The sequence below is a fragment of the Streptomyces sp. NPDC058052 genome (assembly GCF_042885515.1).
Classification (GTDB): Bacteria; Actinomycetota; Actinomycetes; order Streptomycetales; family Streptomycetaceae; genus Streptomyces.
Genome location: NZ_JBHVRX010000009.1, coordinates 112,481 through 226,100 on the forward strand (window position 1 = coordinate 112,481; position 113,620 = coordinate 226,100).

Consider the following 113,620-nt stretch of genomic DNA (forward strand, 5'->3'; position numbering starts at 1 on the left):
CGGCGACGGTGGCGCTGGCCGCGGCCGGCACGGCGTACACCCTGCACGCGTACGAGCACGACCCGGCCACCCCGTCGTACGGCGAGGAGGCGGCGGAGGCGCTCGGCGTCACCCCCGACCGGGTCTTCAAGACGCTGGTGGCGGACGTCGACGGGGAGCTGACGGTGGCGGTGGTGCCGGTCGCCGGGCATCTGGACCTGAAGGCGCTGGCGTCGGCCGTCGGCGGCAAGCGGGCCGCGATGGCGGACCCGGCGGCGGCCGAGCGGACGACCGGCTACGTCCGGGGCGGGATCTCCCCGCTGGGCCAGCGCAAGCGGCTGCGCACCGTGCTCGACTCCTCGGCGTCGGAGCACGGGACGATCTGCGTCTCGGCCGGCCGGCGGGGTCTGGAGGTCGAGCTCTCCCCCGCCGACCTGGCCGCGCTCACCTCGGCGGTGCTGGCCCCGATCGGCCGCGGCTGACCGGAGGCGCTCAGCGCTTGGAGGTGTCCCAGGGGCCCGGCTCCGGGTCGCGGGGGCCGAGGACGCCGGTCAGGAGCAGGTGGACGACCATCGCGGCGAGCGGCCACGCCAGCATCGCCGCGGCGCCCATCTGGAGCTTCAGCGGGGCGTCGAAGACGACCTCGGGGCCGACGGCCTTGGCGTGGGCGATCACGTCGGCGGTCGGGCCCAGCTTCGTCCCCAGCCACCAGGCGAGCAGCGAGCCGAGGACGCCGCCGGCGGCGAGCCCCAGGACGAGCGGGACGCCGCCCTTGCGCCGGGCGAGGAAGACGACGAGTCCGGCGACCGCGCCGAAGGCGAGGGCGAGGAGGACGAAGGTGCCGTCGGCGCCGATCGCGGCCTCCCCCTCGGAGTCCCGCAGATAGACGCCCTTGCCGTCGGAGATCAGCTGGACCGAGGGCGCGAGCCACACCCAGAGCACCCCGAGCACCGCACCGGCGATCGCGGAGGCGGCCGTCACCACGAGGCCCTGGACGACCTCGGCCCCGGTGATCGGGTCACCGGCCGGGCCCTGGTGGGACGGGGGCGGCGGGGGCCATGCGGGATCGTTCGGCGGCTGCTGGGGAGGCGTCAGGGGTGCGGTCACCCCGCCATCGTGCCAGGTGTGCCTGTGGCCCGCCTCAGCGGACCGCGGCCCTGCGGTAGGCCCAGGTCGCGACGGCCAGCGAGAGGACGCCGACGGCTCCGCAGACGGCCAGGTCGAGGGCGACGGCCGCCCAGTCGGGGTGCCGGTCGAAGGCGCGGCCCAGGGCCTCGACGCCGTACGTGGAGGGCAGCAGGTCGCGCGCCCAGCCGATCGGCGCCGGCATCCGCTCGGCCGGCAGCACGCCGAGGAGCAGCGCGGCGGACATGCCGAGCTGGCCGAGGAGGGTGGCCAGTTCCTGGCGGGGGGCGAGGAGTCCGAGGGCGGCGCCGAGCCCGGAGAGGGCGGCGCCGGAGAGCGGGACGACGGCGGCGAGCAGCCACAGGTGTCCGAGCGGCAGGCCGAAGAGGACGGCGCCGGTGACGGCGGTGACGAGCGTGCCGGGGACGGTGAAGGAGGCGTAGGCGCCGGCGGCGCCGAGCACCACGGCGGCGGGCGGCACGGGCAGGGTGGCGTAGTGGTCGAGGCCGCCGCCGGCCCGGAGCTGGCCGAAGTACTGGGCGAGCAGGTTGAGGGCGACGAAGGCGACGACGAGGACGGTGGAGCCCGCCACGACGGCGCGGGCCTCGGAGCCGCCGTCGACGACCCCGCGCATCAGGATCATGATCCCGATGGACTGGAAGGTGGCGACGAAGAGCAGCGGGATGCGGGCGACCCGGGCCCGGCTGAGCTGCGCCTTGTAGACGGCGGCGAGGGAGGGCAGCAGCCGGGCGGGCGGGGCGAGCGGCGCGGCCTCCCCGGCGTCACGGGCCGGTGCGGCCGGCACGCCGGCCGGCAGGGCCTCGGCGGGCAGGGTGCTCAACGCGGACAGCTCCTGGGGGTGACGTGCGGTACGTGGGGGGTCACGCCGGTGGCGGGGCGCCCGGGGTCGGTTCCGGGGGTGCGGGAGGGGTTCACGCCTTCACCAGCCCCTCGCGGGCGGCTCCGCCGAGGGCGAGGTAGACGTCCTCCAGGCTGGGCGTGGCGAGGGTGAAGTCGTCGAGGGCGGCGAAGGCGGCGCCGCCGGTGACGGCGGCGACGGCGGCGCGCGCCGCGTCGGGGGCGAGGCGGAGGACCCAGCGGCGGCCGGTCTCCTGGGCGAGTCCGCGGAGCGCGGCGACCTCGGGGAGGGCGAGCGGGGCGGACTCGCGCCACAGCAGCTCGACGCGGACCTCGCCGGCGACGCGGTCCTTCAGCCCGGCGGGGGTGTCGCAGGCGATGACCCGGCCGCGGTCGAGGACGGCGACCCGGTCGAGGACGGTCTCGGCCTCGATGACGTTGTGGGTGACGAGGAGGACGGTGGTGCCGTGCTCGGCGCGGCGGCGGTCGACGGCGGCCCAGACGGCGCGGCGGGCGACCGGGTCCATGCCGGTGGTGGGCTCGTCGAGGACGAGCACGGGCCGGTGGCCGACGAGGGCGGTGGCGAAGCAGGCGAGCCGGCGCTGGCCGCCGGAGAGCTTCTTGAGGGGGCGGCCGGCCAGCTCGGCGAGGCCCAGCTCGTCGAGGACGGCGTCCCGCTCGGCGCGGGCCTCGGAGGCCGCGAGGCCGCGCAGCCGGCCGGTGGTCTCGGCGGCGAGGGCGACGGTCAGCTCGTCGAGGGCGGTGGACTCCTGGCCGAGGTAGGCGAGGAGGCGGGCGGCGCGCTCTGGGTGGCGGACGAGGTCGTGGCCGAGGAGCGTGACGGAGCCGGAGTCGGGGCGCATCAGCCCGGTCAGCTGGCGGACCAGGGTGGACTTGCCGGCCCCGTTGGGGCCGAGCAGGCCGAAGATCTCGCCGCCGCGCACGTCGAGGCTGATCCCGTCGGTGGCCCGCACCTCGGGGGTCGCCGGCGCTCCGCGCCCGCCGCGCGTGGCGGGGTACGTCTTGACCAGGTCCCGCACCACGCACACCGTACTCACGGGGGAAGAGCCTACGGGGTCGCCGGCCCCGGTCCGGGCGCGGGGGCGTGTTCGGCGGCGGCGCGGACGTCGATCTCGCGCCAGAATCCGGCCCGGATGGCGTAGCGGTCGTGCTCGTCGATCTGGTCGTCCTTGTGGGCGAGGAGGCCGAACCGGGCGGCGTAGCGGAGGAGTTCGCCGTCGATGCGGTGCGGGATGCGGGGGTAGAGGACGGAGAGCCGCTGGACGTGGCTCTGTTCGGGGAGCCGCTCCAGCCACCGCCGGGCGAACACCTGTCCGACCTCGAAGGGGTCGCCGCCGACGGTGGTGATGTCCTCCTCGCGGTCCGCCCAGCGCTGCTCGGCGCTGGTGAGCTGGGCGAGGGTGGGCAGCGAGGCGGTCTCGGGCGGCTCGCCGAGGGCCGTCGCGGGCCGCTCGACCCAGCCCCGGTCGGAGGACCAGCGCAGGGCGCTGGCCGGCTGGGGCGCCGCGGGGTGCGGGGCGGCGGTGGGGCGGAGCCCGGCGAGGTCCTTGGGGGTGGGGACGGCCCGGCCGGCGCCGGGGGCCGGGACGGCGGGCGCGTGGCCGTCGGCGGAGGGCGCGGGAGCACCGTCGGGGCCCGGCCGGCCGTCGCGCACGGCGGCCGCGGCGGCCTCCGCGGCCCGTTCGGCGGAGGCGAGGGCGGCCTCCGGCAGCGGCGCGGAGAGGATGGCGGCGATCTCGGGGCGGGGCACGGGCGGCGGGGCGCAGACGCCGGTGAGGTCCTTGGCGCGGACGGCCCGGGTGATCCAGGTCCGGTCGAGGACCCGGCGCTCGTCGGCCTCGGCGACCAGGTCCTCGGACTGGTTGTAGTCGCCGTCGGCGGCCTGGACGGCCCAGAGGTGGACGGCGACGCCGTGCTCCTTGGCGGACATCAGGCCGGGGAGCAGGTCGCCGTCGCCGGTGACGAGGACGATGTCGGTGCAGGCGCGGTTGCGGGCCAGCTCGGTGAGCTCGGTGTGCATGGCCGCGTCGACGCCCTTCTGGGCCCAGCGGCCGTCGCTGCGGGTCAGGGCGCCCAGCCGGACGGTGACCCGGGGCATCACGCGGAGCCGGCGGTGCTCGGGCTGGGGCACCCGGTCGGGGGCGCCGTCGAACCAGTAGATCCGCAGCAGCGGGAGGCCGGTCTCGGCCTCGGCCCGTTCCCTCAGCTGCTGGACGAGTCCGGCGTGGTCCACGCTGATGCGGGAACGGGCCGGTTCTCCGGCGAGCAGGCTGGCGGCGGCCCCCAGCAGATAGCCGGCGTCCACCAGGACGACGCATCGGTCCACGTGCTCCACCCTCTTTCGGATCTCGGCCGGATCGGGATCTCAGGTGTTCCGGGTTCCGTCGAGTCTGCCCGACGCCCCGGGGGTTGACGGCCGGAACTGGATCATCGGCGTGGCGGAGCCGGGACCCGCCTCCGCGCGGAGCGCCCTCACGCACCGTAATGATCCAACATGCGGCGGTTTCTCCCGTGTGTGAGTCTGACAGCGGCCCTGGCCCCTAGATCCCTTCGAGGAGGCATCATCCCCATGGCCAAGAACCGCAACCAGAACCGTCAGAAGCAGCAGTCGTCGCCGGCCGAGCGCGGTGCCCAGCAGGCGCAGCAGTCGTCGATGGAGTCCCAGGCCGAGAGCCGTGCGTCCCAGGTCACCCCCGGTGACATGGCACGGAAGGGCCGTCAGAAGCGCTTCGGCCACAACTGACGCCCGGAAGACGGCAAAGGGGCGCGCCCGTGACGACGGGCGCGCCCCTTGCGCGTGTGCGCGGCCGGCCTGGGCCGTCGCTTCCGGATCCTGCCGGGCTCGCGGACTATCCGGCCAGGCAGGAGGGGCCGAGCAGCACCTTCAGGTCGCCGAAGAGAGCGGGGTCGGCCGTCACCCGGTGCCGGTCGAGGCGGAGCACGGTGGTGGAGCGGGGGCCCTGGAGCTTGATCCGCACCTCGGTGTTGCCCTTGTGGTGGCGGAGGATCTCGTCCAGACGGCTCACCATCGGCGGGGTGACCTTGAGGGCCGGGATGGTGAGGATCACCGGGGCGTTGGTCCCGGCGTTGGAGAGGTCGGGGACCATCAGCTCCATGGCGACCAGCCGGGGGACGTCCTCGCGCTTGTCGAGCCGGCCCTTGACGAAGACGACGGCGTCCTCGACGAGCTGGGTGGAGACCAGCTGGTAGGTGGCCGGGAAGAACATGCACTCGATGGAGCCGGCGAGGTCCTCGACGGTGGCGATCGCCCAGGCGTTGCCCTGCTTGGTCATCTTCCGCTGGAGACCGGAGATGATGCCGCCGATGGTGACGACCGCGCCGTCGGAGTGCTCGCCGCCGGTGAGCTGGGAGATGCCGGCGTCGGTCTTGTCGGAGAGGACGTGCTCCAGGCCGAAGAGCGGGTGGTCGGAGACGTACAGACCGAGCATCTCGCGCTCCTGCGCGAGCAGGTAGGTCTTGTCCCACTCGTCCTCGGTGAAGGTGACGTCGAGGCCGAAGCCGGGCTCGCTGCTGTCCTCCTCGCCCATGCCGCCGAACAGGTCGAACTGTCCCTCGGCCTCCTTGCGCTTGACCGCCACCACGTTGTCGATCATGGGCTCGTGCTGGGCGACGAGGCCCTTGCGGGTGTGGCCCATGGTGTCGAAGGCGCCGGCCTTGATCAGCGACTCGATGGTGCGCTTGTTGCAGACGACGGCCTCGACCTTGTCGAGGAAGTCCGGGAAGGACGCGTACTTGCCCTTCGCCTTGCGGCTCTTGATGATCGACTCGACGACGTTGGCGCCGACGTTCCGGACGGCGGTGAGGCCGAAGAGGATGACGTCGTCGCCCTGGGCGGCGAAGTTCGACTCCGACTCGTTCACGTTCGGCGGGAGCACCTTGATGCCCATGCGGCGGCACTCGTTGAGGTAGACCGCGGACTTGTCCTTGTCGTCCTTGACCGAGGTCAGCAGGCCCGCCATGTACTCGGCGGGGTAGTTCGCCTTGAGGTAGGCGGTCCAGTAGGAGACCAGGCCGTACGCGGCGGAGTGCGCCTTGTTGAAGGCGTAGCCGGCGAAGGGGACCAGGACGTCCCAGAGGGCCTGGATGGCCTCGTCGCTGTAGCCGTTCTTCTGGGCGCCGGCCTGGAAGATCGTGAAGTTCTTGGCCAGCTCGTCGGGCTTCTTCTTGCCCATCACGCGGCGGAGGATGTCGGCCTCGCCGAGCGAGTAGCCGGCGATGATCTGCGCGGCCTTCTGCACCTGCTCCTGGTAGACGATCAGGCCGTAGGTGACCGCCAGGACCTCCTGGAGGGGCTCCTCCAGCTCCTTGTGGATCGGCGTGATCTCCTGCTGGCCGTTCTTGCGCAGGGCGTAGTTCGTGTGCGAGTTCATGCCCATCGGGCCCGGGCGGTAGAGCGCGGACACGGCGGAGATGTCTTCGAAGTTGTCGGGCTTCATCAGGCGCAGCAGGGAGCGCATGGGGCCGCCGTCGAACTGGAAGACGCCGAGGGTGTCGCCGCGCTGGAGCAGTTCGAAGGTCTTCGGGTCGTCGAGCGGCAGGGCCAGGAGGTCGAGCTCGATCCCCTTGTTGGCCTTCACCATCTTGACGGCGTCGTCCATGATCGTGAGGTTGCGCAGGCCGAGGAAGTCCATCTTCAGCAGGCCGAGCGACTCGCACTGCGGGTAGTCCCACTGCGTGATGGTGACGCCGTCGGTGTGCCGCACCCAGATCGGGGCGTGGTCGACGATGGGCTCGCTGGACATGATCACGCCGGCGGCGTGCACGCCCATCTGGCGGACCAGGCCCTCGACGCCCTTGGCGGTGTCGATGACCTTCTTCACGTCCGGCTCGTTCTCGTACATCGCCCGGATCTCGCCCGCCTCGCTGTAGCGCGGGTGGGTCGGGTTGGTGATGCCGTCGAGGTCGATGCCCTTGCCGAGGACGTCGGCGGGCATGGCCTTGGTGAGCCGGTCGCCCATGGCGTACGGGTAGCCGAGGACGCGCGCGGAGTCCTTGATCGCGTTCTTGGCCTTGATCTTGCCGTAGGTGCCGATCATGGCGACCTTGTCGGCGCCGTACTTCTCGGTGACGTAACGGATCACCTCGACGCGCCGGCGCTCGTCGAAGTCGATGTCGACATCGGGCATGGAGATGCGCTCGGGGTTGAGGAAGCGCTCGAAGATCAGGCCGTGCGGGATGGGGTCGAGGTCGGTGATGCCCATGGCGTACGCGACGATCGAGCCGGCCGCGGAGCCTCGGCCGGGGCCCACGGCGATGCCCTGGCTCTTGGCCCACATGATGAAGTCGGCGACGACGAGGAAGTAGCCGGGGAAGCCCATCGAGATGATGGTGTCCATCTCGTACTCGACCTGCTTCATGCGGTCCTCGGGGATGCCGCCGGGGAAGCGGCGCTCCATCCCCTTCATGGTCTCCGCGCGGAACCAGGTGACCTCGGTGTAGCCCTCGGGGATGTCGAACTTCGGCATGAGGTTCTTGGCCTCGAACATGCCGGTGGTGTCGATCTGCTCGGCGACCAGGAGCGTGTTGGCGCAGCCCTCCTGCCAGGCGTCCGAGGAGTCGACGGCGTACATCTCGTCCGTGGACTTCAGGTAGTAGCCGGTGCCGTCGAACTTGAAGCGGTCCGGGTCCGAGAGGTTCTTGCCGGTCTGGATGCAGAGCAGGGCGTCGTGGGCGGTGGCCTCGTGCGCGTAGGTGTAGTGCGAGTCGTTGGTGACCAGCGGCGGGATGCCGAGCTTCTTGCCGATCTCCAGCAGGCCGTCGCGGACCCGGCGCTCGATCTCGATGCCGTGGTCCATCAGCTCCAGGAAGTAGCGGTCCTTGCCGAAGATGTCCTGGTACTCGGAGGCCGACTTCAGGGCCTCGTCGAACTGGCCGAGGCGCAGCCGGGTCTGGAGCTCGCCGGAGGGGCAGCCGGTGGAGGCGATCAGGCCCTCCGACCACTGCGCGATGGTCTCCTTGTCCATCCGGGGCCACTTCTGGAGCCAGCCCTCGGCGTAGGCGTCGGAGGAGAGCTTGAAGAGGTTGTGCAGTCCGGTGGAGTTCGCCGCCCAGATCGTCTTGTGGGTGTAACCGCCGGAGCCGGAGACGTCGTCCCGCTTCTGGTGCGGCTGGCCCCACTGGATCTTGCGCTTGTTGCGCCGGGACTCGGGGGCGACGTACGCCTCGATGCCGATGATCGGCGTGACACCGGACTTCTTGGCGGTGTGGAAGAAGTCGTACGCGCCGTGCAGGTTGCCGTGGTCGGACATGGCGATATGGGTCATGCCCATCTCGTTGCACGCGTTGAACATGTCCTTCAGCCGCGCGGCACCGTCCAGCAGGGAGTACTGGGTGTGGACGTGGAGGTGCGTGAAGGGCGGCTTGGTCACGGGGGGTGCCTCCGGCGATGCTGCGATCTTCTGGGGAGCGACCCCCAGGCCCCCGCTCTCCGGGGGGACAGCCTCGAAGTCTACGTCGGACGAGTGACACGAGGGGGGCACTGACGGCTAGGGTCGCGCGTTGGGTGAGGTGGAACACCTGCCCCTTTTGTCATGACCAGTCCCGCCACCAGGAGGCACGCTCGATGTCGGTCCCCCAGCACACCGCCGCCGAGCGCGGTGAGCAGATCCTCACCGTCTTCGACACCGCCTTCGGCGAGCTGCTCGCCGCCGACCCGGCGGCCTTCCGGGTCAAGTTCCGGAAGATGGCCGCTTCCGCGTTCGCCTTCTACCGGGGCACCGCCTGCCTCTTCTACAAGGACCTGGAGCGGGAGGCCCACGGGGGCCCGTTCCTGGACGAGCGGACCGGCCGGGTGTGGATCCACGGCGATCTCCACGCGGAGAACTTCGGCACCTACATGGACGCCAACGGACGCCTGATCTTCAACGTCAACGACTTCGACGAGGCGTACGTGGGCCCCTTCACCTGGGACCTCAAGCGGCTCGCCGCCTCGCTCGCCCTGATCGGCTACACCAAGGCCCTCGCCGACGAGCAGATCACCCACCTGGTCCGGGTCTACGCGGCGGCCTACCGCGAGCGGATCCACGCCCTGGCCACCGGCGCCAAGGGGGAAGAGGCGCCCGGCTTCACCCTGGAGACCGCCGACGGCGCGCTGCTGGGGGCGCTGCGCGAGGCCCGGGCGATGACCCGCTTCGGGCTGCTCGACTCGATGACCGAGATCCGGGAGTACGAGCGCCGCTTCACCCCGGGCGGCGGATCGATCGAGCTGGACGCGGCGACCCGCTTCAAGGTGCTGACGGCCTTCGACGGCTATCTGGAGACCCTGCCGGAGTCGAGCCTGGTCCGCCCGGACTCGTACCGGGTGAAGGACGTGGTCGGGCGGCGCGGGATCGGCATCGGCTCGGCCGGCCTCCCCTCGTACAACGTCCTCCTGGAGGGGCACAGCGACGCCCTGGAGAACGATGTCGTGATCTACCTCAAGCAGGCGCAGACCCCCGCGGTCTCGCGGCACGTCACGGACCCGGCGGTGCGGGGCTGGTTCCGGCACGAGGGGCACCGCACGGTGATCTCGCAGCGGGCGCTCCAGGCGCACGCCGACCCGTGGCTGGGGTGGACGGAGCTGGACGGCGCCGGGCAGCTGGTCGCCGAGGTGTCGCCGTACGCGGTGGACCTGGACTGGTCGGACATCGACGACCCGCGGGACATCGCGGCGACCGTGGCCGACCTGGGCCGGGCGACCGCGACCATGCACGCGGCGGCGGACGAGTCCAGCGGCCTCTCGCTGGTGCCGTTCTCCACGGAGCGGGCCATCGACGCGGCGATCGCGGCCGACGAGGAGGGCTTCACCACGCTCCTGGTGGACTTCGCCCACGCGTACGGGGCACGCGCGCGGGCCGACCACCAGATCTTCGTGGACCTCTTCCGGAACGGCCGGATCCCGGGGCTGTAACCGGATCCACAGCTCCTCCTTAGGGGCCCCTTATGACCCGTCGTGGCAGACTCGTCCGACGATGGACATGGCAGGGACGCGGCTGAGGGCGCTGCGGGCGGCGGTCTTCACGGCACTGGTCGTGACGCTGTCCGTGGCTTCCCATGTGCTGCTCTCGCAGGTGCCGCTGCCGCTGGGCACGGTCGTGCCGGTCGCCGCCGGTGTCTTCGCCGTGGCGTACGCGCTGGCCGGCCGGGAGCGCGGCTTCGGCCCGATCGCGGGGCTCCTCGTCCCGCTGGAGCTGGCCGCCGACACGCTCTTCACCTCCGGCCAGACGGTCTGTTACGGCCCCGCCGGAGGGCCCGTCGCCGGGGCGCTGCGCTCCTTCGGGGTGGAGGTGTTGTGCGGCGGGGCCGTCGGCGCGCCGCTGCCCGGGGTCGTGGCGCCCGAGGGCGGCGCCTCGGCCGTGCTCTCCTCCCCCGATCCGGCGCTGCCGTGGCTGCTGCTCGGCGCCCATGTGCTGGTCGGCCTCTCGGCCGCCTGCTGGCTGCGCGGCGGGGAGCGGGCGCTGGTGCGGCTGCTCGGCGCGGTGGCGGCCTCGGCCTTCCGGCCGCTGGAGCTGGTGGCGGCCCTCGCGGGCGCGGACCGCCCGGTGGCGGCGGGCCCGGCGCGTCCGGCGCCCCGCCCGCGCCCGTCGCGTACGCGGCTGCTCGTGCACTCCGTGGGGCGGCGGGGACCGCCGCGGGGACCGCTCGCTCTCGTCTGAGCGCACGGTCCCAGGTCCCCCCTTTTTTCTTCACGGAGATTCACGATCATGAGTGCACGCAACAACCAGGCCAACAAGGCTGCCGCCCGCGACCGTCTGCGCGCGGAGCGCGAGGCGCAGGCGAAGAAGGAGCGCGCCCGCCGGCAGCTGATCGTCGGCGTCTCGGCGGTGGCCGTGCTCGCCGCCGCCGGCGGCATCGGCTACGCGGTCGTCCAGGCCAACCAGCCCACCGCGTGGGAGACCGCGGCCGACGCGAAGACGATCACGGCCCCGAAGAACACCGAGGGCGAGAACGGCACGACCGTCGTCGTCGGCAAGGAGTCGGCGAAGAAGACCCTGGAGCTGTACGAGGACTCGCGCTGCCCGGTCTGCGCGACCTTCGAGCAGTCGGTCGGGTCCACCGTCGAGAAGGACGTCGAGGCCGGCAAGTACAAGGTCAAGTACGTCGGCGCGACCTTCATCGACGACATGGACCAGGGCGAGGGCTCGAAGAACGCCCTGTCGGCGCTGGGCGCGGCGCTCGACGTCAGCCCGGAGGCGTTCCTGAAGTACAAGGCCGCCCTCTACTCCGCGCAGTGGCACCCGGAGGAGAGCGAGGACAAGTTCGCCAAGGACGCGTACCTGCTGGAGGTCGCGGACACGGTCCCGGCGCTGAAGGGCAACGCCGCCTTCAAGAAGCACGTGGAGGACGGCACCTTCGACGCCTGGGCGATGAAGATGTCGAAGACCTTCGACGAGAGCGGGGTGTCGGGCACGCCGACGCTGAAGATGGACGGCAAGACCCTGACCGCCGAGGGCTCGCAGAACCCGCCGCTGACGGCCGAGGAGTTCAACGCCGCGCTGACCCCGGTCCTCGGGGGCTGACCACCGTCCTCGTTCCCCCGGCCGGCGGCGGCCGGGGGGACGGACGGGACAACCGGATGACGGCGGCCGGGGGGACGGACGGGGCAACCGGATGACGGCCTTCCGGAAAACGTCGTGATCGGCGGGCGAATCCCGGGAGAACTTTTCGCTTCTGCCTGTCAACCTTTCGTACCCGTCAGTAATCTGACTGGCCGTGACCAGTCACTCCATAACCCCTGCCCCCACGCGGCGCACGGTCGTCAAGGCCGCCGCCGTCACCGCCGTCGCCACCCCCGCGCTGCTCGGCGCGGCCGCGCCGGCCCTCGCGGACGCCCCGGCGCCCGCCTTCCTGCACGGCATCGCCTCCGGCGACCCGCTGCCCGACGGCGTCCTGCTGTGGACGCGCGTCACCCCCTCCCCCGAGGCCGTCCCCGGCTCCGGGCTCGGCGCGGACGTCCGCGTCGACTGGGAGGTGTCCGAGGACCGCGCCTTCACCCGGATCGCCGCCTCGGGGTCGGCCACCACCGGCGCCGCCGCCGACCACACGGTCAAGGCCGACGTCCGCGGTCTGCGCCCGGCCACCGTCTACTTCTTCCGCTTCACCGCCGGCACCACCGTCTCGGCCACCGGCCGGACGCGCACCGCCCCGGCCGCCGACGCCGCCACGCCGGGCGTCCGCTTCGGCGTGGTGTCCTGCGCCAACTACGAGGCCGGCCACTTCTCCGCGTACCGCCACCTCGCCGGCCGCGCCGACCTGGACGCGATCCTGCACCTGGGCGACTACATCTACGAGTACGCGAGCGGCGTGTACCCGGAGGCGAAGGACACCGTCCGCACGCACGAGCCGCGCCACGAGATCGTGTCGCTGGCCGATTACCGCACCCGGCACGGCCGGTACAAGACGGACCCGGACCTCCAGGCGCTGCACGCGGCCCACCCCGTGGTGGCGATCTGGGACGACCACGAGTTCGCCAACGACGCCTGGACCGGCGGGGCCGAGAACCACACCCCCGGCGCCGAGGGCGACTGGGCCGCCCGGGTGGCCGCCGCGAAGCGGGCCTACTTCGAGTGGATGCCGGTCCGCACCTCCACCGAGGGCACGGTCTTCCGGCGGATCCGCTTCGGCAGGCTGGCCGATCTGCACCTGCTGGACCTGCGCTCGTTCCGCTCCGCCCAGGCGAAGACCGGCTCCGGCACGGTCGACGACCCGGACCGCACGCTCACCGGCCGGGCGCAGCTCGACTGGCTGAAGTCCGGCCTGGCCGGTTCGGACGCCTCCTGGCAGCTGGTCGGCACCTCGGTGATGATCTCGCCGGTCGCCTTCGGCTCGCTGCCGGCGTACCTGCTCGAACCCCTCGCCGAGCTGCTCGGGCTGCCCACCGAGGGGATCGCGGTCAACGTCGACCAGTGGGACGGCTACACCGACGACCGCAAGGAGCTGCTGGCGCACCTGAGCTCCCGGGCGATCAGGAACACCGTCTTCCTGACCGGCGACATCCACATGGCGTGGGCCAACGACGTGCCGTCCAAGGCGGCCACGTACCCGCTCTCCGCCTCGGTGGCCACCGAGTTCGTGGTCACCTCGGTGACCTCGGACAACCTGGACGACCTGCTGAACGTGGCACCGGGCACCCTCTCGGTGGTGGCCTCGGGCGCGGTGAAGGCGGCCAACCGGCACGTGAAGTGGGTGGACATGGACCACCACGGGTACGGCGTCCTCGACGTGACCGCCGAGCGCTCCCAGATGGACTACTACGCGGTCTCCGACAAGCGCGATCCGGCCGCGACGGCCGCCTGGACCCGCTCCTACCGGACGCTCAGTGGTACGCAGCGTGTCGAGCGGGTGTACCAGCCGGTCGTCTGACCGTCGATTTTCAGCCATGATCCTCCGTGTTAACGGAAGATCACATGACTACGGCGGGTGGTGGATCCGGCCTCTCGAATCCGGACACACCACCCGCCATGGGCACGGCTTTCGTTACGTCACCGTCTCAAACTCCGGAAGCGGCGCAAGAATTTCTTCCCGATGCCCCCAATTGCCCCATGAATGATTGGGCTTGATCACCGCTCCACGCTGTCTGACATGGACGCGTAATCTCCCCGCCGTGGCGAGGAAGTACCTCACCACCACCCCCCGCGAGGAGTCACCTGTGCGTGCTCTTGTCCGTATATCGCCGCGTACGTCACGTCGTGTACTCGGCACCGCCGTCCTGGCCGGAACCCTGGCCCTGACGCCCCTCTCCGCCCCGGTCGTCGCCCAGGCTTCCCCGACCCTGGCCGGCGCCTCCGCCGAGGAGTGCGCCGACGACACGGCCGCCCTGTCCGGAGCGCGCAAGGAGCGTGGCGCCGACAGCCACGCCCACGAGCCCAACGAGGTCACCGCCGCCAAGGCCAAGGCCATGGACGACGACCTGCGCAAGAAGCTGGCCGCCGCCAAGTCGAGCGGCCGGGTGAGCGCCCAGGCCGACGCCGCCGCCGTGGTCACCATCCCGGTGTACTTCCACGTCGTCCACAGCGGCACGACGGGCAAGCTGTCGGCCACCCAGATCAACAACCAGATGGCCGTCCTCAACGCCGCCTACGGCGGCCAGGGCACCGGCAACGTCAACACCGGCTTCCAGTTCTCGCTGGCCGGAACCGACTACACGGACAACGCCTCCTGGTACAACCTGACCTCCGGCTCCACCGCCGAGAAGCAGATGAAGCAGACCCTCCGCAAGGGCGACGCGGGCGCGCTGAACTTCTACACCGCCAACCTCGGCGGCGGTCTGCTCGGCTGGGCGACCTTCCCGACCTCGTACAACTCCAACCCGTCCATGGACGGTGTGGTCGTCCTCGACTCGTCCCTGCCGGGCGGCTCGGCGGCCAACTACGACGAGGGCGACACCGCCACCCACGAGGTCGGCCACTGGATGGGCCTCTACCACACCTTCCAGGGCGGCTGCAACGGCAACGGCGACTACGTCTCCGACACCCCGGCCGAGAAGTCCCCGGCCTACGAGTGCCCGACCGGCCGTGACTCCTGCGCCTCCAAGTCCGGTGTGGACCCGATCCACAACTTCATGGACTACACGTACGACGCCTGCATGTACCAGTTCACCACGGGTCAGGTGACCCGGATGAACGACCACTGGACCGCGTACCGCGCCTGACGGCCCGTCCGCGCACAGTGAACGGCCCCCGGGGTGCTCCCCCGGGGGCCGTCCCCGTCACTCCTCCCCGGCCAGCCCGTCGAGGAAGTCGAGGGCGATCGCCCACGTCCGCTCCGCCGCCTCGGCGTCCCAGTCCGGCAGCTCCGGGTCCGTGTAGACGTGCCCGGCACCCCGGTACCGGTAGACCTCCACGTCCGCGCCCGCCTTCCGCATCTGGAGGTACCAGGCGGACAGCCAGTCGTCCGTCTCGAACGGGTCCGGCTCCGCCACGTGCAGCTGGACGGGCAGCTCGTCCACCGAGGCGTTCGGCGCGAGGTCCGAGGTGCCGTGGAGCAGCAGCAGCCCGCGGGCCTTCTCGTCGCCGAGCGCCAGGGTCTGCGCGACCGAGGCGCCGAAGGAGAAGCCCGCGTAGACGAGCCCGCGGTCCGAGTAGGGGGCGGCGGCGAGCACCGCGCGCTTCAGCAGCTCGTCCGAGCCGATCCCGTCCTTCTTCGCCATGCCCTCCTCGACCGAGTCGGTGGTCCAGCCGTCGAAGAGGTCCGGCACCCAGACCTGGTGGCCGGCGGCCCGCAGCCGTTCGGCGGCGGCCTCGACGGCCGGGCGCACCCCGTGCACCGAGTGGAAGAGCATGATGTCCATACCCGCCATCCTGCCACCCGCCGGCGGCGACGCCCCGGAGCCTCCGGGCGGGCTCAGCGCATCGAGCGGACGTCCAGCTGCCGCAGCACCCGGTCCACCACCTCGGGGTCCGCGCCCGGCTCGCTGCGCGCGGAGAGGACCTCGTGCCGGGCGGCGGACATCATCTCCCGCTGGATCGACTGGAGTCTCCTCACCCGCTCGGCCCGCTCCGTGAAGGCGGCCCGCCGCTCCTCGTCCACCATGTCCGGGCTGATCCGCGCCCCGATGTCGTAGGCCCCGCGCTGGAGCCGTTCGGCGACCTCCTCGGGCAGCTCCTCGAACTCCTCGATCTCCTTGAGGCGCCGTTTGGCGGCCTTGGCGGCCCGGACGGCCAGCTCCCGCTCGAAGGCGCGCTCGGCGTCCGCGTCGGCCTCGACCCCGAGCCTGCGCACCAGCCAGGGCAGGGTGAGCCCCTGGACGACGAGGGTCGCCATGATCACGCAGAAGGCGATGAAGACCAGCTCGTCCCGGCCGGGGAAGGGCGAGCCGTCCTCGGTCGTCCGCGGGATGGCGAGCGCCAGCGCCACCGAGGCCACCCCGCGCATCCCGGACCACCACATGACGACGGTCTCCCGCCAGCTCATGGGGATCTCCTCGGCCACGTCCCTGCGGTCGTGCAGCCGCTTCGCCAGCCAGGTGGCGGGCAGCAGCCACAGCAGCCGGACCCCGATGACGACGGCGACGACGACCGCGCCCCAGCCGAGCATCTCGCCCGCCCGGCCCTCGGCGACGCCGAAGACGTGGATGAGCTCCAGGCCGATGAGGCCGAAGGCGATGCCGGTGACGAGGGTGTCGACGATCTCCCAGAAGGTCTGCCCGGCGAGCCGCCCCATCACGTCGTCGGCGTCGACCGCGTACTCGGCGAGGAAGAGCGCGGTGACGAGGACCGCGAGCACGCCCGAGCCGTGCAGCTCCTCGGCGAGGACGTAGGAGACGAAGGGGACGAGGAGGGTGAGGCCGGTCTGGAGGGTGGCGTCGCCGAGGAAGCCCATCAGCTTGTTGGTGACCCAGCCGAGCGCGAGGCCGACGACGACCGCGACGACCGCCGACAGGACCAGCTCGCCCAGCGCCTCCGGCCAGGAGAACTCGCCGCTCACCACGGCCGCGATGGCCACGTGGTAGAGCACGATCGCGGTGACGTCGTTGAAGAGCCCCTCGCCCTCCAGGATCGACACCAGGCGCCGGGGCAGCCCGAGCGAGCCGGCCACGGCGGTCGCCGCCACCGGGTCGGGCGGGGCGACCAGGGCGCCGAGCGCGAGCGCGGCGGCCAGCGGGATGCCGGGCACCAGCGCGTCCGCGACCGCGCCGACGGCGGCCGTGGTGACGAAGACCAGGGCGACCGCGAGCAGGAAGATCGGCCGCCGGTTCGCCGCGAACTGCCGCCAGGAGGTGCGCTGCACGGAGGCGTAGAGCAGCGGCGGCAGCACCAGCGGCAGGATGAACTCGGGCGGGATGTCGACGTTCGGCACGAACGGCAGGACGGCCAGCACGATCCCGAGAAGGGTCATCAGCACGGGCGCGGGCAGCCCCAGACGGTCCCCCAGGGGGACGGTGAGCACGGCGCCGAGGAGCAGCAGGAACAGGAGGGCCAATTGATCCACGGCCCCACCCTGTCACGTACGTCCGTTTTGGTGGCGATTGCCCCCTCGGTGGGGGCAGATGTCCGCTGTGGTACGTCACGGGCGTCTCGACGGGTGCGATCGCAGCACGCGCCGCACGGCCCGGTGCGGTCGGAGCACGCGCCACACGGCCCGTGCGGTCGGAGCACGCGCCACACGGCCCGTGCGGTCGGAGCACGCGCCACACGGCCCGTGCGGTCAGAGCACGGCGCCACACGGCCCGTGCGGTCAGAGCACGCGCCGCATGGCCCGGTGCGGGATGCCCGCGTCCGGGAACTCCCCGCCGTACGCCACGTAGCCGAGCCGCTCGTAGAAGCCGAGCGCGTGCGTCTGGGCGTGCAGGTCGACGGCGGTCAGACCGCGCCCGCGGGCCGCGTCCTCGATGGCCCGGACCAGCGCCGCGCCGACTCCGAGGCCGCGCGCCGCCTCGGCGACCGCGAGCCGGCCGAGCGAGCCCACGGACGCGTCCGCGCCGGTCCTGCCGACCGCGTCGGATCCGTGCAGCAGTCGGCCGGTGCCCAGCGGCACCCCGTCCGCGCGGACGGCGAGGACGTGCACGGCGGTGGAGTCGTACGTGTCGTACTCGATCTCCTGCGGGACGCCCTGCTCCTCGACGAAGACCTCGCGGCGGACCGCGAAGCACGCCTCCAGGTCGCCCTCGCCCGCGGCCTCGCGGACCGCGTACGCCTCGCTCACCGGCTCTCCGCCTCGATGCGGTCCAGGGCGGTGCTCAGGTCGGCCGGGTAGGTGGACTCGAACTCGACCCACGTGCCGTCGCCGGGGTGCTCGAAGCCCAGCCGGACCGCGTGCAGCCACTGGCGGGTCAGCCCGAGCCGCTTGGCCATGGTCGGGTCGGCGCCGTAGGTCAGGTCGCCGACGCAGGGGTGGCGGTGGGCCGACATGTGCACCCGGATCTGGTGGGTGCGGCCGGTCTCCAGCTTGATGTCGAGCAGCGAGGCCGCCCGGTACGCCTCGATCAGGTCGTAGTGGGTGACGGACGGCTTGCCGTCCGCGGTCACGGCCCACTTGTAGTCGTGGTTCGGGTGCCGGCCGATCGGCGCGTCGATGGTGCCGCTCAGCGGGTCCGGGTGGCCCTGGACCAGCGCGTGGTAGCGCTTCTCGACCGTGCGCTCCTTGAACTGGCGCTTGAGGGAGGTGTACGCGTACTCCGACTTGGCGACCACCATCAGGCCCGAGGTGCCGACGTCGAGCCGGTGCACGATGCCCTGGCGCTCGGCCGCCCCGGAGGTGGAGATCCGGTAGCCGGCGGCGGCGAGGCCGCCGATCACGGTGGTGCCGGTCCAGCCGGGGCTCGGGTGGGCCGCGACCCCGATCGGCTTGGAGATCACCACGATGTCGTCGTCGTCGTGGACGATCTCCATGCCCTCCACGGGCTCGGCGACGATCTGCACGGGCGCGGGCGCGCCCGGCATCTCGACCTCCAGCCACGCGCCGCCGCTCACCCGCTCGGACTTGCCGACGACGGAGCCGTCGACCTGGACCTTCCCCGCCGCGGCGAGCTCGGCCGCCTTCGTACGGGAGAACCCGAACATACGGGCGATGGCGGCGTCGACGCGCTCGCCCTCCAGGCCATCGGGAACGGGCAGGGTGCGGATCTCGGGACTCGTGCTCACCCGTCGAGTATGCCTTGTGCCGGGAGTGCTCGGTCCTGCGTGCTCAGTCCTTGTGGACGGTGCCGTCCGGGTCCAGGCCCCGGAAGGACAGGATGACGATCAGGATGCCGCCGCAGACGATCGCCGAGTCGGCGAGGTTGAAGACGGCGAAATGGGCCGGGGCGATGAAGTCCACGACCGCGCCCTCGAAGACGCCCGGCGAGCGGAACAGCCGGTCGGTGAGGTTGCCGAGCGCGCCGCCGAGCAGCAGGCCCAGGGCGATCGCCCACGGCAGGCTGTAGAGCTTGCGGGCCAGCCGGACGATCACCACGATCACGGCCGCCGCGATGCAGGTGAAGACGATCGTGAACGCCTCGCCCATGCCGAAGGCCGCGCCCGGGTTCCGGATCGCCTCGAAGCGGAGCAGGTCGCCGATGACCTTGATCGGCTCACGGCCCTCCAGCTTCTCGACCACGACGATCTTGCTGCCGAGGTCGATCAGATAGGCGAGGACGGCCACCACGAAGAGCGCGACGATCCGCCGCTTGCCCTTCGGTGCCTCCTCGGGCAGCCGCTCCTGGCCGGCCGACTCCTCGGCCCCTGCTGAATCCGGCGTACCGATGACGCTCTCCGCCTCTGCCACGTGAGTGAGTCCCTCGTACCTCGTTGCCTGACCGTGCACCGAGAGTACGGCACAGACGTGCGAGACCGGCAGCCCGTACCGCCGGTCCGCGCACGTCGGGGGGCGGGAAGGGCTCAGCCCCGCCGTTCCTGCTTCTGCTTGTCCTCCACGCACAGGGTGGCGCGGGGGAACGCCTGCATGCGGGCCTTGCCGATGGGCTTGCCGCAGACCTCGCAGAGGCCGTACGTGCCCGCGTCGAGCCGCTCCAGGGCGTGCTCGGACTGCTCCAGCATCTCCCGCGCGTTGGCCGCCAGGGCCAGCTCGTGCTCGCGGGTGATGTTCTTGGTGCCCGTGTCGGCCTCGTCGTGGCCGGCGCCGTCCCCGGAGTCCCGCATCAGACCGGTCAGCTCCTCCTGGGAGTGGACCAGCTCGCTGCGCAGCCGCAGCACCTCGGCCTGGAGCTCGCTGCGGGCCTCGGCGACCTCCTCTGGCGTCCACGGGTCCTCCCCGGGCCGTACCGCGAGCTCCCCGGTACGCGCCGGGGGCACGGCCGCATCGTCGTCGGCGGTCGTGACGCCACCCGCGGTCTTCTTCGCTGCCACCGTCCTGGCTCCTGTCTGCTTCTTCGCGGCGGCCTTCCGGCCGACGGCCTTCTTCACGGACTTCTTCCCGCCCGGGGCCGCCTCGACCCCGTCCCCACCCGGCTCTCCGGAACCGGAGGAGGCCGCCTCGGCCTCCCCGGCGGAGGTCTTCCCCGCGGCCGGCCTCTCCGCCGCGGCCTTCCTCGCGGGGGCCTTCCTCGCGGGGGTCTTCTCCTCCGCGGTCCCCGCCGCGGTCCCGCGCGCGGTCCTCCTGGCGGCGGTCTTCCCCGCCGGGGCCTTCTCCGCCGGGGCCTCCCCGGCGGCGGCCTCGGAGGCGCCCTCCCCGGCGGCCCGCGCGGCGGCCGTCCCCGCCGCGGACGTCCGCGGCGCGCGCCTCTTCCCGGCCGTGCCCTCCGGGGCCTCGGGATCGCCCGGGGAACCGGCGGCCCCGGGGTCCCCGGCACCGGCCGGGGACTGCCTCGCGGCGGTCTTCTTCGCCACCATGTCGCGGCCCCTTCACATTTTGTGATCTTGCTCGCGCACCGTGGTGGGACGATAAATCGGCCCAAGGCGCGCGGCAACGGGGCACGCCGCCCGTACCGCCCGCCCCGCGCCCCTCGGCGCGGACCCGTGGGAACTGGTGCCCAACTCCCCACCGGGTTATCCGCCCGGCCGGTCCCCCACATGGCCCCCACCGACCCCGGACCGCCCCATGTGCCCATTCGGGTCACCCGCAATCCGGTCGGCCCGGCACCCCCGCGCCCCGTACACTGGCCTCAGCGAGAGGCGTCGATGGGGACCAGTAGCGTCGTACGCGAGCCATGAGCGACCCGGGGACGGTGAGAGCCCGGGGGCGAGCCCGATGCGAAGCATCACCCCGGAGCTGCCGGAAGAAAGCCGCGTGGACACGCACCACGAAGCGCGGTGACTAGACCCGGTGTCGCGACCCCAATGAGGGGGCTCCGGACGGTCACGCCCGGGGCCAAGGAGGGTGGTACCGCGGGAGCACGGCTCTCGTCCCTCCGACGGAAGCAGGAAATGTCCGTCCGGAGGAGAGTCCGCCGCATGACCACGCCGCAGTACCGCCAGGTGCCCGCCCAGGTCGACCTGTCCGCGCTCGAGCACGCCGTGCTCGACTTCTGGCAGGAGAACAAGGTCTTCGCCAAGACCCTGGAGCAGTCCGAGGGCCGCCCCGAGTGGGTCTTCTACGAGGGCCCGCCCACCGCCAACGGCATGCCGGGCGCGCACCACATCGAAGCCCGCGTCTTCAAGGACGTCTTCCCCCGCTTCCGCACCATGCGCGGCTACCACGTGGCCCGCAAGGCCGGCTGGGACTGCCACGGCCTCCCGGTCGAGCTCGCCGTCGAGAAGGAGCTCGGCTTCTCCGGCAAGAAGGACATCGAGGAGTACGGCATCGCGGAGTTCAACGCGAAGTGCCGCGAGTCGGTGACCCGCCACACCGACGCCTTCGCCGAGCTCACGACCCGCATGGGCTACTGGGTCGACCTCGACGATGCCTACCGCACCATGGACCCCTCGTACATCGAGTCGGTCTGGTGGTCGCTCAAGCAGATCTTCGACAAGGGCCTGCTCGTCCAGGACCACCGCGTCGCCCCCTGGTGCCCCCGCTGCGGCACCGGCCTCTCCGACCACGAGCTGGCCCAGGGCTACGAGACGGTCGTCGACCCCTCCGTCTTCGTCCGCTTCCCGCTGACCTCCGGCCCGCTCGCCGGCAAGGCCGCCCTCCTCGTCTGGACGACGACCCCGTGGACCCTGGTGTCCAACACGGCCGTCGCCGCCCACCCCGAGGTCACCTACGTCGTCGCCACCGACGGCGACGAGCGCATCGTCGTCGCCGAGCCGCTGCTCGACAAGGCCCTCGGCGAGGGCTGGGTCACCACCGGCGAGTCCTTCACCGGCAAGGAGATGGAGCGCTGGACCTACCAGCGCCCCTTCGAGCTGATCCCCTTCGACGCCCCGGCCCACTACGTGGTCAACGCCGAGTACGTCACCACCGAGGACGGCACCGGCCTCGTCCACCAGTCCCCCGCCTTCGGCGAGGACGACCTCAAGGTCTGCAAGGCGTACGGCCTGCCGGTCGTGAACCCGGTCCGCCCCGACGGCACCTTCGAGGAGGACGTCCCGCTGGTCGGCGGCGTCTTCTTCAAGAAGGCCGACGAGGCCCTCACCGCCGACCTCGACGCGCGCGGCCTGCTCTACCGGCACATCCCGTACGAGCACAGCTACCCGCACTGCTGGCGCTGCCACACGGCCCTGCTCTACTACGCGCAGCCGTCCTGGTACATCCGCACCACCGCCGTCAAGGACCGCCTGCTCCAGGAGAACGAGAACACCAACTGGTTCCCGGACTCCGTCAAGCACGGCCGCTTCGGCGACTGGCTGAACAACAACATCGACTGGGCGCTCTCCCGCAACCGCTACTGGGGCACCCCGCTCCCGATCTGGCGCTGCGAGGAGGGCCACCTCACCTGCGTCGGCTCGCGCGCCGAGCTGACCGAGCTGACCGGCACCGACCAGTCCTCGCTCGACCCGCACCGCCCGTACATCGACGACGTCACCTTCGCGTGCCCGGCCGAGGGCTGCTCCCTCGAAGCGGTCCGCGTCCCCGAGGTCATCGACGCCTGGTACGACTCGGGCTCCATGCCGTTCGCGCAGTACGGCTACCCGTATCAGAACAAGGAGCTGTTCGAGAGCCGCTACCCGGCGCAGTTCATCTCCGAGGCCATCGACCAGACGCGTGGCTGGTTCTACACGCTGATGGCCGTCGGCACCCTCGTCTTCGACAAGTCCTCGTACGAGAACGTGGTCTGCCTCGGCCACATCCTCGCCGAGGACGGCCGCAAGATGTCCAAGCACCTCGGCAACATCCTCCAGCCGATCCCGCTGATGGACCAGCACGGCGCCGACGCCGTGCGCTGGTTCATGGCCGCCGGCGGCTCCCCCTGGGCGGCCCGCCGCGTCGGCCACGGCACCATCCAGGAGGTCGTCCGCAAGACCCTCCTCACGTACTGGAACACGGTCGCCTTCCAGGCCCTGTACGCCCGTACGTCCGGCTGGGCGCCGTCCGCCGCCGACCCGGCCCCGGCCGACCGCTCCGTCCTCGACAAGTGGCTGCTCTCCGAGCTGAACACGCTCGTCGCCGAGGCCACCGAGGCGATGGAGGCGTACGACACCCAGCGCACCGGCAAGCTGCTGTCCGCCTTCGTCGACGACCTCTCCAACTGGTACGTGCGCCGCTCCCGCCGCCGCTTCTGGCAGGGGGACAAGGCGGCCCTGCGGACCCTCCACGAGGTCGTCGAGACCGTCACCCGGCTGATGGCCCCGCTGACCCCGTTCATCACCGAGCGGGTCTGGCAGGACCTCGTCGTCCCGGTCACCCCGGACGCCCCCGAGTCGGTCCACCTCGCCACCTGGCCGGAGGCCGACGCCGCCCTCGTCGACGGCACCCTCTCCGAGCAGATGGTCCTCGTCCGCCGGCTCGTCGAGCTCGGCCGCGCGACCCGCGCCGAGTCCGGCGTGAAGACCCGCCAGCCGCTCTCCCGCGCGCTGGTGGCGGCGAAGGGCTTCGCGGCGCTCTCCCCGGAGCTCCAGGGCCAGATCACGGAGGAGCTCAACGTCACCTCCCTCGCCTCCCTCTCCGAGGTCGGCGGCTCGCTGGTCGACACCACCGCCAAGGCGAACTTCCGCGCGCTCGGCAAGCGCTTCGGCAAGGGCGTCCAGGACGTCGCCAAGGCCGTGGCCGCGGCCGACGCGGCGGCGCTGGCGCTGGCCCTGCGGGACGGCGAGGCGAGCCTGGAGGTGAACGGCGAGACCATCACCGTCACCCCCGAGGAGATCATCATCACGGAGACCCCGCGCGAGGGCTGGTCGGTCGCCTCCGACTCCGGCGCGACGGTCGCCCTCGACCTGGAGATCACCCCGGAGCTGCGCAAGGCGGGCCTCGCCCGTGACGCGATCCGCCTCATCCAGGAGGCCCGCAAGAACAGCGGCCTCGACGTCGCCGACCGCATCGCGCTGCGCTGGGCCTCCGCCTCCCCCGAGACCGCGGAGGCCCTCCGGGCCCACGCGGGCCTCATCGCGGACGAGGTCCTGGCGACGGACTACGCGGAGGGCGCGCCCTCCGACGGCTACGGCCCCGCCTTCGAGGACGAGCCCCTCGCCCTCACCTTCCACCTGCGCAAGGTCTGACCCGCACGCGAAGGGCCCCGCACTCCCCAGGGAGTGCGGGGCCCTTCCGCATGCCGCGGGGGCGTGAGCCGGGCCCGGACACGGCGAAGGGCCAGGTGCTGGAGTGGATCCAGTCCTGGCCCTTCGGCTGCCGACGGCTACGTGCTCAACGCACGCTCAGGCGCCGCCTCAGTTGTCGTCCTCGTCGATCAGGAAGCCCCGCATCGGCGCCGGCGCCTGCTGCATCGGCTGCGGCGCCTGCGGCCGCACCGGTGCCATCGGCTGCGTCATCGCCGGGGACATCTGCTGCTGGCCGCCGTAGGACGGGGCACCGCCCATGGACGGACCGCCGCCCATCGGGCCGTTGCCGCCGTAGGACGGCGCGCCCGCACCGGCCGACGCCATGGACGGGGCCGGCGGCAGCGAGGCCGTCGCCGGGGTCCGCGGCGGAGCCAGCGAGTCGTCCGCCTGGGTCTCCAGCTGACGCAGCTGGGACTCCAGGTAGGACTTCAGACGGGTCCGGTACTCGCGCTCGAAGCCGCGCAGGTCCTCGACCTTGCGCTCCAGCGTGGCGCGGGCGGACTCCAGGGAGCCCATCGCGACGCGGTGCTTCTCCTGCGCGTCCCGCTCAAGAGCGTCCGCCTTGGCGCGGGCGTCCCGCTCCAGGCCCTCGGCGCGGGAGCGCGCCTCGCCGACGATCTTGTTGGCCTCGGAGCGGGCCTCGGCGATCGCCTGGTCGGCGGTCTGCTGGGCCAGCGAGAGGACACGGGCGGCGCTGTCGCCACCGGGCTGCTGCGGGGGCTGCGGCTGCATCTGCTGCTGCTGCGGGTGACCCATGGGGCCGCCCTGCATCGGGCCGGGACCCATCGGACCGCCCTGCATCGGGCCCGGACCCATGGGTCCGCCCTGCATGGGGCCGGCGGGAAGCTGAGGAGCGCCGGAAGGCAGCTGCGGCGGGCCCATCTGCGGCGGCTGCTGCTGGACCGGCGGACCGGATATGGCCGCGGGCACGGGGGCGCCGGGACCGACGGGACGGTTGTCCTGCGGCTCCGGGGGCTTGCGCATGGCCTGCTGCTGGTTCTGCGCGGCGGCGCGCGTCGCGGCGGCCAGCTTGGCGCGCAGGTCCTCGTTCTCGCGGAGCAGGCGGGTCAGCTCGGCCTCGACCTCGTCGAGAAAGGCATCGACCTCGTCCTCGTCATAGCCTTCTCGAAGGCGGACGGTCGTGAACTGCTTGTTCCGCACGTCCTCGGGGGTCAGCGGCATCTCTTCTTCACCTCTACGTAGTCGTCGGCAGTCGGCAGGACCGTATCGTCCACACTCACCTCGCGAGGGAGTTCACGACGGAGATGAGGATGTAGACGATGATCATCAGAACGAAGAAGGACAGGTCGAGTGCCACGCCCCCGAGACGCAACGGCGGGATGAGCCGCCGCAGAAGCTTGAGCGGTGGATCGGTGACAGTGTAGGTGGCCTCCAGAACGACCACCATCGCCTTGCCGGGTTCCCATGAACGGGCGAACTGGAAGACGTAGTCCATGACCAGCCGGAAGATAAGGAAGACGAGGAAGCACATCAGCGCGATGTAGACCACCTGTAGTGCGACGCCCATCCCGCGTTTCCCTCTCCCCTGGCTCTCGTGTGCTCAGCTTGCTCCGGCCACTCGCGCGGCCGGTCCGTCCGGTCTCGTTCTCAGCTCTGGTTGAAGAATCCGCCCTCTGCGATCCGGGCCTTGTCCTCCGCCGTGACATCGACGTTAGCAGGCGACAACAGGAACACCTTCTGCGTCACGCGCTCAATGCTGCCATGGAGCCCGAAGACGAGTCCGGCGGCAAAGTCGACAAGTCGCTTCGCGTCCGTGTCGTCCATCTCCGTGAGGTTCATGATCACCGGGGTGCCCTCACGGAAGTGTTCCCCGATGGTACGGGCCTCGTTGTAGGTCCGGGGGTGCAGCGTGGTGATGCGGTAGGGCTCCCGCTCGGACACGACCTTGGGCATGATCACCGGTGCGTTCTTCTCCAGGCTCGGGCGTTCGGGTGTGATGGATGCCACGGGGGCAATTCGGGCCGGACGTCCGCTTTCGGCGAGTACCGGGACAGAGTGGGCGACGGGTTCCCGGGGGGCGGGGGGCTGCACCACGCGCACCGGCTCCTCGCGCTCGATCTGGCGCGGAGGGGTGTGACGCCGCTCCCTCTCGGGCTCCGGCTCCAGCTCGGGCTCGAAGTCGTCGTCGGGGTCGAAGCCCCGGCCGTCGTACCCATCGTCCTCCACGAGACCGAGGTAGACCGCCATCTTGCGCATCGCGCCGGCCATGCTCCGATTCCTCCGCTCTGTGGTGGATCGGCCTCGTCACCAAGTGCCCGCGATCCACGGGTCACCCCGCCGTTCGCGGAATGACCATATTTTCTGCTGTGGTCCGACCTGCTTCGCGACGTTACCCGAGCTTCGGGCGCACACCGAGTACCGCCGTACCGACGCGTACGTGTGTCGCCCCGGCAGCGATGGCGTCCTCGAGGTCCGCGCTCATGCCCGCCGAGACCATGTTCGCAGCCGGACGGGTCGCGCGCAGGGCAGTCGACAAATCCATCAGCCGGTCGAAGGCGGCGCGTTGCCGCCCGGCGTACGCGCCGACGAGCGGGGCGACCGTCATCAGGCCGTCGAGCCGCAGCCCGGGCGCCTCGTCGAGCGCGGCGGCCAACTCCTCGATCCCGTCCGGAGCCACGCCGCCTCGGTCGCCGCGGCCGCCCGCCTCGGCGTCGAGGGCGACCTGGACCAGACAGCCGAGCTCCCGCCCGGCCCTCTCCGCGCCCGTGGAGAGAGAGGAGACGAGCTTGAGCCGGTCGACGGACTGCACCACATCGGCATAACCCACCACGGATCTGACCTTGTTCGTCTGCAACTGACCGACGAAGTGCCAGGTGAGATCGAGGTCGGCGCAGGCGGCCGCCTTGGGAGCGGCGTCCTGGTCGCGGTTCTCCGCCACGTGCCGCACCCCGAGTCCGTGCAGGATCCGCACGTCGCTCGCCGGGTAGGTCTTGGTGACGACGATGAGGGTCACCTCCTCGCGGGGGCGTCCGGCGGCGGCGCAGGCCGCCGCGATCCGCTCCTCCACCCGCGCGAGATTCTCCGCGAGTTCGGCCTTACGGTCCGTCATGCCTCTTACCTGCCCAACCAGACATATCCCGCGAGTCGCCCTGTGGTGCGGTCGCGTCGGTACGAGTAGTGGTCCGGGGACTCCAGGGTGCAGACCCCGGTGTCCTCGACGTCGGTCACCCCGAGCCGGGCCAGCTGGGCACGGACCCCGGCGGCGACGTCGACGGCGGGGGTGCCCCAGGAGGTCTCGGCGTGCGCGTCGGGTTCGACGGCGGCGACCTCGGCGCGCATCGCCTCGGGGACCTCGTAGCAGCGTCCGCAGACGGCGGGGCCGGTGCGGACGGCGATCCGGCCGGGCTCGGCGCCCCGTTCCGTCATCGCCGCGACGGCGGCGGGGACGACTCCGGCGATCATGCCGGGCCGCCCGGCGTGGGCGGCGGCGACGACCCCGGCGACCGGGTCGGCGAGGAGGACGGGCACGCAGTCCGCGGTGAGGACGGCGAGGCCGAGTCCGCGGCGGGTGGTGACGATCGCGTCGACGGCGGGGACGGCGTCGCCGCCGTCCCAGGGGCCGTCGACCACGGCGACGCCGGCGCCGTGGACCTGGTTCATCCAGACGACCAGGCCCGGGTCGAGCCCCAGCCCGGCGGCGGCGCGGGCCCGGTTGGCCCGGACGGCCTCCGGGTCGTCGCCGACGGCGCCGCCGAGGTTGAGCTCCTCGTACGGAACGGCGCTCACCCCGCCCCACCTGTCGGTGAAGGCGAAGTGCGCGCCGTTCGTGGTGAAGCGGTGCCCTATCACTTCAGGAAGTCCGGCACGTCCAGCTCCTCGGCGGGGCTGTCCGTGTACGGGCGGGCCGGCGGGACGACCGGCGGAACGGGCGGCAGCGAGGTCTCGCCGACGGCCGGGGCCTGCTCGACCGGCGCGGCGACGGGCTCCTCGCGGGGCGTCACCGTGCCGAGGCCGCCGAGCGGGCGGGGCGCCTCGGCGATGCGGGGGGCCGGGGCCGGCTCCTCGCGCTTGGCGGAGACCGAGCCGATGATGTTGTCCCGGCGGGCCGGCGGCTGGCCGCCGTCGAAGCCGGCCGCGATCACGGTGACCCGGACCTCGTCGCCGAGGGCGTCGTCGATGACGGCGCCGAAGATGATGTTGGCCTCCGGGTGGGCGGCCTCGCTGACCAGCTGGGCGGCCTCGTTGATCTCGAAGAGACCGAGGTCGCTGCCGCCGGAGATGGAGAGGAGCACACCGCGGGCGCCGTCGATGGACGCCTCCAGGAGCGGCGAGGAGATCGCCATCTCCGCGGCGGCCACCGCGCGGTCGTCGCCGCGGGCGGAGCCGATGCCCATGAGGGCGGAACCCGCCTCGGACATGACCGACTTGACGTCGGCGAAGTCGAGGTTGATCAGACCCGGGGTGGTGATGAGGTCGGTGATGCCCTGGACGCCGCTGAGCAGGACCTGGTCGGCCGACTTGAAGGCGTCGAGGACCGAGACCTGGCGGTCCGAGATGGACAGCAGGCGGTCGTTCGGGATGACGATGAGGGTGTCGACCTCTTCGCGGAGCTCGGCGATGCCGTCCTCCGCCTGGTTGGCGCGCCGGCGGCCCTCGAAGGTGAACGGGCGGGTGACCACGCCGATCGTCAGGGCGCCGAGCGAGCGCGCGATGTTGGCGACGACGGGCGCGCCGCCGGTGCCGGTGCCGCCGCCCTCGCCGGCGGTGACGAAGACCATGTCGGCCCCCTTGAGGACCTCCTCGATCTCCTCGCGGTGGTCCTCGGCCGCCTTGCGGCCGACGGCAGGGTTGGCCCCGGCCCCGAGGCCGCGGGTCAGTTCACGGCCGACGTCGAGCTTGACGTCGGCGTCGCTCATCAACAGTGCCTGTGCGTCGGTGTTGATGGCGATGAACTCGACGCCCTTGAGACCGACCTCGATCATTCGGTTGATGGCATTGACACCACCGCCGCCGACACCGATGACCTTGATGACTGCGAGGTAGTTCTGCGGTGCTGCCACGTCGAAGGCCTCTCGCCTCGAGTTACGTGTCGTCGTTGCGCCGTGGTTGACGCGCCGCGACGACGGATGCCGATGGGGTGGTCCGGGACGCCGACCCCAACCCTAACGTTGAAGTTTAGGGTTACCAGTGTCTCTGTTCGCTGGACTCTTCCGAACAGGACACTAAGTCGACAAGTGGCGCGCGTTCAACGAACACGCCGAACCTCCCGTTTTTCTTTTCACCCTATGTGATCACCCGTAGCGCTGGCCAACCAGGGTGCTGGCCGGCGCGGATGCGCGTCAACTCCCCGACGAGGCGGGCGCGCTGGGGGCACTTACATCGAAGTGCCCCGCTTTGGGGGTCGCCTTCATGAGGGCGGTGAGCACCCGGGCCTTCGCGGGCCCGTGTTCGGCACTGCCCCAGAAGACGGTGCGATCCCGGGTCAGCTCCAGAGTGACGGAGTCGTACGAGGAGAGGCGTACGACACGAGTGTCCTTCGCGATCGCGTCCGGGAGTTCACTCCGTACGCGCACCGCCTCGGCCAGCAGCCGGTCCGCGTCGAAGCGGCGCAGGCTGGGCGAAGCGGCCGCGTCGAGGACGAGCCGGGGCACTCCGCGGGTCGGTGTGGTGACGGTCGCGAACGGGACGGCCGTGGAGTCGACTTCGGTGAAAGCTCCGCGCTTCTCCAGAAGCAGCACGGGTTTCCGTTCCGTCACTTTCAGACCGATTCCGTGCGGCCAGGACCGGAATACCTCGACCGAGGCGATACGGGGCAGTTCCTCCCGGAGCCGCGCCTCGATCCCCTCGGTGTCCACGGTGACCAGCGGAGCGCCGACCGGGACGGCGGCGACGGCCTCGACCTCCGCCGGGGTGAGCACCGCCGTGCCCGAAGTCTTCACACGTTCCACACGGAACCAGGTCGACCCGTAGAGGGCCCAGACCGTGCCGCCGGCGAGCAGGAGCGCACCGGCGGCGATCAGGGCGAGTCGCAGTCCGGTCGGACGGAACCGTCCGCCGGCGCCCTCCGGCCGGGGCTGCCGGTCCGACGATCCTTTCGGCTTCCCGGTGCCGCTCTTCTCCGCGGTCGTCGGTCCGGCTGCCACGCGCGCCTCTTCCCTCGGTCCTCCGCTACGCCTGGCGGCGGGCGGCGATCGCCTCGTACACCATGCCGACGAGCAGGTCGTCGGCGTCCCGGCGGCCGAACTCGGAGGCGGCGCGGGACATCTCGTACAGCCGGTGCGGATCGGCCAGCACGGGCAGGACGTTGGCCTGGACCCACTGCGGCGACAGCTCCGCGTCGTCGACGAGGAGTCCGCCGCCGGCCTTGACCACCGGCTGCGCGTTGAGCCGCTGTTCGCCGTTGCCGATGGGCAGCGGGACGTAGGCGGCGGGCAGTCCGACGGCGGAGAGCTCGGCGACGGTCATCGCGCCGGCGCGGCAGAGCATCATGTCGGCCGCGGCGTACGCGAGATCCATCCGGTCCACGTACGGTACCGGCACGTAGGGCGGCATTCCGGGCATGTTGTCGACACGCGGCACCTCGTTCTTGGGGCCGACCGCGTGCAGGATCTGGATGCCGGAGCGCTGGAGCACCGGGGCGATCTGCTGGATGACCTCGTTGAGCCGGCGGGCTCCCTGCGAGCCGCCGGAGACCAGCAACGTGGGCAGGTTGGGGTCGAGGCCGAAGGCGGCGCGCGCCTCGGGCCGGACCCGGGCCCGGTCGAGGGTGGCGATGGTGTGCCGCAGCGGGATGCCGATGTAACGGGCGTTGCGGAGCTTGGAGTCCGGGGTGGCGACGCCGACGGCGGCCGCGTACCGGGAGCCGATCTTGTTGGCCAGGCCGGGCCGGGCGTTGGCCTCGTGGACCACGATCGGCACGCCGAGCCGCTTGGCGGCCAGATAGCCGGGCAGCGCCACGTAACCGCCGAAGCCGACCACGCAGTCCGCCTGGGTGCGCTCCAGGATCTGCTCGGCGGCCTTGATGGTGCCGCGCAGGCGTCCGGGGACGGTGATCAGCTCGGGGGTGGGCTTGCGGGGCAGCGGTACGGCGGGGATGAGCGCCAGCTCGTAGCCACGCTCGGGCACGAGCCGGGTCTCCAGGCCCTTCTCCGTGCCCAGCGCCGTGATGCCCACGCTCGGGTCCTGCCTGCGCAGGGCGTCCGCGAGGGCGAGCGCCGGCTCGATGTGACCGGCGGTCCCCCCGCCGGCGAGTACGACATGCACCGAAATTCACCGCTCTCCGGACGGGCGCTTCTTGACGCGCCGTCGCATCGACTTCCATCTCACCCCGGCCCGCTTGCCCCAGCCGGGGCGGCGCATGGCCAGGGCCGCTTTCGCGGCGGGATCCTGTCGCGCGAAGGCGATCAGGAGCCCGACGGCGAACATGGTCGGCAGCAGGGCCGACCCCCCGTACGAGAACAGCGGGAGCGGGACACCGGCGATCGGCAGCAGACCGAGCACCGCACCGATGTTGATCACGGCCTGGGCCGTGATCCAGGTGGTCACGCCTCCCGCGGCGAATCTCACGAAGGGGTCCTCCGTGCGTCCGGCCACGCGGATACCCGCATAGCCTAGGGCCGCGAACAGGGCGACGACCGACAGCGTCCCCGCGAGGCCCAGTTCCTCACCGGTGACCGCGAAGATGAAGTCGGTGTGCGCTTCGGGTAGTTGGCCCCATTTTTCCACACTCGCGCCGAGTCCGGAACCGAACCATCCGCCCGACGCCAGAGCATAGATTCCGTGTGCGGCCTGGAGGCACGGGGCCCCCTCACCGCCCGGATCGGTGGCGCCGATGCACTGGAAGCGGTCCATCCGGTGCGGGCTGGTCCTGATGAGCAGCGCGCCGAGGGCGCCCGCCACGGCGAGCACGCCCACGAAGAGGCGGGTGGGGGCGCCGGCCGTCCACAGCAGGCCGAAAAGGATCGCGGTGAGGATGATCGCGGTGCCCATGTCGCCGCCGAGCATGATCAGCCCGAGCAGCATGAACGCGCCCGGAACCAGCGGCACGAGCATGTGCTTCCACTGCGTGAGGAGTCTCATGTCCTGCTTGCGGGCGAGCAGGTCGGCGCCCCACAGGATCAGCCCCAGCTTGCCGAACTCGCTGGGCTGGAGCATGAACGGGCCGCCCAGCGAGATCCAGTTCTGGTTGCCTCCGACGGAGTGCCCTATCCCCGGGATCTGGACGAGCACCATGAGGAAGACCGCGCCCACCAGGATCGGGTAGGCGAGCGCCCGGTGCAGCTTCACCGGCATCCGCGAGGCGACCAGGAGCAGACCGGTGCCCAGGAGCGCCGCGAAGAACTGCTTCCGGAAGAAGTAGGACGGCACCAGCTCGTAGCGGAGCGCCGTGATCATCGAGGCCGAGTAGACCATCACCAGGCCGAGCGTGGTGATGAGCAGCCCCGCGCCGATGATCACGTAGTACGCCGTGAGCGGCCGGTCCCAGGCCCGCTGCGCCCGCGTGTAGAGCCCGCGTACGCCTCCGCCGCGCGCCCCTCCCGGGGTCGCGGGGGCCCGCCCTCCGCCCGGTCGGGCGGAGGGCCGGCGTGTCCCGGCGATCTTGCTCGGCATGGTCGCTGCCCCCTCCGGTCAGGCCCGGTACGGCCGGACCCTCGCAGTGGTCGGGTCAGGCGTCCCCGGTGGCGGCGAGGGCGCGGACCGCGTCCGCGAACGCCTCGCCCCGCTTGTTGTAGTTGGTGAACATGTCCATCGAGGCGCAGGCCGGGGCCAGGAGGACGGTGTCCCCCGGACGGGCGAGCCGGGCCGCCTCACGGACCGCCTCGGACATCGCCCCAGTGTCGGTCCGGTCGAGGTCCACCACCGGGACCTCCGGGGCGTGTCGCGCCAGGGCTTCGCGGATCAGCGCGCGGTCCGCGCCGATCAGGACGGCCCCGCGCAGCCGCTTCGCGGAGTTCTGCACCAGCTCGTCGAAGGTCGCGCCCTTGGCGAGGCCGCCGGCGATCCAGACGATCGGGTCGTAGGCGGCCAACGAGGCTTCGGCGGCGTGGGTGTTGGTGGCCTTGGAGTCGTCGACGTAGGTCACGCCCTCGACCTCCTCGACCAGTTCGATCCGGTGCGGGTCGGGGCGGAAGGCCCGCAGCCCGTCCCGTACGGCCTGCGGCTCGACGCCGAAGGCGCGGGCGAGGGCGGCCGCGGCGAGCGCGTTGGCGATGTTGTGCGGGGCCGGCGGCTGCACGTCGGCGACCTCGGCCAGCTCCTGGGCGTTCTTCTGCCGGTTCTCGACGAAGGCCCGGTCGACGAGGATGCCCTCGACGACGCCGAGCTGGGAGGGGCCGGGGGTGCCGAGGGTGAAGCCGATGGCCCGGCACCCCTCCTCGACGTCGGCCTCGCGGACCAGGTCCTCGGTCACCGGGTCGGCCACGTTGTACACGCAGGCGACCTGGTTGCCCTCGTAGATCCGGCCCTTGTCGGCGGCGTACGCCTCCATGGAGCCGTGCCAGTCGAGGTGGTCGGGCGCCAGGTTGAGCACGGCGGCCGAGTGGGCGCGCACGGAGGGCGCCCAGTGCAGCTGGTAGCTGGAGAGCTCCACGGCGAGTACGTCGAGATCACCGTACGACTCCTCGTCGAGCACGGCGTCGAGGAGCGAGACGCCGATGTTGCCGACGGCGGCGGTCTTCAGCCCGGCCGCCTCCAGGATGGAGGCGAGCATCCGGGTCGTGGTGGTCTTGCCGTTGGTGCCGGTGATCGCCAGCCACGGGGCCGCGTCCGGGCCTCGCAGGCGCCAGGCCAGCTCGACGTCGCCCCAGATCTCCACGCCCGCCTCGGCGGCGGCCGCGAAGAGCGGCTTGTCCGGCTGCCAGCCGGGGGTGGTGACGACCAGCTCGGTGCCGGCCGGCAGGGTCGCCCCGTCGCCGAGGCGGACGGTGATCCCCTCCGCCTCCAGCTCCGCGGCCTGCGCCCGGGAGCGCTCGTCGTCCCCGTCGTTCACGACGGTCACCACGGCGCCCCGGGCGGCCAGGGCCCGGGCGGCCGGGATGCCGGACACCCCGAGCCCCGCGACCGTGACGTGCTTGCCCCGCCAGTCCAGCTCTTCGCTCACTTGTCGGCTGCCCATCCCGCGTAGAAGAGGCCCAGGCCCACGATGACGCACATGCCCTGGATGATCCAGAACCGGACGACGACCAGGACCTCGGACCACCCCTTGAGTTCGAAGTGGTGCTGGAGGGGGGCCATCCGGAAGACGCGCTTGCCGGTCATCTTGAACGAACCGACCTGGATGACCACGGACATGGTGATCAGCACGAACAGGCCGCCGAGCAGCGCGAGCAGCAGCTCCGTACGGGAGCAGATGGCGAGACCGGCCAGCGCGCCGCCGAGCGCGAGGGAGCCGGTGTCACCCATGAAGATCTTGGCGGGCGAGGTGTTCCACCACAGGAAGCCGAAGCAGGCTCCCATGAGCGCGGAGGCCACGACCGCGAGGTCGAGCGGGTCGCGGACCTCGAAACAGGCGCTCGGGTTGGTCAGGGTCAGCGCGTTGGCGCAGGACTCCTGGAACTGCCACAGCCCGATGAAGGTGTAGGCGCCGAAGACCATCACGGAGGCGCCGGTGGCCAGGCCGTCCAGACCGTCCGTCAGGTTCACGCCGTTGGACATGGCCAGGATCATGAAGAGCGCCCAGACCACGAAGAGGACCGGGCCGATCGACCAGCCGAAGTCGGTGATGAAGGAGAGCTTCTCGGAGGCCGGGGTGAGCCCGCGCAGGTCCGCGAACTGGAGCGAGAGCACCGCGAAGGCGATGCCGACGATGAGCTGGCCGGCCATCTTCGCCTTGGCCCGCAGGCCCAGCGAACGCTGCTTGACGATCTTGATGTAGTCGTCGAGGAAGCCGACCAGGCCCATGCCGGTCATCAGGAACAGCACCAGGACGCCCGAGTACGTCGGGTCCTCGCCGGTGATCACCTTGGCGAGGGCGTACGCGATGAGCGTCGCCAGGATGAAGGAGATGCCGCCCATGGTGGGCGTGCCCTTCTTCCCGGCGTGGCCGCGCGGGCCGTCGTCCCGGATGAACTGCCCGTATCCCTTGCGGGCGAGCAGCTTGATGAGCAGCGGGGTGCCGATCAGGGTCAGGAAGAGGCCGATGGCCCCCGCGAAGAGGATCTGCCTCATCGGCCCGATACCTCGCCCTCACCGTCGAGCAGCGCCAGGGCGACCTGCTCCAGACCGACCGAGCGGGACGCCTTCACCAGGACCACGTCCCCCGGGCGCAGCTCCCTGCGCAACAGGTCGACAGCCGCCTGCGCGTCGGACACGTGCACCGACTCCTCACCCCACGAACCCTCGTTATAGGCGCCCAGTTGCAGCCAGGACGCTTCCCTGTCCCCGACCGCGACGAGCTTGCTGACGTTGAGCCGGACGGCGAGCCGTCCGACCGCGTCGTGCTCGGCGAGCGACGCGTCACCGAGCTCGGCCATCTTGCCGAGCACCGCCCACGTACGGGCCCCGCGGGCCTGTCCGGCCCGGCCCATGGCCGCGAGCGCGCGCAGGGCGGCTCGCATGGACTCGGGGTTCGCGTTGTAGGCGTCGTTGACGATCGTCACGCCGTCCGGACGCTCGGTGACCTCCATGCGCCAGCGCGACAGGGAGCCGGCCTCGGAGAGCGCGGTGGCGATCTCCTGGACAGGCATGCCCAGCTCGTGCGCGACGGCGGCCGCTGCGAGCGCGTTCGACACGTGGTGCTCACCGTACAGGCGCAAGGTCACGTCGCTGCACCCGGTGGGTGTGTGAAGCCGGAAAGAGGGGCGTCCGGAGTCGGTGAGACGCACGTTCTCGGCACGTACGGCCGCTTCGTCCGCTTCGCCGAAGAGGGTCACGCGGGCCTTGGTGCGGCTCGCCATGGCGCGGACGAGGGGGTCGTCGGCGTTGAGGACCGCGATGCCGCCGTCCTCGGCGGACGGCAGGGACTCGACGAGCTCGCCCTTGGCCTCGGCGATCTGCTCGCGTCCGCCGAACTCGCCGATGTGGGCGGTGCCCACGTTCAGGACGAGCCCGATCCGGGGCGGGGTGAGCCCGGTCAGGTAGCGGATGTGGCCGATCCCGCGGGCGCCCATCTCCAGGACGAGGTGCCGGGTCTCCCCGGTCGCCCTGAGCGCGGTGAGCGGCAGGCCGATCTCGTTGTTGAGGGAGCCGGGCGTCCAGACGGTGGGCGCGTGGCGGTCGAGGACCTGGGCGATCAGGTCCTTGGTGGAGGTCTTGCCGGCCGAGCCGGTGAGGGCGACGACATCGGTGCCGAGCCGCTCGACGACCACGCGGGCGAGGGCGCCCAGCGCGGTCTGCACGTCGTCCACGACGATCGCGGGGACGCCGAGGGGGCGGGTGGCGAGCACGGCCGCCGCACCCGCCGCGACGGCGCGCTCCGCGTAGTCGTGGCCGTCGACGCGCTCCCCGGCGAAGGCGGCGAAGAGGCTGCCGGGCTTCACCTCGCGGGAGTCGATGACGACGGGCCCGGTGATCCGGGCACCCGGATCCGGTATGTCGTGCGCCTGCCCGCCGACGATTTCGGCGATCTCGGCGAGGGAGAGGGCGATCACTGCTTCATCCCTGACTGTTCTGGTGACGGTGTCCGATCGCTGCGGCGGCGGGGGTTCCGCCCGCCGCCTCGATCGCTGCGCGGAGGACCTGGCGGTCGTCGAAGGGACGGACCTGCCCGGCGATCTCCTGGCCCTGCTCGTGGCCCTTGCCGGCGACCAGGACGGTGTCGCCCGGCCGGGCGCGGGCGACGGCGGCGGCGACGGCGGCGGCCCGGTCGGGTTCGACCAGGACGTCACCGCGCTCGGCGGCGGGCACCTCGGCGGCGCCCGCGAGCATGGCGGTGAGGATCGCGAGCGGGTCCTCGGAGCGGGGGTTGTCGGAGGTCAGTACGGCGGTGTCGGCGAGCCGGGCCGCGGCGGCGCCCATGGGGCCGCGCTTGGTGGTGTCCCGGTCGCCGCCGCAGCCGATGACCACGTGCAGCCGGCCCTCGGTGACCTCGCGCAGCGAGCGCAGCACCGATTCGACGGCGTCGGTCTTGTGCGCGTAGTCGACGACGGCGAGGTACGGCTGGCCGGCGTCGACGCGCTCCAGGCGGCCGGGGACGCCGGGGACGGCGGCGACGCCGTCGGCGGCGGTCCGCGGGTCGAGCCCGGCGGTGGCGAGGGTCGCGATGGCGGCGAGGGTGTTGGCGACGTTGAACGGGCCGGGCAGCGGGGCGGTGGCGGGGATCCGCACGCCCTCGGGGCCGACGGCCGTGAAGGTGGAGTCGGCGGCGCCCAGGACGACGTCCTCGGCGCGCCAGTCGGCGTCGGCGCGGCCCTCGGCGGAGAAGGTGACGACCGGGACGGCCGCCTCCTTCGCGAGCCTGCGGCCGTACTCGTCGTCGGCGTTGACGACGCCGATCCGGCTGCGCTCGGGGGTGAAGAGGACGGCCTTGGCCCGGAAGTAGTCCTCCATGTCGGAGTGGAACTCCATGTGCTCCGGGCTGAGGTTGTTGAAGACGGCGACGTCGAAGACGCAGCCGTCGACCCGGCCGAGCACGAGGGCGTGGCTGGAGACCTCCATGGCGACGGCCTCGACGCCCCGCTCGCGCATGACGGCGAAGAGGGCCTGGAGGTCGGTGGCCTCGGGGGTGGTGCGCTCCGACTTGATGCGCTCGTCGCCGATGCGCATCTCGACGGTGCCGACGAGGCCGGTGTGTTTGCCGGCGCCGCGCAGCCCGCCCTCGACGAGGTAGGCGGTGGTGGTCTTGCCGGAGGTGCCGGTGATGCCGATCTGGAGGAGGTCGGCGCCGGGGCGGCCGTAGATCTCGGCGGCGAGTTCGCCCATCCGGCCGCGCGGGTCCGCGACGGCGAGGACGGGCAGGCCGGTGGCGGCGGCGCGGTCGGCTCCGGCCGGGTCGGTGAGGACCGCGGCGGCGCCGAGGCCGGCGGCCTGGGCGACGAAGTCGGCGCCGTGCAGGCGGGCACCGGGCAGGGCCGCGTACACGTCCCCGGGGCGTACCGCCCGGGAGTCGTGGGTGATGCCCGAGACGGGGACGTCCTGTGCGGCGTCGGGGATCTCGGTGTCCAGCCGTGCCGCGAGCTCGCCCAGGGGTGTCGGGCGGGCCCGCTCCGGGCGGGGCGGGGCGGTTCGGGACTGATCAGCGTGTGGCACGGCGGTGAGCGTACCGGGCGCACCCTGCGGGGGACCAAACGAGCCGGGGGCGTCGCCGGAGTTCGATTTCCGGTTCCCGGAGTGGGGGGTGATCGTCGTCACTGGTGGTGCTCCCGGGGGTCACGGGGTGGGTTCGAAGGTGACCGGCAGGCGGGGGGACGCGCTGCCGGTGGGGGCCACGTGGAGGGTCTTGAGCGCGAACTCCATGACCTTCTTGTAGATGGGGCCGCAGATCTGGCCGCCGAAGTAGCTGCCCTTGGTGGGGTTCTGGATGGCGCAGTAGACGGTGACGCGGGGCTGGTCGGCGGGGGCGAAGCCGGCGAAGGAGGCGGTGTAGCCCTTGTAGCGGCCGAGTTCGGGGTCGACGCGGTTGGCGGTGCCGGTCTTGCCGGCGACGCGGTAGCCGGGGATGGCGGCCCTGGTGCCGGTGCCCTCCCGGTCCTCGACGACGGATTCCAGCATCTGGGCGAGGGTCTTGGCGGTCTTCTCACTGACGACCCGGTTCTCGTCGGGCTCGGCGGCGGGGGTGAAGCGGCCGTCGGGGCCCTTGGTGCCGCGGACGAGGGTGGGTTCGATCCGTACGCCTCCGTTGGCGATGGTCGAGTAGACGGAGGCGGCCTGGAGGGCGTTGACGGAGAGGCCCTGGCCGAAGGGGATCGTGTACTGCTGGGAGGTGGACCAGTCCTCGGGCTTGGCGAGGATGCCGGGGGTCTCGCCGGGGAAGCCGAGGCCGGTGGGGCTGCCGATGCCGAAGCGGCGGAGGTAGCCGTCGAGGACGCGGTTGGACTCGGCCTGGTCCTTGCCGAGCTGGCCGGTGGCGAGGATGGTGCCGATGTTGCTGGACTTGGCGAGGACGCCGTTGAGCGTCAGGTACCAGGTCTTGTGGTCGATGTCGTCCTTGAAAAGCCGGTCGCCGCGGTGGAGCCGGTTGGGGACGACGACGTGGGTGTCGGGGGCGGCCTTGCCCTCCTCCAGGACGGCGGCCATGGACATCACCTTGCTGGTGGAGCCGGGCTCGTAGGCGTCCTGGAGGGCGGCGTTGCCCATGGCGGCGGCGTCGGCGGCGGAGAGGTCGTTGGGGTCGAAGCCGGGGGCGTTGGCCATGGCCAGGACCTCGCCGGTGCGGGTGTCCTGGACGATGACGTAGCCGCGGTCGGCCTTCGACTTGCGGACCTGTTCGCTGATGGCCTGCTGGGCGGCCCACTGGATGTCGCGGTCGATGGTGAGCTCGATGTCCGAGCCGGGGACGGCGGGGGTGCCCTGGGAGCCGGCGGTGGGGACCTGCCGGCCGCCGGAGGCGGTGAAGCGGATCTTCCCGTCCCGGCCGGCGAGTTCGGGGTCGAGCAGGGACTCGACGCCGCCGGCGCCGCGGCCCTCGGCGTTGACGTATCCCAGTATCCCGGCGCCGAGTTCGCCGTTCGGGTAGACCCGTTTGGTGCTGGGCTCGCTGAGGACGCCGCCGAGCAGGTTGATCCCGGTGCCGCCGGGCTCCCGGGACTTCTGCGCGTAGACCTGCTTGAGGTCCTTGATCTGGTTCCAGACCTGCGGGGTCCGCTTGCGGGCCAGCAGGGTGTAGCGGGAGTCGGGGGTGCGGAGCTTCTTCGCGAGCTCCGCCGGTTCCTTGCCCAGGATCGGGGCGAGGAGGGCGGCGGCCTGCTCGGGCGCGTCGCGGAGCCTGGACTCCTCGGGGGTGAAGAGCTTCGGGTCCGCGGTGATGTCGTAGGCGTCGACGCTGGTGGCCAGGGCGATGCCGTTGCGGTCGGTGATCTCGCCGCGCTCGGCGGAGAGCGTGTACTCCTGGAAGCGGTACTTGTCGGCCTTGGCCGCGTACGCGCTGGCGTCGACGGCCTGGACCTGGAGCAGCCGCACCACGAAGGCGAGCATGACGAGGGTGAGGCCGACGGAGATCAGGCGCAGCCGGGGCCGGGGGCTGCCGAGCTTGATGGTGCGGGGCCTGCGGGCGGGCGGGCGGGGCGCGGGGCGTCGGGCGGCCGGGCCCGGGGCGGGCCGGGGGGCGCGGGCACCCGCGCCGGCGCGGGCACCGGCTCCTCCGGAGGAGGAGCGGGGGCGGACGGGCCGGGCGGGTCCGGGGACGCGGCGGCGCGGGGGCTCCTGCGAGGGCACTGCTCGGTCACCTGCCGGAGGTCGTGGGAGCGGTCTGGGTGGTTCCGGTGGCGGTGGGCTTCGGGGCGGTGCCCCCGGGGGCGGCGGTGGCCTGCCCCGTACGGGCGGGGCCGGGCTCGCCCGTGCGGCTCGGGGCGCGGGACGGCGTGCGGCTGGGCTTCGGGGAGGCGGCGACGGTGGGCTCGCCGAGCACCTTGCCGTCGGGGCCGAGGAAGGCCGGGCTGCCGCCGGGGACCATGCCGAGCTCGCGGGCGCGGCGCTCCAGGGCGTCGGGGGCGGCGTTGGCGTCGACGTCGCGCTGGAGGGCCTGCTCCTCGTCGGTGAGCCCGGTGGTGCGGTCCTTGAGCTCGCGCAGCTCGAAGGAGCCCTGGTTGAGGGCGGAGTTCAGCAGCAGCAGGGTGATGAGGCCGCCGCCGAGGAGGAGCACGACGAGCAGGACGAAGGGGGTGCGGGCGGCCGAGCTGGGTCCGGACGGCATCATCCGTCCGAGCCGCGCGGCCCGGCCTTTGAGCGGCCCCCTCGCCCCGCTCACAGCACGTCCTCCCGGATGCGCTCGACGCCCCGGAGCCGGGCGGGGGCGGCCCGGCGGTTCTCGGCGACCTCCTCCTCGGTGGGGAGTTCGGCGCCGCGGGTGAGGAGCTTGAGGCGGGGCTGGTACTTCTCGGGGACGACCGGGAGGCCGGGCGGGGCGGTGGTGGCCGCGCCGGCCGCGAAGACCTGTTTGACGAGCCGGTCCTCCAGCGAGTGGTACGAGAGGACGGCGACGCGGCCGCCGACGGCGAGGGCCTTCACCGCGGCGGGGATGGCCCGCTCCAGGACGCTCAGCTCGCCGTTGACCTCGATGCGCAGGGCCTGGAAGGTGCGCTTGGCGGGGTTGCCGCCGGTGCGCTTGGCGGCCTGCGGGAGGGCGTCGCGGATGAGTTCGACGAGCCGGGCGCTGTTGGTGAACGGCTCCTTGTCGCGCTCGCGGACGATGGCGGAGACGATCCGCTTGGCCTGCTTCTCCTCGCCGTACGCGCGCAGGATGCGGACGAGTTCGCCGGCCGGGTAGGTGTTGAGGACCTCGGCGGCGCTCATGCCGGTCGTCTGGTCCATGCGCATGTCGAGCGGGGCGTCCTGGGCGTAGGCGAAGCCGCGGTCGGCCTCGTCCAGCTGCATGGAGGAGACGCCCAGATCGAAGAGGACGCCGTCGGCCTTGTCGATGCCGAGCCGGTCGAGGACCTCGGGCAGTTCGTCGTAGACCGCGTGGACGAGGGTGGCGCGGTCCCCGAAGGGGGCGAGCCGCTCGCCGGAGAGGCGCAGGGCCTCCTTGTCGCGGTCGAGGGCGACGAGCCGGGCCTCGGGGAAGGCGCGGAGCAGGGCCTCGCTGTGTCCGCCGAGGCCCAGGGTGCAGTCGACGACGACCGCACCGGGTTCCTGGAGGGCAGGGGCCAACATGTCCAGGCACCGCTGGAGCATCACCGGGACGTGTCGGTCGTTGCTCAACGCACCCTCTCAGAACGGACACGGGGGTACGGAGGGCCGGGTTCCCGCCCGCTCTGGGGGTCGGACGCGGTCGTCGGGCGCCGGAGGGGCGCGTCGGCCGACCGGCGAGCGGGAGGGGCGAGCCGTGGGTACCGCCGCGCACACGGGGGAGAAACCGCTTCAAATCGCTCGATTGTCTCCATGGACTCCGCGTCACTCTAGTCCACGGACGGGGCCGGTCAATCAACCGGCTGGCGCGTCGCGCGGCTCCGGACGCGCGTGCGGACATTCCGGACGCTTCACTCGATCGGCGGCATCCGGCGGTCACTGTGGGTTAGCTCACACGCGGGTTCATTGGCGCTCTTTGTCCTCTTCTCACAGCGGGCCCGCCGGGGCGGTGCCCACTACCGTCGGAGCCATGACGACCTCCGCACACCCCTCCCCCGGCTCCCCCGGCGCGCCGGGCGCCGGCGCCTCGGTCACCGAGCGGCTCGTCGAGGCGAACGCGCGCTACGCCGCCGACTTCGCCGACCCGGGCATGGACGCCCGGCCGGTGCTCCGCGTGGCCGTCGTGGCCTGCATGGACGCCCGGCTCGACCTGCACGCCGCGCTGGGGCTCGAACTCGGCGACTGCCACACCATCCGCAACGCCGGCGGGGTCGTCACCGACGACGTGATCCGCTCGCTCACCATCAGCCAGCGGGCGCTCGGCACCCGCGCCGTGATGCTGGTGCACCACACCGGCTGCGGCCTGGAGTCGCTCACCGAGGACTTCCGGCACGAGCTGGAGGACGAGGTGGGGCAGCGGCCGGCCTGGGCGGTCGAGGCGTTCCGGGACGTGGACCAGGACGTCCGGCAGTCGATGCAGCGGGTCCGGACCTCGCCGTTCCTGCCGCACACGGACGACGTCCGGGGCTTCGTCTTCGACGTCACGACGGGTCTGCTCCGCGAGATCGACCCTGTGCGGAATGGTTCCGGCAGCACCACGAGCACATCTTCCGCCACCGCGTAAGACGACAAACTCTGGCATTTCCCCCGCAGTTGTCCACAGGCGAGTGACAGGGCCCGGCAAACCCAACAAGAATGCTCGGGTGACACCCCCCGTACATCCGACCCGGGGGCAGGTGTCCGTGTTCCTGCAAGGCCGAGGAGGGCCGGGGTGACGACCTATGACGACCGAGCGAGCCTCACAGATCTGACCACTACCGCGGAGCGGGTCCGCGGATCGGTGGAGAGCGTGATCGAGGGCAAGCCCGAGGTCGTACGTCTCGCGCTGACGGTGCTGCTCGCCGAGGGGCATCTCCTCATCGAGGACGTGCCCGGCGTCGGCAAGACCATGCTCGCCAAGACGCTCGCGAAGTCCATCGACTGCTCGGTGCGCCGCATCCAGTTCACCCCCGACCTGCTGCCGTCGGACGTCACCGGCGTGTCGATCTTCGACCAGCAGCGCCGGGAGTTCGAGTTCAAGCCGGGCGCGATCTTCGCCCAGATCGTCATCGGCGACGAGATCAACCGCGCCTCGCCGAAGACGCAGTCCGCGCTCCTGGAGTCCATGGAGGAGCGCCAGGTCACCATCGACGGGCAGACCTACGAACTGCCCAGCCCGTTCATGGTCGTGGCCACCCAGAACCCGGTCGAGATGGAGGGCACCTACCCGCTGCCCGAAGCCCAGCGCGACCGGTTCATGGCCCGGGTCTCCATCGGCTACCCGAGCGCCGAGGCCGAGTTCCAGATGCTCGACGTGCACGGGGCGGTCAACCCGCTGGACGACCTCCAGCCGGTCGCCCACGCCCACGACATCCTCAAGCTGATCGAGGCGGTCCGCTCGGTGCACGTCGCCGACGCCGTGCGGCGGTACGCGGTCGACGTCGTCGCCGCCACCCGCAACCACCCCGACCTGCGGCTCGGCGCCTCCCCGCGCGCCACGCTCCACCTGCTGCGGGCCGCCCGGGCCTCCGCCGCCCTCGCCGGCCGCGAGTACGTGCTGCCGGACGACCTCCAGGCGCTGGCCGTGCCCGTGCTCGCGCACCGGCTGCTGCCGACCGCGCAGGCCCAGCTCAACCGGCGGAACGCCGAGCAGGTCGTCCTCGACATCCTCCAGCGGACCCCCGTCCCGTCCTCCGCCCCGCCCGCCGGCCCGCTCCACGGCCGGCAGACCGGCGGCCGGCAGCTGTGATGTCGACCCCCGCCGCACCCCAGGGGCAGCGGGCCGACGACCGCGACGGCCCCCGGGCCGAGGAGGGCCGGGGCAGCCTGCGGGCCGCCCTCGGCGGTCTCACCACCCGCGGCCGGTCCTTCCTGGCCGCCGGGGCGGCCGCCGCCGTCTGCGCCTACGTGCTCGGCCAGGCCGACCTGCTCCGGGTCGGCCTGCTGCTCGCCAGCCTGCCGCTGATCTGCGCCGTCGTCCTGCACCGGACCCGCTACCGGGTCGCCACCTCCCGCCTGCTCACCCCGCAGCGGGTGGAGGCGGGCACCGAGGCCCGGGTCCAGCTCCGCATGGAGAACGTCTCCAAGCTCCCCACCGGGCTGCTGATGCTCCAGGACCACGTGCCGTACATGCTGGGCCCCCGCCCCCGCTTCGTCCTGGACCGGGTCGAGGCCGGCGGCCGGCGCGAGGTGTCCTACCGGGTCCGCTCCGACCTGCGCGGCCGCTTCCCGCTCGGCCCGCTCCAGCTCCGGCTGAGCGACCCCTTCGGGATGTGCGAGCTCACCCGCTCCTTCAGCGCGTACGACACCCTGACCGTCGTCCCGCAGACCACGGCGCTGCCGGCGGTCCGGCTGGGCGGCGAGGCGTCCGGGTACGGCGACGGGCAGCAGCGCACGCTGGCCCTCGCCGGCGACGACGACGTGATCCCCCGCGCGTACCGGCACGGCGACGACCTGCGCCGGGTCCACTGGCGCTCCACCGCCCGGTACGGCGAGCTGATGGTCCGCCGCGAGGAGCAGCCCCAGCGCTCCCACTGCACGGTCCTCCTCGACACCCGCCGGGCCGGCTACCAGGGTTCGGGCCCCGACTCGGCCTTCGAGTGGGCCGTCTCGGGCGCCGCCTCCGTCCTGACTCACATGCTGGAGCGCGGCTACGCGGTCCGGCTGCTCACCGACACCGGCACCTCGGTCCCCGGCGAGGGCTCCGACGGCTACGCGGGCACGTCCACCGGCGACTCCACGGAGACGGCCGGACTGATGCTGGACACCCTCGCGATCGTGGACCACTCCGACGGCGCCGGGCTCTCCCGCGCCTCCGACGTGCTGCGCGCCGGGAGCGACGGACTGCTCGTCGCCTTCCTCGGCGACCTCGACGAGGAGCAGGCCGCCCTGGCCGGCCGGATGCGCGGGCGGGCCGGCGCGGCCGTCGCCTTCGTCCTGGACTCCGGCAGCTGGCTCACCGGCGGCGCCGTGGCCGGTGCCGTCGAGAGCCGGGTCCGCCGGCTGCGCGAGGCCGGCTGGACGGTCGTCTCCGTGCCGCCCGGGGCCCGTATGGCCGATCTCTGGCAGCAGGCCGCCGGAGCGCTGCGGGAGACCGCCGCCGCAGACAGCTACGGAGGATGGGCATGAGCGGGCGCACCCGCCTGACACTGGCCGCCTGGGCGGCCTCCCTGATGGCCGCCGGAGCACTGCTGCCGCTGGTCAAGCCGGCCACCTGGATCTTCACCGCCGCCTTCCTGCTGGCCCTGCAGAGCGCCACCGGCATGCTGTGCCGGCGCGTGCCGCTGGCCCGGCCGCTGACGATCGGCGCCCAGGTGCTGGTCGGCGTGGTCGCGCTGACCGTGGTCTTCGCGCGGGAGCAGGCGTTCCTCGGTCTCCTGCCCGGGCCGCTCGCGGTCCAGCGGGTGGCCGAACTGTTCCGCCTCGGCGCCCAGGACGTCGGCACCTACGCGATCCCCGCCCCGGACACCGAGGGCATCCAGCTGATGCTGGTCGCCGGCGTGCTGGCGATCGGGCTGCTCGTGGACGTCCTGGCGGTCACCTTCCGCCGTGCCGCCCCGGCCGGTCTGCCGCTGCTCGCGCTGTACTCGGTGGCCGCCGGGCTCTCCGGGGGCGGCGCCGGGCGGCTCTGGTTCCTGCTCGCCGCCACCGGCTATCTCCTGCTGCTCCTCGCCGAGGGCCGCGACCGGCTCTCGGCCTGGGGCCGGATCTTCGGCGGCGCCCAGCGCTCCGGCCGGTCCGGGGCGCCCGTGGGCACCGGCCGGTCGTCCTTCGCTCCGGTCCGCACCGGCCGCCGGATCGGCGTCGTCGCCATGGGCGTCGCGCTGGTGGTGCCGCTCGCCCTGCCGGGCTTCTCCGGCGGACTGCTGGGCAACGGCGGCGCGGGGGGCGCGGGAGCGGGCGGCGGGGGTGGCGGCACCATCGCGGCCGTCAACCCGCTGGTCTCCCTCCAGGACAACCTGCGCCAGCCGGAGGACTTCGAGGTCCTCCGCTACCGGACCAACGCGCTGGACAACAGCGGGCTGTACCTGCGGCTGGTCGCCCTCGACCAGTTCGACGGCACCTCGTGGAAGTCCTCGGTCCGCCCGATCGAGGCGGTGCCGAAGTCGCTTCCGTGGCCCGACGGCCTCGCGCAGTCCGTCCGCACCTCGGAGGTGACGAGCAACTTCGTCGCCTCGGAGGGGTACGACCAGAAGTGGCTGCCGATGCCGTTCCCGGCCGCCCGGGTGGACGTCGAGGGCCGCTGGCGGTTCGAGCCGGCCGGCCGGATGCTCGTCGGCGACGACAAGCAGACCACCAAGGGCGTCCGCTACCAGGTGACCAGCCTCGACGTGCAGCCCACCGGCGAGCAGCTCGCCGGGGCGGGCCCCGCCCCGGAGCGGCTGCGCGAGGAGTACACCAAGGTGCCCGACAGCCTCCCCGCCGACGTGAAGTCGACGGCGCTGGCGGTCACCAAGGACGCGCGGAACGACTACGAGCGGGCGGTCCTGCTCCAGGACTGGTTCGCCGACGACGGCGGCTTCCGCTACGACGTCGACGTGACGTCCGGGACGGGCACCGAGGCGATCTCCCGCTTCCTGAAGGACAAGGAGGGGTTCTGCATCCACTTCTCCTTCTCCATGGCGGCGATGGCCCGCACGCTGGGCATCCCGGCGCGGGTCGCGGTCGGCTTCATGCCCGGGACCAACCAGTCCGACGGTTCGGTCTCGGTCGGCATCCGGGACGCCCACGCCTGGCCCGAGCTGTACTTCGAGGGCGCCGGCTGGACCCGTTTCGAGCCGACGCCGTCCCGGGGCTCCACGCCGGCCTACACCCGGCAGGCCACCCCCACCGAAGGCCCGACCGGTCCCGCGCAGCCCTCGCAGTCGGCCTCGGCGCAGCCCTCGGCGGCGCCGAGCGCCTCGGAGAGCTGCCCGCCGGAGATGCGCCGCCTGGGCGAGTGCGGCCAGGACCCGGCGGCCGCCGAGGACTCCTCCTCCGGCGGTGGCACGGACGTGCTGAAGGTGGCCGGATGGTCGCTGGCGGCGCTGCTCGTCCTGGCGCTCCCGTTCGTCCCGCTGCTGTGGCGGACCCGGGTGCGGGCCCGCCGGCTCGCCCCGTCGGCCGGCCCGCTGGCGGTGTGGCGGGAGATCGGCGACACCGCCTGGGACTACGGGGTGGAGCCGGACGAGGCGCAGACGCCGCGGAGAACGGCGGAGCGGATCGTCCGGGCGGGTGATCTGGGCGGCGCGGCCGCCGAAGCGGTGCACCGGGTGGCGGGTGCGGTGGAGGAGACCCTCTACGCGCCCTCGCCGCGGCCGGTGGCGGGGCTGGCGCGGGAGGCCGAACGGGTGCGGGCCGGGTTCCACGCGGGCGCCTCGCGCGGCGTCCGCCTGCGGGCCCTGTTCGCCCCGCGCTCGGCGGTGCGGCTCCACTGGGCCGCGTCGGCGCGCTGGACGGCCGTGAAGTCCCGCGCCGCCCAGGCCACCGCCCGCCTCCGCCCCGCCTCCTGACCGGCCCCGCCCCCGGCGGAACCCACGTTCCGCCGGGGGCGGCCCGACGTGTGGGCCCTGGCCCGCTCGCGGCGCCGGCTCCGCCGCGCCGCTCCCGTGCGTGCCGCGCCCGCGCCGCTCCGTCGTGGGGAAGACAGAGGCGCGCCCCGCCTGGGCTCGGGGCCGGCGGGGCGCGCGGGGTCACGGGGGTGCGGGGTCTCCGCTCAGGGGGGCGTCAGTGGCCGCCGCCCTGCTGCTCGTCACGGCGGCGCTGCCACCGTGCTTCGATCCGGTCCATCATGGAGCGTCGCGCCCGGGTCTGACGGCCTCCGGCCGCCATTCCACCCCTGGCCTGCTGCGGCTGCTCGCCCGGCTTCGGCGCCTTGCGCCAACCGGTGACCGCCAGGACCGCGCAGCCCAGCATGACGAGGAATCCCACCACGCTGATCCAGATCTGCTGTGCGACCATTCCGGCCATGAGGAGCGCGATACCCACCAGGAAGCCGGCGACTGCCTGGTAGACCCGTCGCCGGGTGTACGTGCGCAGCCCGCTTCCCTCGAGCGCTGTCGCGAACTTGGGGTCTTCGGCGTACAGCGCTCGCTCCATCTGCTCGAGCATTCGCTGCTCGTGCTCCGAGAGCGGCACGGAGTCCTCCTAGTCGTCGGTCGCGGGGGCGACCGGTTTGCGGCCCTTTCAGGATAGGCAGGGAATCGCCCCCGTGAAACCCGCCCTCACTACCGATCAGCCAATCCGGGCCGCCACGCGGTTCGGTTGGTGAGGCGTTGATTCCCCAGCCGCCCGTCCGTCATGCCGGATGGTTTCCCTCGATCATACGGCGCGAAGCCGCATATGGGGCGGCCTGTGGCAGAGCCGGGCCCGCACCTCCGAACGGGTGACGCGGCCCCGGAGTTCCACCGGATCAGGCGGGCTTCTCGGCGAGCACGTGGAGCTGGGTGGCGACGGCGTGGAAGGCGGCCAGCTCGGCGGCGGCGGCCTCCAGCTTCAGCAGGGCCTCGGCGGCACCGGGCTCGGTGTCGACGAGGACGCCGGGCACGAGGTCGGCGAAGATCCGCACGCCGTGCACGGCGCTCACGGAGAGACCGGCCTCCTCGGCCAGTCCGGTGAGCTGCTCGGCGGTGAAGCGCCGGGGCACGGGGTCGCCGGCGCCCCAGCGGCCGTCGGGGTCGTCGAGCGCGGTCCGGGCCTCGGTGAAGTGTCCGGCGAGGGCGCGGGCGAGGACCGCGCCGCCGAGTCCGGCGCCGAGGAGGCTGAGCGCGCCGCCGGGGCGGAGCGCGGCCACCGTGTTCCGTACGCCTTCGGCCGGGTCGTCCACGTACTCCAGGACGCCGTGGCAGAGCACGGCGTCGTAGGCGCCGCGCTCGACCACGTCGAAGAGGCCGCGGACGTCGCCCTGGACTCCGGTCACCAGGTCGGCGACACCGGCCTCGGCGGCGCGGCGCTCCAGGGCGAAGAGCGCGTTGGGGCTGGGGTCGACGACGGTGACGCGGTGGCCGAGGCGGGCCACCGGCACCGCGAAGTTGCCGGAGCCGCCGCCGGTGTCGAGGACGTCCAGGGTGGCCTTCCCGGTGGTCCCGACCCGGCGGTCGAGGGCGTCTTTGAGGACGTCCCAGACGACGGCGGTTCGCAGGGATGCGCGCGACGGGCGCGACGACGTCTCACGGCCGAAGACAGGGGAAGGGTCCGGCACGGCTCTTGGCTCCTCGGTGACGGGTACGGACGACCCCACCCTATGGCCTCGGCGGTGCCGCGCGGATCAACCGGCGGCCTCGCCGGACGGGGGCTGTCGGGGCAGCACCGGCTGGAGCACGAGCAGCCGCTCGACCAGGCGCAGGAAGTGGGCGGCGTCCCTGACGAGGTCGTCGGCCTCGCGCGGGGTCGCGGCGGCGGCGACACCGGCCTCGGCGAGGGCGCGGCGCGGGGCGCCGGAGGCGAAGAGGGCGCTCCATTCGGTGAGCTCGGGCGCGAGCTGCGGCAGCAGCTCCCAGGCGCTCCTTATGGCCTGGCGCCGGCGGGTGCGGGGCACGGGGCGGGCGCGGGCGGCGAGGACGGCGGCCGCGGCGCGCAGGGCGGCGAGGTGCGCGGTGGCGTACCTCTCGTGGGGCCGGTCGAGGGCCGCGGCCTCGTCGAGACCGGCCCGGGCCTTGGCGAGCAGGTCGAGGGCGGCGGGCGGGGCGGTGGTCCGGCGGGACACGGGGTGGACGTCGGCTGCTGCGAAAGGACTGGCCATGACGAGCCTCCTGTCGTCGGGTGACGGCCTTGTCGCCGTCTGTGTCCATCGTGCAGGTACCCACTGACAATCGCTCTGACCTGGGGTTTTGCCAGCGAAGCGACCGCCGGGTAACTTTTGCACTGACCAGTCAGTTCAAAAGTGGGGAAGCGGGGGGATCCGTGGGATCCGAGGACCTGACCACACGACCGTCACCCGAGGGGGCCGGCGGGGAGACCGGCACCGGCCCGGAAGCGGCGGCGCACGGCGCCGCGCTCGTGGTCGAGGGGCTGGGGCTCAAGGGCCCGCGCGGCTGGGCCTTCCGGGACGTGTCCTTCACGGCCGGGGCCGGATCCCTGGTCGCGCTCGAAGGTCCGTCCGGGACCGGCCGCACCTGCCTGCTGCTCGCGCTCACCGGACGGATGAAGACCGGAGAGGGCCGCGCCGAGGTCGGTGGCCTGCCGCTGCCGCGCCGGATGGCCGCCGTGCGCCGGATCGCCGCGCTCGGCCAGGTCCCCGGCGTGAGCGAGCTCGACCCGTCGCTCACGGTCGCCGAGCACCTGCGCGAGCGGGCCCTGCTCCAGCGCCGTTTCGACGGCTCGGTCCGCGCGCTGCTCCGCCGCCCCGGCACCCGGGCGGCCGAGGCCCGGGCCCGGATCGACGAGGCCCTGGCGGCCGCCGGGCTGGACCTCGCCGCCCTGCCGAAGGGCGAGCGGACCTCCGTACGGGATCTGGAACGCCTGGAGGCCCTGCGGCTCTCGATCGCGCTGGCCCTGATGGGCCGGCCCCGGCTGCTGGGCGTGGACGACACGGACCTGAAGCTGTCGGACGCCGACCGGGCCGCCGCCTGGGCGCTGCTGCGCTCGGTGGCCGCCGCCGGCACCACCGTCCTCGCCGTCTGCAGCGAGGCACCGGCCGGCGCCCTGCGGATCACCACGGTCGAAACCACCACGAAGCCGGACACGGAAACGGACACGGCCACGGACGCGAAGACGGGCACGGACGCGAAGGCCACGGACGCGAGGACGGGCACGGACGGCGACGGCGGGACCACCGGGTCCGCCGAGCCCTCTCGTTCCACCGAGCCCGCCGAGTCCGCCGGCGCCGAGCCCGACGCCGCCGCGGAAGACGCCGAAGACGCCGTAGACGCCGTAGACGCCGTAGACGCCGAAGACGACATCACCGAGGAGGGGGCGGACGATGCGCTCGCCGAAACTGGCCGCGCTTGAGCTGAGGCGCTTCGGCAGGGGGAAGCTGCCGCGCGCCGCGCTCGTCGCGGTGCTGCTGCTTCCGCTGCTGTACGGCGCCCTGTACCTGTACTCGTTCTGGGACCCGTACAGCAGGCTCGACAAGCTGCCCGTGGCCCTCGTGAACCAGGACCGCGGCGCCACCGCCGACGGCAAGCGGATCACCGCGGGCGAGGACATCACCGAGGGACTGCTGGACAGCAACACCTTCGAGTGGCACGAGGTCGGCGACGCCGAGGCGCGCAAGGGCGTCGAGGACGGCACCTACTACCTGTCCCTGACCGTGCCCGGCGACTTCAGCGAGCGGATCGCGTCCAGCTCCGGGGACTCCCCCGAGACCGGCGCCCTGAAGGTCCGCACGAACGACTCCAACAACTACATCGTCGGCCAGATCTCGCGGACGGTCTTCTCCGAGGTGCGCACCGCCGCCTCCACGAAGTCCTCCCGGACCTTCCTCGACAAGATCTTCATCTCCTTCTCCGACATCCACGAGGCGACCGCCGAGGCCGCCAAGGGCGCGGCCGACCTGAAGAAGGGCGTGGACAAGGCGAAGAAGGGGTCCAAGGACCTCTCCCAGGGCCTGACCGACGCCAAGACCGGCAGCAGCGACCTGGCCTCCGGCCTGAAGAAGCTGGACAAGGGCTCCAAGGACGTCCAGACCGGTACGCGCAAGGTCGCCGACGGCACCCAGGCGCTCGCCGACAAGGTGAACGGCACCGCCGACAAGGTCCGCCCCTACCTGGCGAACAACGGCACGTCGATCCGCGACACCGCGAAGCTGGTCTCCGACTCGGCCACCGCCGCCCGCAACGACCTGGAGGACCTGGTCCGCCGCGCCCCGATGCTGCGCACCGCCGCCCACAAGGCGGACGACACGCTCGGCCGGCTGCACCGCGAGTCCTGCGAGAAGCCCGCCGCCACCCCCTCGGCCCCGCCGGTCGAGCTGCCGGAGGGCGTCACCCTCCCCGAGGGCGTCACCCTCCCCGACTCCAAGGAGGTGTGCGCGGCCCTGAAGGAGGCGTCGACCACCGCGGGCGACGTGGCCACCGTCGCGGACGACGTGCACACGCTGACCAAGGACAGCAAGGGCGACCTGAAGACGCTCGACACCCGGCTGAAGAAGCTGAAGAAGGAGGCCGACGAGCTGGCCGCCCGGGCCCCGCACCTGGACGAGGACGTCAAGGGCGCCATCCGGAAGATCAACGAGCTCAACAAGGGCGCGAAGAAGGTCGCCGACGGCGCCGAGCAGCTGCACACCGGCATCACCGGCGCCCGCGCGGGCTCGGTCAGCCTGGACAGCGGCGTCGGCAAGCTGAAGAAGGGCGCCGGCGACCTCGACGGCGGCCTGTTCAAGCTGGCCGACGGCTCCGGCTCGCTCGCCACCGGCCTCAAGGACGGCGTCGACATGATCCCGGACTACGACAAGGACGAGCGCGACCGGCGCACGGAGGTCATGGCCGACCCGGTCCAGCTGGCCGCCCAGTCGCTCCACAAGGCGCCGAACTACGGCACGGGCTTCGCCCCGTACTTCATCCCGCTCTCCCTCTGGGTCGGCGCGATGGTCGCCTACATGATCATCCAGCCGATGAACCGGCGGGCCCTCGCCGCGGGCGCCTCCGCCTGGCGGATCGCGCTGGCCGGCTGGCTGCCGGTGGCGGCGATCGGCGTCCTCCAGGTCGGCGCGCTCCTCTCCGTCCTGCACTGGGGGCTCGGCCTGGAGATGGCCAGGGCGGCCGGCACGGTCGGCTTCCTCGCCCTGGTGACCTGCTGCTTCGCCGCGATCATCCAGTGGCTGAACGCCCGCTTCGGCGCGGCCGGCCGGATCCTGGTCCTCGCGCTGCTCATGGTCCAGCTCACCTCGGCGGGCGGCACCTACCCGGTGCAGACCAGCCCGGGCTTCTTCAACGCCGTCCACCCCTTCCTGCCGATGACCCATGTGGTCGAGGCGCTGCGCCGGCTCATCACCGGCGGCGGTCTCGGTCCGGTCTGGGAGGCCGTCGCCGTCCTCACCGCCTTCACCCTGGGCGCGCTCGCCCTGACGGCGGTCACCGCACGGCGCAAGCAGGTGTGGACGCTGGACCGGCTCCACCCCGAACTGTCCTTGTGACCCGTACCGGCTCTGTGAGAATCGATTCCATGGACAGCAGCAGCACCCGCCGCCAGGCGACCCGCGCCAAGCTCTACGAGGCGGCCGTCACCCTCATCGCCGAGCAGGGCTTCTCGGCCACCACGGTCGACGAGATCGCCGAGCGTGCCGGGGTGGCCAAGGGCACGGTCTACTACAACTTCAAGAGCAAGACCGAGCTCTTCGAGGAGCTGCTGCGCCACGGCGTCTCCCTCCTCACCGCCTCGCTGCGGACGGCCGCGGAGGAGACGGCGGCCCAGGGCGGCACCCGGGTCGCCGCACTGGACGCGATGATCCGCGCCGGCCTCGTCTTCATCGACCGCTACCCGGCCTTCACCCAGCTGTACGTGGCCGAGCTGTGGCGCACCAACCGTGCGTGGAACTCCACGCTCCTGGTCGTCCGCCAGGAGGCCGTCGCCGTCGTGGAGGGCGTCCTGCGCGACGGCGTCGCGGCCGGCGAGCTGAGCGAGGAGATCGACGTCCAGCTGACCGCGGCGGCCCTGGTCGGCATGGTCCTGGTCGCGGCCCTCGACTGGAAGGCGTTCCAGAGCGAGCGCTCCCTCGACGACGTCCACGCGGCGCTGTCGCTGCTGCTGCACGGGCGGGTGGGCGGAAGCCGCTGACCCGGATCAGACCGATGGACGGCGGACAGGGGATCCACCGTCCAGCCCATACGAAAGCGCCGGTCCGCGCGAGGCTCGATCCCCCCGAGCCACGCCGGACCGGCGCTTCCTTCGTACACCCCCGTGCACGTCCCCCGTGCCGGCAGGCGCGCGGCCCCGTTCCGCCGCCCCGTGCCGGCGGTTCCGGAGCCGCGCCCCTTCCGTGGCTCCACTCTCTCCTCCCGGGGCCCTCTCCCCCATCCGCACAGCTACTCATCTCGGCGTCTAGGTACGGATACTCAGTCGCCCGGCGACGGGGCCGCCCTGGTGACGGACGGGCGGGCTCTCGTTACGATCGCGGGCGTGTCCGTACTCCCCCTGGTCTTCACCAGCGGCTGGGCGAGCGGGATCAACGCCTACGCGGTGGTCCTGCTCCTCGGCGTCTTCGGCGCGACCGGGCTCACCGACGAGGTGCCCGAGGCGCTCCAGCGCACCGATGTGCTGATCGCGGCCGGCGTCCTGTTCCTGTGCGAGGCGGTCGCGGACAAGATCCCGTACGTGGACAACGTGTGGGACGCCGTCCACACGGTGATCAGGCCGGTCGCGGGGGCCGTGGTGGCGGCCCTGCTGGCCGGTGAGAGCGGTTCGCTGCCGGAGCTGGCGGCCGGGGCGGTCGGCGGTTCGACGGCGCTGATGAGCCATCTGGTCAAGGCGGGGACGCGGATGGCGGTGAACACCTCGCCGGAGCCGTTCTCCAACATCGCGCTGAGCACGGCCGAGGACCTCGCCGTCGCCGGGGTCATCACCTTCGCGATGTTCCATCCGGTGGCGGCGGCGGTGATCGCCGCCGTGCTGCTGGCGCTCGGCGTGTGGCTGCTGTTCTTCCTGGCCACCCGGATCCGGCGCTTCCTGCGCCGCCGGGCGCAGCGCCGCGAGGAGCGCAGACTGGCGGCGGCCGGGGGCGGCCCACCTGCGGACCGCTCGGTCGGCGGAGGCCGATAGGGTCCCTGACATGGGACGGATTGTGGTGGTCGGCGCGGGTCTCGGCGCCATGGCGGCGGCGGCACGGCTGGCGGTCGCCGGACACACGGTGACGGTGTACGAGAAGACGCCGGCGTACGGCGGAGCGGTGGGCCGCTTCGAGCGGGACGGCTTCGCCTTCGACACGGGCCCCGGGCTGCTGCACCTGCCGGCCGTCTACCGCGATCTGTTCGTGAAGACGGGGAAGAAGCCGCTGGAGGAGTGCGTCGGGCTGAGCCAGGTGGATCCGGCCGCCCGGCACGTCTTCGCCGACGGCACGCGCGTGGACCTGCCGAACGCCTCGCGGGCCGGCACGGTCGCCGCCCTGGACGCGGCGCTCGGCGCGGGCGCGGGCGAGCGCTGGGGGGAGTTCCTGGTGCGGGCCCGCGAGGCGTGGGACCGGACCCGCCGTCCGCTCCTGGAGGAGCCGCAGCCGGCCGATCCGAAGGACCTGGCCCGCGAGCCGTACCCGGCGCTCAAGGCGGGGCTGCTGCGCCGTCCGACGCGGACGCTCGCCCAGGTCGGTGAGCGGGAGCTGCGGGATCCGCGGCTGATCGCGCTCCTGGGCTCGTACGCGGAGGCGTACGGCTTCCCGGCGGCGGGGGCCCCGGCGTCCGCCGTCGTCCTGCCGTACATGGAGCAGACCTTCGGCAGCTGGTACGTGGCCGGCGGCATCCGCGCGCTCGCGGACGCGGTGTACGAGCGCTGCCGTGAGCGGCGCGTGGAGTTCGTCTTCGGCGCGCCGGTCGACGAGGTGCTGACCGAGGACGAGCGGGCCGTCGGGGTGCGGCTGGAGTCGGGGGAGACCGTGCGGGCGGACCACGTGGTCGTGGGCGCGCCGGTGCCGGAGCTCTACCGCGAGCAGGTCCTGCCGTGGAGTCACAGCGACGAGTGGACGCATTTCCAGCGGCACGGCACCAGCCGCCTGACGGTCCTGCTGGCCCTCCGCGGGGGCCGTGAGGAGGGGGCCGTGCACCGCACCGTCGTGCACGGGGCCGGGGACCCGCGGCACACGCCGACGGTGACGGTCCTGCGGCCGGACGACCCGGCGCTGCGGCCCGACGCGGACCACGAGTCGGTGACGGTGTCCGCGATGACCGGGGTCACGCCGCGGGAGGACCCGCGGGAACTCGCCGCGCGGATGGTGGAGGCCGCCGCGCGGGCCGTGCCGGGGCTGGCCGAGCGGCTGCTCTGGCAGGAGGTCCGTACCCCGGAGGACGTGCGGGCGGCGACCGGGACGGCCGAGATCCCGGGCCCTGCGCTGGCGGACGGCCGGGGGGCATGGCTCCCGGCGCCCAACCTCTCCCCCGTCCCCGGCCTCTTCTTCGCCGGCGGCTGGTCGCATCCCGGCGGCGGGCTCGCCCACGCGGGCATGTCGGGCGCGCTGGTGGCCGGGCTGATCGTGGAGGGCGCGGGGTTCCGCGGCTCGCGGTGACCGGACCGGACCGGCCGGCCGGCGCCCTGCCCGTCACCGGACGGCCGGACGGCGCCCGGACGGCCACCCGCCGGTCAGGCACCCGCCGCACGGCGCCGGGCCGACCGGATTCCGGCCGCCGGCCGGGAGCCGGCGGGACGGCGGGGTCTCAGTAGCGGTACTGGGACTGCTCGTCGGGGTGCTGCTCGTAGCCGTACTGTCCCGGGGCGTGCGCCTGGGGCGGCTGCTCGTCGGTGTCGCGCTGCTGCGGGACCCAGACGCCGCCGGGCGGGGTGTCGTAGCTGTACGAGGGGGCGTAGGAGTCGCCGTAGTACGAGGTGTACTGCTGGCCGTCGGTGCCGGGGCCGATGTACGGGTCGGAGTAGGCGGCGTACTGCTGCGGGGTCCCGGCGGCGCCGTAGTCGTAGGCGGGCTGCTGCTGCTCGTAGCCGGCGGCGTAGGTCTCGTACGCGGGCGCGGCCGGGTCGGCGGGGGCGTAGCCGCCGGTGCCGTACCCGGTGGTGTCGTAGCCGCCGGTGCCGTAGGAGCCGGCGTCGTAGCCGCCGTACCCGGGGGTCTGCGGGGTCTGGTCGTGCTGCCCGCCGCCGTAGACGCCGTACTGGCCGGTGTCCTCGGGCAGGGGCTGCGGCTCGTAGACGGACGCCTCACCGGCGCCGGCGTGCAGCTCCTCGGCCTCGGGGCCGGGGGCGTGGGCCGCGGCGGCGTCCTCGTAGGAGAGGCCGGAGACCTCCAGGGTGGGGCCGGCCCCGGCGGCCGGGCCCGCCTTGCGGCGGCGGCTGGCGCCGGGGTTGCCGCCGATCGCCCAGCCGGTGGAGAAGCCGCGGCGGAAGGAGAGGGTCACGAAGGTCTGGCCGACGGCGAAGGCGACCGCGCCGGCGATGATCACCGCCACCGAGGGCAGCAGCACGCCGGCGACCACGCCGAGGAAGCCGCAGAAGGCGAGGATCCGCCAGCGCAGCCGCGCCTTGTACTGGAGGAGCACCTCGCCCAGCAGCCAGAGCGCCACCAGCCCGAACGCGATGTAGAGGACCGTCCACCCCATGCCCCGCAGCCCCTCTCTACGGCCACCGCCGCGGGTCGGGGCGGGTACGACCGGTCAGGACTGCTGGTGCAGTCCGAGATTCTCGTAGATCTCGAGCGTCGCGGTGGAGCTGTTGAGCGTGATGAAGTGCAGTCCGGGGACACCCTCGTCCAGCAGACGCGCGCAGAACTCCGTCGCGAACTCGATACCGATGGAGCGTACAGCGGCGGGGTCGTCCTTGACCGCGAGGATCCGTTCTTTCACGTCCGCGGGGAAGGCGGCGTTGCTGAGCTGGGGCAGCCGGTCGAGCGTCCGGACGTTCACGACGGGCATGACCTCGGGGATGATCGGGGTCTCGCAGCCCGCCTTCTCGACGCTGTCGCGCAGCCGCAGGTAGTTCTCCGGGTCGAAGAACATCTGGGTGATCGCGTAGTCGGCGCCGGCCCGGCACTTGTCCACGAAGTGCCGGATGTCGGTGTCCCAGTCGGCGGAGCGGGGGTGCATCTCGGGGAAGGCGGCGACGCCGACGCAGAAGTCGCCGGACTCCTTGATGAGCCGGACCAGGTCGGCGGCGTAGGTGACGCCCTCCGGGTGCGGCACCCAATCGCCGAGCGGGTCGCCCGGCGGGTCGCCGCGCACGGCGAGCATGTTCCTGATGCCGGCATCGGCGTACTGGCCGAGGATGTTGCGCAGCTCGGCGACGGAGTGGTCGACGGCGGTGAGGTGGGCGACCGGCGTCAGCGTCGAGTCCGAGGCGATCTTCTGGGTGGCCTTGACGGTGCCGCCGCGGGTGGAGCCGCCGGCGCCGTAGGTCACGGAGACGAAGCTGGGGCCGACGGCCTCGACGCGGCGCATGGCGTTCCAGAGGACCTGCTCGCCCTTCTCGGTCCGGGGCGCGTAGAACTCGAAGGAGTACGACGTGCTGCCGGAGGCGAGGATCTCGCGGACCGTGCGTGCGCGGTCCGAGCGGACGGAAGCGGTTCCAAGGGCCATACGGGCAGGTTAGACGGGGTCCAGGTGGCGCGGAAACCGCGTCCGAGTCGTGGACACCTTTTCGGACACCGGTACGACGCTCGCCGGGCGGGGTGCCACCGGGCGGGGTGCCGCCCGGCGGGGTGCCGCCCGGCGGGGTGCCGCCCGGGGTCAGGCGCCGGCCCGCTCCCGGACGCGCTTGGCGAGGGAGGCGGCGGCCGCGGCCGGGTCGTCGGCCTCGGTGAGCGCGCGGACGACGACGATCCGGCGGGCGCCGGCGTCGAGCACCTGGTCGAGGTTGGTCTCGTCGATGCCGCCGATGGCGAACCAGGGGCGGTCCTGGGCGAGCCCGGCCGCGTACCGCACCAGGTCGAGGCCGGGGGCGTACCGCCCGGGCTTGGTGGGGGTGGGCCAGCAGGGGCCGGTGCAGAAGTAGTCGACGCCGGGCTCGTCGGCGGCCGCGGCCGCCTCGGACTCGGCGTGGCAGGAACGGCCGATCAGCACCTCTTCGCCGAGGACGGCGCGGGCGGCGGGCACGGGCAGGTCGCCCTGGCCGAGGTGGAGGACGTCGGAGCCGATGGCGTGGGCGACGTCGGCCCGGTCGTTCACCGCGAGGAGCTTGCCGTGGCGGCGGCAGGCGTCGGCGAGGACGGCGAGGTGCTCCAGCTCCTCGCCGGCCTCCATGCCCTTGTCGCGGAGCTGCACGATGTCGACGCCGGAGGAGAGCACGGCGTCGAGGAAGGCGGGCAGGTCGCCCTGGCGCTTCCGGGCGTCGGTGCACAGGTAGAGCCGGGCGTCGGCGAGCTGCTCACGAGGCGTGGGCATGGTGGTTCCCCCCGTCGGGTGGTGCCGGTGCCGCGGCGCGGGGCCGCGGCACCGGCGATGGTGGTCCGGTGCGTCAGACGGCGAGCGCCTGGGCGCGGCGCTTCACCTCCGTGCCGCGATTCTCGCCCAGGGCCTGCGCGGGGGTGCCGGGCAGGCTCGGGTCCGGGGTGAAGAGCCACTCCAGCATCTCCTCGTCGGAGAAGCCGTCGTCCCTGAGGAGCGTCAGGGTGCCGGCGAGGCCCTTGACGACCTTGTCGTCCTGGATGAAGGCGGCCGGCACCTGGAGCGCGTTGTTCTCTCCGCGGCGCACGGCGATCAGCTGGCCCTCCTTCACCAGCTGCCGCACGCGCGTCACCTCGACGTCGAGCATCTCCGCGATGTCGGGGAGGTAGAGCCAGGCGGGGACGAGAGCATCGATGTTTGCGTCAATCTCGGTCACGGGACAAGCCTGCCATCCGGGACCGACAGTCGGTAGTCGGGCCCGCCCGGGCCGCCTCCGTCCGGGGGGACGCGGGGCCCCCGTGCGCCCGTCCGGGGGCCCTTGCGCCGTCCGGGCGGCGCGGGGAGGGCAGCCGGCCGGAGTCCGCGCGCCCGGGGCCCGCCCGGAGGATCCCGCCCGGCGTCGCTTTCCGGACAGGCACTACCGGACGGCGGACTTCAGCGGGACGGTCGGGTCCGCGGCGCGCTCGGGGTCGACGGGGGTGCCGGCCTCGATGAGCTTGCGCCCCTGGGCGAGGTCGCGGGGTCGGCCGACGGCGAGCAGGGCGACCGGCACCCCGTCGCGCAGCCAGAGCACCGACCAGGAGGCGCCGGAGGAGTCGCCGCGGCGGACCAGGGTGTCGGCGCCGGAGTGGTGGCCGGCGTACTGGACGAAACGGCCGAACTGCTCGGACCAGAAGTACGGGACGGGGTCGTACGGCTCCGGCTCGGCGCCCTCGACGCCGGTGACGCAGGCGGCGACCGTGCGGGGGCCCTGGAGGGCGTTGTCCCAGTGGTGGACGAGGAGCCGCTCCCCGTAGCGGGCGGAGGGGAAGGAGGCGCAGTCGCCGACCGCGTACACGTCGGGCAGGGAGGTGCGGAGCCGGTCGTCGGCGGTGACGGCGCCGCTCGGGTCGAGGGCGATGCCGGAGCCGGCGAGCCAGTCGGTGGCGGGGCGGGCGCCGATGCCGACGACGACGGCGTCGGCGGGGAGCTCGCGGCCGTCGGCGAGGACGACGACGCCGGGCCGGACGGTGTCCACGCGCGCGTGGGTGAGGAGTTCGGCGCCGCTCTCGGCGTACCACCCGGCCATGGCGGTGGTGACCTCGGCGGGCAGGGCTCCGGCGAGCGGCAGGGGGGCGGCCTCGACGACGGTGACGGCGCAGCCGGCCTCGCGGGCGGCGGTGGCGAACTCGGCGCCGATCCAGCCGGCGCCGACCACGACGACGGAGCCGCCGCCGGCGAGGACGGGGCCGAGGCGGACGGCGTCGTCGAGGGTGCGCAGCAGGTGGACGCCGGGGACGCCCTCGGTGCCGGGGAGGGTGAGCGGGTGGGCGCCGGTGGCGAGGACGAGGGTGTCGTACGGGAAGCGCCCCTCCTCGGTGACGAGTTCGCGCTCGGCGGGCCGCAGTCCGGTGACGTCGAGGCCGAGGCGGAGGTCGACGCCGAGGGACTCGAAGTCGACGTCGAAGGCGGAGTGCTCGGCCTTGCCGAGGAGGACGGCCTTGGAGAGCGGGGGCCGGTCGTAGGGCTGGTGGGGTTCGGCGCCGATGAGGGTGACGGGGCCCTCGAAGCCCTGCTCGCGCAGGGCGACGGCGGTCTGGACGCCCGCCATCCCCGCACCGACGATCACGACGTGCCGCTGGGTCTGCTTCTGCTCGCTCACCCGTCCACCTTACGCATCTGACGGCACGTCAGAAAGAGAGGTCCCCTGCGGCGCTCCGGCGGCGGGGGCTAGGGTGGCGGGCACACACCACTCGCGGGAGCCCGGACGCACCGGGCTGAGAGGGAGGCTGGCCGGCCTCCGACCGTACGAACCTGATCCGGGTCATGCCGGCGAAGGGAGGGGCGGGAACGCCCATGCGTTCTTCCGAAGGAACCGACAGCGGTCGGCCCACCGACGTCCTCGTGGTCGGGGGCGGCGTCATCGGCCTCGTCACCGCCTGGCGGGCGGCCCTGCGCGGGCTGAGCGTCGCGGTCGTCGACCCCGGACCAGGGGACGGCGCCGCGCGGGTCGCGGCCGGCATGCTCGCCGCCGTCACCGAACTGCACTACGGCGAGGAGACCCTGCTCGGGCTCAACCTCGCCTCCGCCGCGCGCTACCCCGCCTTCGTCGCCGAACTGGAGGAGGCGGCCGGCCACGGCGTCGGCTACCGCGCCTGCGGCACCCTCGCCGTCGCGCTCGACGCCGACGACCGGGCCCACCTGCGCGAACTCCACGCCCTCCAGACGCGCTGCGGACTCGCCTCCGAATGGCTGACGGGCCGCGAGTGCCGCCGCCTCGAACCCATGCTCGCGCCCGGGGTGCGCGGCGGGCTGCGGGTGGACGGCGACCACCAGGTGGACCCGCGCCGGCTCGCCGCCGCGCTGCTCACCGCCTGCGAACGGGCCGGGGTGGTCTTCCACCGGGCCGTCGCCGAACGGCTCGTCGTGGTCCGCGACCGGGCGCGGGGAGTCGTCCTCGGCGACGGCACCGAGCTCGCCGCCGGCCAGACCGTCCTCGCCGCCGGCAGCCTCAGCGGCCGCCTCGCCGGCGTGCCCGCCGCGGTCCTGCCGCCGGTCCGCCCGGTGAAGGGCCAGGTCCTGCGGCTGCGGATCCCCGCCCCGTACGCCCCCTTCCTCTCCCGCACCGTGCGGGCCGTGGTCCGCGGCAGTCACGTCTACCTGGTGCCGCGCGAGAACGGCGAGCTGGTCGTCGGCGCCACCAGCGAGGAGCTGGGCTGGGACACCACGGTGACCGCCGGCGGGGTGTACGAGCTGCTGCGCGACGCCCACGAGCTGGTCCCCGGCCTCACCGAGCTGCCGCTCACCGAGACCCTCGCCGGGCTGCGCCCCGGCTCCCCCGACAACGCGCCCCTCCTCGGGCCGAGCGCCCTGCCGGGCCTCCACCTGGCCACCGGCCACTACCGCAACGGGATCCTCCTCACCCCCGTCACCGGCGATGTCATGGCGGAGGCGCTCGCCACCGGCGTCCTCCCCGACGAGGCGCGCCCCTTCTCCCCCCGCCGCTTCCCCACCGCTCTCTCCGTACGTCAGGAGCAGCCCGCATGAACGTGTCCGTGAACGGCGAGCCGCGCGCGCTCGCCGCCCCCGTCTCCCTGGCCTCCCTGGTCGCCGGTCTCACCACCGCCCCCTCCGGGGTCGCCGCCGCCGTCAACGAGACGGTGGTGCCGCGCGGCGAGTGGGCGACGACGCTCCTCGCCGACGGCGACCGGGTCGAGGTCCTGACCGCGGTGCAGGGGGGCTGAGCGCGATGTCCGACGACGTGTTCGTCCTCGGCGGTACGGAGTTCTCCTCCCGGCTCATCATGGGCACCGGCGGCGCCCCCAGCCTGGACGTCCTGGAGCGCTCCCTGGTGGCCAGCGGCACCGAGCTGACCACCGTCGCCATGCGCCGCCTCGACCCCACCGTGCAGGGCTCGGTCCTCTCCGTCCTGGACCGGCTCGGCATCCGCGTCCTGCCGAACACGGCGGGCTGCTACACGGCCGGCGAGGCCGTGCTGACCGCGCGGCTGGCCCGGGAGGCCCTGGGCACGGACTGGATCAAGCTGGAGGTGGTCGCCGACGAGCGGACCCTCCTCCCCGACGGGGTGGAGCTGCTCGACGCCGCCGAGACCCTGGTGGACGACGGCTTCACCGTCCTCCCCTACACCAACGACGACCCGGTCCTGGCCCGGAAGCTGGAGGACGTCGGCTGCGCGGCGATCATGCCGCTCGGCTCCCCCATCGGCTCCGGCCTCGGCATCCGCAACCCGCACAACTTCGAGCTGATCGCCGAACGGGCCGGGGTGCCGGTGATCCTCGACGCCGGCGCGGGCACCGCCTCGGACGCGGCGCTCGCGATGGAGCTGGGCTGCGCGGCGGTGATGCTCGCCTCGGCGGTCACCCGTGCGCAGGAGCCGGTCCTGATGGCCTCGGCGATGCGACACGCGGTCGAGGCGGGCCGGCTGGCCCACCGCGCGGGCCGCATCCCCCGGCGCCACTTCGCGGAGGCGTCCTCGCCCACCGGGGGCCGCGCCCGCCTGGACCCGGAACGCCCCGCGTTCTGACCCCGGCCGGGGGCGGGATACGTCACAAGCGTGCTGCGGTCGGGGCCCGCGGGGCGGGGGTGGCGCGGACCGGCTCGTAGACTCGACGCCGTGGACACGACCCTTCAGGACCCCCTCGTCGGGCGGCTGCTCGACGGCCGCTACCGCGTCGACGCGCGCATCGCCGTCGGCGGGATGGCCACGGTCTACCGGGCCGTCGACACCCGCCTCGACCGCGTCCTCGCGCTCAAGGTGATGCACCCCGCCCTGGCGGCCGACGCCGTCTTCGTCGAGCGGTTCATCCGCGAGGCGAAGTCCGTCGCCCGCCTCGCGCACCCGAACGTGGTCGCCGTCTTCGACCAGGGCGCCGAGGGCGCGTACGTCTACCTGGCCATGGAGTACGTCTCCGGCTGCACCCTGCGCGACGTGCTCCGCGAGCGCGGCGCCCTCCAGCCCCGCGCCGCCCTGGACATCCTGGAGCCGGTGCTCGCCGCGCTGGGCGCCGCGCACCGGGCCGGGTTCGTCCACCGGGACATGAAGCCGGAGAACGTGCTGATAGGGGACGACGGCCGGGTCAAGGTCGCCGACTTCGGGCTCGTCCGCTCGGTCGGCTCGGCGACCGCCACCACCGGCGCGGTCCTCGGCACCGTCTCGTACCTCGCCCCCGAGCAGATCGAGCACGGCACCGCCGACACCCGCGCCGACGTGTACGCCTGCGGCGTCGTCCTCTACGAGATGCTGACGGGCGCCAAGCCGCACTCCGGCGACACCCCCGCCCAGGTCCTCTACCAGCACCTGAACACCGACGTGCCCGCGCCGTCCGCCGCCGTCCCCGGGCTGCCGCTGGAGCTGGACGAGCTGGTCGCCGCGGCCACCGCCCGCAACCCCGAGGTCCGCCCGCACGACGCCGTGGCGCTCCTCGCCCTGGTCCGGGAGGCGCGGGCCGGGCTCACCGACGCCCAGCTGGACGCGCTGCCGCCGCGGGCCCGGACCGAGCAGCGCGACACCGGCGAGGACCGCACCGGCGTGATCGCCCGCCCGGTGCCCGGACCGGAGGCCGGCGACCCGCACGCGGTGCAGCACACCAGCCGCCTCGCGACCCCCGAGCCCCCGCCGCCGGCCCGCCGCCGGCTCACCCGCCCGCGGCCGCCGCGCGGCCCGCTCCTGATCGTCGCCGGCGTCCTGCTCGCCCTGGGCCTCGGCGCCGGCGTCTGGTACATCAACGCCGGCCAGTTCACCCGCGTCCCCGCCGTCCTCGGCCAGACCGAGCGGGTGGCGACCGAGCGGCTCGCCGACGCGGGACTGGAGCCGGGCACGACGGAGCGCGCCTTCAGCGACGTGTACGAGCGCGGCACCGTGATGGGCGTCGACCCGGCGCCCGGCGAGCGGGTCCGCAGCCACGCCACCGTCACCCTCACCCTCTCCCGGGGGCCGGAGATCGTGAAGGTGCCCAATCTGAAGAACAAGCCGCTCGACGAGGCCAGGCGGATCCTCACGGAGCAGGGCCTCGCCCCCGGCGTGGTCTCCACGGCCTTCAGCACGACCGTCGCCCAGGGCGCGGTGATCGGCTCCGACCCGGAGCCGGGCACCGAGCGGGCCCCGGACTCGGCCGTCGCCCTGGTGGTCAGCAAGGGCGCCCCGGTCGACGTCCCGGACGTGACCGGGGAGACCGTCGCCGACGCCACCGCCACCCTCCAGGAGGCCGGCCTCAAGGTCTCCGTCGCGCCGGAGCGGGTGCACTCCACCGAGGAGACCGGTTCCGTCGCCGCCCAGTCCCTCGCCGAGGGCAGCCGGGCCGCGAAGGGGGACGCGGTCACCCTCACCGTCTCCAAGGGACCGCGCCCGGTCGAGGTCCCGGACGTCGTCGGCATGACGACCGACGAGGCCCGGGAGGCGCTGGAGGCGGCCGGTTTCGAGGTGAAGGTGGAGAAGAAGTTCCCCTTCCTCGGCGACGAGGTGACGGCCCAGTCCGTCGACGGCGGCGCGACCGCCCCGGAGGGCTCCACCGTCGCCATCACGATCAAGGGAATCTGAGAAAGCCATGCGCAACCCCGTCGGCGGCCACGTCCCCGTGGCCGGCGGTCTCGCCACGACCGGTCTGGGCTACGCCCGCGAGCTGGGCGCCGAGACGGTCCAGGTCTTCGTCGCCAACCCGCGCGGCTGGGCCACCCCGACCGGCAACCCGGCCCAGGACGAGCGCTTCCGGGAGGAGTGCGCCGCGGCGTCGCTCTCGGCCTGGGTGCACGCCCCGTATCTGATCAACTTCGGCTCCCACACGGAGGCCACCGTCGAGAAGTCGGTGGAGTCGCTGCGTCACTCGCTGCGGCGCGGCCGGGAGATCGGCGCGAAGGGCGTGGTCGTCCACACCGGCTCGGCGACCGGCGGCCGTCCCCGCGAGGAGGCGCTGGCGCAGGTGCGGGAGCGGATGCTGCCGCTGCTCGACGAGCTGACCCACGAGGACGACCCGTACCTGCTCCTGGAGTCCACGGCCGGCCAGGGCTTCTCGCTCTGCTCCCGGGCGGAGGACTTCGGCCCGTACTTCGACGCGCTCGACCACCACCCCAGGCTGGGGATCTGCCTCGACACCTGCCACATCTTCGCGGCGGGCCACGACCTGGCGGAGCCGGGCGGGGCGGTACGGACGCTGGACGAGCTGGTCGCCACGGTCGGCGAGGGCCGGCTGCGGCTGATCCACGCCAACGACTCGAAGGACGTCGTCGGCGCGCACAAGGACCGGCACGCCAACATCGGCGCCGGCCACATCGGCGAGGAGGCGTTCCGGCAGCTCCTGCGCCACCCGGCCACCGACGGCGTGCCGCTGATCATCGAGACCCCGGGCGGCAGGGAAGGCCACGTCGCCGACATCGAGCTGCTCAAGAAGCTCCGGGGCTGATCACCTTCTGATCATTCCCGTTGAGGAATACCCCGAGGGGGTATACGGTTCCTGAGGAAGCAGGAACCGCTACCCGAGGTTGGGGGCACCCTCATGGAGCAGCACGAAGCACACGACCACCACACCGGACACGCCGGACACGCGGGCCACACCGGCGGACACACCGGCCACGGGGAGCACGGGAACCACCACGCGGGCCACGCGCATCACCCCGCCCCCGAGAGCCACGACGGACACCCGGCGAGCCACGCGGGCCACGCGGGCCACGGCGACGGCGGGGCGTCCTGGGGCACGGCGGCGAAGGCCACGCTCCACTGCCTCACCGGCTGCGCCATCGGCGAGGTGCTCGGCATGATCATCGGCACCGCCCTCGGCTGGGGCAACGCGCAGACCATGGCCCTCGCGATCGTCCTCGCGTTCTTCTTCGGCTACGCGCTCACGCTGCGCGGGGTCCTCGCGGCCGGCCTCGACTTCAGGTCCGCCTTCAAGGTGGCGCTCGCCGCCGACACCCTCTCGATCGCCGTCATGGAGATCGTCGACAACGGCGTGCTGCTGCTGGTCCCGGGCGCCATGGACGCCCACCTCGACGCGCCGCTCTTCTGGGGCGCGCTCGCCTTCGCCTTCCTCGTCGCCTTCCTGGTCACCACGCCGGTGAACAAGTGGCTGATCGGACGCGGCAAGGGCCACGCGGTGGTGCACCAGTACCACCACTGAGAACCGCGCGCGGACGGCCCGGGGCTACAGCTCCGGGCCGTCGCCCGGTTCCTCCTGGTACGAGTAGCGCTGCTCGCGCCACGGGTCGCCGAGGTTGTGGTAGCCGCGCTCCTCCCAGAAGCCCCGGCGGTCGGCCGTCATGTACTCCACGCCGCGGACCCACTTCGGGCCCTTCCAGGCGTAGAGGTGCGGCACGACGAGCCGCAGCGGGAAGCCGTGCTCGGCGGTGAGCAGCTCGCCGTCCTTGTGGGTGGCGAAGATCGTGCGCTCGTCGGCGAAGTCGGCGAGCCGGATGTTGGCGCTGTAGCCGTACTCGGCCCAGACCATCACGTGCGTGACGTGCGGGGCGGGCGGCGCGAGCTCCAGGACCGTGCGGGCGGCGACCCCGCCCCATTCGGCGCCGAGCATGCTGAACTTGGTGACGCAGTGCAGGTCGGCCACCACCGTGGAGAACGGCAGGGCCGAGAACTCCTCGTGGTTCCAGCAGCGCTTGTCGCCGTCGGCGGTCGCGCCGAAGACGCGGAACTCCCAGCGCTCCGGCTTGAACTTGGGCACGGGGCCGTAGTGGGTGACCGGCCAGCCGCGCTGGAGCCGCTGCCCCGGCGGAAGCTCGGGCGAAATGTCCGGCATCCCCGCTTCCCGGTGTACCCCGCTCTCCGGCTGACCCATGTCATCCATGGTGACAGACCGCGAGGGGTGGTCATGACCAGCCACCCACCCGGACGCGTCCATTCGGGCAAGTCCTACTAAGCATGCACTTACTGGACGCCCCCCATTCGGAGTGCGAGGATGCGGCCATCCTGCCCCGTTACGGGGTGGACACACCCCGTGATGGAAGGAGCCTGGAGCGATGCAGGGCGACCCCGAGGTCCTGGAGTTTCTGAACGAGCAGCTGACCGGCGAGCTGACGGCCATCAACCAGTACTGGCTGCACTACCGCATCCAGGACAACAAGGGCTGGACGAAGCTCGCGAAGTACACCCGCGAAGAGTCCATCGACGAGATGAAGCACGCGGACAAGCTGACCGAGCGCATCCTCATGCTCGACGGCCTGCCCAACTACCAGCGACTCTTCCACGTGCGCGTCGGCCAGACCCTCACCGAGATGTTCCAGGCGGACCGCCAGGTCGAGGTGGAGGCGATCGACCGCCTCAAGCGGGGCATCGAGGTCATGCGCGCCAAGGGTGACATCACCTCGGCCAACCTCTTCGAGGAGATCCTCGCCGACGAGGAGCACCACATCGACTACCTGGACACGCAGCTGGAGCTGATCGAGTCGCTGGGCGAGGCGCTCTACATCTCGACGCTCATCGAGCAGCCGAGCTAGGAGGGGGCTAGGCCGCCTCGGACAGGTCGGCGACCTCCGCCGAGAGGGCCGGCATGCCCTGGTCCAGGAGCTCGCGGCGCGGGCAGTTCCCCCGCCCGAGCAGCGCCTGGATGCGCCGCACGCACGAACCGCAGTCCGTGCCCGCCTTGCTGGCGGACGCGATCTGGCGGGGCGTGCACGCACCGGCCTCCGCGTGCTCCTTGACCTGCTTCTCCGTGACACCGAAGCATGAGCAGACGTACACGCGGTTCACCTCCCGCCGAGATCGATTAGGCTAACCTAACCTTACCCGGCGGCCGGGCGGCGTAAAAGCCTTCGCTACGACGATGGGGCGCGGATCACAAGGATCCGCGCCCCATCGTCGTAGGTATCTACTTACTGATCGCGGTACATCTCGGCCACGAGGAACGCGAGGTCGAGCGACTGGCTCCGGTTGAGGCGCGGGTCGCAGGCCGTCTCGTAGCGCTGGTGCAGGTCGTCGACGAAGATCTCGTCGCCGCCGCCCACGCACTCGGTGACGTCGTCCCCGGTGAGCTCGACGTGGATGCCGCCCGGGTGGGTGCCCAGCGCCTTGTGGACCTCGAAGAAGCCCTTGACCTCGTCGAGCACGTCGTCGAAGCGGCGGGTCTTGTGGCCCGAGGCCGCCTCGAAGGTGTTGCCGTGCATCGGGTCGGTCACCCAGGCGACGGTGGCGCCCGAGGCGGTGACCTTCTCGACCAGCTCCGGGAGCTTGTCCCGGACCTTGTCGGCACCCATGCGGACGATGAAGGTCAGCCGGCCCGGCTCGCGGTCCGGGTCGAGGCGCTCGATGTACGTCAGCGCCTCCTCCGGGGTGGTCGTCGGGCCCAGCTTGATGCCGATCGGGTTCGCGATCTGCGCGGCGAACTCGATGTGCGCGTGGTCCAGCTGGCGGGTGCGCTCACCGATCCAGACCATGTGGCCGGAGGTGTCGTACAGCTTGCCCGTGCGCGAGTCGGTACGGGTCAGGGCGCCCTCGTAGTCGAGCAGCAGCGCCTCGTGGGAGGCGTAGAACTCGACGGCCTTGAACTCGGCCGGGTCGGTGCCGCACGCCTTCATGAAGTTCAGCGCGTTGTCGATCTCGCGGGCGAGCGCCTCGTAGCGCTGACCCGACGGGGACGACTTCACGAAGTCCTGGTTCCAGGCGTGCACCTGGCGCAGGTCGGCGTAACCACCGGTGGTGAAGGCGCGGACCAGGTTGAGCGTCGAGGCGGAGGCGTTGTACATCCGCTTCAGGCGCTCGGGGTCCGGGACGCGGGCCTTCTCGTTGAAGTCGAACCCGTTGACGGAGTCGCCCCGGTAGGTGGGGAGGGTCACCCCGTCACGGGTCTCGGTGCCCTTGGAGCGGGGCTTCGAGTACTGCCCGGCGATGCGGCCCACCTTGACGACGGGCACCGAGGCCGCGTACGTCAGGACGGCGCTCATCTGGAGCAGGGTCTTCAGCTTGGCCCGGATGTGGTCGGCGGACACCGCGTCGAATGCCTCGGCGCAGTCGCCGCCCTGGAGCAGGAACGCCTCGCCACGGGCGACGGCTCCCATCCGGGCGCGCAGCTGGTCGCACTCGCCGGCGAAGACGAGCGGGGGATACGACTCGAGGTCCGCGATCACATCGCGCAGAGCCTCGGCATCGGGGTACTCGGGCTGCTGCGCCGCGGGCAGGTCTCGCCAGGTCGCCTTGGCGACGGCGTGGGATTCAGCGTTCACGGTCACGCGGACCACCCTACGGGGTTCTTCGTCCCGTCCTGTCCCCTGCCCAGTGGCTGAGACGCGCGTCCGTTATGTCTGGACGCGATCTTCACTCCATCGAGTGGTGTTACCCTCAGGCCCGTTTCAGCAAACGAGCAAAGTTGCTCGGCGCGGACACACACATACATAGCTGACGACACAGGGGTGGGCGTGACCCAGAGGCACCGCAGGGATCGCAAGAAGAAACGACTCTTGTACGGAGCGGCGGCCGCGGTCGTCGCCACGGCGACCATCGGCACCATCGCGGTCGCCTCGCCGGGCCTCCTCGGCACCACCGACGACGCGAAGCCCGCCGGCACGGCCACCCTCCAGGAGCAGTTCGCCGCGGCGGCGGAGGAGTTCGACGTACCGCAGAGCGTGCTGATGGCGGTCTCGTACCGCCAGACGCGGTGGGAGTCGCACGACGGGCAGCCGAGCGTCACCGGCGACTACAACGTCATGGGCCTGACGAAGGTCGACGCCGCCGACCTCGAGCAGGACACGGACGCGCAGGCGCTCGATCTCATGAACCGCTCCGGCGACCCGGCGATCGAGAAGAAGTTCGACAAGGAGAAGGCGCTGGCGACGCTCCGCAAGGAGACCGTCGACACCAGCGACCCGCGCCTGCACACCCTGGACAAGGCCGCCGAGCTGATCGACAGCTCCACCGACGCCGTCCAGAACGACACGGCCGCGTCCATCCGCGCCGGTGCCGCCCTCCTCGCCGACTACCAGAAGCAGGCCGGCGCCGAGCTGTCGGAGGAGCCCGGCGTCTGGTACCCGGCGGTCGCCCGCTTCAGCCAGTCCGAGGACCGCAAGGGCGCCGACCTGTTCGCCAAGCGGGTCTTCGAGTCGATCAGGACCGGCGAGAGCGCCCTCACGACCGACGGCGAGCAGGTCGTCCTGCCGGCCGACCCGGGCGTCGAGCCCGTCAAGCCGTCGAACGTCCCGCTGGCCGCCGCCTTCGCCGCGACGACCGCGACGGTCGAGTGCCCGGCCGGCCTGGCGTGCGCCTACGACTCCGCCGCGTACGTGAAGGACCTCGGCAACTTCAACGTCGCCGACCGGGGCTCCAACGGCTACGCGATCAACCAGATCGTGATCCACGACGTCGAGGGCACCCACGACGGCGCGGTCAGCGTCTTCAAGAACGCCAACAGCTGGGCGAGCGCGCACTACGTCGTGCGCAACGACGGTCGCGTGACCCAGATGGTCGAGACCAAGAACGAGGCGTTCCACGCGGGCAACAAGACCGTGAACATGCACTCGATCGGTATCGAGCAGGAGGGATACGCGATCAAGGGCGGCGGCGGCTGGTACAAGGAGCCGCAGTACGAGTCCACCGCCGCGCTGGTGAAGTTCCTCGCGGCGAAGTTCTCCGTGCCGCTGGACCGCGAGCACATCATCGGCCACGACGACGTGCCGAGCATCCTGGACTCGAAGATCCAGGACCACTGGGACCCGGGCCCGTTCTGGGACTGGAACCTCTTCATGGGCAAGATGGGCGCGCCCACCGGCGCCGGCAACGCGGGCGGCCTCCTCCAGGCCGGCCAGCTCGTCCGGATCGTGCCGCCGTTCACCTCGGCCAACCAGCCGACGCTCACGTACTACGACGAGGCCGCCGGGGCGAACAAGACGGCTCCCGCCCAGCCGACGAACTTCGTCTACCTCTACTCGGAGCCCGTGGCCGACCCGGCCAATGCTCTGAAGGACCCGTACTTCACCGCGCTCTGGTCGCAGGGCTCGAACTGGGCGAACAAGGTCACGGCGGGCAGCGTGCACGTCGTCGCCGAGTCCCGCGGCAACTGGACCGCCATCTGGTTCGGCGGCAAGAAGGCGTGGTTCTACAACCCGGGCGGCCAGTTCACCTCGCTCGTCGGCGTGAAGACGGCGATCACCGCCAAGGACGGCGCCACGTCGATCCCGGTCTACGGCCGTGCCTACCCCGAGGACTCCGCGTACACCGGCACCGGTGTCCCGGTCCAGACCAGCAACAACGCCTCGCTGACGAAGTACAGCCTCCCCGCGGGCCAGCAGTACGTGAAGGTCGGCCCCGCCGTCCCCGGTGACTACTTCTCCAGCACGTACAACGCCGTGGGCACCCGCGTCGTGGGCAAGACGAACCTGTTCGTGCCCATCCGGTTCAACCACCGCCTCGCCTGGGTGAAGGCCGCCGACATCAAGGAGGTCACCACCAAGGCCGCCGTCCCCACCACCAACCGCAACAACGTCATCGCCCGTGACGCCGCCGGCGTGCTCTGGCAGTACCAGGGCAGCGGGACCGGCTCCGCGCCGTTCCTGACCAAGTACCGGGTCGGGCCGGGGTGGCAGGTCTACAACACGATCACGCCCATGACGACCCTCCGTGCCGACGGCACCGGGGACGTCGTCGCCCGGGACAAGGACGGGGTGCTCTGGTACTACAAGGGCACCGGCAACCCCTCCGTCCCGTTCAAGACGCGGCTCAAGGTCGGCGGCGGCTGGAACGTCTACGACAAGATCCTCGGCGTCGGCGACATGAACGCCGACGGCCGCGCTGACCTGATCGCCCGGGACAAGACCGGCGTGCTCTGGCTCTACAAGAACACCGGCGCCTCCCCGAACCCCTTCGCGACCCGGGTCCGCGTCGGCGGCGGCTGGAACATCTACAACGAGCTGATCAGCACCGGCGACATGACCGGCGACGGCAAGCCCGACCTGATCGCCCGGGACACCACCGGCGTCCTGTGGATGTACAAGAACACCGGCGGTTCCCCGAACCCGTACGCCACCCGCGGCAAGGTCGGCGGCGGCTGGAGCGTCTACAACCTCATGGTCGGCCCCGGCGACCTGGACAAGGACGGCAAGCCGGACCTGATCGCCCGGGACAAGTCCGGTGTCCTGTGGTTCTACAAGAACACCAGCGGCTACCCGAACCCGTACGCCCCCATGCAGCGGATCGGCGGCGGGTGGGGGGTCTACAACCTGATCGTCTGATCGGGCCGGTCTCCTCGCACGGGGTCCGTTCCGCGCCGTCCACGGCGTGGAACGGACCCCGTTCCCGTGTCCCCCTGGGTTACAGTGCTCGCATGTACGCGCTGCCGACCCAGAACTGGTGGTGGACCGTCCCTCCGGCGGCCCACTGACTGCGCGTATCCGAAGACCACGCGAAGGCCGCCCGAGGGGCGGCCTTTCTCGTACCCGCGAGGCCGTTCCTCTCCGCACCCCACCGGAAGGAACCCGCACGCCATGACCTTCGAACTCGCCCGTCTCCTCGACGACTCCGCCCCGCCCTTCGCCCTGCTGCGCCGCCGCACCCCCGGCCGTGACCACGACACCGTCGAGGTGCTGATCGGGGCCGTCCACGAGGCGGAGCGGCTGGCCGACCTGCCGGTGGGCGAGCGGCCGGCGCTCGCGCTGGTGCCGTTCCGGCAGATCCGGGAGCGCGGCTTCGACGTGCGGGACGACGGCACCCCGCTCTCCGTGCTGGTCGCGGAGGAGACGTACGAGCTGCCGCTCGGCGAGGCGCTCGACGCCCTGCCCGCGCACCGCGTCGAGGTCGCCGGAGGCTCCTTCGACGTCTCCGACGAGGAGTACGCGGGGATCGTGCGGCGGGTGGTCGAGGAGGAGATCGGCGGCGGAGAGGGCGCCAACTTCGTCATCCGGCGGACGTACACCGGGGAGATCCCCGGCTTCGGGCGGGCCGACGCGCTGGCCCTCTTCCGGCGGCTGCTGGCGGGCGAGCGGGGCGCGTACTGGACCTTCGTGGTGCACACCGGGGACCGGGTCCTGGTCGGCGCCAGCCCCGAGGTGCACGTGCGGATGTCGGGCGGGACGGTCGTCATGAACCCGATCAGCGGCACGTACCGCTACCCGGACGGGGGCGCGCCGACCGCCGAGGGGCTGCTCGCCTTCCTCGCCGACCGCAAGGAGACCGAGGAGCTCTCCATGGTGGTGGACGAGGAGCTGAAGATGATGTGCACGGTCGGGGACATGGGCGGGGTGGTGATCGGTCCCCGGCTGAAGGAGATGGCCCACCTCGCGCACACCGAGTACGAGCTGCGCGGGCGGTCCTCGCTGGACGTGCGGGAGGTGCTGCGGGAGACGATGTTCGCGGCGACCGTGACGGGCTCGCCGGTGCAGAACGCCTGCCGGGTGATCGAGCGTCACGAGGCCGGCGGACGGGCGTACTACGCGGGGGCGCTGGCGCTGCTCGGCACGGACGAGAACGGGGCGCAGACGCTGGACTCCCCCATCCTCATCCGGACCGCCGACATCGCGGCCGACGGGCGGCTGCGGGTGCCGGTGGGGGCGACCCTGGTGCGGCACTCGGACCCGGCGGGCGAGGTCGCGGAGACGCACGCGAAGGCGGCGGCGGTGCTCGCGGCGCTCGGGGTGCGGGAGGGGCGCCCGGAGGCGCAGGACGCGCCGGCGGGGCCGCGGCTGGCGGACGATCCGCGGGTGCGGGCCGCGCTGGACGCCCGGCGGGCCGACCTGGCGCCGTTCTGGCTGCGGATGCAGGCCCGGTCGGCGGAGCTGACGGGTCACGCGCTGGTGATCGACGCGGAGGACACCTTCACCGCGATGCTCGCCCATCTGCTGCGGTCCTCGGGCCTGGAGGTGTCGGTGCTGCGGTTCGACGAGCCGGGGCTGCGGGAGCTGGCGCTCGCCCACGAGGGCCCGGTCGTGCTGGGGCCCGGCCCGGGCGACCCGGCGGACGCGGCCGACCCGAAGATGCGGTTCCTGCGCGGGCTCACCGCCGAGCTGCTGCGCGGCCACCGGCACGGCCTGCTCGGGGTGTGCCTGGGGCACGAGCTGATCGCGGCGGAGCTGGGCCTGGACATCGTGCGCAAGCGGACCCCGTTCCAGGGCGCGCAGGTCCGGATCGACCTCTTCGGGCAGGAGCGGACGGCCGGCTTCTACAACAGCTTCACGGCGCGCTGCGACGAGCGTGAGGCGACGGAGCTGGCGCTGCACCGGATCGAGGTGAGCCGGGACCCGGAGTCGGACGAGGTGCACGCGCTGCGCGGGCCGGGCTTCGCGTCGGTGCAGTTCCACCCGGAGTCGGTGCTGACGCTGGAGGGCGCGGCGGTGACGGCCTCGCTGCTCGCCGGAGTGCTGGTCTAGGAGGTGATCCGCGGGACCAGGACGTTCTCGCCGCGTTCGCCCCGCGTGTAGTCGAGGACGTTCTGGACCGTGGTGTCGATGATCTGGCCGACCGCGTCGGAGGTGTAGTACGCCTGGTGGCTCGTCACCACCACGTTCGGGAAGGTCACCAGGCGGGCCAGGGTGTCGTCCTCGACGCCCGCGAGGGACTTGTCGAGGAAGAAGAGGCCGGCCTCGGCCTCGTAGACGTCGAGGCCGACGCCGGCGAAGCGGCCGGCGCGCAGTTCGGTGACGAGGGCGTCGGTGTCGACGAGGCCGCCGCGGCTGGAGTTGACCAGGAGGGCGTCGTCCTTCATGGCCTTGAGGGCGGCGGCGTCGAGGATGTGGTGGGTGGCGGGCAGCAGCGGCACGTGGAGGCTGATGAGGTCGGCCTCGGCGAGGAGCCGGTCCTTCTCGACGTACTCCATGCCCAGGGCGAGGCAGGCGGGGTTCTCGGCGACGTCCCAGCCGAGGAGCCGCATGCCGAAGCCGTGGGCGATCCTGGCGAACGCCTCGCCGATCTTGCCGGTGCCGAGGACGCCGGCGGTGCGGCCGCGCATGTCGCGGCCCATCAGCCCGTCGAGGCGGAAGTCGAAGTCGCGGGTGCGGTGGGAGGCGCGGACGATCCGCCGGTTGACGGCCATGGCGAGGGTCCAGGCGAACTCGGCGACGGAGTACGGCGAGTAGTACGAGACGCGGGCGACGGTGAGGCCCAGGCGCTCGGCGACCTCCAGGTCGATGTTGTTGAAGCCCGTGGAGCGCTGGGCGATCATCTGGGTGCCGCCGGCCGCGAGGGTCTGCAGGACCCGGTGGTCGAGGATGGCGTTGACGCTGGTGGAGATGACCTCGTAGCCGGCCGCGATGGGCGCGGTGTCCTCCGTGAGGAAGACGTCGAGGCAGCGCACGTCATGGTGACCCGCGAACGCCTTCTCGATCATCGGCTTCTCGTCCGCCTGCACGCCGAATGCCAGGATCTCCACGACAGTCCTCTCACCAGAAGGCCGCATATGCGCCCGAATATACGGCTCCGTCCCTCACCGCGCCCGGCGTCCGGTCCGGTCAGCCCTCGTCGAGGCCCCGCTCGATCGCGTACCGGACCAGCTCGACCCGGTTGTGCAGCTGGAGCTTGCCCAGGGTGTTCTGGACGTGGTTCTGCACGGTCCGGTGCGAGATGACCAGCCGCTCGGCGATCTGCTTGTAGCTGAGGCCCTTGGCGACCAGCCGCAGGACCTCGGTCTCGCGGTCGGTGAGGCGCGGCGCCTCGGGCTCCCCGGCGCCCGCGGCGGGGAGGGGCTCGGAGGCGAGGCGGCGGTACTCGCCGAGGACCAGGCCGGCCAGGCCGGGGGTGAAGACGGGGTCGCCCGCCGCGGTGCGGCGGACGGCGTCGGTCAGCTCCTCGGTGCTGGCCGACTTCAGCAGGTAGCCGGTGGCGCCGGACTTCACGGCCTCCAGGACGTCGGCGTGCTCGCCGCTCGCCGAGAGGACCAGGACCCGCAGTCCGGGCAGCGTCCCGACCAGCTCCTTGCAGACCTGGACGCCCGGCTTGGCCGGCAGGTTCAGGTCCAGGACGAGGACGTCGGGGGCGGCGGCGGGGGCCCGGCGGACGGCCTGCTCGCCGTCGCCGGCGGTGGCGACCACGTCGAAGCCGGCCTCGGCCAGGTCGCGGGCGACGGCGTCCCGCCACATGGGGTGGTCGTCGACGACCATCACCTTGATCGGCCGCTGCGGCTCCGCGGAGTCCGCCACGTGCTGGGCCTCGTTCACTTCTCTCCTGCCTTCCCCCGTGCGTCCCGCGGCGGTCGCGGGACCTTCAGTTCGACTTCGGTGCCCTGGCCGGGGACCGAGATCAGCTCGGCCGTGCCGCCCAGGTCGCGCAGGCGCCCCCGGATGGAGAGCGCGACGCCCATCCGGCCCTCGCCCTCCGCCTCGGCGAGCCGTCCCTCCGGGATGCCGGGCCCGTCGTCCCGGACGGTGACGATGACCTCGTCGTCCCAGTCCTCGACCAGGATCCACGCGCACGCGTCCGCGCCCGCGTGCGTCCGCACGTTGTCCAGGGCGGCGCCGACGGCGGCGGCGAGTTCGCGCGCGGCTCCGGAGGGCAGCGGGACGGGCACGCCGGGGTCGGCGAGGGTGACCCGGGCCCCGGCCCGCGGGGCGAGGAGGGTGCGCAGGTCGACCGGGACGTCGCCCCGCGGGTCGTCGTCGACCTCGACGACCCGGACGACCGCGCCCTCGGACTCGTCCTCGGAGACGTGGCTGGTACGGGTGAGCCCGCCGGCGACCAGGGTCCGCAGGGCGACCTCCTGCTCGCCCGCCATCCGGCCCAGCTCCGCGGCCTCCCCGCCGAGCGCGGTGCCGCGCCGCTGCACCATGGCGAGGACCTGGAGGACGCTGTCGTGGATGTCGCGGGCGAGCCGCTCGCGCTCCCGGGTGGCGGCCTCGATCTCCAGGGCGCGGGCGAGGGTGCGCTCGGAGGCGCGGGCGACCTCGACGACGTAGCCGATGGCGATGGAGGCGACCCAGACCAGGACGACGTTGTGGACGGTGTCCCGGCTGGGGTGGGCCCGCTCGACGATGTTGGCGACGGCGACGAGGGAGGAGGCGAGGCCGGCCCAGCGCCAGCCGCCCTTGATGGCGTAGGCGAGGACGGAGCCGGCGGTCCATATCGTCGGCAGGGTGGGGCCGTCCACGGACTGGGCGTGGGCGTCCGCGAGCGGAGTGAGGAGGATGCCGGTGAGGGCGAGGGTGAGGTCGGCGACGAGGAAGCGCTTGGTGCAGCTGGCCGCGTTCGCCACCTTGGGGAGGGTGGCGAGGGTCCAGACGCAGAGCACCGCCAGGTAGGCGACGGCGACCCAGGGCCGCTCGTAGCGGTCCCGGCCCGTGACGAAGATCAGTACCGCGTAGACCATCGTCAGGACGCGGTATCCGGTCAGAGCCCGCCACAGCGGCTGCTCGACCGACATGCGCACGACACGCTCGCGCTTGGCCATCTCCCCCACCCCCACCGGCGCTCCCCCGCGGGAGAGGTCAGGCGCCGGACTCTTCCCGTGCGGCGATCTCCGCCTTCACGGCCTCCTTGGCGGCCTTCTCGGCCTCCGCGATCTGCCGCTTGGCGGCCGTCGCGTAGATGTCCACGTACTCCTGGCCGGAGAGCTTCATGATCTCGTACATGACCTCGTCGGTCACCGAGCGCAGGATGAAGCGGTCGCCGTCCATGCCGTGGTAGCGGGAGAAGTCCAGCGGCTTGCCGATCCGGATCCCGGGGCGCATCAGCTTCGGGACGACCTTGCCGGGCGGCTGGATCTTCTCGGTGTCGATCATGGCGACCGGGATGACCGGGGCGCCGGTGGCCAGCGCCACCCGGGCGAGCCCGCCGGGCTTGCCGCGGTAGAGGCGGCCGTCGGGCGAGCGGGTGCCCTCGGGGTAGATGCCGAAGAGGCCGCCGCCCTCGATGACCTCGATGCCGGCCCTGATGGCGGCCTCGCCGGCGCCGCGGGCGCCCGAGCGGTCCACCGGGAGCTGGCCGACGCCCTTGAAGAAGGCGGCGGTCAGCCGGCCCTTCACGCCGGGCGTGGTGAAGTACTCGGCCTTGGCGATGAAGGTGACCTTGCGGTCGAGGACCGCGGGCAGGAAGAAGGAGTCCGAGAAGGACAGGTGGTTGCTGGCCAGGATCGCGGGCCCGTCGGCGGGCACGTTCTCCAGGCCCTCCACCCAGGGCCGGAAGGCGAGCTTCAGGGACCCGCCGATGGAGAACTTCATTGCGCCGTAGATCAACTCGCCATGCCTTCCGTGTGCCGTCGCCACGACTTTATCCCGTACCGACGTGCCGCCCCCGCTGCGGCCCTGGTCGGTGTCGGTCCGGTCGCGTACCGTGAAGGTCCTTCCCCCATCGCCGTACGCCTCCGGCGCCCCTGACGCGCCGGAGCCGCAACCGAACAGGAGATCCCGGTGCCGGTCCTTCCCGGAGCCGAGCCGTACCGCCATGAGGGCGGAGAGGTCGGCGTCCTTCTCTGTCACGGATTCACCGGTTCCCCGCAGTCGATGCGCCCGTGGGCCGAGTACCTCGCGGACCGCGGCCTGACGGTGTCGGTGCCCCTGCTGCCCGGGCACGGCACGCGCTGGCAGGACATGCAGCTCACCACCTGGCGCGACTGGTACGCGGAGGTGGACCGGGCGCTGCGCGAGCTGACCGCCCGCTGTTCCGCCGTCTTCGTCTTCGGCCTGTCCATGGGCGGGGCGCTGACCCTGCGGCTCGCCGCGCAGCACGGCGACGCGGTCCGCGGCATCGTCCTCGTCAACCCGGGCAACAAGGTGCACGGCCTCGCCGCGCACGCGCTGCCGGTCGTGCGGCACCTCGTGCCGACGACGAAGGGCGTCGCCAACGACATCGCGAAGGAGGGCATGACCGAGGTCGGGTACGACCGGGTGCCGCTGCACGCGGCGCACTCGCTGCGGCAGTTCTTCCGGCTGGTCGACGGCGAGCTGCCGCAGGTCACCCAGCCGCTCCTGCTGCTGCACAGCCCGCAGGACCACGTGGTGCCGCCGGCCGACTCGGCCCGGGTGCTCGGTCGTGTCTCCTCCACGGACGTCCGGGAGGTGCTGCTGGAACAGAGCTACCACGTGGCGACGTTGGACCATGACGCGGAGAGGATCTTCGAGGAGAGTCTGGCGTTCGTCGAGCGTCTCGCCCCGGGACTCGTGGGCGGGAAGGGGAGCAGGAGCGGTGGCTGACCAGCAGGACGGCGGCGAGCGGGAGCCGCAGCCCATCGACGAGGAGGCGGCGTGGGCCGCGATCGTCGCGGGGTACGGCGAGGAGCCCGTGGACCCGCCGGGCACGCGGCCGTTCCGGCCGATCGAGAACCTGAGGCTTCCGGAGCCGGAGGAGCTGGAGGCCCGTGAGGCCCGCGCGGCCTCGGGCAGTGACGTGCCGAAGCCGGACAAGCCGAAGCCGGAGCCGAAGCGGGAGGCGCCGTCGCCGCTCGCGCCGGAGCCGGAGCCGGGCCCCGACTCGGGCGACCAGGGCGACGAGAAGCCGGCCCTCGGCAGCTCGATCGTCTTCGCGCCGGGGGTGCGGCCGGACAACGGCCCGCGCGACTACAGCCTGGCCGAGCCGGAGGAGGGGCCCGGCGGCTCGGACGAGGGGCACTTCGTGCCGCCGGAGCCGCCACCGCTGCCGGAGGCGGACACCACCACCAAGTTCGCCTGGCTCGCGGTGGTCGGCGGCCCGGTCCTGATGCTGGTCGCCGTCCTCCTCCAGTGGGACATGACCTGGTGGCTCACCACCCTGTGCATCGGCGGCTTCCTGGGCGGTTTCGTGACCCTGGTGGCCCGGATGAAGGGTGACGACGAGGACGACGACGGGTACGACGACCCGGGCCGCGGCGCGGTGGTGTGACGCCGGCGCGGCCGGGTCCCGGACCCTGGCCGCCGGCACCGGCACCGGCCGGTGAGCCGATCTCCGCGGGCCCCGGCGGGCCGGGGCCCGGGGCGGCCGTCAGGCCGTGGCCGGGAGCCTGACCGCCGCCAGCACCGGCAGGTGGTCGGTGGCGGCGGCCAGGTCCGCGGGGTCCGGGCCGGTGGGGACGCCGCAGCCGAGGAACTCGACGCCGTCCGTCGCCAGGACGGCGTCGATCCGCTGCCGGGGGGCGTGCTGCGGGTGGGTGTGCTCGGTGCCCCGGGGGCGGGCCTCCCAGCCGTCGCGGAGCGTCCGGGTGAGCCGGGTGAAGGCCGGGCCGCCGGGCCGTTCGTTGAGGTCGCCGGCGACGATCGTGTACGGGGTGTCCAGCGCGGCGACCCGGTCGAGGACCATCCCGGCCTGGGCGTACCGCTCGTCCTCGCGCAGGCTCAGGTGGCAGCTGACGAGACCCAGCCGTACGGCCCCGAAGCGGACGACGGCGGTGGCGAGGCCCCGCCGGTGCAGGCCGGGGGTGAGCGGCAGGAGCACGTCCTCGGTCCGCTCGACGGTGGCGCGCAGCGAGCAGAGCAGCAGCGGTCCCGCGGCGGTGGCCCCGCCGGAGAGGACGACCAGCTCGCTCTTGGCGGCGAGCCGGGCCGCGTGCTTGCGCCAGCGGAAGAAGCGCGGGGCCTCCTGCGCGAGGACGACGTCGGGGGCGCAGGCACGGATCACGCGGGCGAGGGCGTCCTCGTCGTCGCGCATCGAGCGGAGGTTGTAGCTGAGGATCCGGACCACGGCGGAACCGTCCGGCTCGGTACGGGAGGCGGGCAGCGCGCCGGTCGCGTCGAGGGCCATGGGCCCACGATAGGGCGGATGCCCGCCGCGCCCCAGAGGGCGCGACGGGCATCGACCGGTGGGGACGACTGCCCCCGGGGTGTCGTCGGGTCAGCCCTGGCGGGCCAGGTCCGCGGCGCCGACCAGGCCGGCCTTGTTGCCGAGCTGGGCGGCGAGGACCTGGGCGTGCGGGCGGTAGCTGCCGCCGATCAGCCAGCGCCGGAAGGACTTCCGGATCGGGTCGAGGACGAGCTCGCCCTCGTCCGAGACGCCGCCGCCGACGATGAAGGCGGAGGGGTCGAAGAGCGAGGCGAGGTCGGCCAGTCCGGCGCCGGCCCAGCGGGCCAGCTCGCGGAAGGAGTCGATGGCGACCGGGTCGCCCGCGCGGGCGGCCTCGCTGACGTGCTTGCCCTGGACGCCCTCGGGGGTGCCGTCGCCGAGCGCGAGGAGGACCTCGGCGTTCTCGGGGGTGGCGGCGGCACGCTGGCGGGCGTAGCGGACGAGGGCGCGGCCGGAGGCGTACTGCTCCCAGCAGCCCTGGCTGCCGCAGCCGCACAGCAGGCCGTCGGGGACGACCCGGATGTGGCCGAACTCGGCGGCGACGCCGAAGCGTCCGCGGCGCAGCTTGTTGCCGATGATGATGCCGCCGCCGAGGCCGGTGCCGAGGGTGATGCAGATGACGTCGTCGTGGCCCTGGCCGGCGCCGAAGCGGTACTCGCCCCAGGCGGCGGCGTTGGCGTCGTTCTCGACGACGACGGGCAGGCCGACGCGCTGCTCGACCTTGTCCTTGAGCGGCTCGTGACGCCAGTCGATGTTCGGCGCGAAGAGGACGGTGGCCCGTTTGTCGTCGACGTAGCCGGCGGCGCCGATGCCGACGGCCTCGATCGGGTGGCCCTTGCCGGCCTCGGAGACGGCCGCGCTGATGGCGTCCACGATGCCTTCGGGGGTGGGCGGGGTCGGCACCGTGTGGGTGTCGAGGATGTTGCCCTCCTCGTCGACCACGCCGGCCGCGATCTTCGTGCCGCCGATGTCGACGCCGATGGTGAGTCCCATGAATCCCTCAGTTTTCGGTCGAGCCCCGCTAGGGCCCACCGTACCCGAGGGGGAGGCGCCTTACGGATCAGTCCAGATCGATGGGACGGCCGGTGGTGGGGCCTTCGCCGCCCTCCCCGCGGTCGTCCGGCTGGTCCCCGCCGGGCTCGCGGGGGGTCTCGGCGGTGCGGCGGGGGTCGTCCTCGGAGAGGCCGGGGCCGCGGGTCCAGCGGGTCTCGTGGCCCTCGACGGCCGAGCGGTAGGCGGCGAGGAGTTCGCCGCCGGCGGCGGCGAGGTGGTCGAAGACCTGCGGGTTGCGCTCGATGACCGGCTCGACGGCGGCCTTCGCGTGGTGGACGAGTCCCCTGACGGTCTCGGCGGCCTGGGCGGCCGCCTCGGCGGCGTTCTGCCCGCCGAACAGCGGGGCCGCGGCGCCGAGTCCGCCGGTGAGCTTGTCGGCGACGGCCTCGAAGAGCCTGCGGAACTCCTCGGCCGGTGAGCCGGGCTCCTCGCCGTGCTCCGCGCGGCGGCGGGCCTTCTCCGCCTCCAGGTCCTCGGCGCACGCCTTGGCCCAGGCGTCCGGATCGCTGCTCATGGCGTACTCCTCCGTCGCTTCCCTTCCTTCGACGGTACACGCCCGGGAGGAGCGGTCAGGAGTCCTTGGGCCAGAGACCGGGGTCGGGGGCGAAGCGGATCGCGAGATCGCCGTCGACGAGTCCGGCGCCGGTGACGGTGCAGCGGCGCAGGGCGGGCGGGAGGGGCAGGGTGCGGCGGAATGATCCGGCGCCGAGGAGCAGTTCGTCACCCCTGCGGACGAGGGAGAGCTCCCGCTTGACGGCCCCGGGCAGCGGCAGGTGCCAGACGAGCACGCCGTCCTCGGCGCGGCGGTCCTCGACGGTCGGCGCGGGCGCGGGGACGGGCGGGAGGCCGGGCCGCACGGCGGCGAGCAGGGCGAGGTCCTCGGGGCCGCGGGGGGCGCGGCCGAGGTGCGGCAGCTCGTGCAGGATCTCGCCGGCGTCGGCGCGGAGGGCCTCCAGGTGCCGGTGCTGTTCGGCGGTGAGGGCGGCGAGCCAGGGGTCCTCGGACGCGGCGGGGAGCAGCCGGTTGGCGATCACGGCGTCGAGGGCGAGGCCCTGGAGGGCGAGGCCGAGGCGGGCGTCGCGGAGGGTGGCGGCGGCGTCCGGGCCCGGTTCGAGGACGAGCCGGACGGTGGTGCCGGGGGCTTCGACGACGGCCTGGACGGCGGCGAGCTCCCGCTCCCAGCGGGCGGTGGTCTCGTACAGCCACTGGGCGGGCATGGGGACGCCGGCGAGCTGGGCGAGCATCGGGCGGAGCGCGCGGGCGGCCTGCCGCTCGGGCGGCAGCAGCCGGCGCAGGTAGCGGCGGAGCTGCTCGGGGAGGGCGAGGACGGTGAGGGCCTCGCGGAGCGGCGGCAGGTCGACGACGGCGAGGTCGTGGTCGCCGGCGGCCGTCTCGCGCAGCGCCCGGAGGAGGGCGAACTGGCGGCTGCCGGGCAGTTCGGTGAGTTCGGCGTCCTCGAAGGGCGAGGCCCCGAGGAGGTCGAGGACGGTCCCGGAGCGGGCCTGGAGGGCGAGGAACTCGCGCCGGAAGTCGCCGGCGGGGTCGGGCCGCAGGACGGTGAGCGTCCCGGGGCCCGCGTCGCGGACGGCGTCGGTGACCGGTCCGGCGTGCGCCGGGTCCGTGTCGCCGGGGACGAGCAGCACGCGGCGGCCCGCGTGGGCCTCGGCGAGGGCGGTCGCCGTGGCGACCGTGGTGCGCCCGGCGCCGCCGGCTCCGGTGACGAGGATGATCCGCATGCGGGTGACGCTATCGCGGGTCCGCCGGAGGCCGGGTTCCGGTCTCCGGGCGCCCGGGGTTCAGGGCTGGGACTCGACGCGCTTCTTCAGGCCGGCGAGGGCGCGGTCGATGATGACCTTCTCGGCCTTGCGCTTGATCATGCCGAGCATGGGGATCTTGACGTCGACGGTGAGCTGGTAGGTGACCTGGGTGCGGTCGCCGCCGAGCGGGGTGAGGCGGTAGGAGCCGTCGAGGGAGCGGAGCATCTGGGACTTGACCAGGGTCCAGCTGACCTCGTGGGCACCGGTCCAGGTGTACGCGAGGGTGTGGTCGTCCTTGATGGCGCCGGCGTCGAGGACGAGCCGGACCTTCTCGGCGCGGCCGGCGGCGTCGGTCTCCAGGACCTCGGCCTGGGTGACCTCACCGGTCCAGTCGGGGTAGCGGGCGAAGTCGGCGATCACACCCATGACGTCGGCCGGCGCCGCCTCGATGGTGATGCTCGAGCTGGTGTGTTCGGCCATCGCGGTGGCTCCTCCACTGTGCGGTCCGGCGGAAGTCGAGGGCACGGACACGTGCCGGGGGAAGGCTATCGCGCCCCGGGCCCCGGCCCGGTGACGGCCCGGTCACCGAGACGGCGCGCACCGTCCTGGCCGGTGGCCACGGGTCCGGGGACGGGGCCACGGGTCCCGGGGCGGGGCCACGGGTCCGGTGCCGCCGCCCCGGGGTCACCACTCCAGGGCGAAGGGGCGGCCGGTGGCGGCGAAGTGCCCGACGTTGACGCATTCGGTGGCGCCGATCCGCATCCGGCGGGCCAGCGGCTGGTGGACGTGGCCGAAGAGGGCGTAGCGGGGGCGGGTGCGGCGGATGGCGTCGAGGAGGGCGCGGCTGCCGCGCTCGAAGCGGCGGGCGACGGTGTCGTAGGTCAGGTCGGGGACGTCGGGCGGGATGTGGGAGCAGAGGACGTCGACCTCGCCGAGGGCCTCGACCTTGGCGGCGTACTCCTCGTCCGAGATCTCGTACGGGGTGCGCATCGGGGTGCGCAGGCCGCCGCCGACGAAGCCGACGACGAGGCCGCCGATCTCGACGCGCTGCCCGTCGAGGACGGTGGTGCCGGGACCGGCGTACTCGGGCCAGAGGGTGGGGATGTCGACGTTGCCGTAGGTGGCGTACGTGGGGGTGGGGAAGGCGGCGAAGAGGTCGGCGTACTGGCGGCGGACGGCGGTCTCGATGGCGGTCTCGCGGTCGACGGCGAGTCCGGCCCAGAGGCTGCGGCCCAGGTCGCGGGCCTCGTCGAAGCGGCGGGCGGTGCGCAGTTCGACGATCCGGTCGGCGTTCGCCACTCCGAAGAGGTCGGGGAAGATGCCCCTGCTGTGGTCGGCGTAGTCGAGGAACAGGACCAGGTCGCCGAGGCATATGAGGGCGTCGGCGCCGTCCCCCGCCCGGGCGAGGGCGTCGGTGTTGCCGTGCACGTCGCTGACCACGTGGACTCGCATGTGCCCCACCTTAGGGCGTCGGACCTGCGGTTACTTGGGAGTCGGGAAAGCTGTGGATTACTGTGCGGAGAGGGCCGTCACGCTGGTGTGACGCACGGAACATCTGGCCGGGACCCCCTATCGGGAACCACGTACTGGTGGGTAACGTCCGGGCAGTCCACAGTCGTGCTCACCCCCACGAGCACCTGCCCGATCATGGACCGCACCGGTGCGTCCACACAGAGCCGTGGCACCGGAGCCCGATGAGGAGCAGCAGTCTTGCGCGAGTTCAGCCTTCCGGCCCTGTACGAGGTCCCTTCGGACGGCAACCTGACGGATCTCATCCGCCGCAACGCCTCCCAGCACCCAGACGTCGCCGTGATGGGCCGCAAGGTCGACGGCGTGTGGACGGACGTCACCGCCAAGGAGTTCCTCGCCGAGGTCCGCGGGACCGCCAAGGGCCTCGTCGCGGCCGGTGTCGGAGTGGGCGACCGCGTCGCCCTGCTCTCCCGCACTCGTTACGAGTGGGTGCTGCTCGACTTCGCGATCTGGAGCGCGGGCGCGGTGACCGTGCCGGTGTACGAGACCAGCTCGCCGGAGCAGATCCAGTGGATCCTCGGCGACTCGGGCGCCTCGCTGGCGATCGTGGAGTCCGCGGCGCACGAGGCGTCCGTGGAGTCCGTGCGCGGCGAGCTGCCGGCGCTCAAGGGCCTGGTCCGGATCGAGGACGACGCGATCGCGTCGCTGCAGGCGGCGGGCGCGGAGGTCTCGGACGAGACGCTGGACGCGCGGATGTCGGCGGCGAACGCGGACGACCCGGCGACCATCGTCTACACCTCGGGCACGACCGGCCGCCCCAAGGGCTGCGTGCTGACCCACCGGGCGTTCTTCGCCGAGTGCGGCAACGTGGTGGAGCGTCTGAAGCCGCTCTTCCGCACGGGCGAGTGCTCGGTGCTGCTCTTCCTGCCGGCCGCGCACGTCTTCGGGCGCCTGGTCGAGATCGGTGCCGTGATGGCGCCGATCAAGCTCGGCTGCGTGCCCGACATCAAGAACCTCACCGACGAGCTGGCCTCCTTCCGCCCGACGCTGATCCTCGGCGTGCCGCGGGTCTTCGAGAAGGTCTACAACTCGGCGCGGGCGAAGGCGCAGGCCGACGGCAAGGGCAAGATCTTCGACAAGGCCGCGCACACGGCCATCGCCTACAGCCGCGCCCTCGCGACCCCGCAGGGCCCGTCCTTCGGCCTGAAGCTGAAGCACAAGATCTTCGACAAGCTGGTCTACGCGAAGCTGCGGGCGGTGCTCGGCGGGCGCGGCGAGGCCGCGATCTCCGGCGGGGCGCCGCTGGGCGAGCGCCTCGGCCACTTCTTCCGCGGCATCGGCTTCACCGTCCTGGAGGGCTACGGCCTGACGGAGTCGTGCGCGGCGACCGCCTTCAACCCGTGGGACCGCCCGAAGATCGGCACGGTCGGCCAGCCGCTGCCGGGCTCGGTGGTGCGGATCGCGGACGACGGCGAGGTGCTGCTCCACGGCGAGCACATCTTCACGGGGTACTGGAACAACGAGGCGGCGACGGCCGAGGCGCTGGCGGACGGCTGGTTCCACACCGGCGACATCGGCACCCTCGACGAGGACGGCTACCTCGCGATCACCGGCCGGAAGAAGGAGATCCTGGTGACGGCGGGCGGCAAGAACGTCGCCCCGGCGGTCATCGAGGACCGGATCCGCGCCCACGCCCTGGTGGCGGAGTGCATGGTGGTCGGCGACGGCCGCCCGTTCGTCGGCGCGCTGGTCACCCTCGACGAGGAGTTCCTGGGCCGCTGGGCGAGCGAGCACGGCAAGCCGGCCGGCACCACCGCCGCCGCGCTCCGCGAGGACCCGGAGCTGCTGGCGGAGGTCCAGCGGGCGATCGACGACGGCAACGCGGCGGTCTCCAAGGCGGAGTCGGTCCGCAAGTTCCGCGTGCTGGCCTCCCAGTTCACCGAGGAGGCGGGCCACATCACCCCGTCGCTGAAGCTGAAGCGGAACGTGGTGGCGAAGGACTTCGCCGACGAGATCGAGGCGATCTACAGCAAGTGAGACCACGAGGGAGGGGCCCGGCGCACGCGCCGGGCCCCTCCCTCGTGCGTGCGGGGCTCAGAGCAGCTCTCTGAGCCGCTCCGCGAGCAGGTCCCAGCGCCACTTCTCCTCGACCCAGGCGCGGCCGCGCTCGCCCATGCGGGCGCGGAGGGCGGGGTCGAGCAGGAGCGTCGTGACGCGGTCGGCGGTGTCCTCGGCGGACTCGCCCCGGACGACCCAGCCGGTCTCGCCGTCGAGGACGGCGTCGGGGGCGCCGCCGGAGTCGCCGGCGACGACCGGGAGGCCGGTCGCGGACGCCTCCAGGTAGACGATGCCGAGCCCCTCGACGTCCAGGCCGCCCCGGCGGGTGCGGCAGGGCATGGCGAAGACGTCGCCGGCGCCGTAGTGGGCGGGCAGCTCCGACCAGGGGACGGCGCCGGTGAAGCGCACGGAGGCGGCGACGCCGGTCTCGGCGGCGAGCCGGCGCAGGTCCTTCTCGTACGGGCCGCCGCCGACGATCAGCAGGACCGCGTCCGGCACCTGCCGGAGGATCCGGGGCAGGGCGCGGATCAGGGTGTCCTGGCCCTTGCGCGGGACGAGCCGGGAGACGCAGACCACGACCGGGCGGTCGGTGAGGCCGAGGCGGTCCCGGACCTCGTCGCCGCCGGAGCCGGGGTGGAAGGTCTTCTCGTCGACGCCGGGCGGGAGCTGCACCATGCGGTCCGCGGCGGCGGGGGTGAGGGCGGAGGCGATCCGGGAGCGGGTGTACTCGCCGAGGTAGGTGATCGTGTCCGTGCCCTCGCCGATCCGGCGCAGCAGCTGCCGGGCGGCGGGCAGCTGGGCCCAGCCGGCCTCGTGCCCGTGGGTGGTGGCGACCAGCCGCTTCGCACCGGCCCGGCGCAGCGCGGGGGCCATCAGTCCGAGGGGTGCGGCGGCGCCGAACCAGACCGATTCACAGCCGTGCTCGCGCAGCAGCGCGGTGGCCCTGGCGGTCGCACGTGGTGTGGGCAACAGCATGGTGGTGCGGTCCCGGACAACCGTGAAAGGCTGTTCCGCGTCGAACAGAGCGGTGGCCTCCGCCCCTTCGCGGCCTCGCTTCCACGTGGAGGCGTAGACCACGAGCCGGTCGGGGTCCAGTCGCAACGCCATGTTGTGCAGGAACGCCTGGATTCCGCCGGGACGCGGCGGGAAGTCGTTCGTTACGATCAGGGTCTTGTGCATCGTGACCGACAGTACGTGATGGCACGCGATCGCACCCTACGCCCGGCACCACACCCCTCCGCGCGAGCGGACCGACAGGACAGGAACAGGACAGGTATGACGGGCGCAGTGGGGATCGGCTCGCGCACGGCTACGCGGCTGCGGGAGTTGCGTCTTCCGCTGGGCCTCTGGGCACTGACCAGGATCATCCTCCTGGTGTGCGTCTTCAAGATCGTGGTGGTTCCGGGCCCGGACGTCACCAGTGACGTCGAGCAGATCTACCAGAGCTGGTACGAGGTCCTGAAGACCGGCACGTACCCGCAGGACGACGTCACCTGGCAGTACCCGCCGGCCGCCGCCCTGGCGATCCTCTCCCCCGCGCTGCTGCCGTTCCTCGGCTACTCGGCCGCGTTCTTCGTGCTGGCCTTCCTCTGCGACGCCCTGGTCTTCGGGCTCCTGGTGCGCACGGGCGGCCGGCCGGGCCGGTCGATGCGGGGCGCGTGGCTCTGGCTGGCGGCGGTGCCGCTGATGGGGCCGACCGCGTACGCCCGCTACGACATCATGGTCACCGCCGTCGCCGTGGCGGGTCTCCTCGCCGCGATCCGCAGCCCGCGGATACTGGGCGCGCTCGCCGGTTTCGGCGCGGTGCTGAAGGTGTGGCCGGCGCTGATCCTCGCGGGCACCCCGAAGGGCCGGGCGACCTGGCGCTCCTGGCCGGTGGCGGCCGGGACGGCGGCGGGCGTGCTGGCGCTGTGCGCCCTCTGGATGCCGGGCTCGCTGGCCTTCCTCTCCTTCCAGAGCGAGCGGGGCACCGAGGTCGAGTCGCTGGGCGCGATGGTCTTCCACGTGGCCCGGCACTTCGGCTGGGACGGCGAGGCGCGGATGAACTACGGCTCGATCGAGTTCCTCGGCCCGTACGTCTCCTGGGTGTCGAAGGGCGCGATGGCGCTGACCGTGGCCGCCTTCGCCTGGCTGCTGCTGTGGCGGTTCAAGGCGCGCCGCTTCACCTCCTCGACGGTGGCGGACGCGGCCTTCGTCGCGGTGCTGCTCTTCACCGCGACGAGCCGGGTGATCTCCCCCCAGTACATGATCTGGCTGGTCGGTCTCGCCGCGGTCTGCCTGGTGTACCGGTCGAGCCGGATGCGGACTCCGGCGTATCTGATCCTGTGGGCGACGGCGGTCACGCAGTTCGAGTTCCCGGTCTGGTTCTCGCACGTGACCCAGAGCGACTGGCTGGGCATCGGCGTGCTGTTCCTGCGCAACGGCCTGCTGATCGCGGCGACCCTGATGGCCTGCCGGATCCTGTGGAAGCACACGGTCACCGAGGCCGGCACGGTCATCCCGGTCCCGGAGGGTCAGCCGGAGCCCGAGAGGGTGCTGACCCGCTCCGCCTGAGCGGCGCGGGCGGTACGGCGGTGCAGCACCGCCAGCGCGCCGCCCTGCGCGGCCATGGCGAGCGTCATGGCCAGGCAGACGCCGGGGAGCCCGAGCCCTGACAGGGCGAGGGCGAGCGGCAGCTGGAGCAGGACGCCGGCGACGGTGATCCTGGCCAGGTACGGGCTCGCCCCCGCCCCTTCGAAGACCCCGGCGGCGGCGATGTACGCGCCCAGGAGGGGCAGGTAGCCGGCGAGGCAGCGCAGGAGGAGCGCGCCCGCCTCGGCGACGTCGGGCCCGGCCCCGAAGAGCCGCATCACGCCGTCCGCGCCGGCCCACAGCACCGCGGCGAAGCCCGCCCCGAGCGCCGCCCCGAGCAGGGTCGCGGCCCGGGCGACCGGTCCCCGGTCGCCGGCCCCGGCGCCGAGCAGGTGGGCGGTGTGGATGGCGGCGGCCTGGCGCACCGCGTAGAAGGCCATGGTGGCGACGTACATGGCCTTGGTGGCGATGCCGTAGGCGGCGGTCTCGGTGACGCCGAGCCGGGCGACGACGACGGCGAGGGCGAGCGCCCCGGCCATCCGGACGGTGAAGTCGGCGGCCATCGGCAGTCCCGTGGCGGCGGTGCGGCGCACGGCCGCGCCGGTGCTCCCGGCGGGCGGGGTGGCCCGGGCGGCCCTGAGCAGCGGGTGGCGGCGGAGCGCGGCCAGTCCGGCGGCGAGGGCGGCGCTGCGGCCGAGGACGGTGGCGAGGGCGGCGCCGGGCACCCCGTACGCGTGGATGAGGAACGGGTCGAGGACCAGGATCAGGCCGTTGGCGAGGAGGGCGAGCCGCATGGGGGTGCGGGTGTCGCCGGCGCCCTTGAGGATCCCGTCGACGACGTTCCCCGCGAAGAAGACGGCGGTGCCGGGGAGCGAGACGGCGAGGTAGGCGGCGGTGAGGCGGTACGCGTCCCCGCCGGTCCCGGTCCCGCCGAGGAGCAGGGCGGCGAGGGGTTCGCGCAGCAGGAAGCCGCCGAGGGCGACGGGCGGCACGAGCAGGGCGCAGAGGACGGTCCCGCCCCGGACGGCGGTGCGGACGGCGCCGGGGTCGCCGGCGCCGCGGGCCCGGGCGACGAGCACGGTGGTGCCGGAGCCGGCCATGAGGACCACGCCGAGGAGCAGGTTCTCGACGTTGCCGGCGAGGGCGACGGCGGCGACCGCGTCCCCGCCGAGCCGGGCGACCCAGACCATGTTGATGATCCCGGCGGTGACCCCGGCGAGCAGTTCCAGGTAGACCGGCCCGCCGAGCCGGACGAGCGTACGGCGATGACTCCGCTGCGACTCCACAGCTCCCCCTCTTTTCGATGTACCTCGATTCGAGGCACCTCGAAAAGAGGTAGCATGCGGTGACGATCCCGGACAAGCGCGAGGAGGGGGCGACCGGTGCTGGAGCTGTCGATCCTGGGTTTCCTGTACGGGCGGCCGCTGCACGGCTACGAGCTGAAGGAGCGCATCCGCGCGCTGAGCGGCCACGTCCGCCCGGTCAGCGACGGCGCCCTCTACCCGGCCATCAACCGCCTGGTGGACAAGGGCCTGGTGGAGAGCCGCACCGAGCCCGGCACCAGCGCCGCCCCGCGCCGCACCCTCTCGCTCACCCCCGCGGGCCGCGCCGCGCTGCTCGCCCGGCTCCGTGCCCCCAAGGACGTCGAGATCACCGACGGGCAGCGCTTCTTCACCGTGCTGACCTTCCTCGGCCTGCTGCCCGACCCGGCCGGACAGGCCGCCGTCCTCCGCCGCCGCCAGACCTTCCTGCTCACCCCGGCCAGCTTCTTCTACGAGGACGGCGCCCCGGCCACCGTCGAGGAGGAACCCGACCTCTTCCGCCGCGGCATGCTCCGCGTCGCCCGCGCGACCGGCACCGAGGAGAAGGCGTGGCTGGCCGAGGCCCTCGCCGAACTCGACGCCCGCGCGGACAGGACCCAGGACCCTGGAGCCCGGCGGGATCCGGAAGCGACGGCCTAGGCGAGCTTCTCCCGCAGGTACGCCCGCCAGTCCTCCGTGAACGCCTCCGGCGTCGTGTCCAGCACCTTCCGCAGGGCGCTCTCCACCGCGCCGTCCCGGCCCGGATGGGCGCCCACCTCCCGGTAGAAGGCGGTCAGCCGGTCCTCGCCCCAGCGGTCGGCGATCATCGCGCAGGCCAGCCAGCCGGTCTCGTAGGCCCGGGCCAGGGCCTCGGAGTCGCCGGCGAAGGCGAAGTCCTCGTCCTCGGGGAGCGCCGCGGGCACGTCCCCGGCCTGCACGGCCCGCCGCAGCTCGGGGGCGGCCTCGGCGGGGGTCCGGTCGCCGCCCCGGTAGGCGGCCCAGTCGGCGAAGCCCTCGGAGAGCCAGACCGGGGTGGACGCCGAGGTGTCGGCACGGGTGGCCACGTGCACGGTCTCGTGGGTGAGGATCAGCCCCCGGCCGAAGTCGCCGAGCACCCCGTACGCCTCGGGGTTGACGATCACCCGGTCCGCCGGGGAGGCGGCCCGGCGCTCGGTCTCCCCGGTGGTGACGGCCGCTATCCCCCGGTACTGGGAGCCGTCCACCGCGAGCAGCCCGCCCATGTCGTCGAGGGAGGCGGGGACGAGGACCAGCACCCGGCGGGCCCACCCGGGTCCCCACACCGCGTCGACGGCGGGCACCGCCCGGTCGGCGAGGCGGGCGATCTCGGCCAGCCGGTCCCGGTCCTGGCCGACGCCGAGGACGAGCGAGCGGGCCCCGCGCGCCGCGGCGACCTCGCCCTGCTCCCAGAGCCGCTCCGGGGCGCCCTCGGCGGGCCGCTCACCGGTGACGTACCAGCGTCCGTCCCGCTCGGCCAGCTCCATGACCCGGTCGGTGTCGAGGGGGCCCCGGTCGTACCCCGCGATCCGGTGGCCGCGCGCGACGCGGGCGGTGAGCCGCCCCTCGCCGGTCCGGTCGACGCCGGTGACGCGGTAGCTCCAGCCGGCCAGCGGGACCTCGGCGAGCCGGCGGAACTCGGTCCGCGCGGCGGACCGGTGGGCGGGGTCGGCGGCGGCGAGCCAGGCGGTCTCGTCGCGGTCGAGGAGGGCCTCGGCGTGCCGGTCGAGGAGGGCCTGGACCTCACGGAGGGCCGGATCGGCGGGGCGGGCGGCGGTGCCGCAGCCGACGAGGGCGGCGAGGGCGAGGAGCAGGACGAGCAGCGCTCCCCCCGGCCGTCGCGCGCCGCACCCCTGCCCTGCCCCTGTCACACCTCAGATCGTACGGAAGAGTGACGGCTTCATGCCTCCCGGAGCCGTGGGGCGGCGGGCTCAGAGCCGGGTCACCGTCACGTGGGACATCATGTTCACCGGGTCGTAGCGGACCCGGGCGCCCGGGTAGGGGGCGTGGATGACCTGCCCGTTCCCGGCGTAGATGCCGACGTGGCTGGCGTCGCCGCGGTACGTGACGAGGTCGCCGGGCCGCGCCTGCGAGAGCGGCACCTGCCGGCCGGCGTGCCGCTGGGCGGCCGAGGTGCGCGGCAGGCTGATCCCGGCCTGCCGGTACGACCAGACCATCAGCCCCGAGCAGTCGAACGCCGAGGGTCCGGTCGCGCCCCAGACGTACGGCCTGCCGACGACGCTGCGGGCCGCGAGCACCGCGGCGGCGCCCCGCGGGTCCCCCGGGCCGAGGTCGGCGGGCGGCGGCAGCTCCTGGCCGGGCCCCTCGGCGCGGCCGCCGGAGCGGGAGGACCGCTCGTAGTCGGCGCGCTCGGCTGCGGTGAGGGAGGCGAGCAGCCGGCGGGCCTCGGCGAGCTTCCGCTCCACCGACCGCTTGTGGCGGGCCACCTGGGCGCGGCTGCGCTCCAGTTCGCCGAGGGCGGTGCGGGCCTCGGCGCGCTCCTGGTCGAGCCGGCGGCGCTCCCGCTGGAGCTCGGTGAGGGCGGCGCTCTGCCGGGCGGTGACCCGGTCGAGGGCGGAGGCCCGGTCGAGGTAGCTGTCCGGGTCGGAGGAGAGCAGCAGCACGAGGGCGGGGTCGAGGCCGCCGGAGCGGTACTGGGCGCCGGCGAGCGCGCCGAGCGCTCCCCTCATCCGGTTGATGCGCTCCTGGCCGCGGGCGAGGCTGTCCTGGGCCTGGCCGACCTTGCGCCGCAGGGCGTCGGCCTTCTCGTCGGCCTGGTTGTAGCCCTCGGCGGCCCGTTCGGCCTCCTCGTAGAGCCGGTCGACCTTGGCGCGGGTGGCCTCGGTGCCGGCACCCGGGTCGGCGGTCGCGGGGACGGCGCCGAAGGAGGCCGCCGCGGTGGCCGCCGCGGCTGCGGTCAGGACGGTGACCCGGGCGGGTCGGCGGTGGGAGGCCACGGGTCGCGCTCTCCGTTCGGCTCGTGCGGACTGGCGCGGCAGACAGTAGCCGTTCACCGGGTCGCGTCCAACGAAGGCGCCGGGCACACAAAATGACGCCCCGCCGGAGATCACAAGGTCACCGGCGGGGCGTCAGGTCAGCGAGGTGTGCGGCGAACCACCCGTTCGGGCGGCACGGCCGGGCGGGTCAGCCGTTGATGCGGACACCGAACTGGAACGTGCCCATGTAGTTCATCGACTCGTAGCGGACCGAGGCGCCCGGCTTGGGGGCGTGCAGGATCGTGTTGTTGCCCGCGTACAGGCCGACGTGCGACAGGCTGTTGAAGAAGACCAGGTCGCCCGGCCGGAGCTGGCTGCGGCCGATCTTGGTGCCGTCGTTCTGCTGGGTGTAGGTGACCCGGGAGAGCCGGGCGCCGGCCTTGCCGTAGGCCCACTGCGTGAGGCCGGAGCAGTCGTAGGCGTACGGGCCCTCGGCGCCGGACTGGTACGGCTTGCCGATCTGGGTGGCGGCGTTGGCGAGGGCGGCGGCGCCCAGGCCGCTGGCCGGGACCTCGTTGCCCAGGTCGACGCGGTCGGTGGCGGCGCGGCTGGCGCGCTCCGCCTGCTCCTGCTCCTGCTGCTGGATGCGGGCGCGCTCGGCGGCGGTGAGGGTGGAGAGCAGTTCGCGCGCGTCGGCGAGCTTGCCCTGGACCTTGCGCTTCTTCTCGCCGAGCGTCTTGCGGACCTCTTCGAGGTCGGCGAGCTTGGCGGTGGCCTCGGCGCGCTGCTGGGCGAGGGTGCGCTGCTTGTCCTGGATGGTGGCGAGGACGTCGGCCTGCTGGTCCGTCACCCGGCCGATGGCGGACGCCTTGTCCAGGTAGTCGTCCGGGTCGGAGGAGAGGAAGAGCTGGAGGGCCGGGTCGATGCCGCCGGAGCGGTACTGGGCGCTCGCGACCGAACCGATCTGGTCCCGGAGGGTGTTCAGCTCCTGCTGACCACGCGCCACCCGGTCCTGGATCTGGCCGATCTCCTTCTGCAGCTTGCCGCGGCGCTCCTCGGCCAGGCTGTGCTGCTCCGTGGCCTCCTCGGCCTCGTGGTAGAGCTTGTCGACCTTCGACTTGACTTCGTCGATCTTCGGCTTGGGGGCCGCCTGGGCTCCGGTCTGGGCGGAGAACGCGACGGCGGCGGCCGCGGTCGCGGTGAGCACGGTCACACGGGTGCGGCTCGGCTGCTTGGGTCGACGGTGGGACGCCACGAAGGCGATCTCCTTCTTCCTCGAGCCGCCCGGCCGGTCAGGGGCAGGCGGTTCCTCCACGGACCGCCCGGATGGGTGATCAACCGCGCGAAGGTTCGAGGCCCGACCCTAGTGACCAAGTTGTGATCAGTTCAAATCCCGACGGCAAAAATCTCGCCCACGCACCACTTTATTTACAAGCATCACACGGCCCGTGACGGGTACTTGACGGTGCGCCGTCCAGAAATCGGGCATAGAGCCCAAGAGTTGCGAGCCGGGCGAGTCGTTACGAGAGCCGCGAAAGGCGCTTGAGGAGCAGAGCCGACGCCACCGGCCGCGCACCGGCCTTCGCGACGCCGTCCGCGACCTCGCGGTCGGTGGAGACCACGACGACCGGACGGCCCGGCGGCTCCGCCCGCACCAGCTGCCGGATCAACTCGTCGGCCGTCACACCGGGCTTGGAGAAGAGCACCCGCACCCCGCGCGGCGGCGCCAGGAGCACCGGGGCGGCCAGCTCCGCCCCGTCGAAGACGCAGGTGACCTCGGCCCCCGAGCGGGCCGCCAGCGCGGAGAGGCCGCCGAGCAGCCGCAGCCGCTGCTTCTCCAGCGGCATCGTCGGGTAGCCGGTCTTGGTGACGTTGTAGCCGTCGACGACGAGATGGGCCTGCGGCAGCTCCAACAGCTGGTCCAGCAGGGCCGGATCGGTCTCCGACAGGGCGCGGGCCGCGATGTCCTTCGGGGACATCCGCCCCGGCTCCACGGCGTCCACGGTGTCCGCGGGGTGCATCGAGGCCGGGGGGAGCGCGAGTTCGCGGCGCAGTCCCTGGGCGGCGTCGAGGACGGTGTCGAGCAGCAGCCGCAGCCGCATGTCCTCCACCGAGCGCCCCTCGCGGGCGGCCCGGCGACTCGCCTCCAGGGCGGCCTCGACCTCGCCGAGCCGGGCCTTCAGCCGGCGCGACTCGCTCTCCGCGGCGGACACCTGGGCCGCCGACTCGGAGCGGGCGGTCTCCATCTCGGCCTGGGCGCGGCGCAGCGCCGCCTCGCCGCGCTTCACGTCGCTCTGGGCACTGCGCAGCTTGCGGTGAAGCGATTCGGCTTCCCTGCGGGCGGCCTCCAGATCGTGCCGGAGCTGCTCGGTCTCGCCCTTGGTCCGCTCGCGGGCGGCCGACAGCTCGTCGCGGAGCCGCTCCACCTCGCGCCGGCCCGCCTCGTCGGCGCGCTCGGCGTCGGCCCGCTGGACCTCCTCGCCCGCGGCGGCCACCAGCTTGGCCCAGCCCGGCGGGCGGAGCACGTACGCCGCCGCGGCCACGTCGACGGGGTCGGCGGCGGCGGGCGGGGTGCCGGTCTCGACGGACGCGGCCAGTTCCGGCTGGGCCTGCCTGAACCGTTCGCCGATCCGCTGCCGGAAGAGCGGGTCGCCCTCCAGGGCGGCGGCCATCGCGTTGCCGGCGAACTTGGCGCGCCGGCTGGCGGTGAAGCGGGCGTACTGGCGCAGGGGGGCGGGCAGCTCGGCGACGGTCAGGCCGCCGAAGGCGTCGGCGACCAGCGCGATCACCCGCCGCCGTACCCCGTCCGGCAGGGGATGGTCGAGCGTCTCGGCAGCGTCACCTGCCGCGCCGGCCGGTTCGTCACCGTGCGCGGGCTGCTCCACGATCCGTCACCCCTACTGTCGTCGGCGCCGTCCGTCAGGACTCGACGCCCGGCTTGTCCACGAGTTCGATCTGGTCCACCGCGTTGCACCAGCGGCAGCGGACCGACTCGATGGTCTCACTGAGCACCTCGCGCTCCTCGACCTTGGGCTCCCCGGCCAGGTCCAGATGGACGTACTCGACGACCTTGGACGAGCGCGTCACGTCGAAGCGGGTCAGGTTTCCGCAGAGGGTGCAGCGCCAGCGGGTCTCGGCGGTCGGCAGGGGAACCGTCGTCATGGTTGCCGTCCTTCTTCCTGTCGTGGTGGTACCAGGTACGGGAGCCGCGGTGCGCCGTCGGACTGCGGTGCTCGATCCCGTAACCCTACGGCCTCACCACGGGCCCCCCGGCCCGGCGAGGCACTCTGTCCACTTCGTCCCTTCTGGGCCATGATCTGTCCATGATCGACTGGCGAGGCACGGCCCTGGGCGCCTACGAGGGCGTCCGCACCGGACCCGCGGTGACCTACGGACTGATCGCCGCCTGCTGTCTCCTCTTCATTGTCAGCCCGGTCTCCGGACTCAACCCGACGTACGGGACCGGGGACGAGGTGCTCGCGGCGCAGAGCGCGTACTTCCGGCGGTGGGGGGTGGTGCCGGCCGAGCTGATGCGGGGGGATCCGGGCGCTCTGCTCACCCCCTTCACCGCCCTCTTCGTGCACGGCGGATGGCTCCACCTGCTCGGCAACATGCTCTTCCTCTGGGTCTTCGGGGCGATGGCCGAGGAGCGGATGGGGCACGCCGGGTTCGCCCTCTTCTACCTGGGCACCGGCTACGTGGCCCTGGCCGGATACGCCGCGGCGCACGCCGGCAGCGAGCAGACGCTGGTCGGGGCCTCGGGGGCGATCTCCGCGGTGCTCGGGGCCTTCCTCTTCCTCTTCCCCCGCTCCCGGGTGACCAGCCTCTTCCCCTTCCTCTTCTTCCTGCCGCTGCGGTTCCCCGCCTGGGCGGTGCTCGTCTTCTGGTTCACGCTCCAGTGGCTGGCGGCGCGGGCCGCGGGCGCGGGCCCGGGCGTCGCCTATCTGGCCCACGTCGTGGGCTTCTCCGTCGGCTTCCTCTACGCCTGGGTGCGGTTCCGGGGTGGGGATAGAGTGAAAACCCCAGCAGCGGCGACCGAGGGAGACAGCCAGCCGTGATCACCGCGATCGTCCTCATCAAGACCAGCGTGGACCGCATCCCCGAGATCGCCGAGTCGATCGCCGCGCTCGACAGCGTCAGCGAGGTCTTCTCGGTGACCGGCACGTACGACCTCATCGCGATGGTCCGGGTGCCGCGCCACGACGACCTGGCCGAGGTCATCCCCGGCCGGATCAGCAAGATCCCGGGGGTGGAGGGCACCGACACGCACGTCGCCTTCCGCACCTACTCGCAGCACGACCTGGAGGCGGCCTTCGCCATCGGTCTGGAGTCCTGAGCCCGGACCCCGTGCCGCCGTGACGCCCGGATGAAGGAATCCTCATCCGGGCTTCATCCTGGAGCGCTCCTCGGCGCCCCACCCTGGCGCCATGTCCTTCACCCACCGCATGGCCGGCCTCGTCGCCGTCGTCGCCGTCCCGCTCGGCATCGCCGCGACCAGCTACGCGCTGACCGACGAGCCGGAGGCGCCGCGGGTCCCGCCCGCCGTGCGCCTCTCCACCCCGCCGACCCCCACCGCGAGCGCGCCGACCGCCCCCACGGCCCCGCCGGCCCCGTCGGCGTCATCGGCGTCATCGGCGTCATCGGCGTCGACGGCGCCGCCGGCCACCTCGACGCCGCCGCCCTCCGACTCCGTCGTGCCCGGCCCCTCCGCCACGGGCGACGACGACGATGACGACCACGAGTGAAGCGCACCGAACACCGTCTCTCCGCCCGCGTCCGCATCCTGCTCTGGCTGCTGCTCGTCATGGCGGTCGCGCTGGCCGCGGTCGCCGTGGTGACCCGCACCCTGCTGCTGCGGGACGCCGACCACCGCATCAACCAGCTGCTCACCCAGGAGACCGGGGAGTTCGCCCACTTCGTGGCCCAGGGCGTCGACCCGGAAACCGGCGGCCGCTTCACCGACCCCGAGGCGCTGCTGCGGGTCTTCCTCCAGCGCCAGTACTCCGACCCGGACGAGGAGCTGCTCGGCCTGGTCGGCACCGGCGGGCCCGGCCCCCGGGTGGTCCGGCAGTCCCGGGACATACCGAGCGCCCTGCCGCTCCACCGCGACCGGCCCGCGCTGGACGCCATCGCCGCCGCCCCGGCGCCCTCGGGCCGGATCGACCGGAAGCAGGGCGAGGTGCGGTGGGCGAAGGTGCCGATCGAGACCGGCGGACCGCCGTCGGCGTTCGTCGTCGCCTTCCACTCCGACCGGCAGCAGACCATCGCCGACGAGGCGTTCCGCATCCTGCTCGCCATCTCCGGGGTGGCGCTGCTGCTGACCACCGGCATCGGCTGGGTGGTCGCCGGCCGCATCCTCGCCCCCGTCCGGGTGGTGCGGACGACCGCCGCCGAACTGACCGAGCGGGACCTCACCCAGCGGATCCCGGTGCAGGGCAAGGACGACATCGCCGCGCTCGCCGAGACCTTCAACGCGATGCTCGACCGGCTGGAGCGGGCCTTCGCCGGCCAGCGGCAGTTCGTGGACGACGCCGGGCACGAACTGCGCACCCCGATCACCATCGTCCGCGGCCATCTGGAGCTGATGGGCGACGACCCGGCCGAACGGGCCGAGACCGTCCGGCTCGTCACCGACGAGCTGGACCGGATGAGCCGGATCGTCGAGGACCTGCTGCTCCTCGCCAAGGCCGAACGGCCCGACTTCGTACGGACCGAGCCCGTGCAGCTCGGCGAGCTGACCGCCGACGTCTTCGTGAAGGCCCGGGCGCTGGGCGACCGCGACTGGGTGCTCGACGGGGTGGCCGACCGGGAGGCGTCGCTCGACGCCCAGCGGATCACCCAGGCGATGGTGCAGCTGGCGCAGAACGCGGTCCAGCACACCGTGCCGGGCGCGCGGATCGCGATCGGCTCGCGGGCCGCCGCCGGCCGCGTCGAGCTGTACGTGGCGGACCGGGGGCCCGGCGTCCAGGAACAGGACGCGGCGGTGATCTTCGAGCGCTTCCGCCGGGGCACCGCCCGGCGCGGGGCCCGCACCAGCGGCGCCGGGCTCGGGCTCGCCATCGTCCGGGCGATCGCCGAGGGGCACCGGGGCGGCTCGGTCGAGCTGCGCCCGACCGAGGGCGGCGGAGCCACATTCGTTCTTGTCTTCGAGGAGTGAATCCTCGGTGCACTCAGAGGAGAGACCATGAACCGCGTCCTGATCGCCGAGGACGAGGAGCGCATCGCCTCCTTCGTCGAGAAGGGCCTCCGCGCCAACGGCTTCACCACCTCCGTGGCCGCCGACGGCGACACCGCGCTCGCCTGGGCGCTCACCGGCGGCTTCGACCTGATGGTCCTGGACATCGGCCTGCCCGGCCGGGACGGCTTCACCGTCCTGCGGGAGCTGCGCGAGGCCCGGGTGACCCTGCCCGTGCTCGTCCTGACGGCACGTGACTCGGTCCGGGACACGGTGGCCGGCCTGGAGGGCGGCGCCGACGACTGGATGACCAAGCCGTTCCGCTTCGAGGAGCTGCTGGCCCGGATCCGGCTGCGGCTGCGCACCGCCGCCCGCGCCCCCGAGGTGACCGTGCTCCGCAGCGGCGACCTCGGCCTGGACCTGCGCACGCGGCGGGCCCGCTCCGGGGAGCGGACGGTGGACCTGACCGCCCGTGAGTTCGTCCTCCTGGAGCTGTTCCTGCGCCATCCCGGGCAGGTGCTCTCCCGGGAGCAGATCCTCTCCCACGTCTGGGGGTACGACTTCGACCCGGGCTCCAACATCGTGGACGTCTACGTCCGCGCGCTGCGGAAGAAGCTGGGCGCGGAGCGGCTCGAAACGGTGCGGGGCATGGGGTACCGGATGCCCTGACCCGGGCACCGCCGTCGCATGAACCTTCCTTCATGGAGGGCTCATCGACGGCTCACCTGCCGCCCGGAGGGTGGTTCCCGTGAACCTCTCCCTCCGGCAGACGGTGTGGCTCTGCCTCGCGCTCAGCGCCTGCGCGGTGCTCGCCGTCCCCGGCACCGCCCCCGGCCTGGGCGGCGAGGCGCGGCTGACCCTGGCCGTCTTCGCCCTCGCGACCTGCGCCTGGATCGCCGCCCCGGTCGACGACACCTACGTCGCGCTGGGCGCCGGACTCGCCCTCACCGTCACCGGGGTGATCAGCGCCGACGCCCTCTTCGCCACCCTCGGCGACGCCACCGTCTGGCTGCTGATCTGCGCCTTCGTCCTCGCCGCGGCGGTGACCCGGACCGGGCTCGCCGGGCGGGCGGCCGCGTACCTCGTCACCGGGGCCCGGTCCGTACGCGAGCTGGTCCACCTCACCACCACCGCGCTCGTCGTCACCGCCTTCGCCGTCCCGGCCACCTCCGGGCGGGCCGCGCTGGCCCTGCCGGTCTTCCTCGCCCTCGCGCGGGCCCTCGCCGACCGCCGCCGGCTGGTGGTGATGCTGGCGCTGCTCTTCCCCACCGTCATCCTGCTGTCGGCCGTCGCCACCCTGATCGGCGCGGGCGCCCACCTCATCACCGTCGGGGTGCTCCTGGAACAGACCGGCGAGTCCATCGGCTTCGCCCGCTGGCTGGTCCTCGGCCTGCCGCTCGCCGTGGTCTCCTCCCACCTGGCGGCCGAGGCGGTCCTGCTCACCACCACCCGCCGGAAGGACCGGCGGGGACCCGTGCGGATCACCCTCGGCGAGCTCCAGGAGCACTCCCCCACCCCGGTGTCGGGCCCGCTCTCCCCGCCCGAGCAGCGCTGCCTGCTGCTGCTCTCCACCGTCGTGGTGCTGTGGTGCGCCGAGCCGCTGCACGGCGTCTCGCCCGCCGTGGTCGCGCTGATCGGCGCGGTGGTGGCCTCCACCCCCGCGCTCGGCACCGTCCGGATGAAGGACGGGCTGCGGTCGGTGCCCTGGCCGATGCTGCTCTTCATGGCGGCGACCACCGCCATGGGCGTGGCCCTGGTCGACTCCGGCGCGGCCGGATGGCTGGTCGGCGGGATGCCCGGCGGGGTGCCCCCGTGGGCCTTCCTCACCGTCGTCGTCGCCGTGAGCACCGCCGCCCACCTGGTGCTCCAGTCCCGCTCGGCCCGCTCCTCGGTCCTGGTGCCGCTGGTGGTGGCCGCGGCGGCCGGCGCCGGGGTCGACCCGGTGGCCGCCGCGCTCGCCTCCACGGCCGCCGCCGGCTTCTGCCAGACGCTGCCCGCCTCCGCGAAGCCGGTCGCCCTCTTCGCCGAACCACCGGACGGCGTCCCCACCTTCACCCCGCGCGACCTGCTGCGGCTCTCCGCCGTGCTCGCCCCGCTCAGCGCCGCCCTGGTGCTGTTCTTCGCCCTCGTCGTCTGGCCGCCGCTCGGCGTGCCCGTCCTCCTGGAGTCCCAGCCGTGAGCCTTCACATCGCCGTCGCCCCCAGCGGGTTCAAGGAGTCCCTGTCCGCGCCCGAGGCCGCCGAGGCGATCGCCGAGGGGCTGCGCCGGGTCCGCCCGGACGCCGTCGTCGATCTGATCCCGCTGGTCGACGGCGGGGAGGGCACGGCACAGGCGCTGGCCGCCGCGACCGGCGGCAGGCTGCTGCCCCGGATCGCGACCGGCCCCCTCGGTCTCCCGGTCCGGAGCCACTTCGCGCTCCTCGCCCCCTCCTCCGCGGTGGTCGAGATGGCGGCCGTCGCGGGCCTCTCCCTGGTGCCGGCCGGCCGGCGCGACCCGGGTTCCACCACCACGTACGGGGTGGGCGAACTCGTCCGGGCCGCGCTGGACGCCGGAGCCCGCCGCGTCCTCGTCGGCTGCGGCGACTCCGGCACCTCGGACGGCGGGGCGGGTGCGCTCCAGGCCCTCGGCGCCCGGCTCCTGGACGCCGAGGGAGTCGAACTCCCCCTGGGGGGTGCCGCGCTGACGCGGCTGGAGCGGATCGACCCCAGCGGGCTCGACCCCCGGCTCGCCGCCACCGAGCTCCTGGTGGCCTGCAATCCGTACAACGTGCTCCGCGGCGAGCGGGGCGTGGCCCGGGTCTTCGGCCCGCAGAAGGGGGCGGGCCCGGAGCGCGTCGAGGAGCTGGCGGCGGCCCTGGACCGCTGGGCCGCCCTGCTCGTACGGGACCTGGGCGCGCCCGCCGGGATCGGTACGGCTCCGGGGTCAGGGGCCTCCGGCGGGCTCGGCGCGGGCCTGGCCGCGCTCGGGGCCCGGCTGCTCCCCCGCTTCGAGGTGCTGCTCGACCACGTCGGCCTGGACGCCCGGCTGGCCCGCGCCGATCTGGTGATCACGGCGGAGGGCGCCCTGGACGGGCAGACCGTGCGGGGAAAGATCCCGGCGGAGGTGGCGCGCCGGGCGAAGACCCACGGGGTGCCGGTCCTGGCCCTGGCCGGGACGCTCGGGCAGGGCGTCCACGAGGTGCGTGCGGTGGGGGTGGACGCCTACGGCTCGATCCTGCCCGCGCCGGTGGCGCTGCCCGAAGCCCTGGACCGGGGTGCCGAGTTCCTGGCGGACGCGGCCGAGCGGGCCCTGCGGATGGTCCTGGTGGGGACCCGTCTGGCGGTGGCCTGACCGGCCGGCGTCAGCCGCGGTCGGGGACGCAGCGGCCGTCCTCGGTGCGGTACTTCCACTGGGCGCCGTCGCGGACGAGCTCCTTCACGGCGCCGACGAACCGCTCGACGTGCTCGTCCGGGGTGCCGGCGCCGAAGCTGACGCGGATGGCGTTGAGGGACCTCTCGCCGGGGGCGGCCGGCTCGGGGGCGCCGCACTCGCCCGGGTCCTGGGCGTCGGATCCGAGCAGCGTGCGGACGAGCGGGTGGGCGCAGAAGAGTCCGTCGCGGACGCCGATGCCGTACTCGGCGGAGAGGGCGGCGGCGAAGTGGGAGCTGTTCCAGCCGTCGACGACGAAGGAGATGACGCCGACGCGGGGCGCGTCGTCGCCGAAGAGCGAGAGGACGCGGACCTCGGGCACGTCGGCGAGCCCGGCGCGGACGGTGTCGATGAGGTGCTGTTCGCGGGCGACGAGGGCGTCGAAGCCGGCCTCGGTCAGCGCCTTGCAGGCGGAGGCGATGGAGTAGACGCCGATGACGTTCGGGGAGCCGGCCTCGTGGCGGGCCGCGGTGGTGTGCCAGGCGACGTCGACGCCGCCGTCGGCCCGGCGGGCGACCGTGCGGGAGGCGCCGCCGCCGGCCAGGTAGGGCTCGGACGCCTGGAGCCAGTCGGCGCGGCCGGCGAGGACGCCGGAGCCGAAGGGCGCGTAGAGCTTGTGCCCGGAGAAGGCGACCCAGTCGACGTCGAGGTCCTGGACGGAGACCGGGTGGTGGGGGGCGAGCTGGGCGGCGTCGAGGACGATCCGGGCGCCGTGCGCGTGGGCGGCGGCGGCCAGTTCGCGGACCGGCCACAGCTCGCCGGTCACGTTGGAGGCGCCGGTGACGCAGACCAGGGCGGGGCCGTAGGGATCGCGGTCGGCGAGGGCGCGCTCCAGGGTCTCGACGGCCTGGGCGGGGGTGCGGGGCGCGTTGAGGTAGGTGACGTGGGCGTCGCGCCAGGGCAGCAGGGAGGCGTGGTGCTCGGTCTCGAAGACGAAGACCTGGCAGTCGGCGGGGATCGCCTGGGCCAGCAGGTTGAGCGAGTCGGTGGTGGACCGGGTGAAGACGACCTGGTCGCCGTCGCGGCAGCCGAGGAACTCGGCGACGGTGGCGCGGCTCTGCTCGAAGAGGTCGGTGGAGAGCTGGGAGAGGTAGCCGGCGCCGCGGTGGACGCTGCCGTAGTACGGGGCGTAGGCGGCGACGTCGTCCCAGACCCGCTGGAGGGCGGGGGCGCTGGCGGCGTAGTCGAGGGCCGCGTAGCTCACCCCGCCGCCGGTGACGAGCGGGACGGTGACGTCACGGCCGAGGACGGGCAGCGGGCCGGTGCAGCAGGCGTCGGAGGACTCGGAGGCGGCGGCGTCGGAAGCGGTGGCGGCGGCGTTCGGGCGTGCGGACATGGCGGTATCTCCCGGGAGGGCAGGCGAGTGGCGTGAAGGGCCCGCAGGGCAGTGCCTCGAAACGGCGCGCCGCGTACGGGTGATGGCCTCGACGCGCGGCGGGCGTCAGGGACGACGGGCGCACGGAGGTGGGAAGAAGGGGCCGGAGGCCCTATCGCATTCGCTTGCTCACGAGACCGCTCCCTTGAGGACCAGGACCCCAGGGATGGCGCAGGGGTCCGCGCTTGCCATGGACCTTGCTGTCCACGGCCTGGTCTTCACCCGGGGCACCCCGCCACGGACGGAGGGTTGCCGGACAGCCAGCCGGGGCTTGGGGCTGTCACTCATGACCTGTTGCCGAACGTATGCCACCGCTCGCGGTCCGCGCAACCCCGTCCGTATTCCGGAACGGGGCCGCGCGGCCCGCGGGGCGGGGCTCAGGCGTTGCTGGCGGTGATCCAGCGGTCCAGGGCCGCGCGGGCCGAGCCGGAGTCGATCGACTCGGCGGCCCGTGCCATGCCGGCCCGCAGCCGCTCGGCGAGGGTGCCCTCGCCGGGCTCCAGCGCGGTGAGCGCCGCCGCCGCGTTGAGCAGCACCGCGTCCCGTACCGGCCCGGTCTCGCCGGCGAGCAGCCGGCGGGCGACGTCGGCGTTGTAGGAGGCGTCGGCGCCGCGCAGCGCCTCCAGGGGCGCGTAGTCGATGCCGACGTCCTGGGGGTCGAAGACCTCCTCGCGGACGGAGCCGTCCCGGACCACCCAGACCCGGGAGGTGCCGGTGATGGTCAGCTCGTCGAGGCCGTCGTCGCCGCGGAAGACCAGGGCGGAGTTGCCGCGCTCGGCGAACACCCCGGCGACGATCGGCGCCATCCGCGGGTCGGCGACACCGACGGCCTGGGCCTTCACCCGGGCGGGGTTGGTGAGCGGGCCGAGCACGTTGAAGGTGGTCCGGATGCCGAGCTGGCCCCGGGCGGCGGCCACGTGCCGCAGGGAGGGGTGGAACTTCACCGCGAAGCAGATGGTGATGCCGGCCTCCTCGGCGACCTCGGCCACCCGCTGCGGGGTGAGGCCGAGGTTGATGCCGAGCTTCTCCAGGACGTCGGAGGAGCCGGAGGCGGAGGACGCGGCGCGGTTGCCGTGCTTGACGACCTTGGTGCCGGTGCCGGCGACGACGATCGAGGCCATCGTGGAGATGTTGACGGTCTTGGCGCCGTCGCCGCCGGTGCCGACGATGTCGACGGCCGGTCCGGGCACCTCGATCGTGTTGGCGTGCGCGTACATCGTCCGGACGAGCCCGCTGATCTCCTCGACGGTCTCGCCCTTGGCGCGCAGGGCCACCATGAAGCCGGCGATCTGGGCGTCGGTCGCCTCGCCGCTCATGATCAGGTCCATCGCCCAGGCGGTGTCGTCGGCGGAGAGGTTCTTCCCCTCCAGCAGGCCGTTCAGGAGGACGGGCCAGGAGCGGCCCGCCGTGGTAGGTCCTCCAGCGGGGGTCACAGCGCTCATGGCAGCTCCTGATGATCGTGCGTCGGATACGGGGTCCAGCCTATCGATCCGCCGGTACGGCAAAGAGCCCCGTCCATCGAATGGACGGGGCTCTCGCCGTGGCGACCTACATCAGGAGGTCAGGAGGGACTCAGTGGTGGCCGTGGCCGCTCTGGATCTCCTTGTACTCCTCGAGGGTGGGCTTGGCGACCTGGTTGTCGTCGCCGTAGTAGCCCTTGTTGAGCTTGACGCGGAGCTTCTCCATCGCGCCGATCTTCCGCTCGACGCCGTTCTCGTCGACGGCCGGCGGCAGCGCGGCGGGCTCGTACTGCTCGTGCGCGGTGAGCTTGTACAGCTCGCCCTGGCTGAGCGGCTCGTGGACCTCGACGAACTCACCGTGCGGCAGGCGCTTGATGATGCCGGACTCGCGCCCGTGCAGCACCTTGTCCTTGTCCCGGCGCTGGAGGCCGAGGCAGATCCGCTTGGTGACGATGAACGCGATGACCGGGCCGAGGAAGAAGAAGATCCGCACGAACCAGGTGATCGAGTTGATCGACAGGTGGAAGTGGGTCGCCCAGAGGTCGTTTCCACCACCGACGAGCATGATCATGTACGCGGTGATCCAGGCGACACCGAAGGCGGTGCGCGTCGGAGCGTTGCGCGGGCGCTGCGCGATGTGGTGCTCGCGCTTGTCGCCGGTGATCCAGGACTCGATGAACGGGTAGACCGCGATCGCCGCCAGGACCAGCGGGAAGATCACCAGCGGGATGAACACGCCCAGGACGAGCGTGTGGCCCCAGAGGTTGATCTCCCAGCCCGGCATGACACGGATCAGACCCTCGGCGAAGCCCATGTACCAGTCGGGCTGGGCGCCGGTGGACACCTGGTCCGGACGGTACGGGCCGATGGCCCAGATCGGGTTGATCGAGGCGATCGCGCCGATGATCGCGATGACGCCGAAGACCAGGAAGAAGAAGCCTCCGGCCTTCGCCATGTACACGGGCAGCAGCGGCATGCCGACGACGTTCTTGTTCGTCCGGCCGGGGCCCTCGAAGTGCGTGTGCTTGTGGACGAACACCAGGATGAGGTGCGCGACCACCAGGCCCAGCATGATGCCGGGGAGCAGCAGCACGTGCGCCGAGTAGAACCGGGCCACGAAGTCGCCGCCGGGGAACTCGCCGCCGAAGAGGAACATCGACAGGTAGGTGCCGACGATCGGCACCGACAGGATCGCGCCCTGCATGAAGCGGACACCGGTGCCGGAGAGCAGGTCGTCCGGGAGCGAGTAACCGGTGAAGCCGGTGAACATGCCCAGGAAGAACAGCAGGAAGCCGAACAGCCAGTTGATCTCACGCGGCTTGCGGAACGCGCCGGTGAAGAACACGCGCATCATGTGCACGAACATGCCGGCGAGGAAGATCAGCGCCGCCCAGTGGTGGATCTGCCGGATGAGCAGACCACCGCGCACCTCGAACGAGATGTGCATGGTCGAGTTGAACGCCTCGGACATCAGCTGTCCCTGGAGCGGGACGTACGAGCCGGCGTACTCCACCTCGTTCATCGACGGGTGGAAGAACATCGTCAGATAGACGCCCGTCAGGATGATGATGAGGAAGCTGTAGAGGCAGATCTCGCCCAGCATGAAGGACCAGTGGTCCGGGAAGATCTTCCGCATGTTGGCCTTGGCCAGCGTGTAGATCCCCAGGCGACCGTCGGCCCAGTCGGCGACCCGCTCACCGGCGGGCGCCTTCTTCTCCGTGTTGGTCACAGTGCTCATCCGCGCTCCCAGAAAGAGGGACCGACGGGCTCGTCGAAGTCGCCGTGCGCTTCGAGGAAGCCCTTGTCGTTCACGCCGATCCGCAGCTGCGGGAGGGCGTGACCGGCCGGGCCGAAGATGACGCGGGCGCCGTCGGACAGGTCGAAGGTGGACTGGTGGCACGGGCAGAGCACGTGGTGGGTCTGCTGCTCGTACAGCGAGATCGGGCAGCCGACGTGGGTGCAGATCTTCGAGAAGGCGACGATGCCGTCGTGCGACCACTCGAGCTCGCGCTTGTCCTTGATGTCCTCCGGCTGGATCCGGACGATCATCAGGGCGGCCTTGGCGATCTCGACCTGGAAGTTGTGGTCGTGCTCCGAGAGGCCCTCGGGCATCGCGAAGGTCAGCGAACCGACGGCGACGTCCTCGGGACGCAGCGGCTCATGCGTGTTCATGTTGATGAGCAGCTTGCCCTTGGCCCACAGGGTGGTGCGGAGCTTGCGCTCGGGCAGCGGGCCCATGTCACGCAGCAGCATGACGCCGGAGAGCGGCACCAGGGCCAGCGCGCCGAACAGCGTGTTGCGGATGAGCTTGCGGCGGCCGAAGCCGGACTCGGCGGCACCGGCCGCGAAGTCCGCCATGACCTTCGCCTTGACCTCGGGCGACGCCGCCATCGGGTGACGCTCGTCCGCGATCTCGACGTCGGACATCAGGGTGCGGGCCCAGTGGACCGCTCCCGCGCCGATGAAGAAGAGGGCGAGGCCGAGCGTCCAGCCGAGCGCGAAGTTGAGCGCGGACACCAGGCCGAAGGGCCAGATGTACACGTTCTTGTCGACCGGGAAGATCACGTACGAGGCGATGAAGCCGACGGTGGCCAGCATCGACAGCACGAACATGAAGGCGACCGCACGCTCGGACCGGCGGGCGGCCCGCTCGTCGATGTCCTGGACGCGCGGCTTGTGGGGCGGAAGGCCCGGGTCGACGAACGGGTTGTCCGCGACCTTCACCGCGCCGTGCGCGGTGTCCTGCCCTGCCGGCAGGTTCTCTTCTGGAATCTCTTGGGTACTCATGACTTCTTGGCCTTAGCGGTGTGGGCCGCGACCCAGATGGCAACTGCGATCAGCGCGCCCAGACCGAAGACCCAGGCGAACAGGCCCTCGGAGACGGGGCCGAGGCCACCGAGCGAGAGGCCGCCCGGGCTGGCGGTCTTCTCGCCGTTGACGGCCTGGACGTACGCGATGATGTCCTTCTTCTCCTTCTCCGGCATGGTGGTGTCCGGGAAGGAAGGCATGTTCTGCGGGCCGGTCTGCATGGCCTCGTAGAGGTGCTTCGGGCTGACGCCCTCGAGGGTCGGGGCGTACTTGCCGTGGGTCAGCGCGCCGCCCTCACCGGTGAAGTTGTGGCACTGCGCACAGTTGGTGCGGAACAGCTCGCCACCCTTCGCGATGTCGGCCCCCTCGGGGCTGTACTCGCTTTCCTTCGGCGTGATCGGGCCGGCACCGAGGGAGGCCACGTACGCCGCGAGCTGATCGATCTCGGCCTGCGTGTAGATGACCTTCTTCTTCGGGACCTGGGCACCAGGCTGCTGCGCCGGCATACGGCCGGTGCCGACCTGGAAGTCCACGGAGGCGGAGCCCACGCCGACGAGGGACGGGCCGTCAGTGGTGCCCTGACCGCCGGTTCCGTGGCAGCTGGCGCAGCCGACGGAGTAGAGCTTCTTGCCCTCCTCGATGGCGAGGGACTGGGCGGTTTCATCGGCCTTCGCCGTGCCCGCGGGCGCGAACGCGGCGTACAGCCCCCCCGTGGCCGCCAGCGCGAGAAGTAGGACGACGACCGCCGCCAGCGGATGGCGTCGTCGTGCGGAGAGCTTTTTCACGGATTACCCCGGTGTCAGGATCTTCTGCGTCGATGCTTGCTGGATGTCGGTCCGCCGCGACGGGCGGTGACCGACTACTTGATCATGTAGATCGTGGCGAAGAGGCCGATCCAGACGACATCGACGAAGTGCCAGTAGTAGGACACGACGATGGCGGCGGTTGCCTGCTCGTGAGTGAACCTCTTGGCGGCGTACGTCCGGCCGAGGACCAGCAGGAAGGCGATGAGACCGCCCGTCACGTGCAGGCCGTGGAAGCCGGTGGTCAGGTAGAACACCGTGCCGTACGGGTCCGACGAGAGCGAGAGGCCCTCGTGCTTGACCAGCTCGGTGTACTCGAAGACCTGGCCGCCGATGAAGATCGCACCCATCACGAACGTGATGATGAACCACGTCCGGAGCTTCTTCACGTCGCCCCGCTCGGCGGCGAAGACGCCGAGCTGGCAGGTGAGTGAGGAGAGCACCAGGATCGTGGTGTTGGTCGCCGCGAAGGGGAAGTTCAAGGCCGAGGCCTTTTCCCCCCAGAACTCGGGACCGGTCACCGATCGCAGGGTGAAGTACATCGCGAAGAGGGCCGCGAAGAACATCAGCTCGGAACTCAGCCAGATGATGGTTCCGACGCTGGTGAGGTTCGGTCGATTGACCGACGGGTGCGCGTGCCCGGTTTCTACTGTCGTTACTGTCGCCACGACCGACATTATGTCGGTCGCTTATCCCGCCCTCACTCCGGGGGGTGCCGTTCGGAGTGTCAGAGGGGTGTGTCCAGCCCGAACGGCCCATCGGGAGGCCCTCCCGGCACCCTTCGAACAGGTGTTGAACGGGTGTTGACGGGCTGTGGAGCGGAGTAGCATCCCGCGCACCGGTCGAGGACGACCGGCCCGCCTTCCGGACGGAGGAACGATGCAGTCGAGTGCCACGGTCCTGGTCTACAGCGACGACGCGAACACCCGGGAGCAGGTCCGGCTCGCCGCCGGGCGGCGGCCCGCGGCCGACGTGCCCCCCGTGCGGTTCGTGGAGTGCGCCACGCTCCCGGCCGTGCTGAAGCGGCTGGACGAGGGCGGGATCGACGTCTGCGTGCTGGACGGCGAGGCCGTCCCCGCGGGCGGCATGGGGGTGTGCCGGCAGATCAAGGACGAGGTGTTCCGGTGCCCGCCGGTGCTGCTGCTCATCGGCCGTCCGCAGGACGCCTGGCTGGCCACCTGGAGCCGCGCGGACGCCGCCGTCACCCTTCCGGTGGAACCGGTCGAGTTCGCGGCGTCCCTGGCGGGTCTGATCCGCGCCCGCCTGTCGATCGACGCGTGACCCCGCCCCGGGGCGACTGAGCCGAGGGGCGCCGGGGCCGTGAGCCCGGTGCCGTGAACCCGGTGCCGGGCCCGGGGGCGGAGCTCTCAAAGAGAGGGCCGGAGGCGGGCCTTGGCGTCCTCGGTGGCCGTGGGGTCGCCCTGCTCCGCCACCAGGGCGCTGCCCCGGCGCCACTTGTCCCAGGCCAGGTTCCAGTCGCCGAAGCCGTTGCCGAAGGGGTCCATCATCTCGCCGTGACTGTTGACGGTGCGGACGATGTCGCCGGGGCGCACGGTCTCGTAGAACCAGGCCGCGTTGCCGGTGGACATGCCCACGCAGCCGTGGCTGACGTTGGCGACGCCCTGGGAGCCGACGGACCAGGGCGCGGCGTGCACGTACTCGCCGCTCCAGGTGACCCGGGTGGCGTAGTACACCGGCAGGTCGTACGACTCCGAGCTGCCCTCGGAGATGCCGATGCTGGTGCCGCGCATCCGGACGTAGTACTCCTTGCCGAGCACCACTTTGATCCCGTTCCGGGTGGAGAAGCCCGGTTTTCCGGTGGTCACCGGAATGGTGTTGATCACTTCCCCGTTGCGCCGGACGGTCATGTAGTGCGACCCGGCGTCGGCGACGGCCTCGATCCGGTCGCCGATCTTCAGCTGGAGCGGGGCGGACGGACCGCCGTAGAGCTTGTCGCCGACGCGGAGGCCGTCGAGGTTGCCGGTGACGGAGACGAGCGTGCCGGCCGGCCAGTACTCCTTGGGCCGGAAGTGCAGCTTCTTGTCGTCCACCCAGTACCAGGAGCCCTCGACGGCGGGCGTGGAGCGGACCTTGAGGGCCCGTTCGACGACGGCGCGCGCCGCCCGGTCCTTCACGGGGAGGCTGAGGTCGGCGGTGAGGGGCTGCCCGACGCCGTACGTGCCCGCCTCCGGCCCGAAGATGACGGTCAGGGCCCGTTTGGCCGGAGCCGTCTCGAACGTGTACGTACGGGCGCCAGGGGCCCCGTCCTCGTCCTCCGCGGCCACTCGGACGGTGTAGCGGGTTCCGGCGGCCAGGGAGGCCGTGGAGCGCCAGGTACGCCCGTCCGCGGTGAGGTCGCCCGCCAGATGGCGGCCGGCCGCGTCGGTGACGGTGACGTCGGTGATCCGTCCCTCGTCGCCCTTGGAGGTGATCTCCAGCGGCTTCTCGGGGTCGAGCCGGGTCCCGTCGGCGGCCGCGAAGGCGATCTGGTCGGCCGCGTCGTAGGGGGTCGCCGACAGCGGGTGCCCGTCCGGGCCCGCGCACGCCGTCGCGCCCGCGGTGACGGTGAGGGCCAGGAGAGTGCAGCTCAGAACAGTCCGAATGCGCGGCGTGTCGTTCATGACTTCACGCTAAGGACTGTTCCGCGCGCAGGCGCGCCGAGCGCGCCAAAAGAGGGGCCCGGCCGCTTCGCGTACGAAGTGACCGGGCCCCTCGGGGTGTTACGGGGTGCTGCTACTGGTTCTGGTTCTCACCGCGGTAGAACTCGAAGACCCAGCCCCAGATGCCGACGAGGATCAGCGGGGCGGAGAAGTACATGATCCACCAGCCCATCGCGATCGAGAGGAACGCGAGGGCACCGCCGAGGGCCAGCGACAGCGGCTGCCAGCTGTGGGGGGCGAAGAAGCCCACCTCGCCGGCCTCGTCCGCGACGTCGGCCTCCTTGTCGTCCTGCGCCATCGCGTCGACACGCTTGGCCGTGAAGGCCAGGTAGTAGC

Annotated in this window: 102 protein-coding genes and 2 riboswitches (2 of these 104 cut by a window edge); of the genes, 39 read left to right on the top strand and 63 right to left on the bottom strand. The window is 72.9% G+C overall.

What is annotated here, in order from left to right; genetic code table 11:
- Window positions 1-461: the 3' portion of a Cys-tRNA(Pro) deacylase gene (gene ybaK, locus ACFVU3_RS15275; RefSeq protein WP_390066370.1), read on the top strand. Its footprint begins 37 nt before the window's first position; the window shows 461 of its 498 coding nt (coding positions 38-498); its start codon lies beyond the left edge, outside the window; it ends in the stop codon at window positions 459-461.
- Between the two features lie 10 nt (window positions 462-471).
- Here ybaK and ACFVU3_RS15280 read toward each other — a convergent pair whose 3' ends face one another.
- The 4 genes from ACFVU3_RS15280 to ACFVU3_RS15295 all read right to left on the bottom strand — a co-directional run bounded on the left by ACFVU3_RS15280 (window position 472) and on the right by ACFVU3_RS15295 (window position 4,318).
- The gene (locus ACFVU3_RS15280) at window positions 472-1,086 is read right to left on the bottom strand and encodes a DUF2567 domain-containing protein (RefSeq protein ID WP_390066371.1); all 615 of its coding nucleotides are present in this window, start codon (window positions 1,084-1,086) and stop codon (window positions 472-474) included.
- Window positions 1,087-1,120: 34 nt separating this feature from the next.
- Window positions 1,121-1,945 (bottom strand): ABC transporter permease, encoded by an 825-nt coding sequence (locus ACFVU3_RS15285; protein ID WP_390066372.1) that lies wholly within the window; start codon window positions 1,943-1,945, stop codon window positions 1,121-1,123.
- 91 nt (window positions 1,946-2,036) lie between these two features.
- Complete coding sequence (locus ACFVU3_RS15290; protein WP_390066512.1) at window positions 2,037-3,011, bottom strand: ABC transporter ATP-binding protein; 975 nt, start codon at window positions 3,009-3,011, stop codon at window positions 2,037-2,039.
- A gap of 20 nt (window positions 3,012-3,031) precedes the next feature.
- A complete protein-coding gene (locus tag ACFVU3_RS15295; RefSeq protein WP_390066373.1) occupies window positions 3,032-4,318 on the bottom strand; it encodes an NYN domain-containing protein in 1,287 nt (428 codons plus the stop codon).
- A gap of 234 nt (window positions 4,319-4,552) precedes the next feature.
- On the opposite strand from ACFVU3_RS15295, the gene ACFVU3_RS15300 reads away from it, so the two are divergent.
- Window positions 4,553-4,726 carry a hypothetical protein gene (locus tag ACFVU3_RS15300; RefSeq protein WP_383822428.1) on the top strand — a complete coding sequence of 58 codons (174 nt, stop codon included), beginning with the start codon at window positions 4,553-4,555 and terminating at the stop codon, window positions 4,724-4,726.
- 106 nt (window positions 4,727-4,832) lie between these two features.
- Here the strand turns inward: ACFVU3_RS15300 and dnaE are convergent, their stop codons facing one another.
- Window positions 4,833-8,372: a DNA polymerase III subunit alpha gene (dnaE, locus tag ACFVU3_RS15305; RefSeq protein WP_390066374.1), complete on the bottom strand. Its 3,540-nt coding sequence runs from the start codon at window positions 8,370-8,372 to the stop codon at window positions 4,833-4,835.
- 194 nt (window positions 8,373-8,566) lie between these two features.
- On the opposite strand from dnaE, the gene ACFVU3_RS15310 reads away from it, so the two are divergent.
- The 5 genes from ACFVU3_RS15310 to ACFVU3_RS15330 all read left to right on the top strand — a co-directional run bounded on the left by ACFVU3_RS15310 (window position 8,567) and on the right by ACFVU3_RS15330 (window position 14,632).
- Window positions 8,567-9,892, top strand: coding sequence for a DUF2252 domain-containing protein (locus ACFVU3_RS15310; RefSeq protein WP_390066375.1), 1,326 nt, complete (start codon window positions 8,567-8,569; stop codon window positions 9,890-9,892).
- A gap of 61 nt (window positions 9,893-9,953) precedes the next feature.
- Window positions 9,954-10,637: a hypothetical protein gene (locus tag ACFVU3_RS15315; RefSeq protein WP_390066376.1), complete on the top strand. Its 684-nt coding sequence runs from the start codon at window positions 9,954-9,956 to the stop codon at window positions 10,635-10,637.
- 48 nt (window positions 10,638-10,685) lie between these two features.
- Entirely contained in the window at window positions 10,686-11,501 is an 816-nt protein-coding gene (locus tag ACFVU3_RS15320) for a DsbA family protein (RefSeq protein WP_390066377.1), read from the top strand.
- Between the two features lie 193 nt (window positions 11,502-11,694).
- A complete protein-coding gene (locus ACFVU3_RS15325; protein ID WP_390066378.1) occupies window positions 11,695-13,344 on the top strand; it encodes an alkaline phosphatase D family protein in 1,650 nt (549 codons plus the stop codon).
- A gap of 286 nt (window positions 13,345-13,630) precedes the next feature.
- Window positions 13,631-14,632, top strand: a complete 1,002-nt coding sequence (locus tag ACFVU3_RS15330) for a zinc metalloprotease (protein WP_390066513.1) — start codon at window positions 13,631-13,633, stop codon at window positions 14,630-14,632.
- Window positions 14,633-14,689: 57 nt separating this feature from the next.
- Here ACFVU3_RS15330 and ACFVU3_RS15335 read toward each other — a convergent pair whose 3' ends face one another.
- The 6 genes from ACFVU3_RS15335 to ACFVU3_RS15360 form a co-directional block, all read right to left on the bottom strand.
- A complete protein-coding gene (locus tag ACFVU3_RS15335; RefSeq protein ID WP_390066379.1) occupies window positions 14,690-15,271 on the bottom strand; it encodes a dienelactone hydrolase family protein in 582 nt (193 codons plus the stop codon).
- A 53-nt stretch (window positions 15,272-15,324) separates the two neighbouring features.
- Complete coding sequence (locus tag ACFVU3_RS15340) at window positions 15,325-16,911, bottom strand: Na+/H+ antiporter (RefSeq protein ID WP_390066380.1); 1,587 nt, start codon at window positions 16,909-16,911, stop codon at window positions 15,325-15,327.
- Window positions 16,912-17,157: 246 nt separating this feature from the next.
- Window positions 17,158-17,625 carry a GNAT family N-acetyltransferase gene (locus ACFVU3_RS15345; protein ID WP_390066381.1) on the bottom strand — a complete coding sequence of 156 codons (468 nt, stop codon included), beginning with the start codon at window positions 17,623-17,625 and terminating at the stop codon, window positions 17,158-17,160.
- Entirely contained in the window at window positions 17,622-18,563 is a 942-nt protein-coding gene (locus ACFVU3_RS15350) for an RluA family pseudouridine synthase (protein WP_390066382.1), read from the bottom strand. The genes ACFVU3_RS15345 and ACFVU3_RS15350 overlap by 4 nt, the downstream gene beginning before the upstream one ends.
- Window positions 18,564-18,606: 43 nt before the next feature.
- Window positions 18,607-19,185 carry a signal peptidase II gene (lspA, locus tag ACFVU3_RS15355; RefSeq protein WP_390066383.1) on the bottom strand — a complete coding sequence of 193 codons (579 nt, stop codon included), beginning with the start codon at window positions 19,183-19,185 and terminating at the stop codon, window positions 18,607-18,609.
- A 113-nt stretch (window positions 19,186-19,298) separates the two neighbouring features.
- The gene (locus tag ACFVU3_RS15360) at window positions 19,299-20,249 is read right to left on the bottom strand and encodes a TraR/DksA family transcriptional regulator (protein WP_390066384.1); all 951 of its coding nucleotides are present in this window, start codon (window positions 20,247-20,249) and stop codon (window positions 19,299-19,301) included.
- Between the two features lie 561 nt (window positions 20,250-20,810).
- Between ACFVU3_RS15360 and ileS the strand changes: the two genes are divergently transcribed.
- Complete coding sequence (gene ileS, locus ACFVU3_RS15365) at window positions 20,811-23,954, top strand: isoleucine--tRNA ligase (RefSeq protein WP_390066385.1); 3,144 nt, start codon at window positions 20,811-20,813, stop codon at window positions 23,952-23,954.
- Window positions 23,955-24,122: 168 nt separating this feature from the next.
- Here ileS and ACFVU3_RS15370 read toward each other — a convergent pair whose 3' ends face one another.
- The 16 genes from ACFVU3_RS15370 to rsmH all read right to left on the bottom strand — a co-directional run bounded on the left by ACFVU3_RS15370 (window position 24,123) and on the right by rsmH (window position 41,768).
- The gene (locus tag ACFVU3_RS15370; RefSeq protein ID WP_150227728.1) at window positions 24,123-25,196 is read right to left on the bottom strand and encodes a DivIVA domain-containing protein; all 1,074 of its coding nucleotides are present in this window, start codon (window positions 25,194-25,196) and stop codon (window positions 24,123-24,125) included.
- 55 nt (window positions 25,197-25,251) lie between these two features.
- Complete coding sequence (locus tag ACFVU3_RS15375; RefSeq protein ID WP_189945168.1) at window positions 25,252-25,542, bottom strand: YggT family protein; 291 nt, start codon at window positions 25,540-25,542, stop codon at window positions 25,252-25,254.
- A gap of 80 nt (window positions 25,543-25,622) precedes the next feature.
- Entirely contained in the window at window positions 25,623-26,243 is a 621-nt protein-coding gene (locus ACFVU3_RS15380) for a cell division protein SepF (protein ID WP_360318778.1), read from the bottom strand.
- A 121-nt stretch (window positions 26,244-26,364) separates the two neighbouring features.
- Complete coding sequence (locus tag ACFVU3_RS15385; protein WP_390066386.1) at window positions 26,365-27,084, bottom strand: YggS family pyridoxal phosphate-dependent enzyme; 720 nt, start codon at window positions 27,082-27,084, stop codon at window positions 26,365-26,367.
- Between the two features lie 5 nt (window positions 27,085-27,089).
- Window positions 27,090-27,824 carry a peptidoglycan editing factor PgeF gene (gene pgeF, locus ACFVU3_RS15390; RefSeq protein ID WP_390066387.1) on the bottom strand — a complete coding sequence of 245 codons (735 nt, stop codon included), beginning with the start codon at window positions 27,822-27,824 and terminating at the stop codon, window positions 27,090-27,092.
- Entirely contained in the window at window positions 27,821-29,035 is a 1,215-nt protein-coding gene (gene ftsZ, locus ACFVU3_RS15395) for a cell division protein FtsZ (RefSeq protein ID WP_390066388.1), read from the bottom strand. The genes pgeF and ftsZ overlap by 4 nt, the downstream gene beginning before the upstream one ends.
- A 279-nt stretch (window positions 29,036-29,314) precedes the next feature.
- The gene (locus ACFVU3_RS15400) at window positions 29,315-30,118 is read right to left on the bottom strand and encodes a cell division protein FtsQ/DivIB (RefSeq protein WP_390066389.1); all 804 of its coding nucleotides are present in this window, start codon (window positions 30,116-30,118) and stop codon (window positions 29,315-29,317) included.
- Window positions 30,119-30,143: 25 nt separating this feature from the next.
- Window positions 30,144-31,238, bottom strand: coding sequence for an undecaprenyldiphospho-muramoylpentapeptide beta-N-acetylglucosaminyltransferase (gene murG / locus ACFVU3_RS15405; RefSeq protein ID WP_390066390.1), 1,095 nt, complete (start codon window positions 31,236-31,238; stop codon window positions 30,144-30,146).
- 6 nt (window positions 31,239-31,244) lie between these two features.
- A complete protein-coding gene (gene ftsW, locus ACFVU3_RS15410; protein ID WP_390066391.1) occupies window positions 31,245-32,585 on the bottom strand; it encodes a putative lipid II flippase FtsW in 1,341 nt (446 codons plus the stop codon).
- Window positions 32,586-32,640: 55 nt separating this feature from the next.
- The gene (murD, locus tag ACFVU3_RS15415; protein WP_390066392.1) at window positions 32,641-34,089 is read right to left on the bottom strand and encodes a UDP-N-acetylmuramoyl-L-alanine--D-glutamate ligase; all 1,449 of its coding nucleotides are present in this window, start codon (window positions 34,087-34,089) and stop codon (window positions 32,641-32,643) included.
- On the bottom strand, window positions 34,071-35,141 hold the full coding sequence (gene mraY, locus ACFVU3_RS15420; protein ID WP_390066393.1) for a phospho-N-acetylmuramoyl-pentapeptide-transferase: 1,071 nt from the start codon (window positions 35,139-35,141) through the stop codon (window positions 34,071-34,073). Before mraY ends, murD begins: the two co-directional genes overlap by 19 nt.
- The gene (murF, locus tag ACFVU3_RS15425; protein ID WP_390066394.1) at window positions 35,138-36,562 is read right to left on the bottom strand and encodes a UDP-N-acetylmuramoyl-tripeptide--D-alanyl-D-alanine ligase; all 1,425 of its coding nucleotides are present in this window, start codon (window positions 36,560-36,562) and stop codon (window positions 35,138-35,140) included. Before murF ends, mraY begins: the two co-directional genes overlap by 4 nt.
- 4 nt (window positions 36,563-36,566) lie before the next feature.
- Window positions 36,567-38,261 carry a UDP-N-acetylmuramoyl-L-alanyl-D-glutamate--2,6-diaminopimelate ligase gene (locus ACFVU3_RS15430; protein ID WP_390066395.1) on the bottom strand — a complete coding sequence of 565 codons (1,695 nt, stop codon included), beginning with the start codon at window positions 38,259-38,261 and terminating at the stop codon, window positions 36,567-36,569.
- Between the two features lie 18 nt (window positions 38,262-38,279).
- Complete coding sequence (locus tag ACFVU3_RS15435) at window positions 38,280-40,283, bottom strand: peptidoglycan D,D-transpeptidase FtsI family protein (RefSeq protein ID WP_390066396.1); 2,004 nt, start codon at window positions 40,281-40,283, stop codon at window positions 38,280-38,282.
- A gap of 7 nt (window positions 40,284-40,290) precedes the next feature.
- Entirely contained in the window at window positions 40,291-40,815 is a 525-nt protein-coding gene (locus ACFVU3_RS15440; protein WP_390066397.1) for a septum formation initiator family protein, read from the bottom strand.
- Window positions 40,812-41,768, bottom strand: coding sequence for a 16S rRNA (cytosine(1402)-N(4))-methyltransferase RsmH (gene rsmH, locus ACFVU3_RS15445; protein ID WP_390066398.1), 957 nt, complete (start codon window positions 41,766-41,768; stop codon window positions 40,812-40,814). The genes ACFVU3_RS15440 and rsmH overlap by 4 nt, the downstream gene beginning before the upstream one ends.
- 397 nt (window positions 41,769-42,165) lie before the next feature.
- Between rsmH and ACFVU3_RS15450 the strand changes: the two genes are divergently transcribed.
- From ACFVU3_RS15450 to ACFVU3_RS15465, 4 genes are all read left to right on the top strand, one after another.
- Entirely contained in the window at window positions 42,166-42,759 is a 594-nt protein-coding gene (locus ACFVU3_RS15450) for a beta-class carbonic anhydrase (protein WP_390066399.1), read from the top strand.
- Between the two features lie 147 nt (window positions 42,760-42,906).
- Window positions 42,907-43,923, top strand: coding sequence for an AAA family ATPase (locus ACFVU3_RS15455; RefSeq protein WP_390066400.1), 1,017 nt, complete (start codon window positions 42,907-42,909; stop codon window positions 43,921-43,923).
- On the top strand, window positions 43,923-45,302 hold the full coding sequence (locus tag ACFVU3_RS15460) for a DUF58 domain-containing protein (RefSeq protein WP_390066401.1): 1,380 nt from the start codon (window positions 43,923-43,925) through the stop codon (window positions 45,300-45,302). The genes ACFVU3_RS15455 and ACFVU3_RS15460 overlap by 1 nt, the downstream gene beginning before the upstream one ends.
- On the top strand, window positions 45,299-47,665 hold the full coding sequence (locus ACFVU3_RS15465; RefSeq protein ID WP_390066402.1) for a transglutaminaseTgpA domain-containing protein: 2,367 nt from the start codon (window positions 45,299-45,301) through the stop codon (window positions 47,663-47,665). Before ACFVU3_RS15460 ends, ACFVU3_RS15465 begins: the two co-directional genes overlap by 4 nt.
- 214 nt (window positions 47,666-47,879) lie before the next feature.
- Here the strand turns inward: ACFVU3_RS15465 and ACFVU3_RS15470 are convergent, their stop codons facing one another.
- The 3 genes from ACFVU3_RS15470 to ACFVU3_RS15480 form a co-directional block, all read right to left on the bottom strand.
- The gene (locus tag ACFVU3_RS15470; RefSeq protein WP_390066403.1) at window positions 47,880-48,290 is read right to left on the bottom strand and encodes a DUF3040 domain-containing protein; all 411 of its coding nucleotides are present in this window, start codon (window positions 48,288-48,290) and stop codon (window positions 47,880-47,882) included.
- A 274-nt stretch (window positions 48,291-48,564) separates the two neighbouring features.
- Entirely contained in the window at window positions 48,565-49,353 is a 789-nt protein-coding gene (locus ACFVU3_RS15475; protein ID WP_390066404.1) for a class I SAM-dependent methyltransferase, read from the bottom strand.
- Window positions 49,354-49,419: 66 nt separating this feature from the next.
- Window positions 49,420-49,893 (bottom strand): SAV_6107 family HEPN domain-containing protein, encoded by a 474-nt coding sequence (locus tag ACFVU3_RS15480; protein ID WP_390066405.1) that lies wholly within the window; start codon window positions 49,891-49,893, stop codon window positions 49,420-49,422.
- 257 nt (window positions 49,894-50,150) lie between these two features.
- Here ACFVU3_RS15480 and ACFVU3_RS15485 point away from each other — a divergent pair, with 257 nt between their 5' ends.
- The 5 genes from ACFVU3_RS15485 to ACFVU3_RS15505 all read left to right on the top strand — a co-directional run bounded on the left by ACFVU3_RS15485 (window position 50,151) and on the right by ACFVU3_RS15505 (window position 56,301).
- On the top strand, window positions 50,151-51,101 hold the full coding sequence (locus ACFVU3_RS15485; protein ID WP_390066515.1) for an ATP-binding cassette domain-containing protein: 951 nt from the start codon (window positions 50,151-50,153) through the stop codon (window positions 51,099-51,101).
- Complete coding sequence (locus tag ACFVU3_RS15490) at window positions 51,073-53,226, top strand: YhgE/Pip family protein (protein WP_390066406.1); 2,154 nt, start codon at window positions 51,073-51,075, stop codon at window positions 53,224-53,226. Before ACFVU3_RS15485 ends, ACFVU3_RS15490 begins: the two co-directional genes overlap by 29 nt.
- Before the next feature lie 29 nt (window positions 53,227-53,255).
- Window positions 53,256-53,867 carry a TetR/AcrR family transcriptional regulator gene (locus ACFVU3_RS15495; protein WP_390066407.1) on the top strand — a complete coding sequence of 204 codons (612 nt, stop codon included), beginning with the start codon at window positions 53,256-53,258 and terminating at the stop codon, window positions 53,865-53,867.
- A 342-nt stretch (window positions 53,868-54,209) separates the two neighbouring features.
- Window positions 54,210-54,848, top strand: a complete 639-nt coding sequence (locus ACFVU3_RS15500; protein WP_390066408.1) for a DUF4126 domain-containing protein — start codon at window positions 54,210-54,212, stop codon at window positions 54,846-54,848.
- Window positions 54,849-54,858: 10 nt separating this feature from the next.
- The gene (locus tag ACFVU3_RS15505; protein WP_390066409.1) at window positions 54,859-56,301 is read left to right on the top strand and encodes a phytoene desaturase family protein; all 1,443 of its coding nucleotides are present in this window, start codon (window positions 54,859-54,861) and stop codon (window positions 56,299-56,301) included.
- A 148-nt stretch (window positions 56,302-56,449) separates the two neighbouring features.
- Here the strand turns inward: ACFVU3_RS15505 and ACFVU3_RS15510 are convergent, their stop codons facing one another.
- The 5 genes from ACFVU3_RS15510 to ACFVU3_RS15530 all read right to left on the bottom strand — a co-directional run bounded on the left by ACFVU3_RS15510 (window position 56,450) and on the right by ACFVU3_RS15530 (window position 60,983).
- Window positions 56,450-57,343: a hypothetical protein gene (locus ACFVU3_RS15510; RefSeq protein WP_390066410.1), complete on the bottom strand. Its 894-nt coding sequence runs from the start codon at window positions 57,341-57,343 to the stop codon at window positions 56,450-56,452.
- 54 nt (window positions 57,344-57,397) lie between these two features.
- On the bottom strand, window positions 57,398-58,315 hold the full coding sequence (gene metF, locus ACFVU3_RS15515) for a methylenetetrahydrofolate reductase [NAD(P)H] (RefSeq protein ID WP_390066411.1): 918 nt from the start codon (window positions 58,313-58,315) through the stop codon (window positions 57,398-57,400).
- Window positions 58,316-58,465: 150 nt separating this feature from the next.
- The gene (gene thiE, locus ACFVU3_RS15520) at window positions 58,466-59,119 is read right to left on the bottom strand and encodes a thiamine phosphate synthase (RefSeq protein ID WP_390066412.1); all 654 of its coding nucleotides are present in this window, start codon (window positions 59,117-59,119) and stop codon (window positions 58,466-58,468) included.
- Between the two features lie 73 nt (window positions 59,120-59,192).
- Window positions 59,193-59,558, bottom strand: coding sequence for an Rv2175c family DNA-binding protein (locus tag ACFVU3_RS15525; protein ID WP_390066413.1), 366 nt, complete (start codon window positions 59,556-59,558; stop codon window positions 59,193-59,195).
- Between the two features lie 201 nt (window positions 59,559-59,759).
- Window positions 59,760-60,983: an NAD(P)/FAD-dependent oxidoreductase gene (locus tag ACFVU3_RS15530; RefSeq protein WP_390066414.1), complete on the bottom strand. Its 1,224-nt coding sequence runs from the start codon at window positions 60,981-60,983 to the stop codon at window positions 59,760-59,762.
- 83 nt (window positions 60,984-61,066) lie between these two features.
- Window positions 61,067-61,180, top strand: a riboswitch (TPP riboswitch).
- Here ACFVU3_RS15530 and thiO point away from each other — a divergent pair.
- The 6 genes from thiO (at window position 61,178) to ACFVU3_RS15560 (ending at window position 66,951) form a co-directional block, all read left to right on the top strand.
- Window positions 61,178-62,368: a glycine oxidase ThiO gene (thiO, locus tag ACFVU3_RS15535; RefSeq protein ID WP_390066415.1), complete on the top strand. Its 1,191-nt coding sequence runs from the start codon at window positions 61,178-61,180 to the stop codon at window positions 62,366-62,368. Its footprint overlaps the riboswitch before it by 3 nt.
- Window positions 62,365-62,565: a sulfur carrier protein ThiS gene (gene thiS, locus ACFVU3_RS15540; RefSeq protein WP_390066416.1), complete on the top strand. Its 201-nt coding sequence runs from the start codon at window positions 62,365-62,367 to the stop codon at window positions 62,563-62,565. Before thiO ends, thiS begins: the two co-directional genes overlap by 4 nt.
- A gap of 5 nt (window positions 62,566-62,570) precedes the next feature.
- Complete coding sequence (locus ACFVU3_RS15545) at window positions 62,571-63,365, top strand: thiazole synthase (RefSeq protein WP_390066417.1); 795 nt, start codon at window positions 62,571-62,573, stop codon at window positions 63,363-63,365.
- Between the two features lie 90 nt (window positions 63,366-63,455).
- Window positions 63,456-65,378 carry a Stk1 family PASTA domain-containing Ser/Thr kinase gene (gene pknB / locus ACFVU3_RS15550; RefSeq protein WP_390066418.1) on the top strand — a complete coding sequence of 641 codons (1,923 nt, stop codon included), beginning with the start codon at window positions 63,456-63,458 and terminating at the stop codon, window positions 65,376-65,378.
- A gap of 7 nt (window positions 65,379-65,385) precedes the next feature.
- Entirely contained in the window at window positions 65,386-66,237 is an 852-nt protein-coding gene (locus ACFVU3_RS15555; RefSeq protein WP_390066419.1) for a deoxyribonuclease IV, read from the top strand.
- A gap of 93 nt (window positions 66,238-66,330) precedes the next feature.
- Window positions 66,331-66,951, top strand: coding sequence for a DUF4396 domain-containing protein (locus tag ACFVU3_RS15560; RefSeq protein ID WP_390066420.1), 621 nt, complete (start codon window positions 66,331-66,333; stop codon window positions 66,949-66,951).
- A gap of 24 nt (window positions 66,952-66,975) precedes the next feature.
- Here ACFVU3_RS15560 and ACFVU3_RS15565 read toward each other — a convergent pair whose 3' ends face one another.
- Complete coding sequence (locus tag ACFVU3_RS15565) at window positions 66,976-67,620, bottom strand: sulfite oxidase-like oxidoreductase (RefSeq protein WP_390066421.1); 645 nt, start codon at window positions 67,618-67,620, stop codon at window positions 66,976-66,978.
- A gap of 181 nt (window positions 67,621-67,801) precedes the next feature.
- On the opposite strand from ACFVU3_RS15565, the gene bfr reads away from it, so the two are divergent.
- Window positions 67,802-68,278 (top strand): bacterioferritin, encoded by a 477-nt coding sequence (bfr, locus tag ACFVU3_RS15570; protein WP_030314454.1) that lies wholly within the window; start codon window positions 67,802-67,804, stop codon window positions 68,276-68,278.
- A 7-nt stretch (window positions 68,279-68,285) separates the two neighbouring features.
- Here bfr and ACFVU3_RS15575 read toward each other — a convergent pair whose 3' ends face one another.
- Both ACFVU3_RS15575 and ACFVU3_RS15580 read right to left on the bottom strand, forming a co-directional pair.
- Window positions 68,286-68,531 (bottom strand): bacterioferritin-associated ferredoxin, encoded by a 246-nt coding sequence (locus ACFVU3_RS15575; RefSeq protein ID WP_390066422.1) that lies wholly within the window; start codon window positions 68,529-68,531, stop codon window positions 68,286-68,288.
- Window positions 68,532-68,653: 122 nt separating this feature from the next.
- Complete coding sequence (locus ACFVU3_RS15580; protein ID WP_390066423.1) at window positions 68,654-70,015, bottom strand: class II 3-deoxy-7-phosphoheptulonate synthase; 1,362 nt, start codon at window positions 70,013-70,015, stop codon at window positions 68,654-68,656.
- Window positions 70,016-70,192: 177 nt separating this feature from the next.
- Here ACFVU3_RS15580 and ACFVU3_RS15585 point away from each other — a divergent pair, with 177 nt between their 5' ends.
- A complete protein-coding gene (locus ACFVU3_RS15585) occupies window positions 70,193-72,997 on the top strand; it encodes an N-acetylmuramoyl-L-alanine amidase (RefSeq protein ID WP_390066424.1) in 2,805 nt (934 codons plus the stop codon).
- A gap of 252 nt (window positions 72,998-73,249) precedes the next feature.
- On the top strand, window positions 73,250-75,127 hold the full coding sequence (locus ACFVU3_RS15590) for an anthranilate synthase family protein (RefSeq protein WP_390066425.1): 1,878 nt from the start codon (window positions 73,250-73,252) through the stop codon (window positions 75,125-75,127).
- Here ACFVU3_RS15590 and ACFVU3_RS15595 read toward each other — a convergent pair.
- The 4 genes from ACFVU3_RS15595 to ACFVU3_RS15610 all read right to left on the bottom strand — a co-directional run bounded on the left by ACFVU3_RS15595 (window position 75,124) and on the right by ACFVU3_RS15610 (window position 78,904).
- Window positions 75,124-76,125: a 2-hydroxyacid dehydrogenase gene (locus ACFVU3_RS15595; protein ID WP_390066426.1), complete on the bottom strand. Its 1,002-nt coding sequence runs from the start codon at window positions 76,123-76,125 to the stop codon at window positions 75,124-75,126. The genes ACFVU3_RS15590 and ACFVU3_RS15595 overlap by 4 nt on opposite strands.
- 79 nt (window positions 76,126-76,204) lie before the next feature.
- A complete protein-coding gene (locus ACFVU3_RS15600; protein WP_390066516.1) occupies window positions 76,205-76,852 on the bottom strand; it encodes a response regulator in 648 nt (215 codons plus the stop codon).
- A 53-nt stretch (window positions 76,853-76,905) separates the two neighbouring features.
- Window positions 76,906-78,135, bottom strand: a complete 1,230-nt coding sequence (macS, locus tag ACFVU3_RS15605) for a MacS family sensor histidine kinase (RefSeq protein ID WP_390066427.1) — start codon at window positions 78,133-78,135, stop codon at window positions 76,906-76,908.
- A gap of 37 nt (window positions 78,136-78,172) precedes the next feature.
- Complete coding sequence (locus ACFVU3_RS15610; RefSeq protein ID WP_390066518.1) at window positions 78,173-78,904, bottom strand: lysophospholipid acyltransferase family protein; 732 nt, start codon at window positions 78,902-78,904, stop codon at window positions 78,173-78,175.
- Between the two features lie 189 nt (window positions 78,905-79,093).
- On the opposite strand from ACFVU3_RS15610, the gene ACFVU3_RS15615 reads away from it, so the two are divergent.
- Together ACFVU3_RS15615 and ACFVU3_RS15620 are read left to right on the top strand one after the other, a co-directional pair.
- Window positions 79,094-79,876, top strand: a complete 783-nt coding sequence (locus ACFVU3_RS15615; protein ID WP_390066428.1) for an alpha/beta hydrolase — start codon at window positions 79,094-79,096, stop codon at window positions 79,874-79,876.
- On the top strand, window positions 79,869-80,540 hold the full coding sequence (locus ACFVU3_RS15620; RefSeq protein WP_390066429.1) for a hypothetical protein: 672 nt from the start codon (window positions 79,869-79,871) through the stop codon (window positions 80,538-80,540). Before ACFVU3_RS15615 ends, ACFVU3_RS15620 begins: the two co-directional genes overlap by 8 nt.
- Window positions 80,541-80,639: 99 nt before the next feature.
- Here ACFVU3_RS15620 and ACFVU3_RS15625 read toward each other — a convergent pair whose 3' ends face one another.
- From ACFVU3_RS15625 to ACFVU3_RS15650, 6 genes are all read right to left on the bottom strand, one after another.
- Window positions 80,640-81,395 carry an endonuclease/exonuclease/phosphatase family protein gene (locus ACFVU3_RS15625; protein ID WP_390066430.1) on the bottom strand — a complete coding sequence of 252 codons (756 nt, stop codon included), beginning with the start codon at window positions 81,393-81,395 and terminating at the stop codon, window positions 80,640-80,642.
- A 90-nt stretch (window positions 81,396-81,485) separates the two neighbouring features.
- On the bottom strand, window positions 81,486-82,427 hold the full coding sequence (locus tag ACFVU3_RS15630; protein WP_390066431.1) for an ROK family glucokinase: 942 nt from the start codon (window positions 82,425-82,427) through the stop codon (window positions 81,486-81,488).
- A gap of 67 nt (window positions 82,428-82,494) precedes the next feature.
- Complete coding sequence (locus tag ACFVU3_RS15635) at window positions 82,495-83,001, bottom strand: DUF5304 family protein (protein ID WP_390066432.1); 507 nt, start codon at window positions 82,999-83,001, stop codon at window positions 82,495-82,497.
- Window positions 83,002-83,056: 55 nt separating this feature from the next.
- Window positions 83,057-84,223 (bottom strand): ArsA family ATPase, encoded by a 1,167-nt coding sequence (locus ACFVU3_RS15640; RefSeq protein ID WP_390066433.1) that lies wholly within the window; start codon window positions 84,221-84,223, stop codon window positions 83,057-83,059.
- Between the two features lie 60 nt (window positions 84,224-84,283).
- Window positions 84,284-84,724 carry an SRPBCC family protein gene (locus ACFVU3_RS15645; protein ID WP_390066435.1) on the bottom strand — a complete coding sequence of 147 codons (441 nt, stop codon included), beginning with the start codon at window positions 84,722-84,724 and terminating at the stop codon, window positions 84,284-84,286.
- Between the two features lie 204 nt (window positions 84,725-84,928).
- On the bottom strand, window positions 84,929-85,696 hold the full coding sequence (locus ACFVU3_RS15650; protein WP_390066436.1) for a metallophosphoesterase: 768 nt from the start codon (window positions 85,694-85,696) through the stop codon (window positions 84,929-84,931).
- Window positions 85,697-85,954: 258 nt separating this feature from the next.
- Here ACFVU3_RS15650 and ACFVU3_RS15655 point away from each other — a divergent pair, with 258 nt between their 5' ends.
- The gene (locus ACFVU3_RS15655; protein ID WP_390066437.1) at window positions 85,955-87,751 is read left to right on the top strand and encodes an AMP-dependent synthetase/ligase; all 1,797 of its coding nucleotides are present in this window, start codon (window positions 85,955-85,957) and stop codon (window positions 87,749-87,751) included.
- A gap of 57 nt (window positions 87,752-87,808) precedes the next feature.
- On the opposite strand, the gene ACFVU3_RS15660 is transcribed toward ACFVU3_RS15655, so the two are convergent.
- The gene (locus ACFVU3_RS15660) at window positions 87,809-88,951 is read right to left on the bottom strand and encodes a glycosyltransferase family 4 protein (protein ID WP_390066438.1); all 1,143 of its coding nucleotides are present in this window, start codon (window positions 88,949-88,951) and stop codon (window positions 87,809-87,811) included.
- A gap of 96 nt (window positions 88,952-89,047) precedes the next feature.
- On the opposite strand from ACFVU3_RS15660, the gene ACFVU3_RS15665 reads away from it, so the two are divergent.
- Window positions 89,048-90,325 (top strand): glycosyltransferase 87 family protein, encoded by a 1,278-nt coding sequence (locus ACFVU3_RS15665; protein ID WP_390066439.1) that lies wholly within the window; start codon window positions 89,048-89,050, stop codon window positions 90,323-90,325.
- Here the strand turns inward: ACFVU3_RS15665 and ACFVU3_RS15670 are convergent.
- A complete protein-coding gene (locus tag ACFVU3_RS15670; RefSeq protein WP_390066440.1) occupies window positions 90,286-91,629 on the bottom strand; it encodes an MATE family efflux transporter in 1,344 nt (447 codons plus the stop codon). The genes ACFVU3_RS15665 and ACFVU3_RS15670 overlap by 40 nt on opposite strands.
- A 96-nt stretch (window positions 91,630-91,725) precedes the next feature.
- On the opposite strand from ACFVU3_RS15670, the gene ACFVU3_RS15675 reads away from it, so the two are divergent.
- Complete coding sequence (locus tag ACFVU3_RS15675) at window positions 91,726-92,304, top strand: PadR family transcriptional regulator (protein ID WP_390066441.1); 579 nt, start codon at window positions 91,726-91,728, stop codon at window positions 92,302-92,304.
- Here ACFVU3_RS15675 and ACFVU3_RS15680 read toward each other — a convergent pair.
- The 5 genes from ACFVU3_RS15680 to ACFVU3_RS15700 form a co-directional block, all read right to left on the bottom strand.
- On the bottom strand, window positions 92,301-93,530 hold the full coding sequence (locus ACFVU3_RS15680; protein ID WP_390066442.1) for a hypothetical protein: 1,230 nt from the start codon (window positions 93,528-93,530) through the stop codon (window positions 92,301-92,303). The two genes, ACFVU3_RS15675 and ACFVU3_RS15680, sit on opposite strands and share 4 nt — an antisense overlap.
- A gap of 60 nt (window positions 93,531-93,590) precedes the next feature.
- On the bottom strand, window positions 93,591-94,616 hold the full coding sequence (locus ACFVU3_RS15685; protein ID WP_390066443.1) for an NlpC/P60 family protein: 1,026 nt from the start codon (window positions 94,614-94,616) through the stop codon (window positions 93,591-93,593).
- A gap of 187 nt (window positions 94,617-94,803) precedes the next feature.
- The gene (locus tag ACFVU3_RS15690) at window positions 94,804-95,850 is read right to left on the bottom strand and encodes an NlpC/P60 family protein (protein WP_390066444.1); all 1,047 of its coding nucleotides are present in this window, start codon (window positions 95,848-95,850) and stop codon (window positions 94,804-94,806) included.
- Window positions 95,851-96,115: 265 nt separating this feature from the next.
- Window positions 96,116-97,480 (bottom strand): NYN domain-containing protein, encoded by a 1,365-nt coding sequence (locus ACFVU3_RS15695; protein ID WP_390066445.1) that lies wholly within the window; start codon window positions 97,478-97,480, stop codon window positions 96,116-96,118.
- 34 nt (window positions 97,481-97,514) lie between these two features.
- Window positions 97,515-97,757, bottom strand: coding sequence for a hypothetical protein (locus ACFVU3_RS15700; protein WP_376596783.1), 243 nt, complete (start codon window positions 97,755-97,757; stop codon window positions 97,515-97,517).
- Window positions 97,758-97,918: 161 nt separating this feature from the next.
- Here ACFVU3_RS15700 and ACFVU3_RS15705 point away from each other — a divergent pair, with 161 nt between their 5' ends.
- The 7 genes from ACFVU3_RS15705 to ACFVU3_RS15735 all read left to right on the top strand — a co-directional run bounded on the left by ACFVU3_RS15705 (window position 97,919) and on the right by ACFVU3_RS15735 (window position 104,100).
- Complete coding sequence (locus ACFVU3_RS15705) at window positions 97,919-98,653, top strand: rhomboid family intramembrane serine protease (protein WP_390066446.1); 735 nt, start codon at window positions 97,919-97,921, stop codon at window positions 98,651-98,653.
- Window positions 98,650-98,931: an Lrp/AsnC ligand binding domain-containing protein gene (locus ACFVU3_RS15710; RefSeq protein ID WP_359162400.1), complete on the top strand. Its 282-nt coding sequence runs from the start codon at window positions 98,650-98,652 to the stop codon at window positions 98,929-98,931. The genes ACFVU3_RS15705 and ACFVU3_RS15710 overlap by 4 nt, the downstream gene beginning before the upstream one ends.
- Window positions 98,932-99,022: 91 nt before the next feature.
- Window positions 99,023-99,340, top strand: a complete 318-nt coding sequence (locus ACFVU3_RS15715) for a small hydrophilic protein (RefSeq protein WP_390066447.1) — start codon at window positions 99,023-99,025, stop codon at window positions 99,338-99,340.
- A gap of 59 nt (window positions 99,341-99,399) precedes the next feature.
- Window positions 99,400-100,752, top strand: coding sequence for a sensor histidine kinase (locus tag ACFVU3_RS15720; protein ID WP_390066519.1), 1,353 nt, complete (start codon window positions 99,400-99,402; stop codon window positions 100,750-100,752).
- 27 nt (window positions 100,753-100,779) lie between these two features.
- The gene (locus ACFVU3_RS15725) at window positions 100,780-101,439 is read left to right on the top strand and encodes a response regulator transcription factor (protein ID WP_390066448.1); all 660 of its coding nucleotides are present in this window, start codon (window positions 100,780-100,782) and stop codon (window positions 101,437-101,439) included.
- A gap of 79 nt (window positions 101,440-101,518) precedes the next feature.
- On the top strand, window positions 101,519-102,949 hold the full coding sequence (locus ACFVU3_RS15730) for an SLC13 family permease (protein ID WP_390066449.1): 1,431 nt from the start codon (window positions 101,519-101,521) through the stop codon (window positions 102,947-102,949).
- Complete coding sequence (locus tag ACFVU3_RS15735; RefSeq protein ID WP_390066450.1) at window positions 102,946-104,100, top strand: glycerate kinase; 1,155 nt, start codon at window positions 102,946-102,948, stop codon at window positions 104,098-104,100. The genes ACFVU3_RS15730 and ACFVU3_RS15735 overlap by 4 nt, the downstream gene beginning before the upstream one ends.
- A gap of 10 nt (window positions 104,101-104,110) precedes the next feature.
- Here ACFVU3_RS15735 and ACFVU3_RS15740 read toward each other — a convergent pair whose 3' ends face one another.
- From ACFVU3_RS15740 to ACFVU3_RS15765, 6 genes are all read right to left on the bottom strand, one after another.
- The gene (locus ACFVU3_RS15740; RefSeq protein ID WP_390066451.1) at window positions 104,111-105,514 is read right to left on the bottom strand and encodes an aminotransferase class V-fold PLP-dependent enzyme; all 1,404 of its coding nucleotides are present in this window, start codon (window positions 105,512-105,514) and stop codon (window positions 104,111-104,113) included.
- Window positions 105,515-105,729: 215 nt separating this feature from the next.
- Window positions 105,730-105,845: riboswitch (SAM riboswitch) on the bottom strand.
- An 85-nt stretch (window positions 105,846-105,930) separates the two neighbouring features.
- Window positions 105,931-106,995 (bottom strand): anthranilate phosphoribosyltransferase, encoded by a 1,065-nt coding sequence (gene trpD, locus ACFVU3_RS15745; RefSeq protein WP_390066452.1) that lies wholly within the window; start codon window positions 106,993-106,995, stop codon window positions 105,931-105,933.
- Window positions 106,996-107,125: 130 nt separating this feature from the next.
- Window positions 107,126-108,751: a cytochrome bc complex cytochrome b subunit gene (locus ACFVU3_RS15750; RefSeq protein WP_390066453.1), complete on the bottom strand. Its 1,626-nt coding sequence runs from the start codon at window positions 108,749-108,751 to the stop codon at window positions 107,126-107,128.
- Window positions 108,748-109,800, bottom strand: coding sequence for a Rieske 2Fe-2S domain-containing protein (locus ACFVU3_RS15755; protein ID WP_390066454.1), 1,053 nt, complete (start codon window positions 109,798-109,800; stop codon window positions 108,748-108,750). Before ACFVU3_RS15755 ends, ACFVU3_RS15750 begins: the two co-directional genes overlap by 4 nt.
- On the bottom strand, window positions 109,797-110,606 hold the full coding sequence (locus ACFVU3_RS15760; protein WP_390066455.1) for a c-type cytochrome: 810 nt from the start codon (window positions 110,604-110,606) through the stop codon (window positions 109,797-109,799). Before ACFVU3_RS15760 ends, ACFVU3_RS15755 begins: the two co-directional genes overlap by 4 nt.
- 74 nt (window positions 110,607-110,680) lie before the next feature.
- Window positions 110,681-111,301, bottom strand: a complete 621-nt coding sequence (locus ACFVU3_RS15765) for a heme-copper oxidase subunit III (protein WP_390066456.1) — start codon at window positions 111,299-111,301, stop codon at window positions 110,681-110,683.
- Window positions 111,302-111,503: 202 nt separating this feature from the next.
- Here ACFVU3_RS15765 and ACFVU3_RS15770 point away from each other — a divergent pair, with 202 nt between their 5' ends.
- Window positions 111,504-111,905, top strand: a complete 402-nt coding sequence (locus tag ACFVU3_RS15770; RefSeq protein WP_390066457.1) for a hypothetical protein — start codon at window positions 111,504-111,506, stop codon at window positions 111,903-111,905.
- Window positions 111,906-111,991: 86 nt separating this feature from the next.
- Here the strand turns inward: ACFVU3_RS15770 and ACFVU3_RS15775 are convergent, their stop codons facing one another.
- Both ACFVU3_RS15775 and ACFVU3_RS15780 read right to left on the bottom strand, forming a co-directional pair.
- Window positions 111,992-113,245, bottom strand: a complete 1,254-nt coding sequence (locus ACFVU3_RS15775) for an Ig-like domain-containing protein (RefSeq protein WP_390066458.1) — start codon at window positions 113,243-113,245, stop codon at window positions 111,992-111,994.
- Window positions 113,246-113,357: 112 nt separating this feature from the next.
- Window positions 113,358-113,620 carry the 3' portion of a cytochrome c oxidase subunit 4 gene (locus ACFVU3_RS15780; protein ID WP_360600271.1) on the bottom strand. It continues 136 nt past the right edge of the window, so 263 of the gene's 399 nt are visible here — the last part of the coding sequence; its start codon lies off the right edge, out of view; it ends in the stop codon at window positions 113,358-113,360.

Excerpts from the sequence above, each read along its gene's own strand:
- ACFVU3_RS15300 (WP_383822428.1), top strand. The coding sequence starts at position 4,553 with ATGGCCAAGAACCGCAACCAGAACCGTCAGAAGCAGCAGTCGTCGCCG.
- ACFVU3_RS15310 (WP_390066375.1), top strand. The coding sequence starts at position 8,567 with ATGTCGGTCCCCCAGCACACCGCCGCCGAGCGCGGTGAGCAGATCCTC.
- ACFVU3_RS15315 (WP_390066376.1), top strand. The coding sequence starts at position 9,954 with ATGGACATGGCAGGGACGCGGCTGAGGGCGCTGCGGGCGGCGGTCTTC.
- ACFVU3_RS15320 (WP_390066377.1), top strand. The coding sequence starts at position 10,686 with ATGAGTGCACGCAACAACCAGGCCAACAAGGCTGCCGCCCGCGACCGT.
- ACFVU3_RS15335 (WP_390066379.1), bottom strand. The coding sequence starts at position 15,271 with ATGGACATCATGCTCTTCCACTCGGTGCACGGGGTGCGCCCGGCCGTC.
- ACFVU3_RS15360 (WP_390066384.1), bottom strand. The coding sequence starts at position 20,249 with ATGGTGGCGAAGAAGACCGCCGCGAGGCAGTCCCCGGCCGGTGCCGGG.
- ileS (WP_390066385.1), top strand. The coding sequence starts at position 20,811 with ATGACCACGCCGCAGTACCGCCAGGTGCCCGCCCAGGTCGACCTGTCC.
- ACFVU3_RS15370 (WP_150227728.1), bottom strand. The coding sequence starts at position 25,196 with ATGCCGCTGACCCCCGAGGACGTGCGGAACAAGCAGTTCACGACCGTC.
- ACFVU3_RS15375 (WP_189945168.1), bottom strand. The coding sequence starts at position 25,542 with ATGGGCGTCGCACTACAGGTGGTCTACATCGCGCTGATGTGCTTCCTC.
- ACFVU3_RS15380 (WP_360318778.1), bottom strand. The coding sequence starts at position 26,243 with ATGGCCGGCGCGATGCGCAAGATGGCGGTCTACCTCGGTCTCGTGGAG.
- ACFVU3_RS15385 (WP_390066386.1), bottom strand. The coding sequence starts at position 27,084 with ATGACGGACCGTAAGGCCGAACTCGCGGAGAATCTCGCGCGGGTGGAG.
- ftsW (WP_390066391.1), bottom strand. The coding sequence starts at position 32,585 with ATGCCGAGCAAGATCGCCGGGACACGCCGGCCCTCCGCCCGACCGGGC.
- murD (WP_390066392.1), bottom strand. The coding sequence starts at position 34,089 with ATGGGCAGCCGACAAGTGAGCGAAGAGCTGGACTGGCGGGGCAAGCAC.
- mraY (WP_390066393.1), bottom strand. The coding sequence starts at position 35,141 with ATGAGGCAGATCCTCTTCGCGGGGGCCATCGGCCTCTTCCTGACCCTG.
- ACFVU3_RS15450 (WP_390066399.1), top strand. The coding sequence starts at position 42,166 with ATGACGACCTCCGCACACCCCTCCCCCGGCTCCCCCGGCGCGCCGGGC.
- ACFVU3_RS15460 (WP_390066401.1), top strand. The coding sequence starts at position 43,923 with ATGTCGACCCCCGCCGCACCCCAGGGGCAGCGGGCCGACGACCGCGAC.
- ACFVU3_RS15465 (WP_390066402.1), top strand. The coding sequence starts at position 45,299 with ATGAGCGGGCGCACCCGCCTGACACTGGCCGCCTGGGCGGCCTCCCTG.
- ACFVU3_RS15480 (WP_390066405.1), bottom strand. The coding sequence starts at position 49,893 with ATGGCCAGTCCTTTCGCAGCAGCCGACGTCCACCCCGTGTCCCGCCGG.
- ACFVU3_RS15490 (WP_390066406.1), top strand. The coding sequence starts at position 51,073 with ATGCGCTCGCCGAAACTGGCCGCGCTTGAGCTGAGGCGCTTCGGCAGG.
- ACFVU3_RS15495 (WP_390066407.1), top strand. The coding sequence starts at position 53,256 with ATGGACAGCAGCAGCACCCGCCGCCAGGCGACCCGCGCCAAGCTCTAC.
- ACFVU3_RS15505 (WP_390066409.1), top strand. The coding sequence starts at position 54,859 with ATGGGACGGATTGTGGTGGTCGGCGCGGGTCTCGGCGCCATGGCGGCG.
- ACFVU3_RS15510 (WP_390066410.1), bottom strand. The coding sequence starts at position 57,343 with ATGGGGTGGACGGTCCTCTACATCGCGTTCGGGCTGGTGGCGCTCTGG.
- metF (WP_390066411.1), bottom strand. The coding sequence starts at position 58,315 with ATGGCCCTTGGAACCGCTTCCGTCCGCTCGGACCGCGCACGCACGGTC.
- thiE (WP_390066412.1), bottom strand. The coding sequence starts at position 59,119 with ATGCCCACGCCTCGTGAGCAGCTCGCCGACGCCCGGCTCTACCTGTGC.
- thiO (WP_390066415.1), top strand. The coding sequence starts at position 61,178 with ATGCGTTCTTCCGAAGGAACCGACAGCGGTCGGCCCACCGACGTCCTC.
- thiS (WP_390066416.1), top strand. The coding sequence starts at position 62,365 with ATGAACGTGTCCGTGAACGGCGAGCCGCGCGCGCTCGCCGCCCCCGTC.
- ACFVU3_RS15545 (WP_390066417.1), top strand. The coding sequence starts at position 62,571 with ATGTCCGACGACGTGTTCGTCCTCGGCGGTACGGAGTTCTCCTCCCGG.
- ACFVU3_RS15555 (WP_390066419.1), top strand. The coding sequence starts at position 65,386 with ATGCGCAACCCCGTCGGCGGCCACGTCCCCGTGGCCGGCGGTCTCGCC.
- ACFVU3_RS15560 (WP_390066420.1), top strand. The coding sequence starts at position 66,331 with ATGGAGCAGCACGAAGCACACGACCACCACACCGGACACGCCGGACAC.
- ACFVU3_RS15565 (WP_390066421.1), bottom strand. The coding sequence starts at position 67,620 with ATGGGTCAGCCGGAGAGCGGGGTACACCGGGAAGCGGGGATGCCGGAC.
- bfr (WP_030314454.1), top strand. The coding sequence starts at position 67,802 with ATGCAGGGCGACCCCGAGGTCCTGGAGTTTCTGAACGAGCAGCTGACC.
- ACFVU3_RS15590 (WP_390066425.1), top strand. The coding sequence starts at position 73,250 with ATGACCTTCGAACTCGCCCGTCTCCTCGACGACTCCGCCCCGCCCTTC.
- ACFVU3_RS15600 (WP_390066516.1), bottom strand. The coding sequence starts at position 76,852 with ATGGTCGTCGACGACCACCCCATGTGGCGGGACGCCGTCGCCCGCGAC.
- macS (WP_390066427.1), bottom strand. The coding sequence starts at position 78,135 with ATGGCCAAGCGCGAGCGTGTCGTGCGCATGTCGGTCGAGCAGCCGCTG.
- ACFVU3_RS15610 (WP_390066518.1), bottom strand. The coding sequence starts at position 78,904 with ATGAAGTTCTCCATCGGCGGGTCCCTGAAGCTCGCCTTCCGGCCCTGG.
- ACFVU3_RS15625 (WP_390066430.1), bottom strand. The coding sequence starts at position 81,395 with ATGGCCCTCGACGCGACCGGCGCGCTGCCCGCCTCCCGTACCGAGCCG.
- ACFVU3_RS15630 (WP_390066431.1), bottom strand. The coding sequence starts at position 82,427 with ATGGGACTCACCATCGGCGTCGACATCGGCGGCACGAAGATCGCGGCC.
- ACFVU3_RS15635 (WP_390066432.1), bottom strand. The coding sequence starts at position 83,001 with ATGAGCAGCGATCCGGACGCCTGGGCCAAGGCGTGCGCCGAGGACCTG.
- ACFVU3_RS15640 (WP_390066433.1), bottom strand. The coding sequence starts at position 84,223 with ATGCGGATCATCCTCGTCACCGGAGCCGGCGGCGCCGGGCGCACCACG.
- ACFVU3_RS15645 (WP_390066435.1), bottom strand. The coding sequence starts at position 84,724 with ATGGCCGAACACACCAGCTCGAGCATCACCATCGAGGCGGCGCCGGCC.
- ACFVU3_RS15650 (WP_390066436.1), bottom strand. The coding sequence starts at position 85,696 with ATGCGAGTCCACGTGGTCAGCGACGTGCACGGCAACACCGACGCCCTC.
- ACFVU3_RS15660 (WP_390066438.1), bottom strand. The coding sequence starts at position 88,951 with ATGCACAAGACCCTGATCGTAACGAACGACTTCCCGCCGCGTCCCGGC.
- ACFVU3_RS15665 (WP_390066439.1), top strand. The coding sequence starts at position 89,048 with ATGACGGGCGCAGTGGGGATCGGCTCGCGCACGGCTACGCGGCTGCGG.
- ACFVU3_RS15700 (WP_376596783.1), bottom strand. The coding sequence starts at position 97,757 with ATGACGACGGTTCCCCTGCCGACCGCCGAGACCCGCTGGCGCTGCACC.
- ACFVU3_RS15705 (WP_390066446.1), top strand. The coding sequence starts at position 97,919 with ATGATCGACTGGCGAGGCACGGCCCTGGGCGCCTACGAGGGCGTCCGC.
- ACFVU3_RS15715 (WP_390066447.1), top strand. The coding sequence starts at position 99,023 with ATGTCCTTCACCCACCGCATGGCCGGCCTCGTCGCCGTCGTCGCCGTC.
- ACFVU3_RS15720 (WP_390066519.1), top strand. The coding sequence starts at position 99,400 with ATGGCGGTCGCGCTGGCCGCGGTCGCCGTGGTGACCCGCACCCTGCTG.
- ACFVU3_RS15725 (WP_390066448.1), top strand. The coding sequence starts at position 100,780 with ATGAACCGCGTCCTGATCGCCGAGGACGAGGAGCGCATCGCCTCCTTC.
- ACFVU3_RS15740 (WP_390066451.1), bottom strand. The coding sequence starts at position 105,514 with ATGTCCGCACGCCCGAACGCCGCCGCCACCGCTTCCGACGCCGCCGCC.
- trpD (WP_390066452.1), bottom strand. The coding sequence starts at position 106,995 with ATGAGCGCTGTGACCCCCGCTGGAGGACCTACCACGGCGGGCCGCTCC.
- ACFVU3_RS15750 (WP_390066453.1), bottom strand. The coding sequence starts at position 108,751 with ATGAGCACTGTGACCAACACGGAGAAGAAGGCGCCCGCCGGTGAGCGG.
- ACFVU3_RS15755 (WP_390066454.1), bottom strand. The coding sequence starts at position 109,800 with ATGAGTACCCAAGAGATTCCAGAAGAGAACCTGCCGGCAGGGCAGGAC.
- ACFVU3_RS15765 (WP_390066456.1), bottom strand. The coding sequence starts at position 111,301 with ATGTCGGTCGTGGCGACAGTAACGACAGTAGAAACCGGGCACGCGCAC.
- ACFVU3_RS15770 (WP_390066457.1), top strand. The coding sequence starts at position 111,504 with ATGCAGTCGAGTGCCACGGTCCTGGTCTACAGCGACGACGCGAACACC.
- ACFVU3_RS15775 (WP_390066458.1), bottom strand. The coding sequence starts at position 113,245 with ATGAACGACACGCCGCGCATTCGGACTGTTCTGAGCTGCACTCTCCTG.